Below are 102,677 nucleotides of genomic sequence, written 5' to 3'. Positions count from 1 at the left end.
GTGACGTCCATCCCGAACCTCAAAAGGGGGTCCCTATTGCACGCCGATAGGGGGTCCCTTTTAGACGCCGATTGACAATCAGATACCTCTGATGACCGTGCATAAGAGCAAGGGGCTTGAGTACGACACGATCGTCTTCATGGGGCTCGACGACCAAGCTTGGTGGGCGCACAAACCCGGCGACAAAGAGGGCCTCGCCGCGTTTTTCGTCGCTCTCTCCCGAGCGAAGCAGCGGGCCATCTTTGCGTTCTGCCAGCAACGTGGCCAACGATCAAAGGTAGCCGAGCTCTACGCGCTCCTAGGGCAGGCTGGCGTTCCGGAAATCGCCATCTAGACCCGACGCGCAGACGCCTAAACGACCGTTTTGTCAGTTGCTCATACCGTCCGAACCTCGGAGTCTGTGAGCATGCTGCGGTCTGGCGCTATTGTCAGACTGATTGCGGCCAAGTCTGTCGAAGCCGTTCGACCATGTCCGCGCGCCGGGCGGGCTCCAGGCGGTCGAGGTTTAACTGCTTCCAGCGCACGGCGGGGAGGTCGGCGGCGTCGGGCAGGCCGATGAGGTCCCAGTCGGGCGCGCCGGCCTTGAACCCGATCAGGAAGGTGCGGTGCGCCTCCGGCATATCGTCGACGATGGCAGTGATCAGGGCGGCGCGCGCCGCGATGAGGTCCTCAAGGTCCACTGGGTCTTCGGTCATCCCATCGAAGCCGCGTTCGAACTCCTGGGTCAGATCCTTGGGATTGGCGCGGAGCACCTCGGCCATGGGCCGGTGGTGGCTGGCCAAATAGATCACAAAGGCCTGTCGCAGTGCCGGCGTGATCCCCTCGTTGGCCAGAAGGTCGCGCACATCGAACAGGTCGCGGGGATGCTGGCGGTCCAGCGCCGCCATGATCTTGCCGGCATAGAGATCCGCGTGGGAAACCATCCGGGCCTCCGCATAGCCGAAGCGCTCTTCCACTGCCGCTGAAACCGGACGGATCTCGGGCTCGAACACCACGCCGCGCAGGACCGGCGTCACCTCCACCTTGATCACCGCGCCGTCCGCGCGGACGAGCAGCTTGTCGATCACGGGCTGGGCTCCACCCTTGCCGCGCACGACGACCGATCCCGGCAGGGCGTGTTCGATGGCGTCAGCGATCCGCCTCAAGGCCGCGTCGATTGCGGCGAGCGATGTGTCCCGATCCTCAACCGGCAGATAGGTCAGGTCGATATCCACCGACAGCCGCGGCAGATCACGGACGAACAGATTGATCGCCGTGCCGCCCTTAAGGGCGAAGACAGGTTCCTGGAACACGAGGGGGAGGGTTTGGACGAGGAGGCGGACCTGCCGGGCGTAGACGTCACTGACCGGCATCGAGCGACCTCGGCACGGTGATCTTGTAGGTCGGGTCCAGTCTGCCGCCCTTGGCGAGCACGCGGTTGCCGCTGCCCAGATCGATGGTGTTACGGTCCAGGGCTTTAAGCCACGCATGAGCGTGCCGATCGGCGAAATAGAAGAACAGGCGTTTGACCTTCACGCTCACGCAATCCTCGAGCAGGCGCTGCAGCCGTCGCGGGCTGAGGGTGGCCAGGGCGCCCATCAGCTGATCCACTTGGTCGAAGCTCTCATGATCGGGGAGTTCGTCCAGAAGTTCGAGGATGGCGCGCTCGGGCGTCGACTGGCGCAAGGGCCATTGCCAGTGGCCCAGGGGGGTGTCCACCACTGCGGCGCGGGCCCAGTCCGCCAGGAGGCCGGTCTCGCTGGAGTCCTCGCCGAGCCGGGCGACCTCGAAGTATCGGGCGCTGCTGAACAGCTTCTGCGACGGATGATATTTGAACGCGACATCCAGAGGCAGGTCGGCCAGCCAGGTCGGCGGGGTTTCGTCGCCGTAGAGATGAACCTCCTTGCGGGTGGCAGGAAGGTAGTGGGCGTAGCCCTGGAGCTCGAGCGCGGTGCGTCCTCCCACGACGACGGAATAGTCGAGCAGGGCCTGGAGCGACAGCACGGCGACCGGCCAGTCGAGGGTTCCGCGCGGACGTCGATAAACGCGGCGCGCCGTGCGTTCCAGGCGCCCCGAAGCGACGTATTTGGCCCTCAGCGAGTTGGGATAGCCGTTCTCATTCATCCAGCCGGAATCGACCAGGAGGCCTTCCGGGAGGATACGTTCGAGCTTGTTTAGCTTTCCCAGCATTTGAACACTCATAGTGTCCTAATATGAAGATTGTCAAACATATTGGTTTGCCATTCTTGAAATTGGAACGCCGTGAGTGTCTTACTGCGCTCAAAGTCAAACCATGCATGGTGCGGGATTGATACCAGCAAGTCGCCCCGAGTTCAGGCCTTGGCACTGCATCGCTCGCCAATCAACTCTGTAAGCGCCCGAACCGGATCGTCACTCAGATGCCAGCGTAGTCGGCCGACAAATAGTCCAACAGGCGCCAAGCGACGTGGGCCTTCGGTTGAAGCCGGAGCTTAAAATAAGAGCGACACGGGAGCTGCTAGGGATTGGTCCTCACGCCACTTCTTCGGGTCTAGCTCGCGTAACCAGACCGGCCGTATCGCTTCGGCACGGAGATAGGGTCTGTGGACCCTGCAGATCTAAGGAGCAGATCTAAGGACATGGCTCAGCACGCTGAACCTCCTCGCCCATCGACCCTGTTTTGACGCACGATATGGCAGCGGGTGTGATCCTACGACGAGAGGCCTTGGTGCTCATCTGCTCGTCTTACCGGGGGAAAGGAAACTCAAGCCGCACCGGCGAGCCTCCTTTTCGGTGTGGACACCAGATCCCAGATCGACACAGCGATCATCAACGTCAGACTTGGGTAAAGGAGCCAAGCCGTGGGCCAGCCAAAGCTCGCCATCAGCAAGGCGGCGGCCAATACCAGCAGAGGTCCGACCATGCCCAGGGTCATTCTTGACCATCGCCGATGGCGCATCCCGCTGGCCACGTTGGCGGCCAACGCGATAACCGCGAACAGAGGGAGCAGGTAGCGGATGAAGACCCCTTCATACTGACTCAAGAAGCCTAGACCCAAAGCTGCGGCCAAGCTGCCGAGTGCGGGAAAACACGCCGCGCAGCCCATAGCCGCAACAATCGCGCCGACTACGCCCGCTTTATCAGCCGCGCGGGTGATGGGTTCTTGGTCCGGCACGCTTTTCCCTCGGGAAGCTGGAGTATGGCGATCTGAGCCCAGCAAGTGTTGAGCGCGCTGGTGTCGATCGTCTCGGACAACCGAGTAGGGTCTGTAGTCCCTACAGATACAAGAGCATTCTTGTCTTTCCAAAATCCGTCGGGTCGATTGCGTGACGAGGCGAGGCTCGCCGTGATGGACTAGCGCCAAAAAATCAACCGCCAGCCCCGGATGAGGCGGGATATAAACGTCCGAACCTGAAAGCTGCGGGCGGGCAGGGGCCGTTCAGGGCACCGGCCGGGTTCCAGCCTCGGAATCAAACAGGGCTTCCAGGATCGGGCAATCCGGCGTGGCGCCGTCGGCGCAGCGCGAGACCATCTCGACGAGCACCTCTTCCATCTTCCTCAGAGCAGCTAGCTTGGAACGGACGTCGCCCAGATGGGCGGCAGCGACCACGCGCGCCTCCGCGCACGGAAGATCGCGCTGTTCGGCCAGTTCGAGCAAATCCCTTATTTCATTCAGCGTGAACCCGAGCTCCCGGGCCCGGCGCACGAAATTGAGCCGGAGCAGATGACCGCGGCCATAGAGGCGGTGTCCACCCTCGCTGCGAGCAGGCGCGGGCATCAGGCCGATCTTCTCGTAATAGCGCACGGTTTCGATGTTGACCCCGGTCCGCCGGGACAACTCGCCGATAGGAAGCTGTGGGGCCGTATCCCGCAGGGCCGATTTGTCCATGAAGCGTTTTACCTCTTGTATCTGTAGTGACTACAGACCCTACCTTGTGTGTCTCGACCAGTGAAGGCGTGAGGAGTGTTAATGGCAGACGGCAAGCAAGAGTTCGGCGGACACTCGGCGCGCACCGACAAACCCATCGCTCGCGGGTGGCTTGCCGTCGGAGGACTTGCCGCCGCGATCGGCGCCACTTCCTGCTGCGTACTGCCGCTGGCCTTGTTCGCGCTCGGGATCAGCGGGGCATGGATAGGCAACGTCACGGCGCTGGCCCCCTACCATCTTTATTTCGTGGCCGCCGCCGTGGTGCTGCTGAGCCTCGGCTTCTTCCGGGTCTACCGCCAGCCCCGGGCCGCCTGCGCCGACGACGTGACCTGCGCCCGGCCGGCCTCGACGCGCCTCATCAAGATCGCGCTCTGGACGGCGACCCTGCTCGTCGCCCTCGCCCTCGCATTTCCCTATGTCGCGCCGCTGCTGATCGGCGCCTGAATTTTTCCTGGAGACTTCGATCATGACCCTTTCGGTCCGCAACGCTCTCGTCTTCGCGGCGGCTGTCTTCACCGCTGATGCCGCCCAAGCCGCCGAACGCACGGTGAGGCTCGACGTTAGCAATGTGACCTGCGTGACCTGCGTGACCTGCGCGCCCATCGTCCGCCGCACGATCTCGCGCATCTCCGGTGTTGAAGCCGTGACCGTCGCCTTGACCCCGGGCGGGAGAGGACAGGCCGTGGCGACGGTGACCTACGATGACGCCCGAGTGACGCCGGCCGCCCTGGCGCTCGCGTCGACCAGGGCCGGCTATCCCGCGCGTGTTCAGGCGCGCCGATAAACGCTGCCGGCGTCCGGTCGTGACGCCTCGAGGCCGACATTCAAACTCTGTCGCGCGGCCAGTCTCCGCGTCAGCAGACGCTCGTGATGACATCCAGCTCTCGCCGCTATCCGACGTAAGCCGGGCAACGTCGGGGTTGACGCCGCTTTGTTAGCGGCAAAGTCTATTCAGAAGGATCCGGACAATATGAGTGATTGTTGCACGCCCTCAGGGGATATCGCCAAGACTTACGATCTCGTCGTGGTCGGGGCGGGGTCGGCCGGGTTCTCGGCCGCCATCACGGCGGCGGAACAGGGCGCACGGGTCGCGCTCGTCGGAGACGGAACGATAGGCGGCACATGCGTCAACGTCGGTTGCGTGCCGTCCAAGGCGCTGATCCGGGCCGTCGAACCCCTGCACCAGGCCCGGGCCGCTTGCCGCTTCGACGGCGTCCGGGCCTCGGCCGCCATCGCTGACTGGTCCGCAGCGGTTCGCCAGAAAGACAGACTGGTCGATGACCTTCGCCAGGCAAAGTACGAGGACGTGCTGCAGGGTTATGACGCCATCACCTACCACGAAGGCCCGGCGAGACTCGTCCAAGGCGGCGTGGAGGTCGGCGGCGTCCGACTGATTGCGGACAAGGTGATCATCGCGACCGGTTCACGTCCGGGGGTTCCAGCGATCCCCGGCATCGAATCCGTGCCTTATCTGACCAGCACGACCGCGCTCGAACTGGAGGCCCTGCCCCGATCGATGCTGGTGATCGGCGGCGGCTATATCGGGGTGGAACTGGCCCAGATGTTCAGCCGGGCGGGCGTCCACGTCACCATCGCCTGCCGCTCCCGGCTACTGCCTGAGGGGGAACCCGAAATCAGTGAGGCGCTGCAGCGCTATCTCGTGGACGAAGGCGTCACGGTCGTAGCGGGGGCAGTCTACGGGTCTATCGACGCGTCCGACGAGGGGGGCTCACTCAGGCTGACGCAAGCCGGTGGCAAAGAAACGATAACCGCGGAGCGCGTTCTGATCACAACGGGCCGGGTTCCCAACTCCGACGAGCTGGGGCTTTCCGAGATGGGGATCCAGATGTCGCCAACGGGAGGCGTCGTCATCGACGACCGGATGCGCACGACGCGCGCGGGCGTCTATGCCGCAGGCGATGTCACCGGCACGGATCAGTTCGTCTATATGGCCGCCTACGGCGCGCGACTGGCCGCTAGGAACGCGCTGAACGGCGACACCCAGGTCTACGACAATCGCGCCATGCCGGCGGTCGTTTTCACGGATCCGCAGGTTGCGACGGTGGGACTGACGGAAGCCGCAGCCCGCGCGGCCGGTCACGATGTGCAGACCTCGATGATCACCCTTCATCACGTTCCTCGCGCGCTCGCGGCCAGGGACACGCGTGGGCTCATCAAGCTGGTGGCGGATCGCGGCACGCGGCGACTCCTCGGCGCGCACATTCTGGCGCCTGAAGGGGCGGACAGCATCCAGACGGCGGCGGTGGCCATCAAGTGCGGAATGACAGTGGAGCAGTTGGGCGACACGATCTTCCCCTACCTCACGACAGTCGAGGGCCTGAAGCTGGCCGCGCTGACGTTCAACAAGGACGTCAGCAAACTGTCTTGCTGCGCAGGTTGAGAGGTACGACCGGATGCTTTCCACTTCGCCACCTGTCGGGTTGGCGAAGCCAGTCGTCCAATGTTTCCTTCAGGTCTTGGGACTGAATCGCTCACCAATCCGCTCTGCAAGCGCCCGAACCGGATCGTCGCTCAGATGGGCATACCGTTCCGTGGCGCGACTGTTGGCGTGTCCCAGCGCCTTGCCGATCATCGGGAGACTGGCCCCGTCCGCCAGGGCGAAGCTTGCGAAACTGTGGCGCAGGTCGTGGATGCGGACGCCTTCCAGCTTGGCTTTCGGGAGCACCTTGTCGCGCCAGATCTTGGACTCGGAGGTCGCATATCCGTTGTCGCCCTTGGTGGCCGGAAAGACAAACTGGCTTCGACCGCGGGTCTTGTAGAGACGCTGCAGGATTCCGAAGGCCATGTCGTTGAGCGAGATCCGACGATCCCCCGTGCGACCGCCCGCCTTGGTGCGGCTCGGCGGTAGCACGAGCCGGCGCCGGTCAAAGTCGACCTCCGTCCACCGCAGGCCCGCGATCTCGTTGCGGCGCGCGCCTGTCAGAAGCAGAAGCCGATAGACCGCGCCCTGCCGTTCGGAGATCGTCGCATCCGCCTCCAGGGCGTCGAGTGCGGCGATCAAACCCTGAGCCTGGGACTCGGACAGGAAGCGTTCGACCGCCGGTCGGAGCTTTCGTTCGACCTTCGCGCACGGGTTCGGGCCGGCGAAATGCCCCTTGTCGATCGCCCAGTTGAAGGTCGCGCGCAGGGTGGAATAGGTCCGGTCCGCGATACCCGCCCCGCCCTTGACGATGGATCGACCACGAAGTTTGGTCTTCACATCCTTGGCGGTCTTCCCGGCCGTGATCGATCGGATCATCCCGGTGATGTGGTCGCGGGTGACCGTATCAAGCGCCATCTTGCCGAGCAGGGGAACGACGTGGCGCTCGAGGTTCGTCCGGTCCATGGCCCATGACGAGTCCCGTTTGGTCGGTTTGTCGTCCGGCCCTTTCTCCAGATACAACTCGACCAAGCCTTTGATGGTGAGACCCTCGATGCGCCTGCGTGCTTCGCCGGGATCGATGCCGCGCCGCGCATCGACCACCACCGACGCCGCCTCCTTGCGAGCCCGATCCGCCGTGAGCTTGTCCGGCCCATCCCCATGCTCGCCGAGCGTCAGCCAGCGCTGGATCCCGCGGACCCGATACTTGATGGCGAACATCCTTCGGACAGGCTTGGCGGCATGGCCCTGTCGGGTTTCGGTCCCAGGATAGATTCGAAGACAGAAGCCTGCGATCTCGCTGTCCCAGATTCGACCCTCGCCGATCTCCGGAACGGGCGCGCTCTCAACCACTCGCTTGGTTAGTTTTTGCTTCGTCATGGCGATAGAAATATACGCTCATTTCCGAGCCACCGCTACCACTCCGCTACCAACTCAAGTGAAACCGTGCGAAACGCTCCGTAACCGGATAAACAAGAAAACCTATGTAAAACAATATGAAAAGCTGATTTTTGGAACGTCCTGAAAAGCCCGGAAATGCTGATCCCCAACATTGCCAAGGTTGGGGTCGAGAGTTCGAATCTCTTCGCCCGCTCCAAGTCGAGACTGACAAAATCAGGGGCCTGTCGTTTCGCGGCAGGCCCCGATTTGTTTCCTCCATCCCTTCGGTCATCACGGTGGACGTCCGTTGTCCCGGAGCCGCGGGGGCGGCGGGTTCGTCATGAAAGGCCTAGCCGAGAGGCGCCGGAATCCGCCGTGCTGAAGCGTAAAACGGCGTGTCGATTCAGATGCTTCGGGGGCTGAGCATATCCACACGTCTTGGTAGCGAATGGGTGATATCCAAGGAAGGAATCAACCGGGCAAAGACTGGGACGCAATGTTGGGCAGGGGAAAACGATCGGCGTCGCTGGTGCTTGAAGAAGCTGTCGAAGCCTTGCGAACCAATGTGATGATCGCGGACCAGGACCTGAACATCACCTATCTGAATCCCGCGGTTCAGGACCTGCTGCAGGCCGCTGAGGCGGATCTGCGCAAGGAACTTCCGAACTTCAGCGTCGCCAAACTGGTCGGCAGCAACATCGACATCTTTCACAAGAACCCGGCCCATCAGCGCGGGATGCTGGCGGCCCTGACCAAGCCGCATTCGGCGACCATCCGCGTCGGAGACCTGGCCTTCGACCTTCACGTCAGCCCGCTGAAGCGGCGGGGCAAGCCGGCCGGCTTTGTCGTGGAGTGGGCGGACGCCCACCACCGGCTCGCCAGCGAGGATTTCGCGGCCCAGATCCAGGCGATCGGGCGATCCCAGGCGATGATCGAGTTCAAGCTGGACGGCACGATCGTCAACGCCAACGAGCGATTTCTCGATGTCATGGGCTACCAGCTCAATGAAGTCGTCGGCCGCAAACACGAGATCTTCGCCGAACAGGAATATCGTGACAGCCCCGACTATCAGCAGTTCTGGGCGGCGCTCGCGAGCGGCGCGTTCCAGTCCGGCGAGTTTCGGCGGGTCCGCAAGGACGGGGGCGTCGTCACGATCCAGGGCGCGTACAATCCCATCCTCGGCCCGGACGGCAAGGTGGCCAAGGTGGTCAAATTCGCCACAGACGTGACGCAGCGCGTGGAGGCCGTAACCGTGATCGGCGACGCGCTGACGGCGCTCGCCGAGGGCGATCTCCAGCAGCGGATAACGACCCAATTCATACCCGAACTCGACAAGCTCCGGATCGACTTCAACAGCGCCGTCGAAACCCTCCAGGCGACCATGACCAGCGTCGGCGCGACCGCGGGCGCGATTCGCGCGGGCGCCGACGAGATCGGCGTCGCTTCCGACGAATTGTCGCGCCGGACCGAACAGCAGGCCTCCAGTCTGGAAGAGACCGCCGCGGCGCTCGATCAGCTCACCTCGACCGTCAACAGCAGCGCCGCCAATGCGCAGAAGGCGGCCGCCGTCGCGCTCGGCGCCAGGGGGGACGCCCAACGCTCGGGCGACGTCATGGGCGAGGCGATCTCCGCCATGTCGGAAATCGAGCGATCAGCCGTTGAAATCACCAACATCATCGGGGTGATCGACGAGATCGCCTTCCAGACCAATCTGCTGGCCCTGAACGCCGGGGTCGAGGCGGCGCGGGCCGGGGACGCCGGCCGCGGCTTCGCCGTCGTCGCTTCCGAGGTGCGGGCGCTCGCCCAACGATCTGCGGAAGCCGCCAAGGAGATCAAGGGACTCATCGCGGGCAGCTCGCAGCAGGTCACCAAGGGCGTCAAACTGGTCGGCGAGACCGGAGAGGCTCTCGGGGTCATTGTCGAGCGCGTGGCCGAAATCGACGCCCTGATCAGCGACATCGCCACCTCGGCCCGTGAGCAGTCCTCGGGCCTGAGCGAAGTGAATGTGGCGGTCAACCAGATGGACCAGGTCACCCAGCAGAACGCCGCCATGGTCGAGGAGTCCACGGCCGCTTCACATTCGCTCCGTCAGGAGACCGAAGGGCTGATGACGATGATCGGGCGGTTTCAGCTTGGAACGGCGGGAAGCTCACCCCGACAGCAGGCCGCGCCCGAGCCTCGCCCGGTCCGCCTCGTCGCCGTCGGCGGCGGACGGGTCCAGGCTGCGCCGGCGACATCGGACTGGGAGGCGTTCTGAAGCGAGCCGCCGTCCCGATCTTCGGAACGCCCAGGCGCGGCTCAGGAGCGAATGGGGATACCGGTCACGCGCCGAGCATAGAGACCGGTCCGGGCATGCAGGCGCAGCCTCGGGGCCGCGGCGCCGGGTCTGCGTCCGTCGCAACGGAACAATCGTGCGCCCCAAGGGCGGCGTTCATCCGGGACAGGACGGCGAGGGCGGTCGAGAGGTCCTGGAGCGAGACAGAGCTTTCGGCGCTGTATTGCACGCATGAGGCGCAGGCCGACCAGAGTTTCGCCGCCTCTCGTCCGCTGTCGGTAAGGCGCAGGAGGTGGGCGCGTCGATCCCCCTTCAGGGCCTGGCGCTCCACCAGACCCGCCGCAAGAAGGCCGGTGACACGCGTCGACATGACGGCCTCCGAAAGCGCCAGCGCATCGGCCGCTTCCCTCTGGATCAAGCCGGAGGGGCGCTGGGCCAGAAGGTTCAGAACCGCCAGCTGGCCCGCGTTCAGGCCGCCTTCCGCCAGCACCTCGTCCACCCGCGTCGTCCATCGACGCGCAAGCCGGATGACGGCGGACTGCAGCATGGTCCCCACAGCGTGATGATTGGCAGGTCCGCAGGTTCGCACGTCGCCCCACTTGGGACATTGGCACGTCGTCTTCTCCCAGCGGCCGGTTTCGAAGCGCTCTGCCATCGCCGTCTCTCGTTTTCGGCGTCGAGAGTCCTTGAAAGCCCAGGTGAGCGCAATAAGGGGTATCCCTCCGTATCCAGCGCAAAATCCTGAGGGACGACATGTCCCGACGCGCTCTACAGCCAAGCGCATCGCCCTGGCGGCCCGAGGGTCGCGCTCAGCTTGGGTCGGATCAGACCTTGATGTCGAGATAGGAGCCGGGGCGCATGATCCGGGGCTCTTCGCGTTCCGGCGCCGCCGGGGCGGGTTCGACGGGGCGCGCCGGATTGGCGGTGCGCACCGTGGACATGACGGCGGCGGCGGGCGCCTGACTGGGTTGAACGCGTGAAGCCTGATCCAGGGCGGCGCGGAAGAAGGCGGCCTGCGCGTTTCGCGCCGTCGGCAGGTCGAGACCTTGCGACGGGACGGGCTGCGGCAAACCGGGGCGAATCGCGCTCATGCCCAAACGTTAACGCATCCGGAGCGATCAATCGTTAACAAGGCCTCTCGAAAGAGAGTTAATGCGATTTTTCACCGGGAGCGGGCCGGGGCGGGGCCTGCATGGAGGCGACGAGTCGTTCGATGTCGGCGTCGTTCAGCAGGGGACCGGACTGTTTGGCGGTGATCCGGCCCATGGCGTCGACGGCGAAGGTCTCGGGCACGCCGGAAATGCCCAGGTCCAGACCGGCCCGACCCTCGCGGTCCACCAGAACCATGGAATAGGGATCGCCCAACTCGTCCAGGAAGGCGCGGGTGGCGAACGGCTCGTCCTTGTAGGCGACGCCGACGACGGCGATCCCGCGCGCCTTCAGGGCCAGAAGCTTGGGATGTTCGATCCGGCACGGCGTGCACCAGGAGGCGAAGACATTGACCAGCATGGGTCGGCCCACGCCCGCCGTCTTGAGGTCCAGATTGCCGGGTCCGGCGGTGTCGCCGGTCAGCATGGGCAGCACCGTTTCGGGGATCGGCTGGCCGACCATGGCGTCGGGCTTGAAGGCGGGATCGCGTTTCAGCGACCAGCCGACGAACAGAGCGGCGAGCGCGCTGAGCACCACCAGGGGCAGGAGGGCCAGCCAGCGGTTCACTTTAAGGGCCCTATCGCGCTTTGCGCTACTTGAGGGCGGAGGGAGTCCGCGCCTTCTGTCTTTGAGCTCGTCTCCAACCGCTCCAGTTCCCGCTTCCATTTGCGGGAGATGATGACGGCGCGGGCGGTCAGGGCGATCAGCACCAGGGCGCTGACGCCCCAGGCGGGCCAGACGAAGGCGGCGTAGGGGGTCATGTCGAGGTCGAGCATCTAAGCCTCCAGCGCCTTTCGGGCGCGCAGGGTCAGGACGCGGCGACGGCGGACCTCGGTGCGGATCGCTGTCAGCCACAGGGCCGCGAACAGAACCCCATAGGCCGCCAGCATGGTCAGGAAGGGTGGCAGATAGACCGGGTCCAGGCCCGAGGATCCGGGGGTCAGGAAGCTGGCCGGCTGGTGCAGGGTGTTCCACCAGTCGACCGAGAATTTGACGATGGGCAGGTTGATCAGGCCGACCAGGCCCAGGACGGCGGCGGCGCGGGCGCCCTTCTGCTCGTCGTCGATCGAGGCCCGCAGCGCCATATAGCCGAGGTAGAAGAGAAACAGGACCAGCACGCTGGTCAGGCGCGCGTCCCACACCCACCATGTCCCCCACATCGGTTGGCCCCACAGCGAGCCCGTGAACAGGGCCAGGGCCGTGAAGGCGGCGCCGGGCAGAGCGGCGGCGCGGGCGGCGGCGTCGGCCAGGGCGTGGCGGAACACCAGGGCGAAGAAGCTGGAGACGCCCAGGGCCGAATAGGCGCCCAGACCCCAGACGGCGGCGGGCACATGGACGAACATGATCCGCACCGTATCGCCCTGCTGATAGTCGGCGGGGACGGAGAAGCTGAGCCAGGTCCCGACCGCCAGCAGAACGGTTGCGGCCGCCCAGAGCAAGGGCGTCAGGGGGCCGGTGAAGGCCATGAAACGCTGCGGGTTGGACAGGCCGAACATGGCGTCAGCGATTACGCGGGGTCGCGACGGCGGGCAAGCGGCGGATCACCTCCGTCATCCCTGGGCGTTGCGCACCGCCGCCGCTCCCGCGAAGGCGGCGATCACCCCGGCGAACAGGACATAGGCGGCGAGGAAGGCCAGGGCCGGCGCGGGCGACTGGCCGGACGCCGCGCGTTCCAGCGCCCCGGCGCCGAAGACCACGGGCGGAATGAACAGGGGCAGGACGACGACGGCGATCAACAGGCCGCCGCGTTTCGCCCCAAGGGCCAGGGCGGCGCCCAGGGTTCCGGTGCAGGCGAAGCCCGCCCCGCCGATCAGGGCCGACAAGGCGGTGAGCGGGACCAACGCCGGCGGCAGGCCCAGGGCCAGGGCGGCGACAGGCGCGGTCAGGGCCAGGGGCAGGCCGACGGCGATCCACTGGGCCAGGGCCTTGATCAGCACCACCGATTCCAGCGGCAGATGGCCCAGGGCCAGCAGGTCCAGGGCGCCGTCCTCGAGATCCCGCTCGAACAGCCGCTCCAGCGACAGCAAAGAGGCGAGGGCCAGGGCCAGCCAGGCGATCCCGCCGGCGACGGGCGAAAGCGTGCGCGGATCGCCGCCCACGGCCAGGGGCAGGACGGCGGTCAGGCAGGCGAAGAAGCCGCAGGCCAGCAGGGGGCCGCCCCCGCCGCCCCAGGCCAGGTCCAGCTCCCGCTCCAGCAGCACGCGCGTCGCGCCGCGCATACCGGGCGGGCGGGGTTCGGCGTCGACAGGACGGCTCACGTCAGACCTCCCAGGTCCAGGGTGCGGGCCGGGAGGGGCAGGGGGTCGTGGACGGCGGCGAGGATCAGGCCGTCGGCGTCGAGATGGCGGCGCATCTGGTCTGCGAAGGCCGCGCGCCAGCGGGCGTCCAGCGGGGCCATCGGCTCGTCCAGCAGCCACAGGGCGCGCGGCGATCCGACCAGCCGGCCCATGGCCAGGCGGCGGCGCTGGCCGGCGGACAGGCGGCGGACTTCAAGGTCCAGCAGGGGGGCGAGGCCGAAAGCCTGGACCGCATCGTCCATGCCGCATTGGACATGACCCAGCCAGTCGCACTGGAAGCCCAGTTCTTCGCGCGCCGTTCGGCTGGTCTTCAGTCCGTCCTGGTGACCGAGGAAATGGGTTTCGCGGCCGCGCGCCAGCCGTTCGTCCAGCGGATTGCCGTCGCCGTCATGGAAGGCGACCTCTCCCGTATCCGGCCGCAACAGGCCGGCGATGGTGCGCAGCAGACTGGTCTTGCCTGCGCCATTGGCGCCCGTCAGCACCACGGCTTCGCCGGCCTGGAGGCGCAGGTCGAGACCCTGGAACAGACGACGCTCGCCGCGTGAGACGGTCAGGTCTGAGATCGAGAGGGTGTGGATCATGACGGCGACACTCTCCCTCCCCGTTCCGGGGAGGGGCGTCGCGGAGCGACGGGGTGGGGGCGGCCCGGCGAGGGCGCACGATTTCCTGGAAACAAGGCGAGCGATGGGTCGCGCGGCCCGCCCCACCCGGCCTCGCTCCGCTCAGCCCCCCTCCCCGGAAGGGGGAGGGAGAAAATACGCATTGTTTTGAGAACCTTTCTCAATGTCCGCGTCGAGGGTGTGGACACATGGACGGTGCGCGATGAGCGGACTATAGGCACGATTGCCGCAGCAGGCTTTCGCCGCGCGCGCAGGGGCCCTGTGAGCCGCTGCGTCTGCCGCGCGAAGGCGCAACCGGATTGTCGGGCGGCGCTGACCAGAGGAAAACTCTCCATGCCGTCCACCGACAGCTTCAACACCCGCCAGGACCTTTCCGTCGGGCGCAAGAAATACGCCTATTACAGCCTTCCGGCCGCCGAGGAAGCGGGTCTGACCGGGATTTCCCGTCTGCCGCGCTCGATGAAGGTGCTGCTGGAGAACCTGCTGCGCAACGAAGACGGCGTCTCGGTGACGCAGGACGACCTGAAGGCCGTCGCCGCCTGGGTCGAGAACAAGGGCTCGGTCGAGCACGAGATCGCCTTCCGCCCAGCCCGCGTCCTGATGCAGGACTTCACCGGGGTTCCCGCCGTGGTCGATCTGGCCGCCATGCGCGACGCCATGAGCGCCCTGGGCGCCGACGCCGCCAAGATCAACCCGCTGGTCCCGGTCGATCTGGTCATCGACCACTCGGTCATGGTCGATCACTTCGGCACGGCCAAGGCTTTCGGCCAGAACGTCGAGCGCGAATATGAGCGCAACATCGAGCGCTACAACTTCCTGCGCTGGGGTTCGTCGGCCTTCAACAACTTCCGCGTCGTGCCCCCCGGCACCGGCATCTGCCACCAGGTGAACCTGGAGAACCTAGCCCAGACCGTCTGGACCCTGGACGAAGGCAAGAAGACCGTCGCCTATCCCGACACCGTCGTCGGCACTGACTCGCACACCACCATGATCAACGGCCTGGCCGTTCTGGGTTGGGGCGTCGGCGGCATCGAGGCCGAGGCCGCCATGCTGGGCCAGCCGATCCCGATGCTGATCCCCGAGGTCATCGGCTTCAAACTGACCGGCCGCCTGCCGGAAGGCACGACCGCGACCGACCTGGTGCTGACCGTCACCCAGATGCTGCGCAAGAAGGGCGTGGTCGGCAAGTTCGTGGAATTCTTCGGCGACGCCCTGCCGAACATGACCATCGAGGACCAGGCGACCATCGCCAACATGGCCCCGGAATACGGCGCCACCTGCGGCTTCTTCCCCGTCTCGGCCGCCACCATCGGCTATCTGACCGCCACCGGCCGCGACAAGGCGCGCGTCGCCCTGGTCGAAGCCTACGCCAAGGCGCAAGGCCTGTGGATCGACGAGACCTCGGAAGACCCGGTCTTCACCGACGTTCTGGAACTAGACCTGGCCACCGTCGTGCCGTCGCTGGCTGGACCGAAGCGTCCGCAGGACCGCGTCGAACTGACCACCGCCGCCCCGGCCTTCGAAACCGCCCTGGTCGACGTCTTCGCCCGTCCGACCGACGCCCCGCGCGCGGCCGTCGAGGGTGAGAAGTTCACCGTCGGCGACGGCGACGTGGTCATCGCCGCCATCACCTCCTGCACCAACACCTCCAACCCGTCGGTGCTGATCGCGGCCGGTCTGGTGGCGCGCAAGGCCCATGCGCTGGGCCTGAAGGCCAAGCCCTGGGTCAAGACCTCGCTGGCCCCCGGTTCGCAGGTCGTCACCGACTATCTGACCGACGCCGGCCTGCAGAAGGACCTGGACGCTCTGGGCTTCAACCTGGTCGGCTACGGCTGCACCACCTGTATCGGCAACTCGGGTCCGCTGGATCCGGCGATCTCGAAGGCGATCAACGATAACGCCCTGGTCGCGACCTCGGTCCTGTCGGGCAACCGCAACTTCGAAGGCCGGGTGAACCCGGACGTCCAGGCCAACTATCTGGCCTCGCCCCCGCTGGTCGTGGCCTACGCCATCGCCGGCTCGATGCGGATCGACATCACCAAGGACGCCATCGGCCAGGACAAGAAGGGCAATGACGTCTTCCTGAAGGACATCTGGCCGACCTCGCAGGAGATCGCCGACATCCAGAAGAAGTCGGTCACCCCGGCCATGTTCGCCAAACGCTACAAGGACGTGTTCAAGGGCGACAAGCACTGGCAAGCGATCAAGGTCACGGGCGGCCAGACCTATGAGTGGGACGACGCCTCCACCTATGTCGCCAACCCGCCGTACTTCGAAGGCCTGTCGATGGACCTGACCCCGGTCCAGGACATCGTCGAGGCCCGCGTTCTGGCCATCTTCGGCGACTCGATCACCACCGACCACATTTCTCCGGCCGGTTCGATCAAGAAGACCTCGCCCGCCGGCGTCTATCTGACGAACCACGGCGTCGAGGCGGCCGAGTTCAACAGCTACGGCGCCCGTCGCGGCAACCACGAAGTCATGATGCGCGGCACCTTCGCCAATATCCGCATCAAGAACCGGATCACGCCCGAGATCGAAGGCGGCGTGACCAAGCACTTCCCGTCGAACGACACCATGTCGATCTATGACGCCGCCATGCGGTACCAGTCGGAAGGCCGGCCGCTGGTCGTCTTCGCCGGCAAGGAATACGGCACCGGCTCGTCGCGCGACTGGGCGGCCAAGGGCACGCGCCTGCTGGGCGTCCGCGCGGTCATCGCCGAAAGCTTCGAGCGCATCCACCGTTCGAACCTGGTCGGCATGGGCGTGGTGCCGCTGCAGTTCAAACAGGACGGCTGGCAGAAGCTGGGCCTGACCGGCGAGGAAATCGTCACCATCCGCGGCCTGTCCGACGCCAATGTCGGCAAGCTGCGTCCGCGTCAGGACCTGTGGGTCGAGCTGTTCCGTCCGTCGGACGGCAAGATGGCCCGCTTCCCGGTCCGCTGCCGCATCGATAACCAGACCGAGATGGACTATCTGCTGGCCGGCGGCGTCATGCCCTACGTCCTGCGCAACCTGGCCCGCGGCCCGGAAACCGAGGCGCCGATCGCGGCTGAATAATCCGGCGACTGATCGCTGAAACAGAAGGGCCGGCGGAGCGATCCGTCGGCCCTTTTCATGCCAAAGGGCGTCAGCCTGAGAACGCTCGCGCATAGCGGCCCGGTGCATGACCCACATATCGGCTGAACGCGGTGCTGAAGGTGCTGGCGGAACTGTAGCCGACCTTTTCCGCGATCTCCGAAAGGCTCATGTCGCGGCGGCGCAGCAAGTCTTTCGCGAGGGCCATTCGCCAGCCTAGGAGATATTCCATCGGCGATACGCCGACGATGCGGGAGAACCGATCAAAGAAGGCCGACCGGGAAAGCGCCGCCTCCTTCGCCAAGGCGGCGATCGTCCAGGCGTGGGCGGGCTCGCCATGCATGCGCCGTATGGCCGTCGAGACCCGTGTGTCCGCCAGTCCGCGCAGAAGGCTGGGCGGCGCCTCGTCCGCGCGAAGGCTCCGCAGCGCCTCCACCAGCACCACCTCGACGAGCCGTGAGAGTATGAGGTCACGACCAGGCCGATGTTCGCGGGCCTCCTCGCCGGTCAACCGTATCAGCAAGGACAGTCGCGGCGTGTCGCGGATGTGCACGAGCGGGGGCAGTCGCGCGACCAGCAGGTCCGCGTCGGGCGAATCGAAGATGAAATAACCGCCGAGCAAACGGACGTCGGGATCGCCGTCGGGAAGCCCATGACGAACGTCTTCGATGGGCGTTGATGCGACCGTGGGATCAATGATCGCCGGAATGACCGACGCGAGGCCGGAAATCACGAAGCCAGGGGTGGCCGGCAGAAGCACGAAGTCGCCCATTTGGAGCGTGATCGATTCCCGGCCATCGACCTTCAGTCGACATCTTCCTTCCAGAACCGTGCAGAAGCTTGGGTGGCCGAATTCGGCGTATTGAACGCCCCAGGCGCCAGCGCCGCTAATTCCCTTGGTGAAGACGGCTCGAGGTCTGAGCAGCGAGACGACTTCGGAAAGGGGATCACTCATGAACCGGACGATATGAGATTAAAGGCGGACTTATCATTGTAGATCGTATCGATCACGCCCGCCTAAGGTCCGGCTTCAAACATGCAGGAGACCCCGCCATGAAGACTGTCCTGATCACCGGCTGTTCCTCGGGCTACGGCCTGGAGACGGCGCGCCGCTTCCTCACCCAGAATTGGAACGTCATCGCGACGATGAGATCGCCGCGCTCCGGTATTCTGCCGGAGTCCGACCGGCTTCGAATCCTGCCGCTTGATGTCACCCGAGCCGAGAGCATAACGGCAGCGCTGGAGGAGGCAGGCCCCATTGACGCGCTCGTGAACAACGCCGGCATCGGCGTGATCGGCGCGCTGGAGGCCACACCCATGTCCAAGACCCGCGAAGTGTTCGAGACGAACACGTTCGGCGTGATCGCGATGACGCAGGCCGTGACGCCCCAGTTCCGCGCGCGGAAAGCGGGCGTGATCGTCAACGTGACCTCCAGCGTGACGCTGGCGCCAATGCCCCTCGCGTCAGTTTACACGGCCAGCAAGATGGCGATCGAGGGATTCACCGCATCGCTCGAACATGAACTCCGCGCCTTCAACGTTCGGGTCAAGTTGGTCGAACCCGGCTATGGCCCCACGACGCGCTTCTCGCAAAACAGCGACATTCGCCTCGAGGACGTCATCCCCGAACCGTATGCGGCCTTCGCCAAACCGGTGCTCGCGGCTTTCGCTCAGCCGGAGATGGTGACGACCGAGGCGGAAGTCGCAGACGCCGTATGGCGCGCCGCGAACGATGAAACCGGCCGGCTGCGCTTCCCCGCAGGGGCCGATGCGGTGGCATTATTCGGGCGGCGCTAGCGCGGCCAGGGTCGGGGCGAAGGCGACGATCAATCCAGTTTCAGCGCCTCGGCCAGCAGCCGAGCCTCGGCGGCGCGGCTGGAGCCGGAGCGCCAGGCGACGACGATTTCGCGGTGGGGGGGGACGCCGTCGGCCTGGTTCTCGAAGGCGCGGATGACGACGGAAGGGGTGTCGGCCAGGCCGGCCTGAACCGCCATCTTGGGCAGGAAGCTGACCCCCAGGCCCGAGCCGACCATCTGGATCAGGGTGTGCAGGCTGGTGGCGGCGAAGACGTCGTCGCCGCGCGGGGCCTCGATGTCCAGCGCCGCCAGGGCGTGGTCGCGCAGGCAGTGGCCGTCTTCCAGCAGGATCAGGTCCTCGGCCCGCAGCGAGCCGGGCCGGATGGGGCCTGGCGCGGCCAGGGCGTGGTCGTGGGGGGCGGCGGCCATGATCTCGTCGTCGCCGATGCGGGCGTGTTCGACGCCCGGCGCCTCATAGGGCAGGGCGATGACGGCGGCGTCGATCTGGCCGGCCTTCAGGGCGGCGATCAGACGGGGCGTCAGATCCTCGCGGATGAACAGCTTCAGGTTCGGATAGGCGATCTTCAGCGACGGCAGCTTGGCGGGCAGCAGAAAGGGGGCCACGGTCGGGATGACGCCCAGGCGGAATCGGCCCGACAGCAGCCGGCCGGCGTTCTTGGCCGCCTCGACCAGGTCCTCGGTCCGCGCCAGCACGTCCTCGGCTCGGCGCACGGCCTCGACCCCCACCGCAGTCATGATGACGGCGCCGCGCGCGCGCTCGACCACGGGGGCGCCCAGGATCCGTTCCAGCTCCTGCACCCCGGCGCTGAGGGCAGGCTGGCTGACGTGGGCGGCCTCGGCGGCGCGGGAGAAGCTGCCGTGTTCGGCGAGAAGCTTCAGATACTGGAGTTGACGCAGGGTGGGGAGCATTTTGGACGAATAGAGCCGGCCTATACAAAAATCAAAGATAATCGATTGGCCTTATGAAGCTGGACCGCGTTGAATAGCCACGTCAGCCGAGGGGCTATCGTCAACACGCCCGCCGCATCGCGCCATCACAGGGAAGACCGCCATGACCACCGAAGCCAAATGTCCGTTCTCAGCCGCAAAGACCGAGCCGGTGGCCGGGGGCGGGGTCCAGAACCGCGACTGGTGGCCGGGGCAGCTGCGCACCGACCTGCTGAACCAGCATTCGTCGCGCTCCAACCCGCTGGGCGAGGGGTTCAACTATCGCGAGGCCTTTTCCAAACTGGACTATGAGGCGCTGAAGAACGATCTGCGCCAGCTGATGACCGACTCGCAGGACTGGTGGCCGGCGGACTTCGGCCATTACGGGCCCCAGTTCATCCGCATGGCCTGGCACAGCGCGGGCACCTATCGCGTCGGCGACGGACGGGGCGGCGGCGGGCGCGGCCAGCAGAGGTTCGCCCCGCTGAACTCGTGGCCGGACAACGTCAACATCGACAAGTCGCGCCGCCTGCTGTGGCCCATCAAGCAGAAATACGGCCAGGCCATCTCCTGGGCCGACCTGCTGATCCTGACCGGCAATGTGGCGCTGGAGACCATGGGCTTCCGCACCTTCGGCTTCGGCGGGGGGCGCGAGGACACCTGGGAGCCGGATCAGGACGTCTACTGGGGCCGCGAAACCACCTGGCTGGGCGGCGACGAGCGCTATGCGCGCGGCTCGCACGGCGTGGACAAGCCGGCTGACGAGGCCGTGCTGGTGATCGACGACAACGCGGACGGTCGTGAGCATACTCGCGATCTGGAGAACCCGCTGGCGGCGGTCCAGATGGGCCTGATCTACGTCAACCCGGAAGGCCCGGACGGCAATCCCGATCCGATCGCGGCGGCGCGCGACATCCGCGACACCTTCGCGCGGATGGCGATGAACGACGAGGAGACGGTCGCCCTGATCGCCGGCGGCCACACCTTCGGCAAGACCCACGGCGCCGGCCCGGCCGACCATGTCGGACCCGAGCCCGAGGCCGAAGGCCTGGAGGCGCAGGGCCTGGGCTGGGCCTCCAGCTTTGGTAGCGGAAAGGCCGGGGACGCCATCACCAGCGGCCTGGAAGTGACCTGGACCCAGACCCCGGCCCAGTGGAGCAACTTCTTCTTCGAGAACCTGTTCGCCTTCGAATGGGAGCTGGAGAAGTCGCCGGCCGGGGCCCACCAGTGGGTGGCCAAGGATGCGGGCTTCATCATCCCCGACGCCCATGATCCGACCAAGATGCGTCGGCCGACCATGCTGACCACCGATCTGTCGCTGCGGTTCGACCCGGAATACGAGAAGATCTCGCGTCGCTTCCTGAACAATCCCCAGGCCTTCGCCGAGGCCTTCGCCCGCGCCTGGTTCAAGCTGACCCACCGCGACCTGGGGCCGCGCTCGCGCTACGTGGGCCCGGAAGTCCCCAGGGAGGAACTGGTCTGGCAGGATCCCGTGCCGGCCGTCGATCATCCGCTGATCGACGCCGGCGATGTGGCCACGTTGAAAGCCCAGGTGCTGGCCACGGGTCTGAGCGTTTCGGAACTGGTCGGCGTGGCCTGGGCCTCGGCCTCGACCTTCCGGGGCGGGGACAAGCGCGGCGGCGCCAACGGCGCGCGCATTCGCCTGGCGCCGCAGAAGGACTGGGCCGTCAATCAGCCCGAGCAGTTGGAGCGGGTGCTGAAGATGCTGGAAGGCGTGCAGTTCGCCTTCAACCAGGGCCAGGTCGGCGGCAAGAAGGTCTCGCTGGCCGACCTGATCGTGCTGGCCGGCGCCGCCGGCGTCGAACAGGCGGCGAAGGCGGCGGGACATGAGGTCGTCGTACCCTTCACGCCGGGACGGACGGACGCCAGCCAGGCCCAGACCGACGTCGAATCCTTCGGCTATCTGGAGCCGGTCGCCGACGGCTTCCGCAACTATCAGAAGGCCCGCTACGCCGTTCCCGCCGAATCCCTGCTGATCGACCAGGCCCAGCGTCTGACCCTGACCGCGCCCGAGATGACGGCGTTGATCGGGGGGCTGCGCGCCATCAACATCAACGTCGGTGGGGCGACCCACGGGGTGCTGACGGACCGGCCCGGCGCCCTGACCAACGACGTCTTCGTCAACCTGCTGGACATGGACGTGAAGTGGCAGGCGACCTCGGACGCCAAGGCGGTGTTCGAAGGCCGAGACCGCAAGACGGGCGAGGCGAAATGGACCGGCACGCGCGTCGATCTGGTGTTCGGCTCGAACGCCGTGCTGCGCGCCCTGGCCGAGGTCTACGCCGGGTCGGACGGCCAGAAGAAACTGGTCGAGGACTTCGTGGCGGCCTGGGCCCGGGTCATGGAGCTGGACCGGTTCGACCTGCACGGCTGATTTAAGCCGGAGTACAGGCGGCGAGGGGGCGGACGCATGCAGGCGTTCGCCCCCTCGCTGTGTCTGGGATCAGCGCAGCCTGATCTCGAACAGTTGCGGCCACCGTTTGCCGGTGACGAACAGGCGTTTGCCGCCTGCGTCCCAGGCGATGCCGTTCAGGACGTCGTCGTTCGGGTCCAGGCCCGCATCCTGGGGGACCAGGGCCGTCAGGTCGATGAAGGCCTTCACGACGCCGGTCTCCGGGTCGATGCGGGCGATGCGGTTGTCCTGCCACAGGTTGGCGAAGACCTCGCCGTCGATCCATTCCAGCTCGTTGATCTGGTCCAGCGGCTCGCCGTCGGCGGTGACGGAGATCCGGCCGGTCTCGGCCAGGGTGTCGGGATCGAGGAAGCGCAGCTGGTCCGTGCCGTCGCTCATGATCAGCCGCCGCCCGTCGGTGGTCAGGGCCCAGCCCTCGCCCGGATAGGAGAAGCCGCCCAGGGGCGAGAAGTCGTCCAGCTTCCAGATGAAGCCGATGTGGTTGCGCCAGGTCAGGCTGTAGAGCTTGCCGTTCAGCGTGGTCATGCCTTCGCCGAAATAGACGGTCGGCAGGTCACGCTGGCGCACCACCTCGCCCGTCTCGAGCTGAACCTGGCGGATGAAGGACGGGTAGAGGCCCGTGCTCTCGTACAGGGCGCCGTCGTGGAAGAAGAGGCCCTCGGTGAAGGCCGTCTTGTCGTGCGGATAGGCGCGGACGACTTCATAGGCCTGGACCGGAACCTCGGCCCGGGCCGGAAGGCCGCCGCCTGTCGCCAGCAGCAGGCCGGAGACGAGGCCGGCGAGGCGGAGCGACAGGCGACAGGTCATCGGCTCAGGCCTTCTCGGCGGCGGCTTCCGCCTCGGCCTTCCTGGCGCGGGCCTCGGCCTGGTTGGCCTGGGCGCGGGCGGCCGTGGCCTTTTCCTTCTTGGTGGCGGAGCGACGGCCCAGCATGTTCAGGGCCTCGACCCCGGCCGAGAAGGCCATGGCGGCGTAGATATAGCCCTTGGGCACATGATAGCCGAAGCCGTCGGCGATCAGCACCATGCCGATCATCAGCAGGAAGCCGAGGGCCAGCATGACGACGCTGGGGTTCTCGTTGATGAAATTGGCCAGCGGGTCGGCGGCCAGCAGCATCACGGTCACGGCGACCAGAACCGCCACCACCATGATCGGCAGGTGTTCGGTCATGCCGACGGCCGTCAGAATGGAGTCGATCGAGAAGACCAGGTCCAGTAGGATGATCTGGAAGATCGCTGCGCCGGCGTTGGTGATCATCACGTCCTTCTTGTCCATCACGTCGTGGGTGGGCGTGGGATCGACGGTGTGGTGGATCTCCTTGGTGGCCTTCCAGACCAGGAACAGGCCGCCCGCGATCAGGATCAGGTCCTTCCACGAGAATTCGTTGCCCATGAGGGTGAAGACCGGCTGAACCAGACCCACCAGCCAGGCGATGATCGACAACAGGGCCAGGCGCATGACCAGGGCCAGGCCGATGCCGATGCGCCGCACCTTCTGGCGCTGATGCTCGGGCAGTTTGTTCGACAGGATCGAGATGAAGATCAGGTTGTCGATGCCGAGCACGACCTCCATCACGATGAGCGTCACCAGCGCGGCCCAGGCGGCCGGGTCGGAGAGCAGGGGCGTAATGCTGTCGAGCATTTAGGTGTCCTAGGTGGAAAAGCGTCAGCGTTAAGCGCTAGGGCCGCCGCAGGTTCCGATCAAGCGGTCGGGGGCGGCGCAATGGTCGCACCCCGGCCCTCAGTTGTGCGATCATCTTTCGTCCGGCGCGACATCGACGACCAGGGGGAAATGGTCCGAGATCACCTGGCCGCTGAAGGAATCGGTGGGCACGCCGTAGCGTTCGACCGACAGGCCGGGAGCGACGAAGACATGGTCGATGGCGACGCCGTCATTATCCCTGGCGATGTCGAAGTCGTTGTAGGTGCCGGCGGGACCGAACACGACGGGGCTGACGGCGCGGGCGTCGCGCAGCCCGGCGGCGAGGACGCGGCGATAGGGGGCCGTGTCCGGCCCGGCGTTGAAATCCCCCATCAGCACCACCGCCGCCGTCACCCCCTCGACCGTCGCCGGGGCCAGATCGGCGGCCAGGGCGGCGCACTGTTCACGGGCGACCGCGCCGACATGGTCCATGTGGGCGTTGCGCACGTCCAGAAGCCGGCCGCTGGCCCGGTCGCGCAGCACGACGCGGGTCACGGTGCGCGGCAGGGCGGCGTCCCACCCCTTGGACGGACGGTCCGGCGTGGGCGAGCACCACAGGGTCTGGGTGCTGACCGCCTCGAATCGGGCGCGGCGCCAGAACAGGGTCGTCGTCTCGCCCGCCTGGGCGCCGTCGTCGCGGCCGACGCCGTAATGGTCATAGGCCGGCGCCTGATCGGCCAGATAGGCGACCATCGGAATCAGCGCCTCCTGAACCCCCAGGACGTCGGGATCGAAGAAGGCGATCTGGCGCGCCATGTGCGGCCGGCGCTGCAGCCAGTTCGGCGTGTCGTCGGGCGCGTCATAGCGGATGTTGTAGCTCATCAGCCGCACGGAGCGGGGAGCGTCCGCAGGGGCGGTCAGGCCGCCGGCCCGGGCGTGGGACGGGGCGGCGACGCAGGGCGCCAGGAGGGCGCAGGCGGCGGTGATCAGCAGCGGGTGCGGTTTCATCTCGGCTCTCGTCGGCAGGTCGGCCCGTGATTTCACATGGAGGGATGACCGGGGTGCGACACCCGATGCGACAGGGTGCGGCTTCATCACCCCTTCACACAATGTTGCGAGCAGCAAAACCCCGTGCTATCAGGCGCCCGGCTTGAAGGGGGCGTATTCACGAATACGGCCTCTGTCGTGCTTTCCGCAAGCATTTCAAGCTTTTGACCGTTGCGAGCCTCGCATTCGGTCGCGACCCTGACACAACGACCTCGGACCCTAATCAGTGGCTGATGATTTCAGAACGACGGAAGTCGGCGATCGCTACGCACAGGCGCTGTTTGATCTGGCGCTGGAAACCGGCCGCCTGGACGCTGTCCGTGCTGACCTGACGTCGTTGAAGGCCGCCTGGATCGAGAGCGCCGACCTGCGCCGCCTGGCGACCTCGCCGGTCATTTCGGCCGAGGATCAGGGCAAGGGCCTCGTCGCCATCGCCGCCAAGGCCAAGTTCGAACAGACCACCGCCAACTTCCTGGGCCTGCTGGCCCAGAACCACCGCGCGCGGGACCTGCCCCATGTGATCGCCGGGTTCGAAGCCCGCTACGCCAAGCACGCCGGCATCGTCGCCGCAGAGGTCGTTTCGGCCCAGGCGCTGGACGCCAAGCAGCTGGCCGCGATCAAGACCGCGCTGAACGCCAGCCTGGGCAAGGCGCCGGAACTGACCACGCGGGTCGATCCGGCCATCCTGGGCGGCCTGAAGATCAAGGTCGGCTCGAAACTGTTCGACGCCTCGCTGAAGACCAAGCTCGACCAGATGAAGTTCGCCCTCAAGCGAGCGTAAGCCCGCTCCCCGCCCCAAGAATGAAGCGCGCCTGATCGGCGCACCCGCAGAAGACTGAAGAACAGAGAGCCCGTCATGGACATCCGCGCCGCTGAAATCTCGGCCATCCTCAAGTCGCAGATCGCCAACTTCGGCGTCGAAGCCGATGTCTCCGACGTGGGCAGCGTGCTGTCGGTCGGCGACGGCATCGCCCGCATCCACGGTCTGGACAATGTCCAGGCCGGCGAAATGGTCGAGTTCACCAAGGCCGGCGTCAAGGGCATGGCCCTGAACCTGGAACGCGACAATGTGGGCGCCGTGATCTTCGGCGCCGACGCCGCCATCGCCGAGGGCGACGACGTGCGCCGCCTGGGCGAGATCGTGGACGTGCCGGTCGGCAAGGGTCTGCTGGGCCGCGTCGTCAACCCGCTGGGCGAGCCGATCGACGGCAAGGGCCCGATCCAGTTCACCGAGCGCCGCCGCGTCGACGTCAAGGCGCCGGGCATCATCCCGCGCAAGTCGGTCCACGAGCCGATGCAGACCGGCCTGAAGGCCATCGACACCCTGATCCCCGTCGGCCGCGGCCAACGCGAGCTGATCATCGGCGACCGTCAGGTGGGCAAGACCGCCGTCGCCATCGACACCATCCTGAACCAGAAGAACGTCAACAAGACCGACGACGAGAGCGCCAAGCTCTACTGCATCTACGTCGCCATCGGCCAGAAGCGTTCGACCGTCGCCCAGATCGTCAAGACCCTCGAAGAGGCCGGGGCGATGGAATACACCATCGTCGTCGCCGCCACGGCGTCGGAGCCGGCCCCGCTGCAGTTCCTGGCGCCCTTCTCGGGTACGGCCATGGGCGAATATTTCCGCGACAACGGCATGCACGGCCTGATCGTCTATGACGACCTGTCCAAGCAGGCTGTGGCCTATCGCCAGATGTCCCTGCTGCTGCGCCGCCCGCCGGGCCGCGAAGCCTATCCGGGCGACGTCTTCTACCTGCACAGCCGCCTGCTGGAACGTTCGGCCAAGCTGAACGAGGACTACGGTTCGGGCTCGCTGACCGCCCTGCCGCTGATCGAGACCCAGGCCAACGACGTCTCGGCCTATATCCCGACCAACGTCATCTCCATCACCGACGGCCAGATCTTCCTGGAATCCGACCTGTTCTACCAAGGCATCCGCCCGGCCGTGAACGTCGGCATCTCGGTGTCGCGCGTCGGCTCCTCGGCCCAGACCAAGGCGATGAAGAAGGTCGCCGGCACCATCAAGGGCGAGCTGGCCCAGTACCGGGAAATGGCCGCCTTCGCCAAGTTCGGCTCGGACCTGGACGCCTCGACCCAGAAGCTGCTGGCCCGCGGCGCCCGCCTGACCGAGCTGCTGAAGCAGCCGCAATACTCGCCGCTGGCGATGGAAGAACAGGTCGTCTCGGTCTACGCCGGCACGCGCGGCTATATCGACGGCATCGCCGTGAGCGACGTCGGCCGGTTCGAGAAGGAACTGCTGGCCCGCATCCATGCGAACCACGCCAGCCTGCTGGAAGGCATCCGCACCAAGAAGGACCTGACCTCGGATATCGAAGCCGAGCTCAAGGACATCCTGGCCGCCTTCGTCAAGACCTTCGCCTGAACCCCGCCGGTAGTTAGAGGAAGAGCAACGCCGGATGGCCAGCCTCAAGGAAATGCGCAATCGGATCGGAAGCGTGAAAGCCACGCAGAAGATCACGAAGGCCATGCAGATGGTCGCCGCGGCCAAGCTGAAACGCGCCCAGGACCAGGCCGAGAGCGCCCGGCCCTATGCGCGCAAGATGGCCTCGGTCATCGCCAACCTGGCCGCCGGCGTCTCGGGCGCCGACGCGCCCAAGCTGCTGGCCGGCACGGGTCAGGACCAGCGTCACCTGATCGTGGTGGCGACGGCGGACAAGGGTCTGGCGGGCGGTTTCTCGACCAACGTCATCCGCGCCGCACGCGAGCGGATCGGCAGCCTGATCGCCAACGGCAAGGACGTGAAGATCATCGCCGTCGGCCGCAAGTCGCGCGATCAGCTGACCCGTCTGTACGGCGACAAGGTGGTCCACACCTTCGAGCTGAGCGCCCAGAAGACCATCGGCCTGCCCCTGGCCCAGCCGGTCGCCGAAATGATCGCCACGGCGTTCGAGGACGGTCAGGCCGATGTGGTCACCCTGTTCTACAGCCAGTTCAAATCGGTGATCTCGCAGGTTCCGACCGGCAAGCAGCTGATCCCCGCCGTGGTCGAGGGCGACGCCGCCCCGATCGACCTGAACGGCGCGGTCTATGACTACGAGCCGTCGGAAGAGGAAATCCTCGAGACCCTGCTGCCGCGCAACCTGACGACCCAGATCCTGGCCGCCCTGTACGAGAACCAGGCGGGCTTCTTCGGGTCGCAGATGGCGGCGATGGACAACGCCACGCGCAACGCCGGCGACCTCATCAACGCCCTGACGCTGCAATACAACCGCAAGCGCCAAGCCCAGATCACCACCGAGCTGATCGAGATCATCGCCGGCGCCGAAGCCCTCTGATCCCGACCGAACAGACATTCCGATACGGACCCCAGCCATGACCGACACCGTCGCCCCCAAGAAGCCCGCCGCCCGCAAGCCGGCCGCCAAGAAGGCCGCTCCCGCAGCGGCTCCCGTCTCCGCCGTCGCCACGGGCAAGATCGCCCAGGTCATCGGCGCCGTCGTGGACGTCGAGTTCACCGGCCACCTGCCGGCGATCCTGAACGCCCTCCACACCCAGAACATCGACCAGAAGACGGGCGAGCCCTTCACCCTGGTGCTGGAAGTCGCCCAGCACCTCGGCGAGAACATGGTCCGCACCATCGCCATGGACACGACCGAGGGCCTGACGCGCGGCCAGGCCGTGTCGGACACCGGCACCTCGATCCAGACCCCGGTCGGACCGGGCGTGCTGGGCCGGATCATGAACGTCGTCGGCCAGCCGATCGATGAAGCCGGTCCGATCCAGACCACCCAGTACCGCCCGATCCACCGCGAGGCCCCGACCTTCGAGGAGCAGACCAACTCGTCGGAAATCCTGGTCACGGGCATCAAGGTCATCGACCTGATCTGCCCCTACACCAAGGGCGGCAAGACCGGCCTGTTCGGCGGCGCCGGCGTGGGCAAGACCGTGACCATGCAGGAACTGATCAACAACATCGCCAAGGCGTACGGCGGTTATTCGGTCCTGGCCGGCGTGGGTGAGCGCACCCGCGAAGGCAACGACCTGTATCACGAGATGATCGAGTCGAACGTGAACGTCGACCCGGCCAAGAACGGCGGCTCGACCGAGGGTTCCAAATGCGCCCTGGTCTACGGCCAGATGAACGAGCCTCCCGGCGCCCGCGCCCGCGTCGCCCTGACCGGCCTGGCTCAGGCTGAGTATTTCCGCGACGAAGAAGGCAAGGACGTGCTGCTGTTCGTCGACAACATCTTCCGCTTCACCCAGGCCGGTTCGGAAGTGTCGGCTCTGCTGGGCCGTATCCCGTCGGCCGTGGGCTATCAGCCGACGCTGGCCACCGAGATGGGCAACCTGCAAGAGCGGATCACCTCGACCAAGAAGGGCTCGATCACCTCGGTCCAGGCCATCTACGTCCCGGCCGATGACCCCACCGACCCGGCGCCCGCCGCCTCGTTCGCCCACTTGGACGCGACCACCATGCTGTCGCGTGACATCGCCGCCCAGGCCATCTTCCCCGCCGTCGATCCGCTGGACTCGACCTCGCGGATCATGGACCCGCTGGTCATCGGCGAAGAACACTACAACGTCGCCCGTTCGGTCCAGGAAGTCCTGCAGCAGTACAAGGGCCTGAAGGACATCATCGCCATCCTGGGCATGGACGAGCTGTCGGAAGAGGACAAGCTGGTCGTCTCGCGCGCCCGCAAGATCCAGCGCTTCCTGTCGCAGCCCTTCTTCGTGGCCGAGCAGTTCACCAACGCCCCCGGCAAGTTCGTCGAACTGGCCGACACCATCCGCTCGTTCAAGGGCATCGTCGCCGGCGAATACGACCACCTGCCGGAATCGGCCTTCTACATGGTCGGCGCCATCGAAGAGGCCGTCGCCAAGGCCGAGAAGATGGCGGCGGAAGCCTGATCATGAAGGCCGTCGTCAAAGCTTTAAGCCTCTGTGCGACGACGGCCGCAATCCTAGCCGCAACGTCTGTCTTGGCTCAGGACCGATTGCCGGCACGCTCAGCTGCCTCAGAAGCGGAGGCTTTGAAGCGGAGCAGACAGGCGGTCACTGAGATTTGCTATCCTGCGGTGTTGGAAGACAAGTCGTTCGAGGATTTGATTATGACGGCGGGGGCCGTTCGTGATCGCAATCCGCTTCGGCGGCTGTCGGGTGACAACAGTTACCCAGCTGAGGCGTGGCATTGGTCCGATAGCCCCCGCGTTCTGGTTTTCTGGGACGCGGCGCGAAAGGAATGCACGGTCGCGGCGTTGGAGGGCGATAGAGCTGTTACGACTAGTCTCTTCAGCGAAATCGTTGAACAGCGAGGTGGGCAGCTTGTTTCGTTCACCACTGGGGCGGCTTCCTCGCAGGGTGTTCGGGACTTGCCGATGGTTTTGTATGCCGTGCAGGACGCGCGCTTGGCGAGCAGCAGCCGCATGACCGCGTTCACTCAGCGCAACACCGGACCGGCTGTCATATTCAGTATTTCAAAGGCTGAGCCCAATGGCTTCTAAACTGAACTTCTCCCTCGTCTCGCCGGAACGCGAGGTCTTCTCGGGCCTGGTGGACCAGGTGGATGCGCCGGGCGTCGAGGGCGACTTCGGCGTCCTGCCGGATCACGCCCCCTTCATGACCGCCCTGCGCGAGGGTCTGGTGACCGTCTATGTCGGCGCCGCCCGGACCCAGTATGACGTCAAGGGCGGCTTCGCCGACGTCAACGGCGAAGGCCTGACCATCCTGGCCGAACAGGCGACCGAGGTCGTCGCGGCCTGATTCACACGCCGGATCGAACGATTTGAGGCCTCTCGTTTCGGCGGGGGGCCTTTTCGTTGGCGAACGCCTTGACCATCAGGTGTGGACCACGCACTCTCAGCTTGTTTGGCGGGGCTGAGCATGAACACTCTCTCGATCCGGCTGGCGGGCGTCGCCGCCATGGTCTTCGCCCTGGCCGGGTGCGCGACCAATCCGACCGCCCGACCGACCCAGCCCGCGCCCTGGGCCGCCCTGACCTCGCCCATGGCGGCGATGGAGATCGTCGTCTCCGACATCTGCCTGACCGCCGTTCGAGAAAATCGTCCGGTCGAGGCTTTGGCGCTGGATCACTGGCTGCGTCCCGTGCCGCCCCGCACGACCGGTTCGCCCCTTGCCGTCGCCGCCTGGCGGCTGGCCTCCTATTCCGACGTCTATGTCATGGCCCTGCCGGACGGGGGCTGTTCGGCCTCGGTCGAGGCGGGCGACCCCAAGGCCCTCAATGACGCCGCCGTGGGCCTGTTGGCGAAGCACGGCGATTTCCGCCGGGGCGAGACTCTGGTCGCCGAGGACCATAGCCGCACCGCCTGGTGCACCGGGGAGGCGGACCGGCCGCTGGTCGTCGCGCTGGCCCAGGCGAACAAGGCCCGTATGGCGGGCGGGCGGCGTCCGGCGCTGGTCACGAACGTCTTTCGCGCCGCGGGCGCCAGACCCGGCTTCTGCCCGCCGACGGCGTGACGGCCCGGCCGGCGCCGGACGGGTTCCGGGAAAGGGGCCGCACTGAGACTTTCCCCGCCGGCGGGGGACGGTCTATGAACGGAGTCATGACTGACATCGATATTCAAGGCCATTGCGAACCGCGCTTCGACGCCGTGCGCGAGGCGTTCGCCGCCAACTTCACCGTCGCGCCCGAGGGGCTGAACGAGCAGGCGGCGCGGTTCAGCGTGCTGATCGGGGGGGAGACGGTCGTCGATCTGTGGGCGGGGCATGCCGACACGGCGCGGACCACGGCCTTCACCGAGACGACCCTGACGCCGGTGTTCTCGACCGGCAAGGCGGTGATGGCCCTTCTGATCGCCACCGCGGTCGAGGCGGGCCGGCTGGATTACGAGCAGACGGTCGCCGGCCTGTGGCCCGCGTTCGGGGCGGCGGGCAAGGCCGGAATCACCGTGGGCCAGTTGATGAGCCACCAGGCGGGCCTGCCGGGCTTTTCCGAAGCGGTCGATCCGTCGGTCTGGTTCGAGGCGGCGTCCGTGCTGGCGCGGCTGGCGGCCCAGGCGCCGATGTGGGAGCCCGGCACGGCGTCCGGCTATCACCCCGTCACGGTCGGCTACATGGCCAACGAGGTCTTCCGCCTGGCGACGGGGCGGACCATGGGCCAGGCCTTGCGGGCGGACTTCCCCGACCTGGATCTGTGGATCGGCCTGCCCGAGAGCGAGCATGGCCGGGTGGCCCAGATGCGCAAGCCCACGGCGGCGCCCAGCCTAGGGACCGTCGATCCGATCAAACAGGCGGCCTTCCTGGACCGGGGCTCGGCCCCCGGCGGGCGGGGGTCGGCCGAATGGCGCAAGATGGAGATCCCTTCGGCCAATCTGCATGGCACGGCCCTGGGCCTGGCGCGGATGATGGGTGTGGTCGCCAATGCGGGGGTTCTGGAGGGCCGGTCGGTGCTGTCGGCGGAGACGCTGGACCAGTTGACGCGCGAACGGATCCACGGCCCGGACAAGGTGCTGCCCTATGTAATCAGCTGGGCGGCGGGCCTGATGCGCAATGACGGGCTGAACGTCTTTGGGCCGGGCGAGTCCTTCGGCCACTACGGCTGGGGCGGGTCCATGGCCATGGCCGACCCGTCGCGTCGGCTGTCGGCCGCCTATGTGATGACGCGCCAGTCGCCGCACCTGATCGGCGACCCTCGCCCCCGGCGGCTGCTGGCGGCCCTATACGGCGCGCTCTAGACCGTTTCGGACAGGACGACGGCGCGCCGTGCGGCGCGCGACCGCCGCGCGGCGCCGATCGCGAACACCCCCGCTCCGGCCCAGATGAAGGCGAACGAGACAATGCGCAGCGGCGTCAGGGCCTCGCCCGCCCAGACGCCGCAGGCGAACTGGAGCGTCGGCGCCAGGAACTGGATGAAGCCGAGGGTGGACAGGGGCAGACGTCGCGCCGACCAGGCGAACATCACCAGCGGAATGACCGTCGCCGGGCCGTTGACCAGGGCCCAGGCCAGGCCGGCGGGGGAGGCGAAACCTGTCGCCTGGCCGTGCGTGGCCAGCCAGGCCAGGAACAGGGCGCCGATGGGCAGCAGCACCAGACATTCGACGAACAACCCGGTCTGGGCCGAGGCCGGCACGCGCTTTCGGATCACCGCATAGGCGCAGAAGGTGACGGCCAGGGTCAGGCCGATGATCGGCACATGGCCCAGGGCGATGGTCTGGATCACCACCCCGACGGCGGCCAGGCCGATGGCGAGGCCGCTCCAGCGGTCGATCCGTTCACGGAATAACACCGCCCCCGCCGCCATGTTGAGCAGCGGGTTGATGTAATAGCCGAGGCTGGCCTCCAGCGTCGCATGATGGGTGGTGGCGAAGACGTACAGGCTCCAGTTCGTCGCGATCATCGCCGCCGACAGGGCCAGCCAGGCCAGGGTGCGCGGCGTGGCCAGCACCTGTTTCGCCTCGCCCCACTGGCCCGCCAGCAGCAGGAACAGGCCCGCCACGAACACCGACCAGACCGCCCGGTGGGCCAGGATCTCGGGCGCGCCGAAGCCATGGGCGGCCATGGCCATGAACAGCAGGGGCAAGAGGCCCCACAGGCTGTAGCAGGCGATGGCGGTGGCGACCGCGCGGGGATCGTTGGGGGTGGCGGCGGCGGTCATGGGCGGCTCAACTTCACTTTCGTCATTCTCCGGCAAGCCGCGCCTTCGCGGCGCAGACCGGGGAACCCAGCGGCGCCGAAGGCGAAATCTCCCAGCAGCATGGCGTCCGAAATCGTGTCCGCGACAGGTTCGCGCTCTCGCGCGCCGCTGGGTCCCCCGGTCGCGCTACGCGCGCCGGAGGATGACGAAAGAAGGTTACACCGTGATCGAACGATACCCCGACGACGAGGTGATGACGCCGGTCTCGTCCAGCAGCTGGGCGATCTGGACGGCGTTCAGGGCGGCGCCCTTGCGCAGGTTGTCGGACACGATCCACAGGTTCAGGCCGTTCTCGACGGTCGGATCCTTGCGGATGCGCGACACATAGACGCCGTGTTCGCCGGCGGCGTCGACGGGGGTGATATAGCCGTCGTGCTCCTGCTTATCGATCACCAGCACGCCCGGCGCCTCGCGCAGGATGGCGCGGGCCTCGTCCGGGGCGATGGGGCGGTCGAACTCGATGTTCACGGCCTCGGAGTGGCCGACGAAGACCGGCACCCGCACGCAGGTGACGGTGACCTTGATGTCGGGGTCCAGCATCTTGTGCGTCTCGTCCGACATCTTCTGCTCCTCGTCGGTCGAGCCGTCCTCGAGGAAGGAGCCGATGTAGGGGATGACGTTGAAGGCGATCTGTTTGGGGAATTTCTTGGGACGCGCGTCGCCCAGGCCGTAGATGGCCTTGGTCTGGTTCCACAGCTCGTCCATGCCTTCCTTGCCGGCGCCGGACACCGACTGATAGGTCGAGACCACCACCCGCTTGATCCTGGCCGCGTCGTGCAGGGGCTTCAGCGCCGTGACCAGCTGGATGGTCGAGCAGTTGGGGTTGGCGATGATGTTCTTCTTCTTGGCGTCCTTGACCGCGTCGGGGTTCACCTCGGGCACGATCAGGGGCACGTCGGCGTCCTTGCGGAAGGCCGAGGAGTTGTCGATCACGATGGGGCCGGCCTTGCCGATCTTTTCGGACCAGGCGCGCGAGACCTCGCCGCCGGCCGACATCAGGACCAGATCGACCTTGGAGAAGTCGAACTGTTCGATGTCCTGGCATTTGATGGTCTTGTCGCCGAACGAGACCTCGACCCCCTTGGACTTGCGCGAGGCGATGGCGTGGATTTCGTCGACGGGGAATTCCAGCTCCTCGAGGATGTTCAGCATTTCGCGGCCCACATTGCCCGTGGCCCCGACGATCGCGACGCGATAACCCATGATGATTGGTCCTTCGGACGCGCTATCGCTCGGCCCACGGGGCCTCGCTGCTTGAGCGCGATGTGTTGTGTGGTGTGCATTTAGGCGTTCGCAGCCGCGAAGCAATCGCTTTTCGGCGACGGGGACTTTAAGCAGGGGCTCATGACCTCCCGCATCCGAAACGCCTACGACATCCGCGTGGAAGAGGGCGTGCTGACGCCCGATCCGGCCCAGGCCGAAGTGCTCGTCGCCCTGGAGCGGCTGGAGACCGATCTGGCCCGGCGCGGCCTGTTCGGGCGGCCGCCCGAGGTGAAGGGGATCTATCTGTGGGGACCGCCCGGACGGGGCAAGTCCATGCTGATGGACCTGTTTTATTCCGCGACGCCCGAGCCCCGGAAAAGACGCGCCCATTTCCACGCCTTCATGGCCCGGGTCCACGACCTGGTGCGCCAGTGGCGAGAGGGCGACTCCAAAAGCCGCAAGGCCGTGTTCGGGACGCATAAGGGCGACGATCCCATTCCGCCCATCGCCAAGCTGATCGCCTCCGAAGCCCGGCTGCTGTGTTTCGACGAGCTTCAGGTGACGGACATCGCCGACGCCATGATCCTGGGCCGGCTGTTCGAGGCCCTGTTCGAGGACAAGGTGGTGCTGGCCATCACCTCGAACCGGGCGCCGGAGGACCTGTACAAGAACGGCATCAACCGCCAGCTCTTCACCCCCTTCATCGACATCATCCGGGACCGTTGCGCCGTGGTGAAGACGGCGGGTGCGCGCGACTGGCGGCTGGACCGGCTGAGTTCGGCCCAGGTCTGGCACACGCCGGACGACCGGGCCGGCTTCGAAGAGCTTTGGCGCGAACTGAAGGGCGGCGAGCCGGAAGAGCCGGCGCACCTGGCCGTCCTGGGCCGGGACGTGGTGGTGGAGCGGACCGTGGGCTCGATGGCGCGGGCGCGGTTTGCGGACCTGTGCGGCCGGCCGCTGGGGCCGCAGGACTATCTGGCCGTCGCCGCGCGGTTTCACACCCTGTTCCTGGAGGACGTGCCGATCCTGGGGCCGTCGAACCAGCAGGAGGCGCGCCGCCTGGTGACGCTGGTGGACGCCCTGTACGAGGCCAGGACCAAGCTGATCGTCCTGGCCGCCGCCCGGCCTGAGGCCCTCTATACCGAGGGTGTGGGGGCGTTCGAGTTCGAACGCACCGTGTCGCGCTTCAACGAGATGCAGAGCAAGGACTGGCTGGCCCACGTTCGGGAGTGACACGAAAGACCCTCTCCCGCTTGCGGGGGAGGTGGCCCGGCGTTCGCGAAGCGAACCAGGGTCGGAGGGGGGAGTCTTGTTTGGCTGGAAGAGAACTTCCCCCATCGTCAGCCGTCTCGCTGCGCTCGACGAGCTGACACTTCCCCCGCAAGCGGGGGAAGATCTGGAAAGCGCAAAGAAAAAGGGCCTGCGGATTGCTCCGCAGGCCCTTCGTCATTCGATCTGTGCGATCGCTCAAGCCAGCGAGGCGTCGATATCCTTGCAGGCCTGCAGCAGGCCTTGGACCGAGGCGACGGACTTTTCGAACATCGCCTTTTCGTCGTCGTTGGTGGTGAACTCGATCACCTTTTCGACGCCGGCGGCGCCGATCATGGCCGGGACGCCGACATAGAGGTCCGACAGGCCGTATTCGCCCGACAGCCAGACGGCGCAGGGCAGGACGCGCTTCTGGTCCAGCAGATAGGACTTGGCCATCGCAATCGCGCTTTCGGCCGGGGCGTAGAAGGCCGAGCCGGTCTTCAGCAGGGCCACGATCTCGCCGCCGCCCTTGCGGGTGCGGTCGACGATGGCGTCCAGCTCGTCCTGCGACAGGAAGCCGGCCTTGACCGCGTCCGGCAGGGGCAGGCCGCCGACGGTCGAGTGGCGCACCATCGGCACCATGTCGTCGCCGTGTCCGCCCAGGGTCCAGGCGTGGATGTCCTGAACCGACACGCCGGTCTTTTCAGCCAGGAAGTAGGCGAAGCGCGCCGAGTCGAGCACGCCGGCCATGCCGACGACCTTCTCCTTGGGCAGGCCCGAGAATTTCTGCAGCGCCCAGACCATGGCGTCGAGCGGGTTGGTGATGCAGATGACGAAGGCGTTGGGGGCGTGGGCCTTGATGCCCTCGCCGACGGCCTTCATGACCTTCAGGTTGATGCCGATCAGGTCGTCGCGGCTCATGCCCGGCTTGCGCGGCACGCCGGCGGTGACGATGCAGACGTCGGCGCCCGCGATGTCGGCATAGTCGTTGGCGCCCTTCAGGGCCACGTCCGAGCCGAAGACGGCGGTGGCCTCGGCGATGTCCAGCGCCTTGCCCTGGGGGGTGCCTTCAGCGATGTCGAACAGGATCACGTCGCCCAGCGCTTCGCGCGCGGCCACATGGGCCAGGGTGCCGCCGATCATGCCGGCGCCGATGAGGGCGATCTTCGCGCGAGCCATGGATGTCTCCGTTTATTGCGTGTGCGAAAGGGGATTAATCGTGCGGGCGGTCTAGACCCGCATCGGCCGCGCTGCAAGGCTGGGAAAACCCTGTTGCGGAGACGCCATGACCGACTTTCGTCCAGACCCCGCCTTCGAAGCCGGATCGGTCGCCGCCGCCGAATGGCCGCTGTGCCATGTGCGGCTTCAGGACGACGCCCGCTTCCCCTGGCTGATCCTGATCCCGCGCGTCGAGGGGGCGGTGGAGCTGGAAGACCTGAGCGTCGAACAGCGGGCCGCGCTGATGGAAGAGACCGTGCGGGCCGGGGCCTTGGTGCGGCGGTTGGGAACGGTCGAGAAGCTGAACGTGGGGGCTATCGGCAATGTGACGGCCCAGCTGCACGTCCATGTCGTCGGCCGCCGTCGTGACGACGGCCTGTGGCCCGATCCGGTCTGGGGGCGAGGGCCGGCGGCGCCCTATGCCGGGGTGGCGCGGGCGCGGCTGTTGGAGTTGATCGGGAGCGGGTAGTCGATCCGACGATCGATGTGTCGTCGCGCCCCATTTGCGTCAGCCGCTCTCGCACCGCATATGAGCCCTATGGAAGACGCGCTGCGCATCCGGCTGGACGAACGCCAGGTGAACCTGATCGCCAAGGCCCTGGCGGAGCCGCGTCGCCGTCAGATCCTCAAGGAGATCGGCGCGGCCAGCGAACCCACCCCTTGCGGCGCGGTCGCCCAGCTTGTCTCGGTCAGCGCCCCCACCTTCTCGCACCATATGAAGGAACTGGAGACCGCCGGCCTGATCCAGATCTGCCGGCAGGGCAAGTTCGCCTTCCTGGTGCTGCAGCGCGACGTCCTGAACGCCTATTTGGCCCAGCTCGCGGAAATCTGAGGCCGGTTTCAGAAAATCAACAGCCCCGCTTATTGAATCAGTTCGATGGTTATCTAAATATCAAACCGTTCGCCGCTGAAGGCGACCGGAGAGAGATCATGAGCAAGCTTTCAGGCAAGACCGCCGTCGTCACCGGCGCATCGAAAGGCATCGGAGCGGCCATCGCCAAGGCCCTGGCCGCCGAGGGCGCCGCAGTGGCGGTCAACTACGCCTCCAGCCGCGAAGGGGCGGACAAGGTCGTGGCCGAGATCACCGCCGCCGGCGGCAAGGCCATCGCCGTCCAGGCGTCGGTGGCCAGCGGCGACGATGTCACGCGGCTGTTCGACGAGACCCAGAAGGCGTTCGGCGGCGTGGACATCCTCGTCAACAACGCTGGCGTCTATGCCTTCGCGCCGATCGAGGACTTTACCGAGGCCGAATACCGACGCCAGTTCGACATCAATGTTCTGGGCCTGCTGCTGGCCACCAGCGAGGCGGCCAAGCGCTTCGGTCCCGACGGCGGAAGCGTGATCAACATCAGCTCGGGCGCCACCACCGTCGATATCCCGACCGCCTCGGTCTACACGGCCACCAAGGCCGCCGTGGACTCGATCACCCGCGTGCTCGCCAAGGAACTTGGCCCGCGCCAGATCCGGGTCAACGCCATTGCGCCCGGCGCCGTCGAGACCGAGGGCACCCACGCCACGGGCATCATCGGCTCGGATATGGAGGTCCAGATGGTCGCCCAGACCCCGCTCGGCCGCATGGGGCAGCCGTCTGACATCGCGCCTGTGGCCGTCTTCCTGGCCTCGGCCGACAGCGCCTGGATCACCGGTGAAATCATCGCGGTGGCCGGCGGAAACCGCTAAATCAAGCCGTGGCGAGGGACGCGGCCGGGGTCCGGCCGCGTCCGCATCCCTCAGATGATGTCCAGCGGCGTCTCGCGCGTGGGCGGGGGGAAGGCGGCGTCGAGGCGTTCGATGTCCTCGAGGTCGAACTGGATCTCCAGGGCGTCGGCGTTGGCCTCGACGTGTTCGATCGAGCCGGCCTTGGGAATGGCGATGACGCCGTCGTGGCGCAGGATGGCGGCGAGCGCCACCTGAGCCGGGTCGGCGCTGTGGCGGTTGGCGATGTCGCGGATCAGGGGCTGTTCCAGCAATTCGCCGCGCCCCAGGGGCGAATAGGCCATCATCGGCATGTCGCGGGCCTGCATCCACGGCAGCAGATCGAACTCCACCCCGCGCGAGCCCAGATTATAGAGCAACTGGTTGACGGCGCAGTCCTCGGCCCCCTCGATCTCCATCAGTCGCTCCATGGCGCGCAGATCCAGATTGGACACGCCCCAGCGGGCGATCATCCCCTCGTCGACCAGTTCCTGGAAGGCCGCGACGGTCTCTTCCAGAGGAACATTGCCTTCCCAGTGCAGCAGATACAGGTCCAGCCGGTCGGTTCCCAACCGTTCCAGCGACTTCTCGCAGGCCAGCATCATCTTCATTTCCGACGCGTTGTCGGGCCGGACCTTGGAGACCAGAAAGACCTCGTCGCGGCGTCCGGCGATGACCTCGCCCACCAGCCGTTCGGAACGGCCGTCGCCGTAGAGCTCGGCCGTGTCGATCAGGGTCAGGCCCAGGTCGATGCCGCGCGCCAGGGCCTGCTGCTCCTCGTCGCGCCAGGCGGGATCGTCGCCCATCTCCCAGGTGCCTTGGCCCAGGGCGGGAACGGTCGTACCGTCTGCAAAGGTGACGAGGCGGGTCATGTCCGTCCTATTCCATTCGCGGCGGAAGAGCCGCCTGCGAGGTTGAGATGCGCACCCGGCTTATCAAGACCGACGGCCTTGTCCAACAGGTGCTGGAGGCGGGGTTCGAAGACCTCAACGCGCCATTGGTCCTGCTGATCCATGGCTTTCCGGAACTGGGCGTCAGCTGGCGGGCGCAGGTCGAGGCCCTGTCGGCGGCGGGATATCACGTCGTGGCGCCGGACATGCGCGGTTATGGCGGGACGGACAAGCCCAAGGGCGTCGACGCCTGTTCGATCCTGCATCTGGTCGGGGACATGGTCGATCTGGTCCGGGCGCTGGGCAAACCGAGCGCCGTCGTCGTGGGCCACGACTGGGGCGCGCCGGTCGCCTGGCATTGCGCCCTGTTGCGGCCCGATCTGTTCACGGCGGTGGCCGGGCTGTCCGTGCCCTTCCAGCCGCGCCGGCCCCAGGGACCGCCGACGACCGTCATGGCCATCCTGTCCGAACGGGCCGGGCTGGGCGATCTCTATATCAGCCGGTTCCAGGCGGCGGACGCCCATCTGACGCTGGAGGCCGATCCGGCGACGACGCTGAGGAAACTGTTCTGGTCCTATGACGGCGCTACCCCGGCCGCGAAACGGGCCACCGGTTTCATGGCGCGGGGCGTCGGCCTGCTGGACAGCATCGACGACGGCGCCGACCTGCCGCCGTGGATGAGCCCCGCCCATTTCGCGGAATATGTCGAGGCCTTCACAGTCGGCGGGTTCGACGCGCCTTTGAACTGGTATCGGGCCATCGATCTGAACTGGTCGCTGACCGCCTTCGCGCAGGAGCAGCGGATTCTCCAGCCGGCCCTGTTCATCGTCGGCGAGGACGATCCGGTCCGACACTATGCCGGCTCGGCCGAGACCGGGCTGAAGGACTGGGTTCCGAACCTGACCCGTTCGGTCGTCCTGCCCGGCGCCGGCCACTGGATCCAGCAGGAGCGGCCGGATGAGGTGAACGGGCTGCTGCTGGGGTTTCTGGGGGAGCTCTGACTCGCTTCCTTCTCCCCTTGCGGGAGAAGGTGGCCCGAAGGGCCGGATGAGGGTTCCGCCGGTGGGCCAACTCGCACTACCTTGCCCCTCACCCTTTCGCGCAAGACTGATCGCTACGCTCTCGGGCGCTCAAGCCCTCTCCCGATGGGAGAGGGGACGGGTTCACGCCGCCGCTTCTGCCGTCCCCATCTGCCCGCGAACTTCCGCGACGATCTCGAGGCTGCGGATACGGGCGGCGTTGTCGAAGGCCATGCCGGTGATCATCAGTTCATCGACGCCGGTCAGGGCGATAAAGTCGGTCAGCTGTTTCCGCACCGTGTCCGGCCCGCCGACGGCGGAATAGAGCAGGCGGCTGCGCGCCCCCTCGATCTGTTGCGGGGTCAGGACGGCCGTGATGTCGTCGACGGGCGGGGGCAGCTTGCCCGGCTTGCCGGTCGAGAGGCGGGCGAAACTCTGTTGCATCGAGGTGGACAGGCGCACGCCCTCCGCGTCCGTATCGGCGGCGAAGACGTTGATCGCGGCCATGGCGTAGGGCTGGGCCAGCCGGTCAGATGGGGTGAAGCTGCGGCGATAAAGCGCCAGGGCCTCCAGCAGCAGTTCAGGCGCGAAATGGCTGGCGAAGGCGTAGGGCAGGCCCAGCTGGCCGGCCAGCTGGGCGCTGAACAGGCTGGACCCCAGAAGCCAGATCGGCACGCGCAGACCCGCGCCGGGAACGGCGCGCACCGGCTGGTTGTCGGCGGCCGGCTCGAACCACTGGATCAATTCGACCACGTCGCGCGGAAACTGGTCGGCGCCGTCGAAATAGCGGCGCAGGGCGCGGGCGGTGGCGCCGTCGGTGCCGGGCGCGCGGCCCAGGCCCACGTCGATCCGGCCGGGGAACAGGGTCTCCAGGGTGCCGAACTGTTCGGCGACGACCAGGGGCGCGTGGTTGGGCAGCATGACGCCGCCGGAGCCGACGCGGATGCGCTGGGTGCCCGCCGCCACATGGCCGATGACGATGGCGGTCGCCGCGCTGGCGATGCCGGGCATGTTGTGGTGTTCGGCCAGCCAGAACCGCTGATAGCCCAGCCGGTCGGCGGCCTGGGCCAGGGCCAGGGTCTCGTCGAGGGCGCGGCGGGCGTCGCCGCCTTCGACGATGGGGGAGAGGTCGAGAACTGAGAACGGGATCATGACGCCTAGATCGGGGCTGACGGCCGAGGTTCAAGGGCAGGGAGCGGGGAACCGCAACCGGGTCGGGCGCTTTACCTTCGACGAACCCGGAGACATGAGCTATGACGGACGTTGACGCCGAAAAGACCGAAGCCGAGTGCGAGGATGCGCGCGAGGCCGCCGACATGGGCGAAAAGCCGGACCTGGGGCACAAGGCTGACGCCCTGATCGAGGCGTTGGACGGCACAGATTCCGGCTCCGACACCCGCGCCGGCTCGCTGCGCGGCGGGTCCGCCAGCGGATCGGACGATGATCCCGACTCGCTCGAGATCAACGAGGCCCTCGCCGAAGAAGGGCGGGCCTCGGCGGGGAAACGGGGCCGCGCTGAAAACGACGATTGACGCCGACGCCTTGCTGCCGCCGCATCCTTGCGCCACGGTGGCGCCTTGACCATGGGTCCAAGGGACGATTCCCCGATGATACGCCGTCTGGCGGCCTCGGCCGCCTTAGTCTTGCTTTGCCTTGCAGGTTGCGACGACCGGTCCAGGACCGAAAAGGCGCCGGCCCAGGCCTCCCTCGCCGCCCCTGACCAAATGACCGCCCCGGCTTCGCCGTCGGAGGGAGAGGCTGCGCCTGCGCCCGAGGCGATGACGGCGGATATCCCCGCTGCACCCGGCGCGCCCGCCTATGCCGCCCTGTACCCCGGCGCCGCCCTGGACCAGCCGGCGACGACCGCCGCCGGGCCGGACGGCGAGGGCGGGCTGGTCACCTTCACCACCGCCGCCACGCCCGACGAGGTGGTGGCCTTCTATCGCACCCGCGCCGAGGAGGCGGGCCTGACCTCGGTCATGGGCATGAACCAGGGCGACGCCCGGGCCTATGGCGCTGCGGGCGGCCAGGCGGGCGCGACCAATCTTCAGGTGGTGGCGGCGCCGGGCGCCGGCGGCGAGACCTCGGTGCAGCTGAGCTGGAGCGCGGGTCTGTGAGACCGGTCGCCGCTCTGATCGCGGCGACGGTGATCCTGCCTTCGCTGCCCCTGGCGGCCTGCGCCCCGGCCGGGCGGACTGCGCCCCATCCGATCTTCAGCGCGACCGACGAAGGCTATCTGTCGCCCGGCGTCGTCGCGCGGTTGGCTGAGGCTGTGACTCCCGCGCCCGCCGAGGGATCGCCGCAGGATGCGGCCGACCGGGCGGCCTCGGCGCGGTTCACGGCTCTGGAGGATACGGATCGCTGGCTGATGGCGACCGCTCATGCCGAACTGCGCCCGCCGCTGGCGCTTCAGCATTTCGACTGCGCCCTGGGGGTGCGGCTGGGGTCGGCCGAGACGCCGACGCTGGACCGGATGATGGCCAAGGTCTTTCATGACGCCCAGGCGGCGGTCGTGCTGGCCCAGGCCCAGGCGAAAGGCGCGCCCGTCCGTCCGGTCGGCGTAGATCCTGCGCGCCGGGCCTGCCAGACCCTGACGCCGGCGATGCGGCGCAGCCCGTCCGCGCCGTCGGCCGGCGCGGCGGTGGGAACCGCCTATGCCGAGGCCCTGGCCCTGATCGCGCCGGACCGGGCGGCGGCGGTGCGGCGCATCGGCCATGAGATCGGCGTGAGCCGCCAGATCTGCGCCATGGACTATCCCAGCGATGGGCTGGCGGGCGAGGCGCTGGCGCGGGCCGTCGTCGCCGAAATCGTCGCGACGCCGGACTTCCAGGCTGAGATCGCGGCGGCGCGCGACGAACTGGCGGCGGCGCGGGCGACGGGACGGACCAATCCCGGCTGCGCGGCCGAGCGCGCGGCCCTGGCTGTTCCCCTGCCCTGAGATGTGGAGCGGCCTGATCCTGCTGGCGGCGGTTCAGGCGGGCGATCCCGCAGGCGCGCGGGCCTGCACCCTGGCCGAGGTGCGCGACCTGACCGCCCCGTCCGATCAAGCCTATCGCCTGACGTGCCGCGCCGACCTGGCGGGCGTCGCCGTGCGGCGGCCTGTTCTGATGGAGGGGGCCGAGGCCTCGGGCGCGGGGATCGACTGCGGCGGCGGGGTGATCCGACCGGCGCGCGAGGCGACGTCACAGACGCCGACGGTGGCGATCTGGTCGCGGCGTCAGGGCGACGGCTGGAGCCGTCCGGTCCAGACCTATGTGCGAAACTGCACCGTCGTCGGCAATGTGCGGATCTGGGGCATGGGGGCGGGCGGATCGATGCGCGACCTGCTGGCCTCGTCACGGACGCCCGATCACACGACGGCGGCCCAGAGCGCGGCGCCCCTGGGCGCGGTGCTGGAGCGGGTGCGGTTCGAGGGCGTGGGGACGATCCCCCTGTATGTCGGGCCGGGGGTGACGCAGACCGTGGTGGCGCGCTCGCGCTTTTCGGGCCGGTCGGTCTCGACCGCCGTCTATCTGGACGCCGAGAGCGCCGGAACGGTGATCCAGGACAATGACTTCACTATTCGCACCGGGCGTGAACAGATCGCGGTGGACGGATCGGGCGCCAATCGCATCATCGGCAACCGCTTCGCCCTGGGCGGTCGCGGCGGGGTCTTCCTGTACCGCAACTGCGGCGAAGACGGGGTGATCCGCCACCAGACGCCGTCCTATAATCAGATCACGGATAATGTGTTTTCCGGCGTCGGCTGGCTGCGCCCCCGGACGGTGGTGGTGGGCGCGCGCGAGGGGAACCGGTCCTATTGCGGCGATGACGCCGGCTATCCGTTCGGGTCCAGCGCCGACGACGGCGACGGGGCGACCGGCAACCGGGTCGAACGGAACCGGACGCGTCCCTGACCCCGCACTTGCGAAATGACGCCAGCTCGGCCCTATTGGCGCGATGACGCCTCGGGGGATGCATCTAATGCGGCTGGTCTTGTTGTTGGCGGCCCTGGCGGCGGCGCTGGGGTTGGCCGTGATCACGACACAGACGCCTCGGCCCGCGCCGACAAGCGCCGCCGCGACCGGATTTTCGGCGGAGCGGGCCATGGCGGACGTGCGGGTCATGGCCCGCTCCCCCCGTCCGATAGGTTCGACCGATCACGCCCTGGTCCAGGCCTATCTGCAGGGCCGAATGGCGCAGCTGGGCCTGGCGCCCACGCTCCAGGCCGGCGCCCTGTCGCCCGCCGCCGTGCGCCGGATCGAGGACCGGGGCGAGTCGGTCGAAGGCTTGTCGGTGGTCAATCTGGTCGGCGTCCTGCCGGGCCGGAACCCCAGCCTGCCCCTCGTGGTGCTGATGGCTCATTATGACAGCGTGCCCGGCTCGCCGGGCGCCGCCGACGACGCCAGCGGCGTGGCGGCGGTGCTGGAGGCGGTGCGGGCGATCAGGGCGCGCGGACCGGCCGACCGGGGGCTGGTCGTGCTGCTCACCGACGGGGAGGAGCTGAACCTGGACGGGGCGCGGGCCTTCTTCAGCGAACATCCGTTGCGGGGTCGGGTCGGGGCGGTGGTGAACCTGGAGGCGCGCGGCGGCGGCGGTCGGGCCATGATGTTCGAGACCGGCCCCGGCAACGCCCATACCATCGACCTTTACGCTCGGGCGACGCGCCGGGCCGACGGGGGCGCGGCCAGCAACGCCCTGGCCATCTTCGTCTATCGGCTGATGCCCAACGGCACCGACTTCACCCTGGCCGCCGACCGGGGCCTGGCCGGGATCAACCTGGCCTTCATCGGCCGGCCGGCGCAGTACCATTCGCCCAGTTCGACGCCGGACGCCCTGGACCAGGGCAGTCTGCAACATATCGGATCCCAGGCGCTGGAAATGACCGACGCCCTGGTGCGGGCGCCCGTCCTGCCGAAGGCCACGCAGAACGCCGTCTACGCCGATGTCTTCGGCCTGGGGGTGTTGCGGCACGGGCCGGGGACGGGGTGGGGGCTGCTGGGTCTGGCCTTTCTGTTGACCGGTTTCGCCGCCTGGGGCGCGCGTCACGCCACGGGCCTGACCTTGCGTCAGTTCGGCAAGGGGCTGAGCGGGGGCGTCTGGCTGCTGGCCGCCGGGATCGTCGTGGCCCAGGCGGTGCGGGTTCTGGCCGGGCCGGTCGGCGGCCGGATCGAATCGGCCGAGACCTATTATGTCCTGCTGCGCCGCCTGCCCTGGATGGAGGCGGGCGTAGGCTTGGCCGTGCTGGGGGTGATGTTCGCCCTGCTGGCGGGGCGGGCCCTGATCGGGCGGCGTCTGCTGGCGGGGGTGATCGCCGCGGCGGCGGTTCTGGCCACGGGCCTGGGCGGGTTCGATCCGGTGGTGCTGGGTGCGGCCCTGGTCGCCGTGGGTCTGAGCCTGTGGCCTGGCGGCGAGGACGAGACGGTCTGGGGCGGCTGGCTGGGGGCCGTCGTCCTGGTGCTGATCCTGGGCGTCCTGGTTCAGGCCGTGGCGCCCGAAGCGGCCTTGCTGTTCGTCTGGACCGGGTTGGCGGCGGCCGGCGCAGCGGCCCTGGCGGCGGCGATCGGGGCGCGGCTGGAGCGATGGGCCGCCCTGGCGCCCGCGGCGGTCGCCACCGGGGTCGTCGGCGGCTGGCTGGCGGGGCTGGGCCATTTCGTCTTCCTGGGCGTGGGGATGGACCAGCCGGGCGCGCTGGGCCTGATCGCCGTGCTGATCGTCGCCCTGGCCCGGCCCTTGGCCCCGGGTGCAGGAAGCGCGCGCCACACCCTGGCCGGGCTGGCGGCGGCCATGCTGATCCTGGGCTGCGGCCTCTCCCTGGCGGCCCGCCATGCCGAGCCGGCCGCTGAGGCGCCGGTCGCCGTTCCCTGATGCGTCAAAATCGGACGTAGGATTCGGATGTTCTCATCGGTTCCGGATGAGAACATCTTGTGAACTGGAACAAACCGTGCACATAGTCGGCCTCACAAAAACGGGGGCGGGTCCATGGCGGGTCTCTCCCAAGCTTCTGACGGGAATCATGGCAAGGGAGACGAAGGCAATGGCACAGGCGGCTTTGAAACTGGTGGGCAAGGAAGACGGCGACAAGCAACGGGCCCTGGAGGCGGCGATCGCCCAGATCGATCGCGCCTTCGGCAAGGGTTCGGTGATGAAACTGGGCAAGGGTGGGGTCGCCGACGTGATCCCCTCGGTGTCCACCGGATCCCTGGGCCTGGATATGGCCCTGGGCATCGGCGGACTGCCGCGCGGGCGGGTGATCGAGGTCTTCGGCCCTGAATCCTCGGGCAAGACCACCCTGGCCCTGCATACGGTGGCCGAGGTTCAGAAGGCCGGCGGCACCGCCGCCTTCGTCGACGCCGAACACGCGCTGGACCCGGGCTACGCCCAGAAGCTGGGCGTCAATCTGGACGACCTGCTGGTGTCCCAGCCGGACACCGGCGAACAGGCGCTCGAGATCGTCGACACCCTGGTGCGCTCCGGCGCCGTGGACATCGTGGTCGTCGACTCCGTCGCCGCCCTGACCCCGCGCGCCGAGATCGAGGGCGAGATGGGCGACAGCCTGCCCGGCCTTCAGGCGCGTCTGATGAGCCAGGCGCTGCGCAAGCTGACCGCCTCCATCTCCAAGTCGAACTGCATCGTCCTGTTCATCAACCAGATCCGCCACAAGATCGGCGTCATGTACGGCTCGCCCGAGACGACGACAGGCGGCAATGCGCTGAAGTTCTACGCCTCGGTGCGTCTGGACATCCGCCGCACCGGCGCGATCAAGAACCGCGACGAGGTGGTCGGCAACACCACCCGGGTCAAGGTGGTCAAGAACAAGGTCGCCCCGCCGTTCCGCGAGGTCATCTTCGACATCATGTACGGCGAGGGCATCTCCAAACTGGGCGAGATCATCGACCTGGGCGTCAAGGCCGGGGTGATCGAGAAGTCGGGCAGCTGGTTCAGCTATGACTCGACCCGGATCGGTCAGGGCCGCGAGAATGTGCGCGAATTCCTGAAACAGAACCCCGACATCGCCGCCTCGATCGAGAAGGCGGTGCGGGCCTCGACCAGCAAGATCGCCGACGAACTGCTGGGCACGCCCGAGCCGGACGAAGGCCAGGATCTCGAAGGCTGACGACCGTCTCGCCTTCCTAGACACTCCGTCGCCCCAAGCGACCCGCCACCGACCCCGCGAGGGGCGGCGGAGCGACCCGTCCGACCTCGTGTCGGGCGGGTCTTTTTTGGGCGGGGTCGCGAGGGCCGGCGGTCTTCAGCAGTCGATGACGGTCAAATAGTCAGGATCGACGCGGGCGATCTTCTGCATGACGGCGTCGCGCGAGACGAGGGGGATCCGCATGACGCGCGCCGTCGCCATCAGGAAACAGTCCCCTGGATCCTTGTGCCCCGTCCGCGTCACCACTTCGGCGGACTCCAGGGCGATCCTTTGTCTGATGGGGGTGATCCGGGCCCCGGTGGCCTGGATGGCCTCTCGAAACCAGGTCTTGGGCGACAAAGCGCCGAGATCAGGCCGGTTCGCCTGGACCGACTTCTGTGCTGCGACGCCGAGTTCCCACGCCGTTATCGGTGACACATAAAGGCGATCCTCAGCCTGGGCGTCGGCAATGGCGACGAGGGCGGCGTCTGAGAGCGGCGTCGTGCCTGAAACCAGCCAGTAGAGAACGTGCGTGTCGAGGAGCGCGCTAATGGAAAAGCTCAGTCGTGCGACGCGCGGTTAGGCTTGGGGCGAGCTTTTGAGACCTGTTCGAAAATGGGCTTGGTCAGGTCCACGTCCGGCCGTAGAGGAAGCTTGCCCCGCAGTGCGCCGAGGCCGTGCACCTGAACCAGACGTCCGGAGCGGGTATCGCGCACCGTCTTCGACGGCGATGAAGCTGGAAACACGTGGGCCATGACGCGAATATAGCGCGTTCGAACGCCGATCTCCAGTTTTAGACTTTTCAATCGTCTCAAACCAAAACGGGCGACCCGAAGGCCGCCCGTTCCGTCGTCTGACGATGTCGTCGCCGATCAGGCGGCGGCCTTCTCCGGGGCGAACTTGCCGTAGAAGGTCTCGTTCTTGGCGGCCATGTCGCGCAGCAGCTGCGGGACCTTGAACCGGTCGCCGTAGGTCGCCGCCAGACGGTCCGCCGTTTCCACGAACTGGGCCAGGCCGATGCCGTCGATCATGCTGATCGGGCCGCCGGTCCAGGGCGCGAAGCCCCAGCCCAGGATGGCGCCCAGATCGGCTTCACGCGGGTCGTCGATGACGCCCTCTTCCCAGCAGCGGGCGACCTCGACCGCCTGGCGATACAGCAGGCGGGTCTTCAGCTCGTCGATCTGGGCGAAGGCGGTCGCCTCCTCGGGCTTGTCGATGCCCTTGGTGGTCGGCGCCAGGTCGCTCAGCCCCTTCCAGATGGTCTTGGGCTTCTGATCATAGTCATAGAAGCCCTTGCCGTTCTTGCGGCCATAGCGTCCGTCCTCGACCATCTTGGCGACGATGTCGGCGCCTTCCGACGGGACATATTTGTCGCCCAGGTCCAGCGCCGTCTGTTTGGCGATCTTGTAGGACAGGTCCAGGGCCACGTCGTCGTGCATCTCCAGCGGGCCGCGCGGCATGCCGGTCATCCGGCCGACATTGTCGATCAGGGCCGGGCCGTAACCCTCTTCCAGCATCGCCATGCCTTCCATCAGGAAGGTGGAGAAGCAGCGCGAGGTGTAGAAGCCGCGGCTGTCGTTGACCACGATCGGCGTCTTCTTGATCTTCAGCACATAGTCCAGCGCCTTGGCGATGGCGGCCTGACCCGTCTTCTCGCCCAGGATGATCTCGACCAGCATCATCTTGTCGACGGGCGAGAAGAAGTGGATGCCGATGAAGTCCTCGGGACGAACCGAGGCCTCGGCCAGGCCGGTGATCGGCAGGGTCGAGGTGTTGGAGCCGAAGACGGCGCCCTCGACCAGTTGGGCCTCGGCGCGCTTGGTGACGTCGGCCTTGATCTCGCGGCTTTCGAACACGGCCTCGACCACCAGGTCCGACCCCTTGATGTGGTCATAGTCGGTCGTCGCCGTGACCAGGGCCAGGGTGGCGTCATATTTGTCTTGGGTCATCTGACCGCGCGACAGACGCTTCTTCAGCAGTTCCTCGACATGGGCCTTGCCCTTGTCGGCGGCTTCCTGGGTCTGGTCGATCAGGACGGTCTCGATCCCGGCCATGACCTGCACATAGGCGATGCCCGCGCCCATCATGCCGGCGCCCAGGACCGAGACCTTTTTCGGGTCCGACTTGGGCACGCCGGCTGGACGCACGGCGCCCTTGTCCAGTTCCTGCTTGGACAGGAACAGGCTGCGGATCATAGCCTGGGCCTGCGGCGTCATCAGCGTCTTGATGAAATAGCGGGTCTCGATGCGCAGGGCCGCGTCCATCGGAACCTGGGTTCCTTCATAGACGGCCTTCATCAGGTTCAGCACGGCGGGATAGTTGCCGTAGGACTGTTTGCGCAGCATGGCGTTGCCGACCATGAAGTTCTGGATGCCGGCCGGGTGATAGGGGCCGCCGCCGGGCAGTTTGAACGACTTGTCGTCCCACGGCTGGACGGCCTTGCCGCCGTTCTTGATCCAGGTCTTGGCGGCCTCGACCGACTGACCCTTTTCGACGACTTCATGGACGATGCCGGCGCCCTTGGCGTCGTTGGGGCGGAAGGACTTGCCCTCGCTCATCGCCATCATGGCGTTCTGAACGCCGACCAGGCGGGTCAGGCGCTGGGTGCCGCCGCCGCCGGGGAACAGGCCGACCTTGATCTCGGGCAGGCCCAGCTGGATCTTGTTGTCGTTCTCGACCACGCGATAGTGGCAGGCCAGGGTGAACTCCAGCCCGCCGCCCAAGGCCAGGCCGTTGATGGCGGCCGCCACCGGCTTGCCGCAGGTCTCCAGCGCGCGGAAGGCGCCGTTCAGCTTCCAGCCGGCGTCGAACGCCTTTTGCAGGTCGCCGCCGCCCGACAGCACGCCGCCGGCCATGTCGCCCAGGTCCGCGCCGGCGCAGAAGCCGGACGCCTTGCCCGAGGTGATGACGGCGCCCTTGATGGTCTCGTCGGTCTTGATGCGTTCGACCAGTTCCGGGATCTCGGCCATGACCGCGCTGGTCAGGGTGTTCATCGAACGGCCGGGGACGTCGAAGGCGATGACGGCGATGCCGTCCGCGTCGATGTCGATCTTGAAGTTTTCCATAGTCATTCGCTCCGGATCAGACGCGTTCGATGACGGTGGCGGTGCCCATGCCGCCGCCGATGCACAGGGTGATCAGGGCCGTCGACTTGTTCGAGCGTTCCAGCTCGTCCAGGGCGGCGCCGGTGATCATGGCGCCGGTGGCGCCCAAGGGGTGCCCCATGGCGATGGCGCCCCCGTTCACATTCATTTTCGCGTGGTCAATGTTCAGGGCCTGCATGTAGCGAAGCACGACGGCGGCGAAGGCCTCGTTCAGCTCCCACACGTCGATGTCGTCGGGCGTCATGCCCAGCTTGCCCAGCAGTTTGCGGGTCACATATTCCGGGCCGGTCAACATGATCGACGGCTCGGAACCGATCGAGGCGCCGCCCAGGATCTTGGCGCGCGGCTTCAGGCCCAGGGCCTGGCCGGCTTCCAGCGAACCGATCAGCACGCCGGCCGAACCGTCGACGATGCCGGATGAGTTGCCGGGGGTGTGGACGTGGTTGACGCGCTCGACCTCGGGGTAGCGCTGGTTGATCACGCTGTCGAACGCCATTTCCCCCATCATGGTGAAGGAGGGATTCAGGCCGCCCAGGGTCTGCATGTCCGTGTTCGGACGAATGGTCTCGTCACGATCCAGGATGGTCAGACCCAGCTGGTCCTTGACCGCGAGAACCGACTTCTTGAACCGGCCCTCGGCCCAGGCCTGGGCGGCGCGCTTGTGGCTCTCGACCGAATAGGCGTCCACGTCGTCGCGGCTGAAGCCGTATTTGGTCGCGATCATGTCGGCCGACACGCCCTGCGGCACGAAATAGGTGGGGAAGGCCGACGACGGATCGGTCGGCCAGGCGCCCATGTCCGAACCCATGGGCACGCGGCTCATGGCCTCGACGCCGCCGCCGACGGCGAAGTCGGCCTCGCCGGACTTCACCTTGGCGGTGGCCATGTTCACGGCTTCCAGGCCCGAGGCGCAGAAGCGGTTGACCTGAACCCCGGCGGTATATTGCGACCAGCCGGCCGAAAGAACCGCCGTGCGGGCGATATCGGCGCCCAGTTCGCCCACGGGGGTGACGCAGCCCAGGATGACGTCATCGACCTTGGAGGTGTCCAGGTCGTTGCGGTCGCGCAGGGCCTCCAGAACCTGGGTCGCCAGGCTGAGGCCGGTGATCTCGTGCAGCGAGCCGTCCTTCTTGCCCTTGCCGCGCGGGGTGCGGACGGCGTCGTAGATATAGGCGTCAGCCATGGGGCGTGTGTCTCCATTTTGATCCCGGCGCTCAAGGTCCGCCGAATGGGCGAACGTCTCGCGACCTTGGGGGAAGGACGGGTCTAAGCTCGGACGTCAAAAACCCTACGTTTACGTCAACGTCAAGTAATAAGCCGCGTGAACGGCCGCGGCGACAGGGCCGCACAAATCCAGATGGTGACCGGTCGGAGGTCGCGCCAGCCATAAAAGCGCGCAAGGCGCCGGCCACGGCCGTTACGGTCGGGCCGGCTCCGGCTGTGTCAGCGCGGCGGAATGCGGGTGGCGCCGCCCGTGATGCGGCAGGCGTATTCGGTCTCGGGTCGGCCGCTTTGCAGGCCGGTCGGGGTCAGAATGCCCTGACGCTCGGTGCAACTGGCTTCGAGCCGCTTGAGGTCTTCCTGATAGGTGTTCGCCTGGCCGGTCGAGGCGCAGGCTGTCATCAGCGGTGCAGTCATCAGGATGGCGAAGAAGAGGGTGCGCATGGTGTCTCCTGTCTTCCGAAACGCGTCGGCGTTTCGGTCCTGCCCCCCGGCGCCGCCAGACTACTGCGCGACCGCCAGCCTGACCAGCTTGCCGTCGGCTTCATCGGTGATGGCCCAGACCGCGCCGTCCGGCCCCACAGCCACGTCGCGGACGCGTTCGCCCAGGTCGGTCAGCAGCCGCTCCTCGCCGACGACGCGGTCATTTTCGATCACCAGCCGGGCGATATGTTTCTCCTTCAGACCGGCCACCAGCAGATCGCCGTCCCAGCCGGGGAACATGGCGCCCTGATAGAAGGCCGCCCCGCCCGGCGCGATGACCGGGTCCCAGTAATAGACCGGCTGCTCCGTGCCCGGCGCCTGCGTATTGCCGCGCGTGATCTGTCCGCCCGCGTATTCCACGCCATAGGCCGCGTCAGGCCAGCCGTAGTTCAGGCCCGGCTTGTCCAGGTTGACCTCGTCGCCGCCGCGCGTGCCGTGCTCAATGGTCCAGACTGCGCCCGTGCCGGGCTGGACGGCGATCCCCTGGACGTTGCGATGGCCCAGGCTCCAGATCTCGGGCAGGGCGCCCTCACGGCCGACGAAGGGATTGTCCTGGGGCACGGAGCCGTCGGCGTTGATGCGGATGGTCTTGCCCATGTGCGAGCCCAGATCCTGGGCCTGCGCCCGCATCGGCCTGTCGGAGCGTTCGCCCAGGGTGATGAAGAGCTTGCCGTCCGATGCGAACGCCAGGGACGAGCCGAAATGCTTGTCGCCGTCATAGACGGGCAGGGCGCGGAAGATGACCTGGACGTCCTCCACCCGCGCCCCGTCGTCGGACAGGCGACCCCGGGCGACCGAGGTGGCGTTGCCGCCCTCACGAGGCTCCGCATAGCTCCAGTAGATCAGCCGGTCCTGGCCGAATCCGGGGCTTGTGATGACGTCCAACAGGCCGCCCTGGCCGCGTGCATCGACGCGGGGCAGGCCCTGAACCGGTTCGCCGACCTGGCCCTGGGCCGTGATGATGCGCAGCCGGCCGGGCTTTTCCGTCACCAGCCAGCGCCCGTCAGGCATCAGGGCCAGGCCCCACGGATGCGTCAGGCCCGAGGCGACGACGCTGTGGCTCAGGGCGACGTCGGTCTTCACCCCCGGCGCCCGGGTCTGACCGGGGAAGGCGGGCTGCTGGTCGGGGTTGTTGGCCGGCCGGGTCTCCAGCGCCGCGCCCGCCTGGCTTGAGGCCGGAGCGCTCTCGCCGTTGGCGCCGCAGGCGGCGGCGAGGACGAGCAGGGAGGTCGAGGCGGCGAGGACGATCAGGCGCATGGCGGGGGAAGCTCCGGCTAGGTCTTGAGGGGATCTGGGACGGACTGGGGGCTGACATCGGCAACGACCCCTTCAGCGTTACCGTTCCCGCCGAGGCCTGTCCTGCGCCGCATCGCCGCACGATCTGCGTCGAGACGACTTGAACCGCGCGCCCGACGGCGATATAGGCACGCCTCTTTCGCGCTGGCCCCAGGTCGCGCGGACGCCCGGAGACGGGATGCGACTGGGTAGCTCAGATGGTTAGAGCGGTGGATTCATAACCCACAGGTCGGCGGTTCGATCCCGCCTCCAGTCACCACTTTCCTTTTCATATTCAGACGGTTGAACCCGAGAAGGCGCAACGGCTGGCGCTGGCGGCGGGGACCAGAAGGGAACGAAAGTCCCGGTCCGGGAGAGAAAGTCCCGGAATAGTCCCGGAGGATGTTCGCAGGCTGTTCTCACAGGAGCGAGGCCTGAGGCGCTGCCGAGGCCAAGTTTACGCCCCTCGCGATCAGCAGCTCGGCTGCGCCTGGCGCATTGCCGCCCTGGACCGAGTAGGTCGTCTTCACGGCCTCGATGTCGGCCCAGGAGAACATCTCGCGGATCTCCGGCCGGTCGTTGATCGACAGCAAGAACCGCCCCTCGATCCCCAGCAGCTTGTCGGCCATCCGCTGGAAGTCATCGCGCGAGAACATGCCGGCGCCGTAGTCGGCTTCGCCGCCCCAATATGGTGGGTCCAGGTAGAAGAGGCTGCCGGCGCGATCGTAGCGGGTGATGAAGGCCAGCCAGTCCAGGTTCTCGATCACGACGCCAGCCATCCGGTCGTGCAGCTGGCGCAGGCGGGGCTCGATCTTCGTCAGGTCGAAGTTGTGGGGGCTGGTGGGGCTGACGCCATACGACCGACCGGCGACCTTGCCGCCGAAGCCCAGCGTCTGAAGATACAGAAACCGGGCGGCCCTCTCGATGTCCAGCAGATCCCCCGCCGGCGTCTCGCGGATCCGCTCGAACTCGGCCCGCGCCGCCGGCCGCCAGGCCAGCTCACGGATCAGGGCGTCGGGGAATCGCTGCGCCACCCGGAACAGGGTGACCACGTCGCCGCTGAGGTCGTTGATGACCTCGACGGCCGGTCGGACACGCCGGCGCAGGAAGACGCCGCCCATGCCGATGAACGGCTCGCAGTAAGCGTCATGGGGCGTGGCGGCCAGCACGCCGCAGATGCGTCGCGCCAGATGACGCTTGCCGCCCAGCCAGGCCGTGGGTGGCTCACACGGCGCGACGGGTCGCTGATCGACAATGAGAACATTACGAGAACAATTCATTTGCGGAGTCGCCTTTTGCACGAGTAGGAGTCCCCGGCTCGCGTGAGCGGGGGCGGCGATCAGCCGAGCGGCCGATCGGTCCTGGTCGTGCGGGGGAACGCCCGCAGATCGACGCGCTGCAACGCGCCGATCCCGCCCCGGACGGGGACGGAATGAAGAGGAGAGAGGGTATGCCGATCGACAAACCGGGTTCGTCACGACCCATGCCGCCGTCGGAACTGATGGAGCTGGAGGCTGAACTGGCCGCCCGCGTCGTGCGCAATCCGTCGCCGCATCCCAGCCTGCCGGCGACGCTGGGGCCGGGATCAAACGTCGCCTATGTGTCCAAGGAAGAGAACGCCAGTCTGGTCGCCGCCGCCCTTGCGCTGGGTATGGGCCAGTTTGCTAAGATGACGGCCGACCAGACGCACAGGTTCGCGGCCCGCCTTTCACGGCGATGACCCACTACGGCGACGACACCACGCCTGACGACATCCGGCGCGGCGATCAGTGCGCACTGGCGTGTCCGTGCGGCAGCCGCGTCATCCCCGCCTGGACGAACCTGCCCGAGGCCCAGCGCTTCATACCGTTACGCGAGATCCGGGCGAAGATGGTCTGCAAACGATGCGGACGGCGCCGGCCACAGATCGTCATCTCAGGCCACTACGGCACGGGCGGCCAGCTGAAGGAGTTCTGGCGATGGCCGCCGGCGAGCCGGACCTGACACTCGAAGAGATTGACGCCCTGATCGACGAGGCACAGGCGCCCAAGATCTGATCGTCGCCCACTGGACGTGGTTCGAGGTCCAAGCGGCCGGGCGCGACTTGAAGACGCGCAATAACGGCGGCCTGAACTATCGCGGCCTCGATGTCTGGATCAGTGACCGGACGCGTATCGGGTCCAGGGTTGAGGCAGAATGGTTGGCGGAGTGCTGAAGGCCCGATAGGTCTTAGCGGCTCGACAGCGGAGACGCGAAGTGTAGGTTGCTTGAAGGGGGACCGAATAATGATGCCGGATTAGATGCCTGTTTGGGGCCAGCAGCAAAAGGAGTCCGGCAGCCGATCGGACGTTTTGAAGCCGTTGATTTGGCCGTTGGGACTTACGCTAGCTGCAATCCCGGCCTTGCTAGCGGCGAAAGCCCCCACCTGGATGGCGGCCGGATTGGGCATAGCCTTTGCAATCATCTTGCTCATCTATGTGGTGGCATTTGTCGCCCTTCTCCTATTCAAACCTGACTCACTCAGGTCAGAGCATTTCGTATTGACGCAAACCGCCATGCAACATGGGCTGTTGGGCGATAGCTTAAGTGGTCGGATCTCCACGCCGCTGCTAGCTAATAAAGTCCAAAAGACCGCCGAGCCTTCGAATGCGGGATCAGCTGATGAGACTGAGCTATGAGGCGCCATTTCGTACTTGCCGCGCCTACGCTCACATCTGATCAGGAAGAGGCCTTCTTCCAGCGCATACAAGGTAGGCTGAACTGGTGGCATCAGATGCCCGGTTTATGGCTCATATCAGATGACAACGACCTCGCGACCGCAGGGTACTTACGTGCGCTGGTCCAGGAGATTGACTCCACCGCCCACGCCTTAGCCGTGGAGGTCCAGCCTAAAGACTACGCACTACGCCTGTCGAATGACCGGCTTGAAGATGCGTCACATTGGATCGAAAATTACTGGATGAAATAGTGAACGGGTTCGCTTCATCGAAACGGCCATATTGGAGCATGCGAAAGGCCCGCCCTCCGAAGAGAGCGGGCCTCGATAGCGGAGCCTGAAGGCTCGACGCTGTTTTGCACTTTCTGCAAATCGGGATTTGTTTGCATGATCTGCAAAGAAATCGCCTAGCCCGGTCGAGGCGGCACGGCGGGCGGCGGACATCGGAACGGCAGGTCCGCTCCGCTCGTCACGGCCCACCGGCAGATGCGCCCCACAGCCGCCCAGCCCCGATCGCCCCAGGCTTCGACCGCGTCATCATGCGCCGTCAGCGCCGCATCGCTGTCCAGATCGACCGGCGACAGCCGGGGCTTGGCCTCAACCCGCAGATCGGCACTGGACGGGAAGATCGGCTTCACGTGTTCCCTGCTGGCGCAGGATGACGCAGCCACGGCGAACGCGGCGATCAGAAGGGCGGGTGTCAGGCAGCGTAGCGGTCGCATTGGCGCGTTCCTCTTTGCGGTCATTGATGGATGTGGTGTCGGTCAGCCGCTCGTCGGCCGCCGTTTCCTTGGCGGTCCCGTCGATGACCAGGACGCGGGTGTTCGCCTCGACGCGCCTGACCTCGGAGCGCGGCGCGCAGGTGTTCAGCAGCACGACGACGGCGACGATCAGGACGCCGATCACGAAGGCGGCGGCAAACAGCGGCGAGACGCCCCAGGACGCCAAGCGGCGGATAAGGCCGGTCATCGCGCCCACTCCCCCGTCTTGCCGTTCAGCCAGGACAGGAACTGCCCAACGGTCTTGTTCCTGAGGATCGACGGGTTCGCGTCCGTCGCGCCCTCGCCCGCGATCAGATCCGCGCGCGCATTCACGTCAGCGCCGATCACCTGAGCGGCGACGATGGGGCCGAAGAAGTGGGCCGCATAGAGCGACGCCTTGTTGATCGGGATGCCATGGCGTTTCAGGTGCGCAGCATTCTTGGCGGTGAAGGTCTTCACCCGCGCCAGCTGCTCTTCGGCTGAGGGCCTAAGTCCGCCGAAGGCAGGGCGCAGCGTCGGACCCCATTTGCCACCCTCGCCGATCCAGGTGGAGCGGATGAACTGATAGAGGCCCGAGGCGCTGGACGACGCAGCCTGGATATACGGCCGGTCGGCGCTTTCGATCTTCGACAGCATAGGCCAGTAGGCGTCGGGAATCGTGTCCGCCGGCACGGCCTCGACCACGACGCCAGCCATAGCCGCGACCTCGCGCAGCTTGGCCACCGTGTCGTTCCCAGCGAACCCGTCGGCGGTCAGGCCGAAGGTCGTCTGAAACAGGCGAACGAAAGCATCATCGCTGATAACAGCCATGGTCAGTCTCCAGATTGTAAGGATTGGATTTCGAAGCTAAGCCGCAGCCGTCGCGGTTCGTGCTGGAACTGCGTCAGGTGGTCTGGTCGGTGGCGACATCGGCCGGACCGCATCACCGCAACGGGGAATTGCGATGGATGACGGGACGCTGGAGCGGCGCGCCATGGGGGCGGAGCAGCTGGTCGCCGCCAAGATCACGGAGTTCGGGGCGCACCTGACGGCCGGCGATCGGGCCGCAGCGGAGCGAGCGCGAACGGAAGCCCTCGCCGCTCTGGAAGTCCACCTAGACCTGACCGATCAGTTGATCAGCCAAACCTTCGCGTAAGGACAGAATGCGAACGGCGTTCGCGAACCGGGTTCGCCAGTCGTGCCGGCTGCGCGGTTGGTTGTGAAGACTTTCTTCAGAGGTTGCGAGCAACCTTCGAACAGCGGCGATCTAAGCGCCGTGCCCCACGACTTGACCCGTTCCGAACCGCGCAGGCTCCGGGACGGTTCGATCTTTGTCAGGGCCTGTCTTCAGGCAGCCGCGCCAGCGCTGTTCGTCAGAATAAACCCCGCGATCCCAGCGATGACGGCGATGGCGCCGGTCAGGACCAGCAGGCGCGCCCCCCGCTTGCCGTCGTCATCGGGGGGCGCGCCGTCGCCGACAGCAGCGGGCGGCAGCATGAAAGCGGCGCGACGGGACAGGCCGTCCATGCCCAGCAGAACCAGAAGCTGAATGAACTGATGGCTCCACGGCGGCGGCTCGCGCTCGCCCATGACGTGATCGAGATAGGCCAGGGCGGACACGATGATCACGGTCCCGACCAGCGGCAAGCCGATGCTCATGTGCTGGACCTGCAGCGCCTTGCCGGGGAACAGGACCATGCAGCCGTAACCGAACAGGATCACGGCCGCGACGAAGTGCAGGCCGCGCCAGAGCATCGAGGCCGAGGCCTTCGTCTCATAGGTCTTTCCGAGCAGGCGGCAGATTTCCAGCAGGCATGCGCCGGCCGAGACGAAGGTGATGCCCGTGTAGAGCACCATCAGCACGTGAGCGTTCATCGCTGAGGCTCCTGGTTGAAGACGGCCCGCACCACGCGGGTCAGGGTGTCAAAGAGGGCGCGCGGATCGTTGGCCACCATCCACCCCAGCGACAGGGCCACGCCGCGCATGTCGAGGACGGGCACGACAGCGAGGATCACGCCTTGGGTGAGGGCTTCAGCGACAATGGGGCCGGCGACGATGCCGAGGCCGAGGTGCAGCCAGGCACGCCGTTGGGCGACCGGATTGCCCGCCTTGGCGGAATAGGCCGTCACCAGTCCCACGGCGCCCGACAGCAGGCCGCCGCACAGGCCCCAGAACGCGGGGATTTCGCGTGGGTCGATCATCCGCCCCTCCGATAGTCAGGCCGTGGTGGAACAGCCGTTGGGCGGCTTGCAGGTCGTGGTCAGTCTTGCGCCGGTGCCGGAGCCGGCACGCTCGGCTGCAGCGTTGAGAGCCGGGCGACCACGCCGGCCGAGGCGCCTTCGATCTGGGTTACCAGGCGCTCCAGCATCTGTTTCGTGCCTTCGCCGCCGCGTTGTCCGAGGGGCGTGGTCAGGTTATCGACGTTCGCCGTCGCGGCCGTCTTCAGGGCATCCAGAAAGGCGAGGCCTTCAGCGCCGGTCAGCAGGTCCGCCGCCGCCTGGGCGGACGGGCGACGCGCTTCCTTCTCCAGCTCGGCGCCGGCAAGGGTCAGGGCGACGGCTTCCGCCAACTTTTCGGCGTCCGTCTTGGGGGTCGTTTGGGGCATGATAGTCTCCGTGGTTGAGGTTCAGTGGTTGTCTCCGGGGCTGAGGCGGTCAGCCGCTCTTGACCCACTCGGCATAGACTTGGGTCGTCATGCCCGCGCCGCCGATGTCCTTGTTTACCGTCGTGCTGCGGATCTGGAGCGTCAGTGTGACAGCGCCGGTCGCGCCGGCGTTGATGGGCGTATCCGGCACGACGATGGAAGCGTCGGCATCACCTCCAGCGACGCTGGCCGTGAGCAGGCCCGTCGCCAGCACGGTCGCCCCACGCACCACCCGGACCTCGCCGTTCACTGTGCTGCCCGGCGCTGAACCTTCCACCGTCATCCCGCCCTGCGCATTGCCGCTGGCGAAAATCCTGATGCTCCCCCCGGCGGGCAGGTTCGTGAACGAGGCAGTCCCTGCACTCACCCACGTCGCGCCTTGCGTCGAGGCTCCCGCGCTTCCGCCGATGGTGGACCGCAGGGCGCTGTCGCCGCCGCCACCGCTCGGCACATCAGAGCCACCGAAACGAGGCCCGCCCACGGTGTTGCGGCTGATATAGACATAGGCGTTGGCCTTTGTTTCGGCCCCTTCGGCGACCGAGGCTGGGCCTGTCCACCACTCCAGCTTCTGGTCGCCGCCGAATGCCCGCCCATAGACGGTGCGGGTGCCGGCCGCTGCGTCCGGGTTGGTCCAGCGTCCGTCCGCGAAAGACGTCCCGGCCGTGCCGTCAGGATCGGCCAGGACGAGCTTGCTGGAGATGATCGTATAGCTGTCGCTCTCGCCGTCGTTCTCGCTGACCGTGCCCGTGATGCGACCATTAACGTCCGTCAGATTGCCGACGATGGCCTTGGACCGACCGTCCGCCGACACCGCGACCGAGCGCACCTCCTGGATCGACGCCCGCAGTTCCCGCTCCGACAGGCTATCGGTCCACGCCGCCGCCTTGTCGCCGACGTTGAGCATGAAGCGGGTCGTGGCGACGTAGCTGGTGGTCGCCGCCTTCCTGACCACATACTGGCCCCAGAACACGTTGGGTCCGGTCGTGAAAGTCACGCTCTTGCGGGTAAACCAGCCGACGCCCGTGAACGAGGTCTCCCCTGCACCATACTGCACGATGCCACCCGGCGTCGTCTCTGTCCCGCCCAGCAGGTCCAGATAGGCAGAGCAGGCGCCGGGGGCAGAACCACCGTCACCCTCAAACGACTGGGTATAGGTCGTGTTCGGTGTCAGCCGGAAAGGCTGCGACACCAGATAGTGTTCGCCCGTGGCCGAGCAGACGAAATACTCGCCGACATCGGCGATGAAGCCAGCGGCCCAAGCCGGGGCGCCGTTCCAGCGGTTCATTTCGAACTTCGCGCCCGAGTTAGGGATCACGTTCGGCACGCTGCGGAGCTGCGCCGTCAAGTCATTGACGCTGAGAACAGACGCCTTGCCCTGGTCCAGGTCGGTCAGCGCCTCAGTCAGGGCTTGCTGACGGGCTTTAAGGCCGGTTCCCGGCGTGTTGATTTCCGACTCTGTTGTGCTCAGGCGCGCGGCCAGCCCCGTCGTGGGCGTGGTGACAACACGGTTCAGGTCCGCCAGCTTCGCTGCCGTATAAGCCGCCGACGCTTCGTCCGACCAAGTCGTCGCCGGAAGGCTCCCCCGCTCGATCTTGAGCATCCTCGCGCCCATGGCGGTTGGGTTCACCACACTCTCGAAAATACAGCGAGGGGTAGCGCGCACCGCCGTGCTGGGCGACAGTTGCGCAAACGCCATATCCTGACGGCGGCCGGGGGCGTTGCTGAAGTCGCCAGGGCCGCGTGATTTCTCACCGCCGTCGCCGACGACCTGGTCCGCCGCGTCCAGGAAGATCATGTCGAAATAGACGACCCCGCCAGAGGCGAACAGGACGGCGTCGCCGGAGATCGTGTAGATCGTGTTGGGGTCGACCTTGATAGTGGGCCAGGTGATAAAGCGCGTGCCCGTCCCGGTGAAGGTCGCCAGCTTGACCGACCGACCCCAGCTGTCTTCATCCAACACCATGCCGGTGTTGGAGCTTAGACCTTCCAGGCCGTCGATCAGGCCGCCGTTGAGCGCCAGGTTCTCACGAACGCCGGTGATCGCCTCCAGCTGCTGAAGGGCGGTGACATCCGCCTTCTCCTGCTCCAGGTCGGCCGCCGTCTGGAGCACTTCGGTCAGGCGCGCAGAGATGCCGGTCGTGGGCGTGAAGATAGCCGACTGGATGTCTTGGACATCGGATGCCTCGGCCTTGCCCTCATCCAGATCGACAAGGGTTCCTTCGGCATTGGCCATCCGCGACAGCAGGCCGGTGTCCGGCGTGGTGATCTCGGACTCCAGCGCCGCCAAATCGGTGGCGCTGGCCTTATTCTCTTCCAGATCGACCAGCGTCTGTTGGGCGCTACCCAGCCGCGCGGCAATCCCCGTCGTCGGGGTGTTCAGTTCGGAATCCAGACCAAACAGGCGCTCCGCCAGCCCCGTCGTCGGGGTCAGCACGACGCGCTCCATTTCCAACTGGCGCGCCGACAGATCGCGCGCCACCAGGGTGTCGGTCCACGCCGCCGCGACCGGGCCTTCGTTCAGCATCAGCCGCGTCATGGTGACATAGTTTGACGCAGCCGCCTTCTTGACCACGGCGACGCCCCACTTGACCGAGGGGCCGGTCGTGAAAGCGCGTCCTGCCCGCGTGAACCACCAAACGCCCTGATAGGAGAGCGCGCCAGCGCCATACTGGACGATGCTGCCAGGGGTAGCGTCCGTCCCATCCATCAGGTCGAAATAGACGGCGTTCTCGGTCGGGGCCGTGCCGCCGTCGCCTTCGAACTCGAAGCTGTAGGTCGTGTTCGGTTCCAGCCGGAATGGCTTGGAGGTGAAGTAATGCTCCCCGGCCGCGTCGCAGAAGAAATAGCTGCCGACATTGGAGCCATATCCAACCTGCCAAATCGGGGCGCCGTTCCACAGATACAGGTCTTGCGCCGCCGCACTGTTGGGGATCAGGTTCGGCAACGCCCGCGACCGCACCTCCAGCGCCTCCAGGTCAGTGGCCTCGGCCTTGCCGGCCTCAAGGTCAGTGAGGGCTTCACGCGCGCTGGCGACCTGCGCCGACAGCCCCGTCGTCGGGGTGTTGAGCTGGCTGTCCAAAAGTTCGGTGCGGCGGACCAAGCCCGAGGTCGGGTTCTGGACCACCTCGTCCAAATCGATCAGACGAGCCGCGCCCTGCCATTCGGTTGTCTCGTCCGACCAGGCCGTGGGCTTGTCGCCGAAGTCGACCTTGACCCGCCGTGCGGCCATGGCGGTCGGATTGACGACGTTTTCGAACACACAACGCGCCCGGGCCGTAACGGCGCCCGAGCCAAGCGGGCAGACCGAGGTGCCCGCCATCGACTTACGTCGCTCGAAACTATCGCTAAAATCGCCAGGGCCACGCGGGCTTTCACCGCCATCAAACACCGCCTGACCGGAGGTGTTGAGATACACGATGTCGAAATAGACGACCCCGCCCGAGGCGAACAAAACCGCGTCGCCCGACACGGTGTAAGCCACGCCTTCTTCTACCCCAAACTCGGGCCAGTCGATGCTGTAGGTGCCGCTTCCGCTCGGCGAGATGGCGACATTCGGCCCCCAAGTGTCCGACATGGCCCAAACAAGCGGCCAACTGCTGCTGAGGCCAGCCAGGCCGTCGGCCAGTCCGCCATTGGGGCAATGGTTCGGCCCGGCCGCCGAAAAGGCTTCCAACGCCTGGAACCGCTCGACGGAGGCTTCGTCGCCATCCTCGACCGTCTGCGCCAAGTCCGTGACCCGCGCCTCGATGCCGGTGCCCGGAGCATCCAGACGATCGAACAGGGCGTCCGTGCGGACCTTCAGCCCGTCCGCCGCATCGTTGATGTCGTCCCACAGCTGCCCGGTGCGAACCTGCAACCCGGTTTGGGCGTCATAGACCGTCTGGTTCAGATCCTCGACCGCGCCGCCGATCTGCTCCAGACCCTCGCCGGCCGCCGCTATTGCCTCCTTGATCGGGGACAGGCCAGGGGCGTCGGGGGAGACATCGCCGGCGACAAGGCTGGGCGCCGTGTATGGGCCGAGGATCCTCCGCACGCTGGGCGCAGCGGCCTGCGCCGTCCAATAGGTGATTGCGATCCAGCATTGAGCGCCGGGCGACATGCCTAGGATCGGCGCCCGCACGACGCCTTGTACCGGCGCGCCATCGAAGGCGGCGTCCCAGGGGCCGTTGACGGAGGCGCCGTACTCCACCGTCACGCGACGCGGATTGATCGAGCCGACCAGGCCGATGACCAGGAACCCCGACTGGCGCGACCCATCCGGCGCTTCCGTCAGTTCCGTCACGCCCCAGTCCCCGGCAGGCGGCTGCTGGATCGCGGCCTCCTGCACCGTGACCTGAAGCGGCGGCGTCGAAGCCCTCCCGTCTGCCGTCACGGCGACGATCTGAACCTGGGCGCTGGTGACGTTCGTGCCTTCTGCCGGCAGCTCGCGCAGCGGCGGCGTGACAGCCGTCATGGCGGTGGCGGGCAGGTCCGGCAAAGGCACCCACGCCGAAGATTGACCCGGCTCCGGCGTCTGGCGCCATCGGACGGTGAAGCCGGTGATCGGCGACCCGCGCCAGGGCGGCATGGAGAAGCCGATCCGCACGCCTTCCTCATTCGCCTGCCACCCCAGCAGGGTCGGCATCGGCGGATCCATGGCGCGGTCGCGGGTCAGGCGGCTTTGCAGCGGCGGAATCGGCCCGGTCTCGCCGGCCATCAGCAGCGGCGCGACGTAGCGGATGCCGACCATGTTCGCCGTCAGGTCCGTGCCCGGCGTGATCCCGATGATCTCGACGTCCTCGCTGATCCGCTCCGGCTCCCCGAAGGCGACCAGATCGCCACCGCGCGGGGAGACGTTAGCATTCCGCAGATCAGCGAACAGGATCGAGCGGGTCACGACATCGGCCGTCGTCGCCGGGTTGACGATCGGCACGCCGGTGATGACCCGGTCAGGCAGGCGAAGGTCGAGGGCGTAGGTTTTGCCCGGCTCCATTCTCACCGGCTGGCTCAGCCGCAGGCCGGACACCAGGCCGCCCGACCACAAGCGGTTGCGGACCATGGCGTTGGCGGTCCCGACGCGGTCCCAGGCCAGGCGCACCCGGTCGCCGTAGCGGCAGACGATGTGCTCGATGTCCGTGGACCAGCTGTCCACCCGACGCTGGTGCATTCGGGCGCCGAGGTTCCAGCGGCCGTCGCGATAGGCGCGCTCGATCGTCTGCTGGCCTTCCAGCCGCAGCGCCTCGACCAGCGTCGCCGGCAGGATGTTGTTGGCGGGATCGGCCGTCTCGCCATAGCCGTCGGCATAGACATAGATCTCGTCGGCCTCGCCGCCCTGGTCGATGTTCTGGAATTCGACGCGCAGAGCGTGGACCGTGTCGGGATAGACGATTTCCCAGCGGTGATCCTTCAGGTTCGATCCCGCGAACAACTGACGGGGCGCGGGCTTCTCGACCCAAGGCGCGGACACAAGCTGCGTCCCATCCCAGAACAGGCTGGCGCGCCCGTTCATGCCCAGCAGCTGCATGACCGCATCCTGTTTGCGGTCCTCGGTCAGGTAGATGTGGGACTTCCAATTATACTGGTCGCACAGCGCCGCCCAGGTGCGCAGGCCGACATCCGCCTGAGCCTTCGTCAGCGGAAGGGCCGGCGCGGGGCCGGTCATCAGCCAGCGGGTGATCGCAGCCGGATTCGACGTCGGCGCAGGCGCACCCCAGGCCGAGCCGGTCCACGTCTCGCAGATGGGTGTGATCCGGCAGGTGAAGGGGGCGAGGTTGCCCTGGTTCAGCGCCGACGCGCGAACGGCGAACTCGATCAGCGACAGGGTCTCGTCCAGCACCGGCTTGCGGAAGGCGATGGCGCGGATGGCGGTCCAGCCGATGTCGGTCTTGCGCTTGGCGTTGTCGTCTTCCAGCTTGGACCGCTTGACCTCGAACTCATACCGCCCAAGCGGCAGAGCCAGTTCGCGCATGATCCGCCAGGGATCGCTGGACGCAGACGACAGGGGAATCGTCAGGCCGTCCGTCCAGGCCCCCGACCCGATCGGCACGCCGTTCTGGTCGATGGGCCGATAGCGGATGGTGACGGTCAGGGCGGCGGCGATCTTGCGGCCGTCGTCCTTCGCGAAATACAGGCCTTGCGGCATGAAGAAGTCGAACTGGAACCGCTCCCCCTCGGCCGAGGCGGCGCGCACGACAGCTGTCGATCCGCTGACGGTCGCCGCCAGCTCTTCCTGAAGGTCCAGTTGGTCGGTGTCGTTGGCGACGATCGAGAAGGTTCGCGGTCCGGGCGTCAGGTGATAGGCCACGCGCACGTCGCCGGCGCCCATGGAACTGACCAGGGTGTCGCCGATCTTCAGGTCTTCGGCCGTGCAAGGGCCGTAGTGCAGACCCAGGATGCCGTAGATCCATTGGTCCTCGCCCTGAGCCTGAGTGAAGGTCTTCACGGCCAGGTCCGGCGCGACCACCACCTCGCCCAGGGCCAGGGGCATGGAACTCCACGGACGATATTGGTTCGAGGCCGAGGACAGGGCGTACCGGTCGTTGGCCTTCGCCACATTGGTCTCGGGCTTGAAGATCGCCGCGATCGCCATCTGGCCCGCCGTCAGGACAGCGGCGGCGGCGACCTGGCGCGCCAGCATGGGCCAGGCCTTCAGCGGTCCGGTCGGGCCGCCGACCCACATGCTGACCGCGATAACCGCGATGGTCAGCAGGATCTGGCCGATGTCCTTCTTGCCGCCCCCGCCGCCGCCCAGCGGCTCGACCACGACGTTGACGATCTGACCCTCAGACAAGGTCAGCGACAGCGCCTCTTCGCGATCGAGACGCTCGCCGTCGATATAGACGTTGGTGCGCGGCAGATCGTCGAGCTTCAGATGACCATGGGTGATCGCCGAGGCCAGCATGGTGCGCACCGTGCAGCCGGCCGGCGCCTCGACATAGGTCGTGGTGCGCGCGAACGGCTCGGGCGACAGCACAATGGGAACGCTGCCGTCAGCCATGGAACCTCGCGAAAATCAGGCCGCGCCGTCAGGCGTGGCGAATGTCTGTGACGAAGGCCGGGACGAAGGCGCCCTTCAGCCTGTAGGCGGCAGCCGGATCATCGAGATCCAGCACCGCCGTTCCGACGCGGATGTCCGCGTGGAGGATCTTGGTCTGCGACAACATGAAGCCGACATGACCGGCCTGGCCCAGCCAGGACAGAAGAGCGATGGCGCCAGCCTGCGGCTCGACCGACCGCCACATCGAGGCCAGCCCCTCGGCCAGGAGCCGCGCCCGTTCGCGACGACCGCCCGGCGAGACGATCCCTGCGGCATAGAGATCCAGATAGTCGGGGACATCGACCCCGCACCACTCCCGAAGACACCAGCGGCCGAGGCCCCGGCAATCCCAACCGTCGCGGCTGTCGCCTTTCGGCTTGAAAGGCGACCCGATCAGATCAGAAGCTCGCGCCTCAAGGTCCGCCGGCACCACCATATCCACGGTCAGAACATGCCCGGCACGGTCGAGGGGACATACTTCACGGCGCAGGCCGGCTCTTCGCTGAAGTCGCGCGGGCGGATCACGGCGCTGACTCTCATGGCGTCGCCCTCGACACTCGGGACCTTGGCCCCCAGGACGGCCTTCTCGACCACATCCGGGGCCTCGACACGGACGAGCGACAGATCGACCTCAGGCGGCGTCAGGGCGGCGTCGCAGGCCTCTTCGATCCGCTTGTCCACATTGCCGATCGTCAGCTTGCCCTTGCCGAAGGGCTCGTCCTTGCTGGCGCCATGCCAGACCAGCTCGAACGGATAGTGAGGATACTCCACGCCATTGGACGTGACGCCCTCGGGCCAGTCCGTGACCGTGATCGGTTCCGGGTCCGCGTCGGACCGGATGACGATCAGTTGGGCGACAGGATCCTCTTCACGACGCCAGGCCGCCTCGACCATGTCCTCGCTGACAGGTGTCGGCATCAGGCCGTCTCCATCCAGAGACCGACCTGCATGACGCAGGTCAGGCCCCGGTCTTCCACCATCATAGGCGCGCCGTCGGCGGTCCAGCTGGCGACGCACAGACGATCAGTGTCCGGCTCGACGATCCAGAAGTCGCCGGGGCCTTCGCGCCAGAACTGTTCCAGGACGGCGCGCTCGACGCCATCGCAGCGTATCTGGCCCGTAAACTTGCGGACCGGATCCAGCGCCGTCCGCCGCGACTTGGGCCGTCCGGCGCCGGCCTGGTACTCGACCCGGCCGGGCTGGACCTCGCCGCCCGCACCGCCGCGAAACGGGCGCAGGATCTCCGGCCAGGACGCCAGAGCAAGGTCGGCGTCGTCGTGCGGACCGGGCGACCACAGCAGAGGCAGGCTGCGGCCGCTCGGCACGCGCGCCACAGACGGCTTGAGCAGCAGGACCGCGACCGTTTGGTTCGGCGCGGTCGACAGGGCTTCGACCCTCATCGTCGCCTTCGCCGCGCCTGCCGGCGCGGTCTCGCGCTGATGGATCGCATAGAAGCTGGCGCGAACGCCGGCCAGGCCCAGACCATGGACTGCGACCTCCGGCGCCCGGACGATCAAAGACCGGGTTTCCAGAACAACGCCACCCGCATCATAGAAGGCGGCGACGGCGCGCGGCGCGACGGGCGTTTCCGCCAGACCCAGAAGGCCCAGCGCTCCGGCCGAAAACTCCACGACCTCCCCGGCCGAGACCGCTACACGGTCAGCGGCGGCCGGCTCCACCGGCGCGGTCAAGCCCACGGTCGCGGCCAGGCGAGACGCCCGCAGGACCGCCCGGCCGGGTGCGCCACGCTGGGCTTCATCGACGGCCAAGGCGCCGCCCCCGACCGTAACCCAATGGTCGGCACCCTGAAGGAAGCCGGCGTTCCAGAGACCATTCGCCATTAGACCTCAGACTCCGACAGGCCGCCGAGGATCAGCGTCAGGTCCGGCCCGGACCGACCTTCGATCAATTCCGCCCAGTGTTTGAACGGCAGTCGACTTCCCTGCGAGCCCTTGGCCGCCGTGTTGCGCAGGGCGGCGATCAAGCTTTCGCGAGACACACCGGCGTCGAGGGCTAGGACGCTGATCAGATGGACGACCTCGACCTGGAACGCGACGAGACCCCCAAGGATCGCGTCGCGCTGCTCGTCGGTCAGTGGCTTGTCGAAGGTCAGCGGGTCGCTCATCGCGTCTTCCCTCGAGGCGTCTGGCCCAACGCCTTGTTGAGACTGCCGTCCGAACCCTTCTGCGAAATCCGTGCATCGACGCGGGCATCGACGATGCTGCTGAGCACGACATCGATGCCGTCGGACCTCTGCTGCATCTTGGCCTTCACCGGTTCACCCGTTTGGTTGATGACCCGGATATTGTTGGACACCGTGACGCCGCCCGAACCGCCGCCTCTCCCACCCTGCGCAGCGTCGCGGATGATGCGTTCGCTGCGTTCGGTGTCATAGATCCGCGCGCCCGCCGGCATGTCCATCAGCTCGATGCCGTATTCGCCGACCGGCACCAGGCCGCGAGCACCTTGAAGACCGCCCCTGGCCTGGCCCTTCATCAAGGCGCCCGGCAAGAGGCCGCCTGAGTCGCCCGCCACGGCCGGACCGCTCTTCCCGCCAAACCCCACCGACCCCATGATGTTGCTCATCAGATTGCCCAGGAACCCGCCACTGCCGCCGCTCTTCTCGCCGCCGAACAGGGCGTTGGTCAGCGGCTGGATGAACATCTGCTGGATCGCGACTTCCAGCAGGGCGTCGGCGATCCGCTGCAGGGCGTTGACGCCGACGGCGCCCATCCGGTTCAGGGCGTCGCCGGCGCTCTCGGCGTTCTTATAGGTATCGATCAGTCCCTTGTTTACGCCGTCCAGGGCGTCCAGCGCCTCGCCCTGAAGCCACTCCTGGGTCTGCGGCCCGGTCATCTGCGCATTGCGCCAGGCCGCGTAGGGACCGGCGTTTTCGCGTTCGACTCGATCACGCTGAGCGGTCTGAAGGTTCGGCAGATTATCCAGCGCGGCGACAAGGCGGGCGCGGGCGGCCGGTTCCTTTTCGGCCTCTATCGCGGCTTCCAGTTCGGCCTTCTGGCGGCGCTGTGCGATTTCGAGAATGCTCAGTTCGATCGCGCGGCGCTCGTCTGCCGTGCGGGCGCTGGCGGACGCCAGGGACAGGATCTCGGCCTGGATGTCGCTGTAGGCGCGCTCCGCCTCAGCCAACGTATCCCGCTCGTCGCGCTTGCGCCGCTCCGAGATGTCCGTCTCGCGCGCCGACCGGATGTCCTGTTCCTGCGCCGCGATCAGTTTCAGCTTCGCAGCCACCTCTTCGTCGGCGAGCCCGCCCGCCTTCAGCGTCGCTTCCAGCTCTTTCAGTTTCGCCGCGCGCTGCTCTTCGTCGATCTGCAACAGAGCCAGCGCCACGTCGGCGCGCGCCTCCGCCGTGCCGGCCTGTCCCAGGACTTCGCGCACGTAATCCTTCGCCGAGGTGGCCTCTTCGCGCGAGAGCTGGTCTAAGGCCCGCGCGGCTTCCCGCCGGCGGCGCGCCGATTCTTGCGCCGCGCGATCCACTCCGCCGCCACCGCCGGCCGTGCTGAGATCGATTGAGGGAGGTCGGCCAGACTGAACCGGAACAGCCGCCGCGTCGCGCTCTTTGAGAAGGTCGAAAATCTCGCTCAGCCGGGCCTGATTATTATCAAACGTCTCGCGCGCACCCGGCTGCATGCTGCGAACCATCATGGCCCCGCCGACGCCGGCTGCGCCGCCGCTGGAGCCCCACACCGTCTCCCGATCCGCCTCCCGACCGTTCATGGCGTCGCGCGATCCGTAGCGCTGGACCAGGGCGTTATTCTCTGCCGAGATCCGCGACGCCTCCCGCTGAAGCCCTCGACTGGTCTTCTGATCCAGTTGCCGCCAGCCATCCATGACGTCGGCGAGCGCAGTCGCCAGATCCGCGATCAAGCCGATGGCGGTCACGATGGCAGGCGCCAGATCGACAAAGGCCGACTTCAGCTGAATGTCGATCACCCGCGACAGCTGATCGAACTTTTCGTCCGCCTGGTCGGCGCGCCGAATAAGCTCCGCATCCATGACGATGCCGAGTTCCTGGGCCTGAATGCGCAGCCGTTCGATTTCATCGCCGCCCCGCCGCACGGCGTTCTGAAGCGGGCCAAGGCCCAACTTCTCCGTCAAGGCCGCCTTCTGGGCCTCGTCCGACAGGTTGGAGATTCGCTTGACCACCTCGTCCATGGCGGCCTCGACGCTGCCGAACTGGCGCAAGTCTTCAGGCGAGAGACCCAGCGCGGCGAACGGCTTCGCAGCCTTCTTGGAAAGACCGATCGTGGCCTCGCCCAACCGTTTCGTGAATCCGGCGATCGCCTCGTCCGCCGCCGACGCATCCGCCCCGGTCTCGATCGCGACATGCCGCCATTCCTGAAGTGCATCGGTGGAGACCTGAAGCCGTTCCGAAGCATCCATCAGCTGGCCCGCCAAGGTCATGGCCTCCCGCGCCTGGGTCAGCGCCTTCGCCCCAGCGATGCCGACCGCCGCCAGCGCAGCCGCAGCGCCGAGACCAACGGCCCCCAGACCGCCCATGGCGGACCCCAGCGGACCGATACGACCCGCCAGGCCATCGACCTGGCCTCGGGCGGATCCGACGACGTTATCCAGCGCCTTCATCCCGCTCGACGGCTGTCGCAGAGCTCGGTCGAGGTCGCGGGCCATCGCGCTTCCGGCCGGGCCGATGCTGGCCAGCTCGCCCCGCACCTGCTCCGCCCCCTTTAGGGACATCCGGATATTGATGCCGCCGCCATCCGCCATAGTGATCAGTCCTTGACGTCGGCGGCGGCCTTGGCCTGTTCGGCCTCCGCCTCGAGGCGACCGGCCTCAATCGCCCGGAAGGCGGAGAAGGCGGCGGCGAAGTCCAGCTGCTCGCGCCCGCCGGCGCACTGGGTTTCGAACACCAGCAAGGCTTCACGGTAGTGGAGACCCGTGACCATGCCGGACATCCCCGCCCGGTCCCACAGTCCGGACGCGCTGCTGGCGATCTCCCAGGCAGCGATCCCTTCGGGCGTCAGTGGACTGTTCTTCAGGCGCGGGCACATCTCGCCCTCAACCGAGCCGCCCTTGGCGCAGGGGTCCGATTCGTCCGCACAGGCCCGACAGCGTTCGGCCCCGCCGCTCCAATGATCCTTGGCCAGGGCGCGCAGCCGGATCGTCTCGGCGCCCATCGGGCGGCGGGGCTGGTCGATCCAGGCCAGGAAGGGGGTCAGTAACGGCGTTCCACCGCCGGGCGCGCCGAAGACCAGGGCGTCGTGGACGGCGTCCGAATCGGCAGGGTCCAGCTTCTCCCCCGTGGCGGGATGATCGATTCCTTCCCAGTCGATCAGGCACAGCCGGGCATAGCGGGTCGCGGTCAGCAGGGAACTATAGCCGACGATCTGATCAAGGCTGAGGACGTGATCGCCGCCGGCCATCTCGTTCTCGAGACCCAGCGCCTCCAGCGCGGCCCGGCCCTGGTAGATCCGGCCCATGACCTGCGACACGTCCGAGGCGACCACCATCTTGTCGGCCCCGTCCGGCCGGCGCAGCCGCCATTTGACGCCGGGCGCCAGCGGCACCCACTCAGGCTCGGCCGGCGCCCAGGCGTCATGTTTCGGCTGCATCAGGCGTAGCTCGGCGTGGTGTTGGTCAGGACGGCCGTGACCATGGAAGAGTCGGCGCCGATCTCGGCCCGGCCACGCAGCGGCACGTCAATGCGGCCAGGTCCGCCGGTGCCGATGGCGACGCGGGCGAAGCGCACGTTGCGGATGGTCAGGACCAGTTTCAGGTTCGCCGACAGCGCCCATTCCAGATCGAAGTCCGACGGATCGGGCAGGAACTTGCCGACGTCGATCTTGCCTAGATCACGCGCCGCCGCACCCTTGAACCGCGCCGTAATGTTGATCGCAGCCGTCCGCCCTTCGAGGGCGACGTCATCGACGAACTTGGAGTTGGCGTAGCTATCTTCGCCAAGAACGTTGGCGATGGTGGTGTCGCCCGAGATCACCGACCCGAATGCGGTGCCGTTGCGCTTCAGGGCGCCTACTGCGCGCGGGACGCGGCTGTTGATGGTCGGAGTTTCCGGCGTGCCCGCGACCGAGACGCCGTATTGCTCCAGGGCCTCACGGGCGAAATAGTCGGCGGTGACGCGGGTGTAGCCCCGATCCGAGCCGATGGGGAACTGCAGAGAGCGGGCCACCACCCCGACCGCCCCGTCGAACTGACCCGCCGCCAGTTTGCGCTCGAAGGTCCGGCTCGGGATGACGGCCGTCGCGCTGTCGAAGGTGTGAACATAAGGGCCGGCGCCCGTGGTCGCCGGCAGGCCCAGGAGTTCGGTCAGGACGAGGCCGATCTGAACCAGGTCCAGCGGCCAGGCCACGCGCAGCGAGGCGCGGTGGATATCGGGCGCGGCCGGCCGGGCGTCGATCGAGTTGGCGAAGCCGCCACCCATCAGCTCGTCGTCCTGGGGCTCTTCCTGCGGCGACGGCGTCCAGTCGTAGAAGTGCCGACGCTGGAAGGTCTGGCCGGGCGACGCCGCCGGGGTGATCAGCGCGGTCTGCGAGGCGCTGTAGAGTTCGGCCAGACGGCCGCGCGGATCGTTCGATGTCGTCATGGCGGAAGCTCCGGTTAGGGGAAGATCAGGCGGTCCAGGGAAGGACGAAGGGCTGGGCCAGCTCGACCTCGACGTCGCTGGCGACGCGGACATGGTCTGTCGCCAGAAGGCGCTTGGCGTCGGCGTCCGACACGGCGATCACACGGCCGTGGCTCAGGCCGCGTTCCGGATCGGCCTGGACGACCACGACATGCTGCACAGCAGGAACAGGCGCGCTGCCGCCCTTCTTGCCGTCCCGGTCGTGGTCCAGCGGGTCAGGGGTTGGAGCGGAGGCGGGCGACGAACCCGGTTCGTTGCCCGGTTCCGGGCGGGTGGTTCTGGCGGGCACGGAAATCTCCATCAGGAAGCGGCGTCCGCGCCGGTGTAGAGAACACGGACAGGGATCAGGGCGGTGGCGCTGGGCAAGGCGTCGGGGAAGGCGACGTCGTCGTCACGGGCGGGTGGCCGGACCTCGGCATAGGTTTCCAGATCCAGACCCAGGGACGGGTCGGCCGCGATCGCATCGGCGATCCGGCGGACGGCCTCGTCGCGGCGGGCGCGGCGGATGCGCCGCAGATCCTCGGTCCTGTCGCCCGCGCCCGGCTTCACCTGGACGGCGAAGGCGACGACCGGCGAAAACTCCAGCTCTTCGGACGCCTCGGCCCCGCCCCGCACGAAGGCCAGGCTCTCGGGCGTATCGTCCTGGACGGCCACCGATTCCAGCACGCTCGTCTCGGCGGGACCGACATCGGCGCGGGCGGTCCAGCGGCTGGGCTCCGGCTCGTCGATCGGCGGATCGGGGATCTGCAAGGCGTTGCCGACGACCCAGGCCAGGGCGTGCAGGATCTCTTCACGGGTCGCCATCTCAACCGTCTCCGCGCTGGGCGACGGCGAGCTCGCCCATCAGGGCGTGGACGAAGTCGCTGGGGAAATTCTTCAGGATCTCATCCAGCAGCGCCTGGCCCCGGATGCGCTTGCGCAGCGTCGCCGTCTTGGCCAGGGCGAACAGGGGCGTGGCGGCCTTGGCCTGGTTCTTGGCCGCCCGGCCGGTCGGCGTCAGAGTGCGCTTGTCCGCCGGCACCAGCACGCCGGTCTGCCGGTCGGGCGCGATGATCGGGACCAGGTCGACGCCCATGGCGCGCGCCACCTGTTCAACATAGGAGTCGTCCTTCTCGAACCGCCCCCAGGCGTTGCGGCCGATCAGACCCTTTTTCTTCTGCTGCTGCAGGCGACGGACGATGGCCTTCGCCGGCCCCAGCGGGATCGCCAGAAACTGCGCATTGCCGGCGACCTTGATCACGGTCGCCTCTTCGAAGACCGAGATCAGCATGCCCGCGCGGGTGTAGATCCAGCCGGCGACGTCCAGGCTGTTCTTGTCGCGAGGATAGGCGTTGCCCCGCCAGGTGTTGGCCAGCGAGCGGGCGTTGTGGAAGCCGCCGGCGATGACGTCCGCCCGCAGCCGCCCCTTGCCGGCCTCCACCACCCGGCTCATCGCCCGCCAATAGGCGGCCTCCATAGCCTTCAGCTGGGCGTCGATCGAGGTCTGAAGCTTGCCCTGAAGCGCGAGGGCGAGATCGCTCTCGGACGCCCCCTCGACCGTGAACTTAAGCGCCGCGCCGCCCTGGCTTTGCATGGCGATGCGCGACGGCCGCGACGCCCCGCTATCCGCCGAGGCCACACCCCAGGCCGAACGGCCCGACAAACTGGCCATCAGCGGCTAACGGGACAGAGCCAGTCGCGGCCGTTCTGCTGCGTGTCCCGCCAGGGCGAGCCATGGACGACCGCCTGGACGCCGCCGATGATGAACAGGTCGCCAGATTGAGGCGGCTGTCCGGGCCGCCGCAGCTCAGCCTCGGCGACCGAGATCCGCACCACGTCGGCGAAGTCGATCACGGCCATGCCGCCGACCGAACCGCCCTGCTCGACGCGATCAAACAGGGCGGCCAGAGTCGTTTCGAAGACTTCAGGCCGAGACCAGATCGCGGCCGTGTCGTCGCTAAGATGGGCGAACACGGCCGCGTCGAGGGCGGCGAGATGTTGACCGAACATTCGCCGCCGCCGATCTTAGGCCGAGGCCGCTGCGCTCAGCTTCACCAGGGTGGCGGGACGACGCCACAGCGGCAGAGCGTTCATCTGACCCGACCACTCCAAGCCGCGACCGTGCTTCAGCGGCTCTTCGCTCAGGTGGATCAGATCATCGTCCGACCCGCCGTCGGTCGGTTCGCCGTCGAGCTCTCGAATGTCGAGCGGCGGCGCCGCGTAAGTCACGTGGCTGTCCAGCGTTCCATCAGGATAGGCGACGCCCGTGTCGCCAGGGAACGGAGTCCACAGCGACTTGTCGGCCATCGGAATCTTGGCGTTGTATTCCTTGAAGAGCAGGCCGCCGTGCGCAAACTCTCGAGGACGATACTGGCCGTCATCCGTGCGAACGATCGCGGCCAAGGCCAGGGCGTTGACCGTATTCAGATACAGCTCCCGCACCGACTTGTGGGCGATCAACTTGTTGAAGAAGCTGGGCGACACACGCGCCACCACCCCGTTCATGCTCTCGTCGTTGAGGTTCTGACCGATGATGTCGATCACCTCGCCGCACTTGGCGTTCACGTCGGTGTTGGCGTTGCCCAGATCGAAATAGACGATCTGCTGAACCACACTGAAGGCGGTGAACAGGTCATAGACTTCGACGCCGCCGCCATCGATGATCTTACCGGACAAGGCAGACACTCGCAGCAGCTCGAGCGTCAGGTCGAACTTTCGACGCAGCTTTTCGAGACGCTTGTTGACCAGATTGACCAGCGTTTCGGGACGCCGCGTGCGCTGCGCCGCAGCCAGCCAGTTGCGGATGTCGTTGGCGAGGACACTGTCTTCGTGGGTGATGTTGGGGATCTTGAAGATCAGCGACTGCCCCTTATCCCGACGCGCGATCGTGGCGGGGCGACCTTCATCCGTAATCGGAAGAGCGTAGATCGCGCCGCCTTCCGAGACGATTTCGACATAGGCCGAGGCCAGCGGCTCGATCGGGAACATGCCGTCGCGGGCCATTTGACCGAACTGCGGCGGGAGGGTGTTGATGGACTGGGTCAGCTCCACCGTGGTGAAGGGCAGGCGCAGGCCCGCGTCCTGAGTGACGACGGTCGTCGACATGGGAGTGTTTCCTTGGATTGCGGTCGCGGGCCGAAGCCGTCAGCGGACCGGTGAGTTCAGATGGGTGAACGCCGGCCCGCTGGCGGGCCGAGAAGTCAGATGCCGGTCTTGGCCAGGATGCCGAGCCCCAGAAGGGTCGCCAGCGCCGCAGCCTTGTTGGCGTCGCTCACGCCGGCGGGCCAGACGATGCTTTCCGCATGGATGATCGCAGGCCCGCGACGAAGATACTTGATCTCGCCATCGACGCCGTCCGCCGCCTGGGCGGGGAGCAGGCTGACGCCGTAAGCGGTGTTGGCGCCGCCGGAGCCCGCGAAGTCGATCTGCTGCAGCTTCTTGCTCGCGGTCACTTGCGAGATCACTGCGAACTGCGGCACGTCGCGGACGCCACCCGAACCCGCCAGCAGAACGCCGTCTTCGGTCGTGAAAGTGGGGTTGACCTCCCAGTGGATCAGATCGCCGAGCGTCGCCGGCTGGTTTGTCTTGATGACCTGCATAGCGGGTCTCCTTTATAGAAAACGCCGGCGCCGACCCGGCCAAAAGGCGTGAGGTTTCAGCGACCGCGAGCGGTGGCGGCAGCCCGTCGCCGCTGGGCATCGGCGACAAGCGCGCCGCCCAGACCCTGCGCCGAGGCGCCCGGAGTATCCGGCGTGAGCCGGCGCGAGCCGTTCATCGCCGCATCCAGACGCGAGACGCGCGGGACGGCTCCAGCTGCGGAAGCAGTCGCTTGGAACTGTTTCAGCGACATGCCGCTTTGGATCGCCGCCAGAGCCAGTTGAGGATGCGTCTTGGCTTCGGAGGAAGCCGCGATCGCCTGAGACTCGTCCTGGTCGTCGGTCGACTCGTCGCCTTCTTCGCCGACCTCGTCTTCGTCCGAGTTTTCGGTTGGTTCGGCCGCCTGATCCTCGACGTTTTCATCGTCTTCGGGCGGCGTGTCGGCGGCTTCGGCGCGGGCAAGGTTCGCCTGCGCCAGCTTCAGCGCCTTCTTAGCAGACGCGACCTGTGCGGCGCGGGTCGGCTTGCCGCCCGCTTGGGTTCGTGTGGCCATTGGCCTCTCCTGTGGGGTGGAAGCCGACGCGCGCTGCCCAGGCGCGGCGGCGGAAATGTCATCCGCTGGGTCGGTTACGTGAGCGACGAGGGCGGCGAAGGCCGCTTCTTCGGTCGCAATTTCATCAACGAGCTGAAGCGCCAGACCCGATCGGCCGGCGTCGGTGTGGTCGGCCATGAAGGCGTCCGCCCGCATGGCTAGCATGGCGTCGTGGGTCAGAGCGGGCCGGCCGGCGGTGACATCCGAAAAGAACATCTCGCCGACGTGGCTGATGTCCGCTTGCCAGGCAGCACGACCAGCCTCGCTCAAGGCCTTCCACCAAGCCCCCTCCGTTTTGACGCCGCCCTCGGGGAATTCGATCGAGGTTATGGCGATGCCGTCCTGCTCGAGCGCACCGGACCAGTCTTCGTGGACCATGACGGCGCCGAGCGATCCGACGTAACCGACGCTGGGCGCGAGGATCCGATCCGCTTGGGCCGCGATCCAGTAGCCGGCAGAACAGGCCATGTCGGCATAGACCCAGATCGGCTTGCCGCCGGCGCTCTCGCGAGCCTCCCGAATGAACTGCGCAAGGGCGGGGAGGCCGCCGCCGACGACGCCGCCCGGCGTGTCCAGCCTGAGGAAGACACCACGAACCCGAGTGTCCGCCAGAGCCTCACGCAAGGCCAAGAGCAGCGTGTCATAGCCGTGCCAGACCATGCCGCAGAACTCATCGCCTCGCTCGACCAGGGGCGTGTCGCAGCACATGAGCGCGACGCCATCCTTCAGGGACCAGCAGAAGCCCGTGTCTTCGACGTCGCCGATCCAACGCGGCGAATAGGCCAGCTGCTGCTCCATCGGTACAGGCGGAGGAGCATCGTAATCGTCGTCCTCCATGGCCTGGATGCGTCCGACCTTGCCGCCGTTCGCCAGGCCGACCCGGCGAAGGAAGGCGCCGATGCGCGATGGCCGCTCGAACACGCGGGCATCAGCCCCGCGAACCCGGTTCGCCAGATCACGCGCCGCATTTGGCGTAAGCAACAGAGGGCGACCCGCGTAGCGGGACGCCAGGAGCTGAACATCTTGCATGTTGTGTCCTCAGGCGCCCGAGCGCTGATCCAGAAGGGCGGCGTGGTCCGCAGAGCGGGCGACACCGCGAACGCGGGCCAAGGCCCCAGGGCGGGCGTCTCGCGCCTGCTCCTGCTCAGCATCGGTTTGCGCCGGAGAAACGCCACCAAGTCCGGTGACGACGTCCAGGCCGAGTTCTCTGAGGCGATCGCGCTCCCGCGCGCGCTGATCCAGCACCTCTTCCCAGTCCTTGCCCTGGTCCGCGCACTCATCTTCCAGCGTCGAAACGCCCGCCTCGATCCGGGCCGCAGCAGCGTCGATTTCCTTGGTCGGATCGACGTAGCCGCGTCCAGGCCCGATCCATTTCGCCTCCGCGTAGGCGTCGATGGCATCGTAGAAATCTGGCGCCCCAGCGGGGACCGTCAGATAGCCGCGGTCGAACGCCTCCTCCAGGAAGGCGACGTAGTACGGCCGCACGATCTGGGCCTCAAGAACCGACGAGAGCGACTGTGTCGCTGCCCAGGCATGCACCATAGCGGCGCGCGCCGACGAATAGTTTGTCTGGCTGTAATCCATCGACAGCTCTTCGTAGGTCACGTCCAACGACGCAGCGATTAGACGGATGTTGGCCCTGACAAAGGCGTCAAAACTGGCCACGTCGCGAGACGCGGTTTGCATTTCGATCTCGTCGCCGAACGGCAAGACGGGCATGCGCGCGCCGCCGGAAAGCGACACCGGATTATCCTCGTAGAAGCCCTCTCGCGAGGTCTCGAAACCCTTCAAATCATCGACGGCCAGATATTCGCTGACCGCTTCCGGCCCGGCGCTGGATTTAACGAACGCCACCATTAGGGCGTTGATCGTTGCAGCCTGAAGCGTCGCATCTGCGAACTTCGACAGCGACCGGAAACTCTTCAGCGCCGCAGCAAAGCGAGAAACGCCGCGCGTCTGCTCAGCGCGTTGCGGATCAAATGCATGCAGCACCTGCGGACGGCCCCAGGCTGTGAAGCGATCGTAGCCGGTCCAGGTGTAGCGCTGGCCGTCGACGCCCAGGTCAGCAGGATGGCGTTCCCTGAAGAAATAGCGGATCGGCACGCCGACGCCGTTGCGCTCGATGCCGCCGCGCAGGAAGCGATCGTCCATTCGCCCCATCGGATTGGACAGACGGTCGGGATCGACCAGGCGCAGACGTGTCGCGTACCGTGTGCCTTCGTCGGGCGCCCATTCGATCAGAGCAGGGCCATCGCCATCGACCATCAGATGCGCCGTCGTGACGCGCAGCAGCTGGCCGAAGTTGAGGCGGCGCTCCGCATCCATCTCAAAAGCATGGCCATAGGCGTGAGACCGGAACTCGATCTCCATCTGAGAACCCAAATCACGGGCGACGGCCGGATCGATGCCGAGCGCACGCGCATTCGGCCGGGCCGAAAGACGCCAGCCCCGACCGATTGCCGAGTTCTGACGGCGTGAGACCGCCGACGCGCCGACAGGGTCGTTCCGAACGATGTCGCGCGCGCGGGCGACGGACGGGTTGCGGTTCGGGATCCATTCGAGATCGGCCGACCGGATCTGCGCAAACCAATCGGCCATGACCGGCCCCCGCGTGCCACCGGAATCGTAGGCCGAGGTGAAGTCGAACCCGCCGGCGAGCGCCTGGACGCGACGCTGAGGCGCCGAACTGATGGGGCGCCCCGAGGCGTCGAGCAATGTCATGCAGACGCTCCTAAAAGCGGAAGCCGATGGCGCCGCCACGACGGCGGCCCGCGCGACGCTCCAGGCCAGAGATGATCTCTTCCAGCTTCGGCAAGCTGGCCTGGCTGTATTCGACCGAGCGCCCATTCGACGTGATCTTCGCGACGTTCTCGCCTGAAATCAGGCGCATCCTGACGATGCGAAGGCGGCCCAATTCGGCCTGTTCTTCAATCGATAGAGCCATCACAGCTTCCTTCGGCTCGAATGCCAGGCGTTGTTTGTCGGTCCGGGGTTCGCGGCCGGTTCAGCCGGCGTCACCATCGGGATCTCGACCGAATCGAACAGGGGCAACACCGCTTCCGGGCGCTCCGCTCGCGCCTCGAACAGCGCCCGCCATTCGTCTTCTGTCCGAGTATAGGCGCCCCGCGACCAGAACATCCCGCGCGCATAGATCGCGTTGTCGAGACGCTCGTTAGACCGACCTGGAAGCTTGTCCCAGTGACCGACCGCGCCAGCCCGCTGCGTCGTCGGCTTGCGATAGACTTCTGCAGTGTACTGCTTGAAATCCTCAAGCGTGGCGTCCGCCGGATTATATAGCCCCCCCGGCAACCGTTCTTTTTCCGCTTCTAGGCTGGTCTGAAGCATCGAGTAGATGTCCAGCTTCAGACCATGGCCGCCAATCAGGTGTGGTTCGATCGTAAGCGTGGAGCCATCCTTCAGGCGCAGAACTCGACGTTTGCCCTTCCGCAGAGGCACCTCATCGGGATTGGAGGATCCCTTGACAGCCACAACATTGGGCCGGGCGCGGACGAAGCGATACACCCGTTCGGTCGTGCCCTTCTTGCCGCCCAGATCGACGCCGACCATGTCCCAGCCCAGCGGAATGGTGACCTCACCGGGATAGCGACGGCCAACAACTTCCGCCAAACTGGCCCACGCCTCCGCCGTTAGAGGATCGTGTTCAATCACCCCCCAATCGAAGCGGGCCATCGAGAGATCCGGCCCCATCGCGTAGCCATCCCACTCGATCCGATCGCCCTGGTTATCGACAGCCAGCACCAGCTCGCACGCCCAAGCCGGCACCACGCCGCGCTGAACAAATCGGCCTCGAGCCTCGAATAACTTCTGCTCGTCAGGGGCGTCTGTCGCGGGGTCCCAGGCCCTGCCGAGTTTCTGTTGCCAGAATACCTTGAGGTCGGCGTCATCCTTGGAGGCTTCGACATATTCGCCCCAGAGAACGCTCCAGGACTTGAACGGCGAGTAGGCCTGCCAAAGGTGAAAACTTGGATCACGACCTTCGGAGCTACGAGCGCGCCACCGTGCGACCTGGTCGGCGGGGAAGTGCAGCGGCGGCGCGGGGTTTGCAGGATCCTCAGATGTGTAGGTCTTGATCCAACGGCCGCCGGCCAGCATCGCCGGCTTGTGGATCTCGTCGATGTCCGAGCCGCAAGCCAGGCACCCGTAAGCGACACGGGGATTATCGGCTGTCGGAGCCTGTAGTTGTTCGAAGACAAGCTGCTGAGCATCGCCGCAATGGGGACAATCCACGTAATAGATGCGGTGATCGCCGGCATGCAGCATCTTCGTGATGCGGCACCCAGGCAGTTCCTTGGGTGTGGACGTGTACAAGGCTTTGAAATCGTCGTGCCCGTCTCCACGCGTCTCGGCCTGCTTGATCGGGTCGCCGCGCCCACCCGTGTCGAGGGGGAACTCCGATACCTCGTCACAGGCGAGCCGTTTAACCGACCGGCCCTGAAGACCCTTCGACGACATGGCCGTCGTGACCATGAGGAAGCCGCCACGAAACGCCTTGAAGTTGGTCGTCGACCCAGCTCGTGACCGCTCGACGCGTTCAAAGACCCGACGCTTAAGCGCCGGCGTTGCATCGAGCGTCGGTTGCCACTTCGTCGAGTTCCAGTTCCGAAGCTCATCCAGGCTGGGCAGCACCAGCATCATGGGCGCGGGATCGTCGCAGATCGTCTGGCCCGCCCAGTTCAGGAACAGCTCTGATTTTATGAGCTGAGCGGCGGCGCTGACGATCACTCGTCGGGCCGGATAGTCGTTGTCTAAACACTCCATCATCTCCACGCCGTAAGGCGTGGTGGCGTTCATCCATTTGCCCGGCCGGGACGATCCTGATTCTGCAGCGACCCAGCGATCCTGGTCAGCCCACTCCGCCACGCGCCGGCTGGGCGCGGGCTTCGCAGCCGCCGCGATCGCGCCGAAGATGACGGCGGCAGCCGAGGCCAAGCCCAACCGGCTCATGCCGCGACGCCCTCAGCCTCCGGGCGAACCGGGTTTGTTTCGACATCGGGGACACCATCGTCGAACGCGAGTGTGGCCATAGCCCTTGCAAACCGACCCAGCGCTCTTTCGTCGCGAGTATTGAGTTCGCGCGCGAGAGCGGTCGCGCGCTCCGCAGGGATGCCAAACTTCGCGCAGATCTGATCGGCATCTTCTCGGCGGCCGGCGGCCATCGTCTCTCTCAGCGCCTGGACGGCCTCGTCCGCCTTTCTCTCAACGTCTGCAGTTTCCAGCAGCTCGCCTTTGCGCTGGGCCAACTCCAGCTCCGCCAACTCCGCGCGGGCTTCGTCATGCCGGGCTTTGCCCGAGAGCGCCTTTCCCGGCGCGCCCGGCGCAGCAGAGCGAGGCGTCGAAGGCGACCGGCCGCTCCACATGGTCAACGCGCGCTGGCGCTTCGTTTCGTCTAGGCGCCCCTCAAGACGGGCGAGACTTTCTTCAACGTCAACGTCAGCGCCGTCCAGCAGGACGGTGCCGTCTGAAACGTACTTGCCGACTTGCTGTTTGGAGACGCCGATCAACGCGGCGAACTGGGATCGCCTCATGCGTCAACCACCCCGTCAACCGTCAACCGTTTTTGTAAACCGGTTCACTAGAAAGATTACACGCCCAGCCCGACCGTATTGCTCAGGGGACGGGGGAAGGACCCGTGAAATGCCCTGTCATGCGAAGCCCGCCTCGGCGGGGCCGGGCGGGCTGGGGTCGCAGCTCTGGAAGTGCTGGAACGGATGCACTTAGCGTTCCCGTTCGACAACCTACATTTTCTCGTCGAGGCGAACTTTCTCGCAAAGTGTAAGCGCCTCGATCAGCAGCGACCGATTCGCCTGCCACCGTCGTCCGCCGCCGACAAGTCCCCGAATGCTCTCTCCGCGACCCGCGACGGCCTGAAGCACGCGCGCCTGCTCCGGCGTCATGGCTTCATGGATCATCGACAGCGCCTTGTTGTCGTATCCTCGTTGAACAGCCGCCGCCATCGGAGCCTCGGGATCAGCCCAAGCCCGACCGACACGCGGCTCGATGGTCGCCACCCCGACCGGAGGCCGGGCGGCTTCGACCAGCTGACGATACTCGTCCGCGATGCGCAGCTGATCGTCGTCCAGATGCCCGGCCCGATACAGGCTGGCGATGCCGTCGACCCGGCGGGCACGGCGCACCGTCTGGACGTCCAGGACGGGCTGGCCCTTGATCCGCGCCAGCCCGCCGTTGTCGTCGCGGCGGAACGCGCCGACATCGACGGTCTCGATCTCAAACGCCTCGCCGCGCAACTCGGCCCGCAGCAGGGTGTCCTCGATCGCCGCCTCGACCGCCGCCCCGTCGCGGGCCGCCTTCAACTGCCCCTCGACCAGGCGCACCAGCATCGCCGCCTTGCGCCGCTCGGCCAGTCCGCCCGCCGCCAGCCGTTCCGCCTCGAGCAAGGCGTCCCGCTGCGACGGCCGCAAGACCACGCCTGACACGACGACCTCGACCGCCTGCGCCCGCCGAGCCTCGGCCGCCGCCTCGATCCGCGCCGCCTGTTCCGGGCTCAACCGCATCGCCACCGCCCTACCCATGCGCAGCGCCCTTCGCGATCACCGACACGCCCAGCGCCTTCAGCACCGAGCCCGCCCCGTCCATCAACCGCTGAGCCCCGATCTTCGTCTCAGCCACGATCGCGCCGAGCCTATCGTCCCAGCTGGCGCGATTGAGGTAGCTGGCCACGCCCGCCTCGCCCATCGCTTCCAGCACCGCCGCCCGAATATGCGACGGCCCCGCCCAGCCCGAGACGACCGGCGCCTGGGCCAGCGCCCCGTCGTCCGGCAGCCAGGCCATGAACCGATCCTCGTCCAGCCAGCGGTCCAGGTTCATCGCCTTGCCCCGGCCGAAGTCGGGATCACGGGCGACGCAGGCCCGGACGGCGCTCAGCAGCCGTTCGTCGCTCTCACGGCTGCGCTCGACGGCGGCCAGCCACGACGGCTCGACCCGTTTCGGCGCGACCCGCTCCGGCGCCTTCGCCGCCCAAGCCTTCCCAGCGGCCTCGCTCGCGCGCACGCTCGCGGAGGGTTTCAACCCTTGAGTAATTCCCTTCCCTATTTGGGTGACACCCGTGTCACCGGGCGGGGTGACAAATGCGACATCGCCGGGTGACACCCTGTCACCGGGCAGCGGCTCTTGGGGTGACACGGTGTCACCCGGCGCACGGCCTTGGGGTGACACCCTGTCACCCCGCGCGGCGGCCTCGGCCCGCATCCGACGCGAGGTGTTGGCGTGCCCGGTGTCCAGCGCGAGGGCGTAAAAAGGGATCAGCCGCCCCATGTATTTATGCGACGCGCCCGTCTTGGCGATCAGCCCGCCGGCCTCGAGCGTGCGCAGCCCCCGCTGGACCGACCGCTCCGACACGTCCATCTCGAGCGCCAGCACGGGCACGGCCGCCCAGCCCACGCCCGTGACATCGACATACGACGCCAGGTGCACCAGCGTCTGTTTGGCGTTCCGGTCCTTGCGGCCGTTCTCGTCCACACACTCCTGGGCCTTGGCCCAGGCCACCGCTACGTCGCTCATGCCAGCCGCCCCAACACCGGCCCCGCCATGCCTGGACGGGCAAAGCTGGGCGACAGGCCGCTGACCCGCTGGACGGGCGGCAGATCGGCCGCCGCCACGCTGGGCCGCGCGATGGCCTCGGGCAGCACCGTCACCCGCCCATCGGCCGCCGCGTCTAACAGCTGGATCGCCGCGCCCAGCTGGCCGATTTCGGCCAGGGCCTGGACCATCAGGGCGTGCTGATGTCGCGGATCTTCGGCCCGCAACGCCTCGTCGCTGGCGATCTGACGCCGCACATCGGTCACCGCCCGCCGCTGCTCCCGCAGCAGGTTCAACGCCGCCTCATACGGATTCGCCGCCGTCATGCCACTCACATCCACCCCCGTTCCCGGGCCAGCCAGGTCGGCATGGTCCAGATATTCTCGTCGCGGCCTTCGCCGCGCTTCGCCTTGCTCTTCGGCGCCCACTGGGCGGCGCGCCGATCTATGGTTTCGGCCAGCAGCCAGGCCTTGTCGGTCTGGTCGTGCAGCACCAGGGCGAGGGCGATCTCGCCGTTCGCAGGCCCGGCTTCGGGCGCGTCTCCGAACAGGTCACGCATCGCCCACCCCCGATTTCCATCCCGGTCCTCGAAGGGCGATCGCCGCCGTCTTGGGCGCTCGGATCCACAGGCTGTAGGAGACGTCGCCGAACAGCGCGGATATCCGGTGCGACAGCTCCGGCCGCACGACGCCGACCGACCCAGGCAGCCACGCCCAGCCCTGACCATCCTCGCGCTCTTCGACATATCCGCCGGCCAGGATGATCCGCAGGGCGGACGCCGGATGCGTATGGAAACAGCCAGGGTCGTCGGCGCGGACCATCCGATGCACCGCCACGCGCCAACCGCGCCACTCGAACAGCGTCCTCGACCAAAAGGTCACCCGGCCGTCCTGCGTCCCGCGCCAGTCGTCGAAACGAAGGCGATCAAGAAGCCGCCGGATCATGCTCCGCACCCCTCGACCAAGTCTCGCAAGGCCTCGGCCGTCCCGACCGGCATGCGATAGCCGACACCCCAGATCATCTCGATTTCGCCAGCGACGCCGGCAGCGGTCAGCGCCCGCCGCAGCTTGTAGATACAGATTTTGCCCGAGGCGTCTGGGTCGCGCAGCGCGTCCCAATCCTTGCTTCCGGTCTCGCCGATCAGGGCGCTAGGAACTACGCGCCCCGCCCGCGCCGCCATCAGCATGGCCACCCGCGCGATCAGTCGCGGAACACCTAGCGCCAGCATCCAACGCGCCGTGTCGTCGGTCTCGACCAGGGCGGCGGATCCTTCGGCCGCCTGACGCCGCCACTCGGCCAGTTCGTCCCTCAGCTCGGCGTTCTCGGCCGCCAGCCGGTCGCAACGATCACACATTGGCGACCCTCGCGATCTCGGCGAAGGCGATGATGGCGGCGGCCGGGTCGCCCCAGGTCCGCCAGCGCAAGGCGGCGAACCCGACCGGGTCATGATCCGCTACGCGGAACGCCAGGACGTCCGCCGCGCAGTTCAGGCGATCGACCCCGAACATCTTGCCTGCGCGACTGGTGACGCCCAGCACCACCCCATCGTCATCGACGACGGCGACGGGCCAGGCTGCCCATAATCCAACCGTGGCGTTCAGACACAGCACGACGATGTCGCCCGGCTCCGCGACGCGGCGCACACGGACAGGCTCGCCGGCCGGGCGAGTGGGGAAACTGACGATGTCGGCGGTCATAGCGGCCCCGGATCGTCGTTCGGGATGACGGCGTGCCAGAGACCGCCCAGCCATCGTCCGATGTTCGGGCCGGCGACGACCGTCCGCCAACCACGTCGCTTGCTAGGTGGACCCTCGACGACATAGCCCTGCGAAAACCATCCCTCCATGGTCGCGACACTGACCACATGACCACAGCACAGCACCCACGCCTCAGCGTCACCCCCCGTCTGCGACCGAGGGCATAGGGGGATGCATGGCGGCTCGCTGTCACATCGCCAATCAGTTCCCCATGGCAGCCAGCCCGAGACGAGATATAGCGCGATCGCTAGCTCTGCGGCGGCTACCGCCCCTTCGTTGCCAAGCGCACTCATGCCGCCCTCGCCAGTCCGGGTTGCAGGTGTTCGGCCAGGGCTTCGACATCGACCTCGAACAGGTCCGCCAGATCGGCGACAGGCACGCCCCGCGCGACATAGATCCGCGACCAGCGCACCATATTGTCGCTGACCGCCTTCAGCGTCTCGACCGCCGACCGGCCCTCCGCCGCCCGCGTACGAACCGGGTTCGTCGCAATGGGCCGGGGTCGTTCGACATCGCGGGGGCGGGGCGGGACGCGAGGCGGCGGTTTTGGCGCAGGCGGCGGATCCGCCGGGCGACCCGGGCGCGTCTGAACCGGCGAGGGCTTACGCGCCGACGCATGCGCGCCCGCCGCCTCGACCTGTGGGGATGTCGCCGCCGGCGCGACGTCGCCCAGCAGGCCGCCGGTCCGCAGGGCTTCGGCGACAGTCAGCAGATCGTCCGTCTCGATGTCCGCGCTTCTCAGCATCGACGGCGCCAACCGCGTCGCATCGACCTGGAAGACGCCGGCGACGTCGCGCGGCTTCAGCTTCAGGGCGGTCATCAACCCCGCCGCCGCGATCAGCCGCACCCGCTTGTTGCCCCGTTCGGGACCGAAGACCGCCTGCGGATCATGCCCAGTCATCCGACAGGCCGCCACGACCGCCAGGGCCACATGGCCTGCCGTCAACTTCCCTATCATCCCCACACCTCCGGACGGCCACGATGGGCCTCTCGAAAATCCCGGTCCGCCAGGCCGGTCAGCTGCTGATCCAAAAACATCGAAAGGTCCGCGACCGAGGCCGCCAGCCGCCGTCGCACCTCGCCCGGCGTCTCGCGCCGCGCGAACGCCTTGGCCGCCAGGACGAAGGCCCGCGCCGCATCCGACGTCGCCGCCCCGGCCTCGCGCGCGAACACCTCGGTCGAGGCGCCGTTGACCCGGTTGCTCAGGGTCGCCAGCCGGATCTCGGCGGCCTGGCTGTCGGCCCCATCCGTGGCCGCGTCCGTCGCATCCTCGGCGCAGGCCTTGGCCAACTCGACCAGGCCGCGCCAGTCGGCCCGGCTCTTGACCCCGGCGATCCGGCTGCGCGACGCATGGGCGGGGCGGCGGTGCATTCAGGCGGCCTCCACCGGCCGGCCTTCGCCGTCGCGCAGCCCGGCGATGTATTCCAGCCGCCGCAGCCCGTCGTCGGTCAGGGCGTAGCCATTGCTGAAACTGACGCTGCGCCCCTCGGCGAACCGCCGCGCGATGCGACAGGCCTCGGTCGCCCCGGCCCCGCCCCCGACGCCGCGCGCCAGGTCCACGGCCGTACGCTTGGACCCGTTGGCCAGCCACATCCGCGCCAGGATCGCCGCGTCGTCACCGCTGAACCGCGCCCTGACCAGGCCGGCCCGCATACGCTCGAACGGCGTCGCCGGCCCAGCGCGCGCGACCAGGGCCTGGACCGCCGAATTGCCCGGCTCGAACCGCCGCCGCAGCGACAGCTCCGGACATCCGGTCATTCGGGCGATGGCCGACCAACTTGCGTTGACCGCCCGTTTGCCCGCCACGAAATGAGCGTCCACATCCTCGACCCGCGTCATGCCGCGATCTCCGAAATCCTGCTGTCCAGGGCGCTGATCAGGGCCTGATGCCGCGCCGCCGCGTCGCCAACGTCCGAGCGCCAGAACCGCAGCAGCGGCTCGCTGGCCACCTTGACCGGCGCCTCGCGCAGCCGCGCCCGCACCATCGGCGGCAGGGCGTCAAAGGCGGCCATGTCCTTGTCCGGCGTCGTCGGGCACAGGCCCAGGCCGGTATGGAAGGCGTTGTCTCTCATGCCCCCACCCCCGCAGAGTGAGCCGCCACGCCCTTGGGCCGCATGGCGGCCGCCAGGGCTTCCCGCGCCTGGTGCAGCTCTTCGAAGAAGGCGTCCAGCATCACGCCGATCTCGGCGCCCTCACGCGGATCGACTTGGCCATCCGCCATCGCCGCCCGAACCGCCTTGGACAGGTCACCGCCGCGCTCGATGACATCCGCCACCTCGTCGCGCAGACATCCGACCCCATCCCCGGCCGGCCTTGCCTCGGCCATGGCGGCGGTGACGATCGGCTGACCGCAATAGGCTTCCAGGCACAGGACGATGTCGATCGGCAGGAAGTCGGGCCTCTCCGGCCGTTGGCACCGCGACAGGTGCGGCACCGAATATTCCCGGCACGATTCCTTGCAGGCGGCCGACGCCTCTTCCAGCCCGCCGCACGCCTTGATCAGCAGCTTCGTCTTCAGCTTCAGCCAGCGGTTGGGTTCGGGGGCGCTCATGCCACCCACCTCGTCGATTGCGGCTTGGCCACGCGGCGGCTTTCGCTCGCCCACGACTCAGCCTCTGGTTTCCGTCGCCGAACACAGGAGAAAAGGTGATGGACGAGGCCCAGGACGCCGCCTTGACGCGTTTCACCCGAACGGTCGAAGGCGTGATCGAACGTCAGAACCGGGTCATCGCCAGCCTTAAGCGGCGCCTTGATCGTCAGGACGCCGGCTTGGGAACCCTTGCGCAGGATCAGCTCGATCTCAGCCGGCGTCTTCTTGCGACTGAACTGCTTTTGGACGCCGCCCTGCGCGCCATGGCGGACCGTGATCCGGATCGACTGCGGCTGATCGACGATCTTCGCCGCCTGGCCCTGGATCGCATTCCGCCGGCGGACCTTCCACCGATCCGCGAGGCGCTTGAAAAGACCCTTTCGTCGTTGGAGAACCCGAGCGCGGGCGGAGCCAAGTCCTAGCCGATCCATGGCCGCGCGCTCCCGCGCCAGCTCCTCCAGGATCGCCTCCCAATCCGGGCGGTCGTCGACGCAGGCGGCCCCCAGGGCGGACGACCCAACCTCAAGGCGGATCGTCACGGTCAGCCCCCGCGCGTCCTCAGCCGCTAGAGCCCGTGCGAACGCGCTCATGCCGCGTCCTCCGCAGGGGAGAAAACGGCCAAGCTTTTCTCGATGACGCCGCCGCCCGACTCGGTCGAGGCTTCGGAACCATGCCCCACATCGACCTTCCCACCGTCGGCGCCGTCTTCGTCGACGTCTTTTGGACCACGCCCGGCGGCGCTGGCGGCACGCGCACCGCAACCGTTCGTCTCGGCTACACGGCCCTGTCGGGCTTCGAAGGGTTCACCGTCGACCTTCCCGATGACGGCAACGGGCGGGAAGACGTCCTGCGGCATCAGGCCTATGTCGCCATCCTGCCCGCCCTGCGACGCCTTCGCCTCACGCTGGACCACGATCCGGCGAGCATAGGCGCCGTCAGGCGAATGGTAGCCAAACGGATGGCGGCCGTCGGCTTCGAGGTGGCCAGCGAAGACGGGAAACGCCGCGCCTTCTTCAATCAGGTCGTTCAGGTTCGAGACGGTGAGACGGACGAAGATCTGATCCTTAAGGTCAGCGGGCGCGCCTTCCGGTTCATCGATAGCCTGACGAAGGACCTCGAGGCCCTGGTCGGTCCAGCCGCTTGATTCCCCAAGTTCGGCCAAGGTCCAGGGCGGGCTGAGACGTGCGCCTTGAACCAGGCGCTGCGCGACATAGTCCGCGAACAGCCACCCCATCCGCAGTTCGATGACAGGCTGACCGCCCGCCTCGACGACGAAGGCGACGCCGCCGTCCAGGGCGCGAATGACCAGGGCGCTCACGCCGCATCCTCCGCTGGCGAGAAAACGGCCAAGCTTTTCTCGGCGCCATGATCCGCGCCCGGCGCCACAAGCTGGGCATCAGAAGATGAGGGGTGTGAGGAATGGCTTCGCTGGACAAGGATCTGAAGACCCGCACGGGCGGCTGCGAAGCTGCGCAGGTTCGGGGACGACGCGCCGTTGCGCCAGCGGAACCAGGTGGACGGGTTCAACCCTCCGGCCTCCACGGCGGCGGCGGGTGCTACGCCGGCGACGGCGCACTCATTCTCGAAGGCTGCGATCTCTGGAGACATGGCGCGCAAAGTGACGCATTAATGCAAGCGTCGTCAAGCGCAGTAATGCAAGTCGCCGAAACAGGTCGGAACTTGCAACAATGCAAGCCCATGACGACAGCCGCCTCCATCCGCTCCTGGCTTCAGGAAACACTGACTGACACCGGCCTGACGGTGAAGCAGTGGGCCAAACGTGCGGGCGTTGCGGAGTCCACGATCCACCGCGCACTGAAGGAAGACTATCAGTACGTCACATCCAGCCGCACACTCTCACGGCTGGCGTCCGCGATTGGCGTAGCGGCCCCCGAGACTAACAGCTCCGAACCGCAAATGGTGGGGGCCGAGTTCTTGCCGATCCGATACGAAGTAGGCGCCGGCAACTGGCAGGAGATCTCCGACAGCCAGGTGTTCTATGGCTCAGGCACCGTGGCGCCCGATCCCGCCTACGCCAGCTTTCCACAGTGGCTCGAACGCGTGTCCGGCGATTCGATGGACCGTGAATATCGCGACGGCGAGCTGATCCACGTCGTTGACGCCTTTGCGCTGGGCTATGCGCCCCAGCATGGCGATCACGTCGTCCTGGTCCGCCGCCGCAACAACGGCGCGGAGATGGAGCGGACGGTCAAGGAGGTAGTTCGGACACAGGCCGGTACCTTTGAGTTCTGGCCTCGGTCGCTGAACCCCCGCTGGCGCGAGCCAGTACGCCTTATCGACGGCGTCGAAGAGGATCCATCGATCGAAATCGAGGTCGCGGCCCTAGTCATCGGCAGCTACCGGCCACGCCGGCGCTAGTCAGAACATAGCCGCAGGGAACCCGCTGAACGCTGCGGGCCGGCATGACCCGGCGACCTTGACCCACATCGAAACTGGCCGTCGCATGCTCACGTCGGAGCGCCAGGCTCCGGTGATACGCGAGACAGTTTGCAGCGCGTAGCGTCCAGGCCCGCCCGGCGCTTGGCCGTCCCTATCCAACACCAACGTGTCAGCAGAAGCCTCGGCGATAGCTTCAGTGCGGCTACAATCCTCTGCGCACCAACGGCCGGCTTCGAGGTCGATTCTGATACGGCGCACAAGAGGCGTCCCCGCAGGATCACCATCTGAGGTCACGACGCCTTCACACAACAAATCGAACTTGTCGCTCGACTGCGAGGCCGCGATCTGTGTCGTTAGCGCAGCAGCGAAAACTAGGGTTGCGAGCATGTGTGAGCCTCCATCTCCAACCTAACGAGCGCGGGCCTGCCGGGCCACTTGCATAAATGCTCTTGACTGACGACTTGCATTAATGCGAGCGTCTGCCTCGTCCGCACCGACGAGGCGTCACCCCTAGCGCCACCGGCAATCCCGCCGGGTCGGTGCGGACACCCACCCACGGGAGCGTCCGCGCCATGACCAACGTCCTGCCCTTCCCGACGAACCCGGTTCGTCACCTGTCCGTCCGCGCCGCCGATCGGCTGGCCCGTCGGGTCGACGCCATGGCGGCGCGGCCGTCGCGCGCCGGCGTTGACCGGATCGCCGACTGCCTGCTGGCGCTCGAGGCGTCGTGCTTCACCGAGCCCTGCATCGTCACCGCCCGCAACATGGCCCGCGAGATGCGCGTCGCCGTCGTCATGCCCGGGTATGACCGGCTGCTGACCCCGGCCGAGGCCCGCGAGGTCGCCCAGGTCCTGCGCGCCGAGAACGCCTTCGCCGGCGCCTTCGGCACGGCCCTGCGCCTCGACGACGTCGCCGACCAGGCCGAGCGCCGCCGCCCCGACGGCGGGCCGCTGAACCCGCGCCCCAACGGCTCCGGCCGCCGCTTCCTCATCATCGCCCTGCTCGCCGCCGCCGCCGTCGCGGCCCTGCGCGCCTTCGCCTGACCGGACCCCGACCATGACCGAACTGAACATCCTGGCCGTCCAGAACGCCGCACTGCTGACCGCGATCGCGGAAACGCCGGACGCCACCAAGGCCCAGCTGGCGACGATGGCGGGCAAGGACCGCTCCAACCTCAACCGCTCGCTCGCCGCCCTGGTCGGCGGCGGCCTCATCCAGGAGTTCAGCGACACCCACCGCAGCCTGACCCGCGCCGGTGAAGTCCAGTTGCATGCGATCCGCCGCGCCGAAGGCCGCGCCGGCGAGAGCGCCTCGACCGCAGAGGCTCTACCCGAGGGCCTGCTGGCCCTGCGCCACGACCAGATCCTGCCCGACCCCGACAACGCCCGCCAGGACTGGACCAGCGACGAGGCCAAGGACGAACTGGACGCCCTGCGCGCCGACATCGTCAAGAACGGCCTGCTGCAGAACCTGGTCGTGCGCCCCATGGCCGCCGACGACCTGCAAGAGGCGACGATCACAGTCGTCACCCCGATCGGAGAACAGACCCTGCCGCGCTATCGCCTGGTCGCCGGCGAACGCCGCTGGCGCGCCATCGGCGAGGCGATCAGCGATGGCGATTGGGAGCCGGAACAGCCGATCCTGACCCGCCTTCTGGACCGCGACGCCAAGGAGACCCGCTTCGCCGCCATCGCCGAGAATCTGCTGCGCAGGAAGCTGAACCCGATCGAGAAGGCCATGGGGTTCGAGCAGCTGGCGGAGCTGGGCTTCGAGAACAAGGTGATCGCCGAACGCCTCGGCTACACCCCCGAACACGTCCAGCAGCACCGCCGCTTCCTGAAGCTGGACGAGGCCGACCAGCAGCGTATGACCCTGCCGCGCGACGACCCCAAACACCTTTCAGTGCGGGACGCCCGCCAGAAGCTGACGGCCAGGGACAACACCCCCGCGCCCGTCGATCTGACCCCGGCCGAATGGCTGGCGATCGTCGAGACCTTCTTCGCCACCTTCGAGATGACGCGACATGGCAACTTCTGGAATGAGGTTGTGGTGGCGCCCGAAGCCCGTGAGACGCCGGAAGGCCAGCGCCTCCAGGAACTGGGCGTCTTGCAGTTCTCCGACCTGAAAACCTACGGCGCGGACCTTGGGCGCTACACCGTCAAACGCGCCTACAGCGCCCCGCACGGCATCGACTGGTGCACGCCCAACCTCCCGGCCGGACTCCACGAAGGGACCGAGGCCCGCATCGCCATGCTGCGCGAGGCCCAGGCCAAGGTCTTCGGCGACCAAGCGCCCGTTTGGGACGACGAGACGCCAATCCTCGGGACGCCCTGGCTGGCTGAGCCAGGCGAACTGACGGAGGAGGGCGTCGCCCTGGTCGAGGCCGCCCGCGTTGCGGCGGAAAAGCACGAACAGGAAGACCGTGATCGTCTCGCCGCACTCGCCGCCCGCAACGCGGTTTGGGCCGAGGCCCGCCAGCGACATCTGCGCCTGCTGGCCGTCGCCCAGGAGCGCCCGGAAGCCGGCCAGCCGCAGGAGGTCGTCAGCATCGCCAGCGACCTCGACCGCCCCCTGCCGTGGCAGGCCCTGCCGTCGGGCGTCATCGCCGCCGCCAACGGCAAGACGGTCAAGGATCGCAACAACCACTACCAGGCGCCCAGCGAGCAGGAACTGACGATCAATCAGATGATCGTCGTCGCCGCCAACGCTGCCGGCGGTGTCCTGACCCCGACCCCGCCCAAGCCGGATGCGCCCACCAAGGAAGAGTTCGTCGACGCCATCGCGGCGATCGCCGCCGACCGTCGCCCCGACTTGACGGAAGAGCAGGCTGCCGAACTGGCGACACAGATCCTGACCGCCTTCCTCAAGGACACCGGCATCTCCTTTAGCGAGGACGGCTTCGACTGGACCCACGACGTCGCCGTCACCCTGACCGACGAACACCTCGCCGCAGCCGGCGACACGCCGACCGGCGACGATGACACGGCCAATGACGGCGACGGCCAGGACGAGGCCGCCTGATGGCCCGCCCTTGGATCGAAGGCGTCGCCTTGCTGGCCGCCCACAACCTGCCGACCCCCGCACCCCGCAACCTGCATCGCCGGAGATACCGCATGCCCCCCGTCAACGGAGAACCCATCCGCTTCGCCATCCTGACGGCGAACCCTGCGGACAAGCCCAAGGCTTTCGCCGACCTCGACGGGCTCGCCCGCCACATTCAGCGCGACCGCGGCCTTCAGGCCCTCGAACTGGTCGAGGTCGAAGACCTTGAGATCGAGGGCGACACCGCCTCCCGCCGCGCCGTGTCGGTCTTCGCCCTGGACGCCGGCAACGACCGCGACCGCCTCATCGGCCACGCCTACCTCGACGGCAAGGGCCGCGACGTCCTGCAAGCCGCCCTGCGCCGCAACCGCTTGGTCATCGCCGACGACATGAAGGACGCGGCCTGACCCCATTCGCGACGTCGTGCCGGCCGACGTCGCGCCGATCCCTGCCGGCCCCAACGCGCAACCCATAGGAGACGCGCATGTCTGAACTGCAATCCACCCTGATCGGCCAGAAGGTCGTCGTCCGCACCTATTCCGCCGGCGTCCACATCGGCACGCTGGACGCCAAGTCGGGCAAAGAGGTCCGCCTGACGGACGCCCATCGCGCCTGGTACTGGAAGGGAGCCTTCACCCTCAATGAGGTCGCCACGAAGGGCGTCGCAAAGGGCTCCAAAATCGGCGTCGCCGTGCCGACCATTGAACTGACCGAGGCCATCGAGATCATCCCGATCTCGGACGAGGCCTTCGCCACCCTGGAGGCCCACGTTGAGCGGGCCTGACGCCGCCGTCACCGGCGACGGCTCCGGCTACGGCGACGGCTCCGGCGACGGCTCCGGCGACGGCTACGGCGACGGCTACGGCGACGGCTCCGGCGACGGCTACGGCTCCGGCGACGGCGACGGCTCCGGCGACGGCTACGGCTCCGGCGACGGCTACGGCTCCGGCGACGGCTCCGGCGACGGCGACGGCTCCGGCGACGGCTACGGCTACGGCGACGGCTCCGGCGACGGCTCCGGCTCCGGCGACGGCTACGGCTACGGCGACGGCTCCGGCTACGGCGACGGCTCCGGCTACGGCGACGGCTACGGCTCCGGCTCCGGCTCCGGCTCCGGCTACGGCTACGGCGACGGCTCCGGCTCCGGCTCCGGCTCCGGCTACGGCGACGGCTCCGGCGACGGCTCCGGCTGAGAGCAGCATCGCGCGGCGGGGGCTCGTGGCCTTCGGTCTCGCACCCGCCGCGCGATGCCTTTTCCCTTCACTTCAGAGACCCATCATGTCCGATCTGTTCGGCGGCACGACCGCCATTAAGGCCATCTCTCTCTGGCAACCCTGGGCGTCGCTGGTCGCCGCCGGGGTCAAGCGGCACGAGACGCGTCACTGGGCCACCGCTTATCGCGGCCCCATCGCCATCCACGCCGCCAAGACCCTCGACCTAGCAGGCGCGCCAGACCAGCTGTGCGAGGCCGTCAACGGCCCGTTCTGGCCTAAGCAACTTCCGCGCGGCGTCGTCGTCGCGGTCGGAACCCTGGTCGCCTGCGATCCGGCGGAAAAGGCCGCTGACCACCTGACGCAGGCTGACCGCATGGCGGGCAATTTCACGCGCGGTCGGTTCGCCTGGCGCATCGAGAACATCCGCCGCGTGCTGGACCCCATCCCTCTGATCGGCCGCCAGGGCCTGTTCAACTGGACGCCACAGACGGACCTCGCTCCCGTCCTGGGCCCGATCCTCGACCACGGCGTCCAATGCCGCCGCTTCGGCTGGGCGTGACCATGGCCGACCGCACCCATATCGAATGGACCGACGCGACCTGGAACATCGTCACCGGATGCAGCGTCGTCTCGCCGGGCTGCACCAACTGCTATGCGATGAAACTCGCCGGCACGCGCCTGCGCGAACACCCCTCGCGCAAGGGCCTGACGACCGACAGTAAGGCGGGGCCGGTCTGGAATGGTCAGGTGCGGTTCAACGCCGACTGGCTGACCCAGCCCCTTCGCTGGTCCAAGCCGCGCAAGATCTTCGTCGCCGCCCATGGCGACCTGTTCCACGACAGCGTCACCGACGACCAGCTGGACCAGATCTTCGCCGTCATGGCGCTGTGCCCCCAGCACGTCTTCCAGATCCTCACCAAGCGACCGGACAGGATGCTCGCCTATTTCGTGCGCCTCGCGGAATCGCAGCAGGCGCTCGACCATATGTCGTTCATCGTGCCCCAACTGCTCGAAGACGCCGCCGCCCGCATCGACGGCGCCTCGCATGGCGTCAGCCTGGACGACACGCCTTGGCCCCTTCCGAATGTCTGGCTGGGCGTCAGCGCCGAGGATCAGACGCGCGCCGCCGAACGCGTGCCGACCTTGCTGGAAACGCCAGCCGTCGTGCGCTGGGTATCGGCCGAACCGCTTCTCGGCTCGATCAACTTCCGATCGCTTGAAGTCGAGCCGCCGCACCGCCGATACCGCAATGCCTTGACGGGGGAAGGCATGACCCGCACGGACGGCCCATTCTTCCTCGAGACCCTATCCGCGAAACTGGACTGGGTCGTTGTCGGGGGAGAAAGCGGCCAGGGCTCACGCCCCATGCACCCCGACTGGGCGCGGGATATCCGCGACGACTGCGCCGCCGCCGGCACGCCCTTCCTGTTCAAGCAGTGGGGCGACTGGACGCCGGGGGAGAACGCTCAGAACACCATCGGCCGCACGGTCGAGACCGCCGACTGGTTCAATGACCAGTGGCACTTCGAAACCCTGACCCCGGCGTCGGCCGAGGGCATGCACATCGACGACGAGCCGACCTGCTACCGCGCCGGCAAGAAGGCCGCGGGGCGCCGCCTCGATGGCGTTCAGCACGACGGCTATCCGGCGGAGGCCGCGCAATGAGCAACTTCCGCTTCCAGGATTATGTGACGTCCGGCGCTTTCACCCTTTCGCTGGCCCGCAGCCAGGTCATGGCCATGCATCGGATCGCCAGCGGCGCGGACCACTACGCTTGCGCCGCCACGGCCGCCCTTGAGCGCAAGGGACTGATCGTCCCCGTCGCCGCGCCCGAGGACTGCGCCCCCGACCGTCAGGAGTATCGGGCCACGGGGGCGGGTCTGATGGTCGCGGCCCTGCTGACCGAGGCTGGTCTGACCCAGGACCAGCGCGACGCCGCCTCCGCCGAGGTCACGCGCCTTCAGCAGGAGATCGAGGACCGCCGCGCCGAGGCCCACACCGCCCGCACCGCCGCACGCTCCGCTCTTGCCCGTCTCGACAGGGCTGAGACCGACCTCGCCAACGAACGGGCCAAGCAGCGGCGCGGAAAGCTGATCGTGCCGATCCTGCGCCGCGACCCGCTGCCGAACGCCTCGCGCGCTGACCTCGACGCCATGGTGCGCGAATGAGCGAGCGCGAACGCATCGCCGCCCGCATCCGCGCCCTGCGAGCCAAGACGGTCGAGAACGGATGCACCGAGGCCGAGGCCATGGCGGCGGCCGAGAAGCTGGCCCAGCTGCTGGCCGACTACAACATGACCCTGGACGAGGCCGATCTGCGCGCCTCGCCCTTCGGCGACCACGTCCACGACGCCGCCGGCACGGTCGGGCTGAAGCTGTGGAAGCCGGCCGGCGCGATCGCCAAGTTGACCAACACCCGATACTGGACCGGCGGCCGGGCCGCGCCGACACGGATCACTTTCGTCGGGCTCTCGCACGAGGTCGAGATCGCCGCCTATCTGCTGGCGATCTGCGAGCGGGCCATGCGCACGGAATCGGCTGCGATCATGCACGCCGTACGGCGCCTACCGCACATCAAACAGGCCGCCCGCGTCATGCCCTTCCTCGACGGCATGGCCGATCGGCTCGCCACGCGGATCCTCGCGATGATCCCGCCCCAGCCACCCGGCAAGGGCCTGATCGTTCTGCGCAACGCCCTGATCACCGAAGAGCTGGCCAGGCGCGGCGTCGAGATCGAGACCGGCGCTGCTCGCCGCCCAATGAACTGGGGCGCCTATAACGACGGCCTCCGCGCCGGCGACGCCGTCGCGCTCAATCCCGGCGTCGCCGCGACCTCAGCCGCGAGGGCGCTGCGATGACAAACCCGGTTCGCCCCCTGGTCCACACGCTGGTCGGATGGCTGTCGGCCGGCCGGTTTGATCTCGACGACGAAAAGGCCTGCCAGGCGCAGATCCGACAATGGCTGACCGACCGCCTGCCGACCGAGATCCAGCCGGACCTGAAGCCCGAGCATCGCCTGTCATCCCGCGACATCCCCGACTTCTTCATCCTTGGTGTCGTGATCGAGGTGAAGATGAACAAGTCGCGAGAGGCGGACGTCATGCGCCAGCTCGCCCGATATGCCGAACACCCCGAGGTCACCGACCTGATCCTGCTGACGAACCGCGCCGTCCGCGCGCCCGTCGCGATCAACGGCAAACCCCTCTGCGTCATCAGCTTGGGAAGGGCCTGGCTGTGAGAACCTATGGCGCCCTTTCACTGACGGACGACACCTGGCTGCTGGACCAGCTGGAGCCGCATGTGAAGATCCGGCTGAAGGCCATCTTCACCCACATCCCCAAGGGATCGGGCGGCCCCTACGCCTTCCCCGACACGCCGGATCGCTGTGCGGATCTGACGTGGTTCGAGAGCCGCTATCCGCTGGCCATGTCCGAGGCGGATCGCGAACGTCTCGCCGGCGAGACGGACCGCTATCGCGGCATCGTCGCCGAGCTGGAGACCATCCGCACCCAGCCCTATTTCCCACCGCTGTTCACCGGCCTTCGCCCTGGCCAGGAAGTGCGTGAGCATCAGGGCCGCGCCGTCGCCTTGTTGGAGCGCGTCGGCGGCTTGCTGGTCGGGGACGAGGTGGGCGAGGGCAAGACCTACACGACAGGCGCCGCCGCCCTGATCAAGGGCGCCCTGCCGGCGGTGATCGTGTGCTTGCCCCACCTTCGCGAACAGTGGGCGCAGAAGCTGCGCGACTTCACCATGCTTCAGGTCGAGGTGCTGCAGGGGACCAAGCCGCCGACCAACATCTCAGGCGGCCTGCTGACGCCCGACGTCCGCATCCTCGCCTACAGCCAGCTCGCCGGCTGGGCCGACGTGCTGGAGGCGACCGAGATCGGTTTGCTGGCCTTCGACGAGATGCAGGAGCTTCGACGCGGCGAGCAGGCCGAGAAGGGCAAGGCCGCCTTACGTCTGGCGGAAGTCGCCCGGCTGAAGCTGGGGCTGACCGCCACGCCGATCTACAATTACGGAGACGAGATCTGGGAGGTGATGCGCTTCCTGCGACCCGAGGTGCTCGGGGAGAAATCCGACTTCCTGCGCGAATGGTGTTCGGCGCTGGGCAACGGCAAATACCGCGTCAACGATCCGCGCGCGCTCGGAGCCTATCTGCGGGACTGCAACAGCTTCACCCGCAAGACCAAGGATCGCGAAGGCCGGCCGAACATTCTGGTCCGCGAGATCGAACACTCGGCCGACGCCCTGGCCAGCATCGAGGACGCGGCGCGCGCCCTGGCCATCACCGCGACGACCGGCGCCTTCACCGAGCGGGGCGACGCCGTGCGCAAGCTGGATATGCTGGCGCGTCAGGCGACCGGCGTCGCCAAGGCCCGGCAGGTCGCCGCCGCCGTCCGCGTCCTGGTCGAATCGGGCGAACCCATCCTGCTCTTCGGTTGGCACCGCGCCGTCTATGACATCTGGCTGAAAGAGCTGGCGGACCTTAAGCCTCGCCTGTTCACCGGCACTGAGACGCCCAAGGCCAAGGAAGCGACCAAGCGCGCCTTCCTGGAAGGCGAGACGGATCTGATGATCATGAGCCTGCGGTCCGGCGCCGGCATCGACGGCCTTCAGATGCGCGCCTCGACCGTCGTGTTCGGCGAACTGGATTGGTCGCCCGGCATCCACCACCAGTGCATCGGCCGCCTCGATCGGGAGGGACAGCGCTGCTACCCCGCCCCCGTCACCGCCCTCTATCTGGTCGCCCAGGACGGCTCCGACCCGCCCATCATGGAAGTGCTGGGCGTCAAGGCCAGCCAGGCGCACGCCATCATCGATCCCGCCCTTGGCGTCCAGGCCGCCCAGGCCGACGCCAGCAAACTGCAAGGCCTGGTCGACCGCTATCTGGAGGCCGCGTGATTATGGGAGCCGCCGAACGCCTACCTATGATCGGCCCCGTGACCGAGGCTCGCATCCAAGCCGCCTTCGCCGAGGCGGCAGTCATCACCGCCGCCGCCGCCTGCAAGGTGATCGGCTGCGACCCAAAAACGCTGCGCGAGATGACCGACGCCGGCATCATTCGGGCCGTCCGCGTGGGGGCCGGAAAGACGCGCGGTTACACCGAGGGTGACATCCGCGCCTATCTGACCGAGAGTGACGCGCCATGTCCGTCTATAAGCCAGCCAAGAGCCCCTACTTCCAATACGACTTCCAGATCAAAGGTCGTCGATTTCACGGCTCGACGGGCGTTGAAACGCGCCGCGCGGCCGAAGAAGTAGAGCGCCGCATACGCGTCCAGGCCGCCAAGGGCGAACTGGACGACGCGAGCCGCATGACCCTCGACGAAGCGGCGGCCCGTTGGTGGGACGAGCACGGATCGACGCTGAAGGGCGGCGATCGGCTTGAGGGCCGCATTGAGCGGGCGGTCACTGCCATCGGCCCCAAGACGCCGATCGGCGACATCACCACGGACGTCGTCGCGCGCGGGATCCAGCGTCGTCGGGGCATGACCTTCGCCAAGGCCGAGGGCAAGAGCGCCAAGCAATACCTGCCGTCCAACGGCACGGTGAACCGCGACATGATCGACAGCCTACGGCCGATCCTGATCCGCGCCCGCAAGGTGTGGGGCGCGACCCTGCCCGAGATCGACTGGCAGGCGCTGCGGATGAAGGAACCGAAGCCCAAGCCCAAGGAGTTCGCTGCTGGCCAGCTGGACCTGGTGCTGGCCGAGGTCCGTCCGCACTGGCACGACCTGGTCCGCTTCGCCTCTCGATACGGCTGCCGGCTGTCCGAACTATTCTTCAGCCTGGACGACATCGACGTCGCCGACCCGGCGCGGGCGCGGGTCAGGCTGAGAGAACGCAAGGGCGGCGACGACCACGTCATTCCGATCCTGCCGGCCGACGCCGCCATGCTGGCCGCGCGCAAGGGCAGGGCGCAGGCCGCCAAACTGGACACGGTGTGGTTCCGGGAGATGAAGCCGCCCAAGTTCGGGCAGGCCAAGCTCCGCGCCCTGACCTACAACGGCGCCTCGATCGCCCTGCGTCGCGCCATGACGACCTCCGGCCTTCGCGCCAGCAAGGGCATGAAGGGCGCCCATGACCTGCGCCACCACAGCGCCATGACCGCCCTTCGCGCGACCGGCAACATCCGCATGGCCCAGCGCCTTCTCGGCCACGCCGATATCAAATCGACCATGGTCTATGCCCACGCCGTTGAGGACGACGTGCGTGCGGCCC

Annotated in this window: 111 protein-coding genes and 1 tRNA gene (1 of these 112 running past the window's edge); 46 read left to right on the top strand and 66 right to left on the bottom strand. The window is 67.2% G+C overall.

Annotated elements, in window-relative coordinates; genetic code table 11:
• The first annotated feature begins 70 nt into the window (after positions 1-70).
• Positions 71-334, top strand: a complete 264-nt coding sequence (locus tag AC07NC_RS06175; protein WP_494568947.1) for a 3'-5' exonuclease — start codon at positions 71-73, stop codon at positions 332-334.
• A gap of 94 nt (positions 335-428) precedes the next feature.
• Here AC07NC_RS06175 and AC07NC_RS06170 read toward each other — a convergent pair whose 3' ends face one another.
• The 4 genes from AC07NC_RS06170 to AC07NC_RS06155 form a co-directional block, all read right to left on the bottom strand.
• Entirely contained in the window at positions 429-1,352 is a 924-nt protein-coding gene (locus AC07NC_RS06170) for a nucleotidyl transferase AbiEii/AbiGii toxin family protein (RefSeq protein ID WP_494568939.1), read from the bottom strand.
• Positions 1,339-2,169: a type IV toxin-antitoxin system AbiEi family antitoxin domain-containing protein gene (locus AC07NC_RS06165; RefSeq protein ID WP_312572337.1), complete on the bottom strand. Its 831-nt coding sequence runs from the start codon at positions 2,167-2,169 to the stop codon at positions 1,339-1,341. Before AC07NC_RS06165 ends, AC07NC_RS06170 begins: the two co-directional genes overlap by 14 nt.
• Positions 2,170-2,722: 553 nt before the next feature.
• Positions 2,723-3,133 (bottom strand): organomercurial transporter MerC, encoded by a 411-nt coding sequence (gene merC, locus AC07NC_RS06160; protein WP_312572339.1) that lies wholly within the window; start codon positions 3,131-3,133, stop codon positions 2,723-2,725.
• A 264-nt stretch (positions 3,134-3,397) separates the two neighbouring features.
• Complete coding sequence (locus tag AC07NC_RS06155; protein ID WP_183197766.1) at positions 3,398-3,847, bottom strand: MerR family transcriptional regulator; 450 nt, start codon at positions 3,845-3,847, stop codon at positions 3,398-3,400.
• Between the two features lie 81 nt (positions 3,848-3,928).
• Here AC07NC_RS06155 and AC07NC_RS06150 point away from each other — a divergent pair, with 81 nt between their 5' ends.
• The 3 genes from AC07NC_RS06150 (at position 3,929) to merA (ending at position 6,287) form a co-directional block, all read left to right on the top strand.
• On the top strand, positions 3,929-4,330 hold the full coding sequence (locus tag AC07NC_RS06150) for a mercuric transporter MerT family protein (protein ID WP_287928161.1): 402 nt from the start codon (positions 3,929-3,931) through the stop codon (positions 4,328-4,330).
• A gap of 22 nt (positions 4,331-4,352) precedes the next feature.
• Positions 4,353-4,670: a heavy-metal-associated domain-containing protein gene (locus AC07NC_RS06145; RefSeq protein ID WP_494568938.1), complete on the top strand. Its 318-nt coding sequence runs from the start codon at positions 4,353-4,355 to the stop codon at positions 4,668-4,670.
• Positions 4,671-4,856: 186 nt separating this feature from the next.
• On the top strand, positions 4,857-6,287 hold the full coding sequence (merA, locus tag AC07NC_RS06140) for a mercury(II) reductase (protein WP_183197772.1): 1,431 nt from the start codon (positions 4,857-4,859) through the stop codon (positions 6,285-6,287).
• A 69-nt stretch (positions 6,288-6,356) separates the two neighbouring features.
• Here the strand turns inward: merA and AC07NC_RS06135 are convergent, their stop codons facing one another.
• Entirely contained in the window at positions 6,357-7,646 is a 1,290-nt protein-coding gene (locus AC07NC_RS06135) for a tyrosine-type recombinase/integrase (protein ID WP_183197774.1), read from the bottom strand.
• 529 nt (positions 7,647-8,175) lie between these two features.
• Here AC07NC_RS06135 and AC07NC_RS06130 point away from each other — a divergent pair.
• On the top strand, positions 8,176-9,903 hold the full coding sequence (locus AC07NC_RS06130) for a methyl-accepting chemotaxis protein (RefSeq protein WP_494568937.1): 1,728 nt from the start codon (positions 8,176-8,178) through the stop codon (positions 9,901-9,903).
• Positions 9,904-9,967: 64 nt separating this feature from the next.
• Here the strand turns inward: AC07NC_RS06130 and AC07NC_RS06125 are convergent, their stop codons facing one another.
• From AC07NC_RS06125 to ccmA, 7 genes are all read right to left on the bottom strand, one after another.
• Positions 9,968-10,468, bottom strand: a complete 501-nt coding sequence (locus AC07NC_RS06125; protein WP_494568936.1) for a MarR family winged helix-turn-helix transcriptional regulator — start codon at positions 10,466-10,468, stop codon at positions 9,968-9,970.
• A gap of 277 nt (positions 10,469-10,745) precedes the next feature.
• Positions 10,746-11,012, bottom strand: coding sequence for a hypothetical protein (locus AC07NC_RS06120; protein ID WP_183196575.1), 267 nt, complete (start codon positions 11,010-11,012; stop codon positions 10,746-10,748).
• Between the two features lie 58 nt (positions 11,013-11,070).
• Positions 11,071-11,637: a DsbE family thiol:disulfide interchange protein gene (locus AC07NC_RS06115; RefSeq protein ID WP_494568935.1), complete on the bottom strand. Its 567-nt coding sequence runs from the start codon at positions 11,635-11,637 to the stop codon at positions 11,071-11,073.
• Complete coding sequence (gene ccmD, locus AC07NC_RS06110) at positions 11,634-11,846, bottom strand: heme exporter protein CcmD (RefSeq protein WP_494568934.1); 213 nt, start codon at positions 11,844-11,846, stop codon at positions 11,634-11,636. Before ccmD ends, AC07NC_RS06115 begins: the two co-directional genes overlap by 4 nt.
• Entirely contained in the window at positions 11,847-12,566 is a 720-nt protein-coding gene (ccmC, locus tag AC07NC_RS06105) for a heme ABC transporter permease CcmC (RefSeq protein ID WP_494568933.1), read from the bottom strand. It abuts the gene before it with no gap.
• 54 nt (positions 12,567-12,620) lie between these two features.
• Positions 12,621-13,289, bottom strand: a complete 669-nt coding sequence (gene ccmB, locus AC07NC_RS06100) for a heme exporter protein CcmB (RefSeq protein WP_494568946.1) — start codon at positions 13,287-13,289, stop codon at positions 12,621-12,623.
• A 35-nt stretch (positions 13,290-13,324) separates the two neighbouring features.
• A complete protein-coding gene (ccmA, locus tag AC07NC_RS06095) occupies positions 13,325-13,948 on the bottom strand; it encodes a heme ABC exporter ATP-binding protein CcmA (protein ID WP_494568932.1) in 624 nt (207 codons plus the stop codon).
• A 372-nt stretch (positions 13,949-14,320) separates the two neighbouring features.
• On the opposite strand from ccmA, the gene acnA reads away from it, so the two are divergent.
• Complete coding sequence (gene acnA, locus AC07NC_RS06090; protein WP_494568931.1) at positions 14,321-17,047, top strand: aconitate hydratase AcnA; 2,727 nt, start codon at positions 14,321-14,323, stop codon at positions 17,045-17,047.
• A gap of 70 nt (positions 17,048-17,117) precedes the next feature.
• Here the strand turns inward: acnA and AC07NC_RS06085 are convergent, their stop codons facing one another.
• The gene (locus AC07NC_RS06085; protein ID WP_494568930.1) at positions 17,118-18,020 is read right to left on the bottom strand and encodes an AraC family transcriptional regulator; all 903 of its coding nucleotides are present in this window, start codon (positions 18,018-18,020) and stop codon (positions 17,118-17,120) included.
• A 98-nt stretch (positions 18,021-18,118) separates the two neighbouring features.
• Between AC07NC_RS06085 and AC07NC_RS06080 the strand changes: the two genes are divergently transcribed.
• Positions 18,119-18,862, top strand: coding sequence for an SDR family oxidoreductase (locus tag AC07NC_RS06080; RefSeq protein WP_292150253.1), 744 nt, complete (start codon positions 18,119-18,121; stop codon positions 18,860-18,862).
• A 29-nt stretch (positions 18,863-18,891) separates the two neighbouring features.
• Here AC07NC_RS06080 and AC07NC_RS06075 read toward each other — a convergent pair whose 3' ends face one another.
• A complete protein-coding gene (locus AC07NC_RS06075; protein WP_292150252.1) occupies positions 18,892-19,791 on the bottom strand; it encodes a hydrogen peroxide-inducible genes activator in 900 nt (299 codons plus the stop codon).
• 142 nt (positions 19,792-19,933) lie between these two features.
• Here AC07NC_RS06075 and katG point away from each other — a divergent pair, with 142 nt between their 5' ends.
• Positions 19,934-22,204, top strand: a complete 2,271-nt coding sequence (gene katG, locus AC07NC_RS06070) for a catalase/peroxidase HPI (protein WP_494568929.1) — start codon at positions 19,934-19,936, stop codon at positions 22,202-22,204.
• Between the two features lie 69 nt (positions 22,205-22,273).
• On the opposite strand, the gene AC07NC_RS06065 is transcribed toward katG, so the two are convergent.
• The 3 genes from AC07NC_RS06065 to AC07NC_RS06055 form a co-directional block, all read right to left on the bottom strand.
• The gene (locus AC07NC_RS06065; RefSeq protein ID WP_494568928.1) at positions 22,274-23,050 is read right to left on the bottom strand and encodes a glutaminyl-peptide cyclotransferase; all 777 of its coding nucleotides are present in this window, start codon (positions 23,048-23,050) and stop codon (positions 22,274-22,276) included.
• Positions 23,051-23,054: 4 nt separating this feature from the next.
• Complete coding sequence (locus tag AC07NC_RS06060; protein ID WP_008260276.1) at positions 23,055-23,882, bottom strand: TerC family protein; 828 nt, start codon at positions 23,880-23,882, stop codon at positions 23,055-23,057.
• 111 nt (positions 23,883-23,993) lie between these two features.
• A complete protein-coding gene (locus AC07NC_RS06055; RefSeq protein WP_494568927.1) occupies positions 23,994-24,890 on the bottom strand; it encodes an endonuclease/exonuclease/phosphatase family protein in 897 nt (298 codons plus the stop codon).
• Positions 24,891-25,155: 265 nt separating this feature from the next.
• Between AC07NC_RS06055 and AC07NC_RS06050 the strand changes: the two genes are divergently transcribed.
• The 8 genes from AC07NC_RS06050 to AC07NC_RS06015 all read left to right on the top strand — a co-directional run bounded on the left by AC07NC_RS06050 (position 25,156) and on the right by AC07NC_RS06015 (position 32,587).
• The gene (locus AC07NC_RS06050) at positions 25,156-25,710 is read left to right on the top strand and encodes a F0F1 ATP synthase subunit delta (protein ID WP_008260465.1); all 555 of its coding nucleotides are present in this window, start codon (positions 25,156-25,158) and stop codon (positions 25,708-25,710) included.
• 75 nt (positions 25,711-25,785) lie between these two features.
• Positions 25,786-27,318: a F0F1 ATP synthase subunit alpha gene (gene atpA, locus AC07NC_RS06045; protein WP_008260776.1), complete on the top strand. Its 1,533-nt coding sequence runs from the start codon at positions 25,786-25,788 to the stop codon at positions 27,316-27,318.
• A 34-nt stretch (positions 27,319-27,352) separates the two neighbouring features.
• Entirely contained in the window at positions 27,353-28,231 is an 879-nt protein-coding gene (locus AC07NC_RS06040) for a F0F1 ATP synthase subunit gamma (RefSeq protein WP_008263082.1), read from the top strand.
• A 37-nt stretch (positions 28,232-28,268) separates the two neighbouring features.
• On the top strand, positions 28,269-29,804 hold the full coding sequence (atpD, locus tag AC07NC_RS06035) for a F0F1 ATP synthase subunit beta (RefSeq protein WP_035308966.1): 1,536 nt from the start codon (positions 28,269-28,271) through the stop codon (positions 29,802-29,804).
• A gap of 2 nt (positions 29,805-29,806) precedes the next feature.
• The gene (locus AC07NC_RS06030) at positions 29,807-30,397 is read left to right on the top strand and encodes a hypothetical protein (RefSeq protein ID WP_494568926.1); all 591 of its coding nucleotides are present in this window, start codon (positions 29,807-29,809) and stop codon (positions 30,395-30,397) included.
• The gene (locus AC07NC_RS06025) at positions 30,387-30,656 is read left to right on the top strand and encodes an ATP synthase F1 subunit epsilon (RefSeq protein WP_494568925.1); all 270 of its coding nucleotides are present in this window, start codon (positions 30,387-30,389) and stop codon (positions 30,654-30,656) included. The genes AC07NC_RS06030 and AC07NC_RS06025 overlap by 11 nt, the downstream gene beginning before the upstream one ends.
• A 120-nt stretch (positions 30,657-30,776) precedes the next feature.
• Positions 30,777-31,370 (top strand): hypothetical protein, encoded by a 594-nt coding sequence (locus AC07NC_RS06020; protein ID WP_494568924.1) that lies wholly within the window; start codon positions 30,777-30,779, stop codon positions 31,368-31,370.
• An 86-nt stretch (positions 31,371-31,456) separates the two neighbouring features.
• Complete coding sequence (locus AC07NC_RS06015) at positions 31,457-32,587, top strand: serine hydrolase domain-containing protein (protein WP_494568923.1); 1,131 nt, start codon at positions 31,457-31,459, stop codon at positions 32,585-32,587.
• On the opposite strand, the gene rarD is transcribed toward AC07NC_RS06015, so the two are convergent.
• Entirely contained in the window at positions 32,584-33,507 is a 924-nt protein-coding gene (gene rarD, locus AC07NC_RS06010; RefSeq protein WP_494568922.1) for an EamA family transporter RarD, read from the bottom strand. The genes AC07NC_RS06015 and rarD overlap by 4 nt on opposite strands.
• Positions 33,508-33,702: 195 nt before the next feature.
• Positions 33,703-34,749 (bottom strand): aspartate-semialdehyde dehydrogenase, encoded by a 1,047-nt coding sequence (locus tag AC07NC_RS06005; RefSeq protein WP_494568921.1) that lies wholly within the window; start codon positions 34,747-34,749, stop codon positions 33,703-33,705.
• Between the two features lie 141 nt (positions 34,750-34,890).
• Between AC07NC_RS06005 and zapE the strand changes: the two genes are divergently transcribed.
• Entirely contained in the window at positions 34,891-35,982 is a 1,092-nt protein-coding gene (gene zapE, locus AC07NC_RS06000) for a cell division protein ZapE (RefSeq protein ID WP_494568920.1), read from the top strand.
• Between the two features lie 234 nt (positions 35,983-36,216).
• On the opposite strand, the gene mdh is transcribed toward zapE, so the two are convergent.
• A complete protein-coding gene (gene mdh / locus AC07NC_RS05995; RefSeq protein ID WP_494568919.1) occupies positions 36,217-37,179 on the bottom strand; it encodes a malate dehydrogenase in 963 nt (320 codons plus the stop codon).
• A gap of 106 nt (positions 37,180-37,285) precedes the next feature.
• Here mdh and AC07NC_RS05990 point away from each other — a divergent pair, with 106 nt between their 5' ends.
• The 3 genes from AC07NC_RS05990 to AC07NC_RS05980 all read left to right on the top strand — a co-directional run bounded on the left by AC07NC_RS05990 (position 37,286) and on the right by AC07NC_RS05980 (position 38,898).
• Positions 37,286-37,687, top strand: a complete 402-nt coding sequence (locus AC07NC_RS05990; RefSeq protein WP_494568918.1) for an HIT domain-containing protein — start codon at positions 37,286-37,288, stop codon at positions 37,685-37,687.
• A gap of 69 nt (positions 37,688-37,756) precedes the next feature.
• Positions 37,757-38,050 carry an ArsR/SmtB family transcription factor gene (locus AC07NC_RS05985; RefSeq protein WP_008263087.1) on the top strand — a complete coding sequence of 98 codons (294 nt, stop codon included), beginning with the start codon at positions 37,757-37,759 and terminating at the stop codon, positions 38,048-38,050.
• Positions 38,051-38,148: 98 nt separating this feature from the next.
• Positions 38,149-38,898 carry a glucose 1-dehydrogenase gene (locus AC07NC_RS05980; RefSeq protein ID WP_494568917.1) on the top strand — a complete coding sequence of 250 codons (750 nt, stop codon included), beginning with the start codon at positions 38,149-38,151 and terminating at the stop codon, positions 38,896-38,898.
• A 50-nt stretch (positions 38,899-38,948) separates the two neighbouring features.
• Here AC07NC_RS05980 and AC07NC_RS05975 read toward each other — a convergent pair whose 3' ends face one another.
• Positions 38,949-39,785, bottom strand: a complete 837-nt coding sequence (locus AC07NC_RS05975; protein WP_494568916.1) for an aldo/keto reductase — start codon at positions 39,783-39,785, stop codon at positions 38,949-38,951.
• A 47-nt stretch (positions 39,786-39,832) separates the two neighbouring features.
• On the opposite strand from AC07NC_RS05975, the gene AC07NC_RS05970 reads away from it, so the two are divergent.
• On the top strand, positions 39,833-40,804 hold the full coding sequence (locus AC07NC_RS05970; RefSeq protein ID WP_494568915.1) for an alpha/beta fold hydrolase: 972 nt from the start codon (positions 39,833-39,835) through the stop codon (positions 40,802-40,804).
• Positions 40,805-40,966: 162 nt separating this feature from the next.
• On the opposite strand, the gene AC07NC_RS05965 is transcribed toward AC07NC_RS05970, so the two are convergent.
• Positions 40,967-41,974 carry an LLM class flavin-dependent oxidoreductase gene (locus AC07NC_RS05965; protein ID WP_494568914.1) on the bottom strand — a complete coding sequence of 336 codons (1,008 nt, stop codon included), beginning with the start codon at positions 41,972-41,974 and terminating at the stop codon, positions 40,967-40,969.
• 101 nt (positions 41,975-42,075) lie between these two features.
• Between AC07NC_RS05965 and AC07NC_RS05960 the strand changes: the two genes are divergently transcribed.
• The 6 genes from AC07NC_RS05960 to recA all read left to right on the top strand — a co-directional run bounded on the left by AC07NC_RS05960 (position 42,076) and on the right by recA (position 47,918).
• On the top strand, positions 42,076-42,354 hold the full coding sequence (locus AC07NC_RS05960; protein ID WP_494568913.1) for a ribonuclease: 279 nt from the start codon (positions 42,076-42,078) through the stop codon (positions 42,352-42,354).
• A gap of 75 nt (positions 42,355-42,429) precedes the next feature.
• The gene (locus AC07NC_RS05955; RefSeq protein ID WP_035310603.1) at positions 42,430-42,939 is read left to right on the top strand and encodes a hypothetical protein; all 510 of its coding nucleotides are present in this window, start codon (positions 42,430-42,432) and stop codon (positions 42,937-42,939) included.
• Positions 42,936-43,760, top strand: a complete 825-nt coding sequence (locus tag AC07NC_RS05950; protein ID WP_494568912.1) for a phosphatase PAP2 family protein — start codon at positions 42,936-42,938, stop codon at positions 43,758-43,760. The genes AC07NC_RS05955 and AC07NC_RS05950 overlap by 4 nt, the downstream gene beginning before the upstream one ends.
• A 1-nt stretch (position 43,761) precedes the next feature.
• On the top strand, positions 43,762-44,718 hold the full coding sequence (locus AC07NC_RS05945) for a right-handed parallel beta-helix repeat-containing protein (RefSeq protein WP_494568911.1): 957 nt from the start codon (positions 43,762-43,764) through the stop codon (positions 44,716-44,718).
• Between the two features lie 67 nt (positions 44,719-44,785).
• Positions 44,786-46,669 (top strand): M20/M25/M40 family metallo-hydrolase, encoded by a 1,884-nt coding sequence (locus tag AC07NC_RS05940; protein WP_494568910.1) that lies wholly within the window; start codon positions 44,786-44,788, stop codon positions 46,667-46,669.
• Positions 46,670-46,838: 169 nt separating this feature from the next.
• Complete coding sequence (recA, locus tag AC07NC_RS05935; protein ID WP_008261712.1) at positions 46,839-47,918, top strand: recombinase RecA; 1,080 nt, start codon at positions 46,839-46,841, stop codon at positions 47,916-47,918.
• Positions 47,919-48,053: 135 nt separating this feature from the next.
• Here the strand turns inward: recA and AC07NC_RS05930 are convergent, their stop codons facing one another.
• The 5 genes from AC07NC_RS05930 to AC07NC_RS05910 form a co-directional block, all read right to left on the bottom strand.
• Positions 48,054-48,488 carry a type II toxin-antitoxin system VapC family toxin gene (locus AC07NC_RS05930; protein WP_494568945.1) on the bottom strand — a complete coding sequence of 145 codons (435 nt, stop codon included), beginning with the start codon at positions 48,486-48,488 and terminating at the stop codon, positions 48,054-48,056.
• A 320-nt stretch (positions 48,489-48,808) separates the two neighbouring features.
• Positions 48,809-51,001 (bottom strand): 3-hydroxyacyl-CoA dehydrogenase NAD-binding domain-containing protein, encoded by a 2,193-nt coding sequence (locus AC07NC_RS05925; RefSeq protein ID WP_494568944.1) that lies wholly within the window; start codon positions 50,999-51,001, stop codon positions 48,809-48,811.
• A gap of 16 nt (positions 51,002-51,017) precedes the next feature.
• On the bottom strand, positions 51,018-52,223 hold the full coding sequence (locus AC07NC_RS05920) for an acetyl-CoA C-acetyltransferase (protein WP_426025562.1): 1,206 nt from the start codon (positions 52,221-52,223) through the stop codon (positions 51,018-51,020).
• Positions 52,224-52,483: 260 nt separating this feature from the next.
• A complete protein-coding gene (locus tag AC07NC_RS05915; RefSeq protein WP_494568909.1) occupies positions 52,484-52,705 on the bottom strand; it encodes a hypothetical protein in 222 nt (73 codons plus the stop codon).
• 60 nt (positions 52,706-52,765) lie between these two features.
• Complete coding sequence (locus AC07NC_RS05910) at positions 52,766-54,001, bottom strand: PQQ-dependent sugar dehydrogenase (RefSeq protein WP_494568908.1); 1,236 nt, start codon at positions 53,999-54,001, stop codon at positions 52,766-52,768.
• A 221-nt stretch (positions 54,002-54,222) separates the two neighbouring features.
• On the opposite strand from AC07NC_RS05910, the gene AC07NC_RS05905 reads away from it, so the two are divergent.
• Positions 54,223-54,299: transfer RNA gene (locus AC07NC_RS05905), tRNA-Met, on the top strand.
• A 139-nt stretch (positions 54,300-54,438) separates the two neighbouring features.
• Here the strand turns inward: AC07NC_RS05905 and AC07NC_RS05900 are convergent.
• Positions 54,439-55,299, bottom strand: a complete 861-nt coding sequence (locus AC07NC_RS05900; RefSeq protein ID WP_494568907.1) for a DNA adenine methylase — start codon at positions 55,297-55,299, stop codon at positions 54,439-54,441.
• Positions 55,300-55,469: 170 nt separating this feature from the next.
• Here AC07NC_RS05900 and AC07NC_RS05895 point away from each other — a divergent pair, with 170 nt between their 5' ends.
• Positions 55,470-55,739: a hypothetical protein gene (locus AC07NC_RS05895; protein ID WP_494568906.1), complete on the top strand. Its 270-nt coding sequence runs from the start codon at positions 55,470-55,472 to the stop codon at positions 55,737-55,739.
• The gene (locus tag AC07NC_RS05890) at positions 55,736-56,002 is read left to right on the top strand and encodes a hypothetical protein (RefSeq protein ID WP_494568905.1); all 267 of its coding nucleotides are present in this window, start codon (positions 55,736-55,738) and stop codon (positions 56,000-56,002) included. The genes AC07NC_RS05895 and AC07NC_RS05890 overlap by 4 nt, the downstream gene beginning before the upstream one ends.
• Before the next feature lie 1,309 nt (positions 56,003-57,311).
• Here AC07NC_RS05890 and AC07NC_RS05885 read toward each other — a convergent pair.
• Together AC07NC_RS05885 and AC07NC_RS05880 are read right to left on the bottom strand one after the other, a co-directional pair.
• Complete coding sequence (locus tag AC07NC_RS05885) at positions 57,312-57,683, bottom strand: hypothetical protein (protein ID WP_494568904.1); 372 nt, start codon at positions 57,681-57,683, stop codon at positions 57,312-57,314.
• Positions 57,680-58,285 carry a peptidoglycan-binding domain-containing protein gene (locus AC07NC_RS05880; protein WP_494568903.1) on the bottom strand — a complete coding sequence of 202 codons (606 nt, stop codon included), beginning with the start codon at positions 58,283-58,285 and terminating at the stop codon, positions 57,680-57,682. Before AC07NC_RS05880 ends, AC07NC_RS05885 begins: the two co-directional genes overlap by 4 nt.
• A 133-nt stretch (positions 58,286-58,418) precedes the next feature.
• Between AC07NC_RS05880 and AC07NC_RS05875 the strand changes: the two genes are divergently transcribed.
• Positions 58,419-58,610 (top strand): hypothetical protein, encoded by a 192-nt coding sequence (locus AC07NC_RS05875; protein ID WP_312599465.1) that lies wholly within the window; start codon positions 58,419-58,421, stop codon positions 58,608-58,610.
• A 191-nt stretch (positions 58,611-58,801) separates the two neighbouring features.
• Here AC07NC_RS05875 and AC07NC_RS05870 read toward each other — a convergent pair whose 3' ends face one another.
• The 36 genes from AC07NC_RS05870 to AC07NC_RS05695 all read right to left on the bottom strand — a co-directional run bounded on the left by AC07NC_RS05870 (position 58,802) and on the right by AC07NC_RS05695 (position 90,963).
• On the bottom strand, positions 58,802-59,329 hold the full coding sequence (locus AC07NC_RS05870; protein WP_494568902.1) for a hypothetical protein: 528 nt from the start codon (positions 59,327-59,329) through the stop codon (positions 58,802-58,804).
• Positions 59,326-59,655 (bottom strand): hypothetical protein, encoded by a 330-nt coding sequence (locus tag AC07NC_RS05865; RefSeq protein WP_409733565.1) that lies wholly within the window; start codon positions 59,653-59,655, stop codon positions 59,326-59,328. The genes AC07NC_RS05870 and AC07NC_RS05865 overlap by 4 nt, the downstream gene beginning before the upstream one ends.
• Positions 59,656-59,714: 59 nt before the next feature.
• Positions 59,715-60,059: a hypothetical protein gene (locus tag AC07NC_RS05860; RefSeq protein ID WP_494568901.1), complete on the bottom strand. Its 345-nt coding sequence runs from the start codon at positions 60,057-60,059 to the stop codon at positions 59,715-59,717.
• Positions 60,060-60,108: 49 nt separating this feature from the next.
• Positions 60,109-67,074, bottom strand: a complete 6,966-nt coding sequence (locus tag AC07NC_RS05855; protein WP_494568900.1) for a hypothetical protein — start codon at positions 67,072-67,074, stop codon at positions 60,109-60,111.
• A 28-nt stretch (positions 67,075-67,102) separates the two neighbouring features.
• Positions 67,103-67,543: an NlpC/P60 family protein gene (locus AC07NC_RS05850; RefSeq protein ID WP_494568899.1), complete on the bottom strand. Its 441-nt coding sequence runs from the start codon at positions 67,541-67,543 to the stop codon at positions 67,103-67,105.
• A gap of 14 nt (positions 67,544-67,557) precedes the next feature.
• Positions 67,558-68,031: a hypothetical protein gene (locus tag AC07NC_RS05845; protein WP_494568898.1), complete on the bottom strand. Its 474-nt coding sequence runs from the start codon at positions 68,029-68,031 to the stop codon at positions 67,558-67,560.
• Entirely contained in the window at positions 68,031-68,954 is a 924-nt protein-coding gene (locus AC07NC_RS05840; RefSeq protein WP_494568897.1) for a hypothetical protein, read from the bottom strand. The genes AC07NC_RS05845 and AC07NC_RS05840 overlap by 1 nt, the downstream gene beginning before the upstream one ends.
• Positions 68,954-69,238: a hypothetical protein gene (locus AC07NC_RS05835; protein WP_494568896.1), complete on the bottom strand. Its 285-nt coding sequence runs from the start codon at positions 69,236-69,238 to the stop codon at positions 68,954-68,956. The genes AC07NC_RS05840 and AC07NC_RS05835 overlap by 1 nt, the downstream gene beginning before the upstream one ends.
• Positions 69,235-71,856, bottom strand: a complete 2,622-nt coding sequence (locus tag AC07NC_RS05830; protein ID WP_494568895.1) for a hypothetical protein — start codon at positions 71,854-71,856, stop codon at positions 69,235-69,237. Before AC07NC_RS05830 ends, AC07NC_RS05835 begins: the two co-directional genes overlap by 4 nt.
• A gap of 5 nt (positions 71,857-71,861) precedes the next feature.
• Positions 71,862-72,701 carry a hypothetical protein gene (locus AC07NC_RS05825; RefSeq protein ID WP_494568894.1) on the bottom strand — a complete coding sequence of 280 codons (840 nt, stop codon included), beginning with the start codon at positions 72,699-72,701 and terminating at the stop codon, positions 71,862-71,864.
• On the bottom strand, positions 72,701-73,690 hold the full coding sequence (locus AC07NC_RS05820) for a phage tail tube protein (protein WP_494568893.1): 990 nt from the start codon (positions 73,688-73,690) through the stop codon (positions 72,701-72,703). Before AC07NC_RS05820 ends, AC07NC_RS05825 begins: the two co-directional genes overlap by 1 nt.
• 25 nt (positions 73,691-73,715) lie before the next feature.
• The gene (locus tag AC07NC_RS05815) at positions 73,716-74,018 is read right to left on the bottom strand and encodes a hypothetical protein (protein WP_494568892.1); all 303 of its coding nucleotides are present in this window, start codon (positions 74,016-74,018) and stop codon (positions 73,716-73,718) included.
• An 11-nt stretch (positions 74,019-74,029) separates the two neighbouring features.
• Entirely contained in the window at positions 74,030-74,533 is a 504-nt protein-coding gene (locus AC07NC_RS05810; protein ID WP_494568891.1) for a hypothetical protein, read from the bottom strand.
• Between the two features lies 1 nt (position 74,534).
• On the bottom strand, positions 74,535-75,380 hold the full coding sequence (locus tag AC07NC_RS05805; RefSeq protein WP_494568890.1) for a DUF6441 family protein: 846 nt from the start codon (positions 75,378-75,380) through the stop codon (positions 74,535-74,537).
• Positions 75,380-75,718, bottom strand: a complete 339-nt coding sequence (locus tag AC07NC_RS05800; RefSeq protein WP_494568889.1) for a head-tail joining protein — start codon at positions 75,716-75,718, stop codon at positions 75,380-75,382. The genes AC07NC_RS05805 and AC07NC_RS05800 overlap by 1 nt, the downstream gene beginning before the upstream one ends.
• A 15-nt stretch (positions 75,719-75,733) precedes the next feature.
• A complete protein-coding gene (locus AC07NC_RS05795; protein ID WP_494568888.1) occupies positions 75,734-76,813 on the bottom strand; it encodes a major capsid protein in 1,080 nt (359 codons plus the stop codon).
• A 95-nt stretch (positions 76,814-76,908) separates the two neighbouring features.
• A complete protein-coding gene (locus AC07NC_RS05790; RefSeq protein ID WP_494568887.1) occupies positions 76,909-77,307 on the bottom strand; it encodes a head decoration protein in 399 nt (132 codons plus the stop codon).
• A gap of 56 nt (positions 77,308-77,363) precedes the next feature.
• Entirely contained in the window at positions 77,364-78,926 is a 1,563-nt protein-coding gene (locus tag AC07NC_RS05785) for a S49 family peptidase (protein WP_494568886.1), read from the bottom strand.
• Positions 78,927-78,935: 9 nt separating this feature from the next.
• Positions 78,936-80,618, bottom strand: a complete 1,683-nt coding sequence (locus tag AC07NC_RS05780; protein ID WP_494568885.1) for a phage portal protein — start codon at positions 80,616-80,618, stop codon at positions 78,936-78,938.
• Positions 80,619-80,628: 10 nt separating this feature from the next.
• On the bottom strand, positions 80,629-80,841 hold the full coding sequence (gpW, locus tag AC07NC_RS05775) for a gpW family head-tail joining protein (RefSeq protein WP_494568884.1): 213 nt from the start codon (positions 80,839-80,841) through the stop codon (positions 80,629-80,631).
• Positions 80,841-82,862: a terminase gpA endonuclease subunit gene (locus AC07NC_RS05770; RefSeq protein WP_494568883.1), complete on the bottom strand. Its 2,022-nt coding sequence runs from the start codon at positions 82,860-82,862 to the stop codon at positions 80,841-80,843. Before AC07NC_RS05770 ends, gpW begins: the two co-directional genes overlap by 1 nt.
• Entirely contained in the window at positions 82,859-83,443 is a 585-nt protein-coding gene (locus AC07NC_RS05765; protein ID WP_494568882.1) for a hypothetical protein, read from the bottom strand. The genes AC07NC_RS05770 and AC07NC_RS05765 overlap by 4 nt, the downstream gene beginning before the upstream one ends.
• 210 nt (positions 83,444-83,653) lie before the next feature.
• Entirely contained in the window at positions 83,654-84,448 is a 795-nt protein-coding gene (locus AC07NC_RS05760) for a hypothetical protein (protein ID WP_494568881.1), read from the bottom strand.
• Positions 84,441-85,436, bottom strand: a complete 996-nt coding sequence (locus AC07NC_RS05755; protein ID WP_494568880.1) for a hypothetical protein — start codon at positions 85,434-85,436, stop codon at positions 84,441-84,443. Before AC07NC_RS05755 ends, AC07NC_RS05760 begins: the two co-directional genes overlap by 8 nt.
• Positions 85,433-85,780 (bottom strand): hypothetical protein, encoded by a 348-nt coding sequence (locus AC07NC_RS05750; protein ID WP_494568879.1) that lies wholly within the window; start codon positions 85,778-85,780, stop codon positions 85,433-85,435. Before AC07NC_RS05750 ends, AC07NC_RS05755 begins: the two co-directional genes overlap by 4 nt.
• A gap of 5 nt (positions 85,781-85,785) precedes the next feature.
• The gene (locus AC07NC_RS05745) at positions 85,786-86,013 is read right to left on the bottom strand and encodes a hypothetical protein (RefSeq protein WP_494568878.1); all 228 of its coding nucleotides are present in this window, start codon (positions 86,011-86,013) and stop codon (positions 85,786-85,788) included.
• Entirely contained in the window at positions 86,006-86,398 is a 393-nt protein-coding gene (locus tag AC07NC_RS05740) for a hypothetical protein (protein ID WP_494568877.1), read from the bottom strand. Before AC07NC_RS05740 ends, AC07NC_RS05745 begins: the two co-directional genes overlap by 8 nt.
• On the bottom strand, positions 86,395-86,808 hold the full coding sequence (locus tag AC07NC_RS05735; RefSeq protein WP_494568876.1) for a helix-turn-helix domain-containing protein: 414 nt from the start codon (positions 86,806-86,808) through the stop codon (positions 86,395-86,397). Before AC07NC_RS05735 ends, AC07NC_RS05740 begins: the two co-directional genes overlap by 4 nt.
• Positions 86,801-87,151, bottom strand: a complete 351-nt coding sequence (locus tag AC07NC_RS05730; protein WP_494568875.1) for a hypothetical protein — start codon at positions 87,149-87,151, stop codon at positions 86,801-86,803. The genes AC07NC_RS05735 and AC07NC_RS05730 overlap by 8 nt, the downstream gene beginning before the upstream one ends.
• 349 nt (positions 87,152-87,500) lie before the next feature.
• Positions 87,501-88,169: a hypothetical protein gene (locus AC07NC_RS05725; RefSeq protein ID WP_494568874.1), complete on the bottom strand. Its 669-nt coding sequence runs from the start codon at positions 88,167-88,169 to the stop codon at positions 87,501-87,503.
• Positions 88,166-88,582 (bottom strand): hypothetical protein, encoded by a 417-nt coding sequence (locus AC07NC_RS05720; protein WP_494568873.1) that lies wholly within the window; start codon positions 88,580-88,582, stop codon positions 88,166-88,168. Before AC07NC_RS05720 ends, AC07NC_RS05725 begins: the two co-directional genes overlap by 4 nt.
• Positions 88,583-89,050: a hypothetical protein gene (locus tag AC07NC_RS05715; protein WP_494568872.1), complete on the bottom strand. Its 468-nt coding sequence runs from the start codon at positions 89,048-89,050 to the stop codon at positions 88,583-88,585.
• The gene (locus AC07NC_RS05710) at positions 89,047-89,283 is read right to left on the bottom strand and encodes a DUF6525 family protein (RefSeq protein WP_494568871.1); all 237 of its coding nucleotides are present in this window, start codon (positions 89,281-89,283) and stop codon (positions 89,047-89,049) included. The genes AC07NC_RS05715 and AC07NC_RS05710 overlap by 4 nt, the downstream gene beginning before the upstream one ends.
• Positions 89,280-89,762, bottom strand: a complete 483-nt coding sequence (locus AC07NC_RS05705; RefSeq protein WP_494568870.1) for a hypothetical protein — start codon at positions 89,760-89,762, stop codon at positions 89,280-89,282. Before AC07NC_RS05705 ends, AC07NC_RS05710 begins: the two co-directional genes overlap by 4 nt.
• Entirely contained in the window at positions 89,759-90,391 is a 633-nt protein-coding gene (locus tag AC07NC_RS05700; protein ID WP_494568869.1) for a hypothetical protein, read from the bottom strand. The genes AC07NC_RS05705 and AC07NC_RS05700 overlap by 4 nt, the downstream gene beginning before the upstream one ends.
• Entirely contained in the window at positions 90,388-90,963 is a 576-nt protein-coding gene (locus tag AC07NC_RS05695; protein ID WP_494568868.1) for a hypothetical protein, read from the bottom strand. Before AC07NC_RS05695 ends, AC07NC_RS05700 begins: the two co-directional genes overlap by 4 nt.
• A gap of 27 nt (positions 90,964-90,990) precedes the next feature.
• Between AC07NC_RS05695 and AC07NC_RS05690 the strand changes: the two genes are divergently transcribed.
• The 15 genes from AC07NC_RS05690 to AC07NC_RS05620 form a co-directional block, all read left to right on the top strand.
• Positions 90,991-91,170, top strand: a complete 180-nt coding sequence (locus tag AC07NC_RS05690; RefSeq protein ID WP_494568867.1) for a hypothetical protein — start codon at positions 90,991-90,993, stop codon at positions 91,168-91,170.
• Positions 91,171-91,499: 329 nt separating this feature from the next.
• Entirely contained in the window at positions 91,500-92,180 is a 681-nt protein-coding gene (locus AC07NC_RS05685; RefSeq protein WP_494568866.1) for a LexA family protein, read from the top strand.
• A 593-nt stretch (positions 92,181-92,773) separates the two neighbouring features.
• On the top strand, positions 92,774-93,244 hold the full coding sequence (locus tag AC07NC_RS05680; protein WP_494568865.1) for a hypothetical protein: 471 nt from the start codon (positions 92,774-92,776) through the stop codon (positions 93,242-93,244).
• A gap of 13 nt (positions 93,245-93,257) precedes the next feature.
• Positions 93,258-95,222, top strand: a complete 1,965-nt coding sequence (locus tag AC07NC_RS05675) for a ParB/RepB/Spo0J family partition protein (RefSeq protein ID WP_494568864.1) — start codon at positions 93,258-93,260, stop codon at positions 95,220-95,222.
• Complete coding sequence (locus tag AC07NC_RS05670; protein WP_494568863.1) at positions 95,222-95,650, top strand: hypothetical protein; 429 nt, start codon at positions 95,222-95,224, stop codon at positions 95,648-95,650. The genes AC07NC_RS05675 and AC07NC_RS05670 overlap by 1 nt, the downstream gene beginning before the upstream one ends.
• Before the next feature lie 77 nt (positions 95,651-95,727).
• Positions 95,728-96,027 carry a DUF6948 domain-containing protein gene (locus AC07NC_RS05665; RefSeq protein ID WP_494568862.1) on the top strand — a complete coding sequence of 100 codons (300 nt, stop codon included), beginning with the start codon at positions 95,728-95,730 and terminating at the stop codon, positions 96,025-96,027.
• Complete coding sequence (locus AC07NC_RS05660) at positions 96,014-96,436, top strand: hypothetical protein (protein WP_494568861.1); 423 nt, start codon at positions 96,014-96,016, stop codon at positions 96,434-96,436. Before AC07NC_RS05665 ends, AC07NC_RS05660 begins: the two co-directional genes overlap by 14 nt.
• Before the next feature lie 85 nt (positions 96,437-96,521).
• On the top strand, positions 96,522-97,016 hold the full coding sequence (locus AC07NC_RS05655; RefSeq protein ID WP_494568860.1) for an ASCH domain-containing protein: 495 nt from the start codon (positions 96,522-96,524) through the stop codon (positions 97,014-97,016).
• Positions 96,992-98,122 carry a DUF5131 family protein gene (locus AC07NC_RS05650; RefSeq protein ID WP_494568859.1) on the top strand — a complete coding sequence of 377 codons (1,131 nt, stop codon included), beginning with the start codon at positions 96,992-96,994 and terminating at the stop codon, positions 98,120-98,122. Before AC07NC_RS05655 ends, AC07NC_RS05650 begins: the two co-directional genes overlap by 25 nt.
• Positions 98,119-98,625: a hypothetical protein gene (locus AC07NC_RS05645; RefSeq protein ID WP_494568858.1), complete on the top strand. Its 507-nt coding sequence runs from the start codon at positions 98,119-98,121 to the stop codon at positions 98,623-98,625. Before AC07NC_RS05650 ends, AC07NC_RS05645 begins: the two co-directional genes overlap by 4 nt.
• On the top strand, positions 98,622-99,314 hold the full coding sequence (locus AC07NC_RS05640) for a DUF7168 domain-containing protein (RefSeq protein ID WP_494568857.1): 693 nt from the start codon (positions 98,622-98,624) through the stop codon (positions 99,312-99,314). The genes AC07NC_RS05645 and AC07NC_RS05640 overlap by 4 nt, the downstream gene beginning before the upstream one ends.
• Complete coding sequence (locus AC07NC_RS05635; RefSeq protein ID WP_494568856.1) at positions 99,311-99,694, top strand: hypothetical protein; 384 nt, start codon at positions 99,311-99,313, stop codon at positions 99,692-99,694. Before AC07NC_RS05640 ends, AC07NC_RS05635 begins: the two co-directional genes overlap by 4 nt.
• Positions 99,691-101,358, top strand: coding sequence for an SNF2-related protein (locus tag AC07NC_RS05630; protein WP_494568855.1), 1,668 nt, complete (start codon positions 99,691-99,693; stop codon positions 101,356-101,358). Before AC07NC_RS05635 ends, AC07NC_RS05630 begins: the two co-directional genes overlap by 4 nt.
• A 38-nt stretch (positions 101,359-101,396) precedes the next feature.
• Positions 101,397-101,717, top strand: a complete 321-nt coding sequence (locus AC07NC_RS05625) for a helix-turn-helix domain-containing protein (protein WP_494568854.1) — start codon at positions 101,397-101,399, stop codon at positions 101,715-101,717.
• A gap of 53 nt (positions 101,718-101,770) precedes the next feature.
• A protein-coding gene (locus tag AC07NC_RS05620; RefSeq protein ID WP_494568853.1) for a tyrosine-type recombinase/integrase crosses the window boundary here: on the top strand, positions 101,771-102,677 show its 5' portion. 101 nt of this gene lie beyond the right edge of the window; 907 of the gene's 1,008 nt are visible here — the first part of the coding sequence; its start codon is at positions 101,771-101,773; its stop codon lies beyond the right edge, outside the window.

The sequence above is a fragment of the Brevundimonas sp. GW821-FHT10A07 genome (assembly GCF_059415785.1).
Note: the sequence above shows the minus strand (reverse complement) of the source record. Positions and strands in the feature narration are given on the sequence as shown.

What these genes read in the sequence shown, in the direction of transcription:
- AC07NC_RS05880 (WP_494568903.1), bottom strand. Translation starts at nt 58,285, where the DNA reads ATGGCTGTTATCAGCGATGATGCTTTCGTTCGCCTGTTTCAGACGACC.
- AC07NC_RS05795 (WP_494568888.1), bottom strand. Translation starts at nt 76,813, where the DNA reads ATGTCGACGACCGTCGTCACTCAGGACGCGGGCCTGCGCCTGCCCTTC.
- AC07NC_RS05890 (WP_494568905.1), top strand. Translation starts at nt 55,736, where the DNA reads ATGACCCACTACGGCGACGACACCACGCCTGACGACATCCGGCGCGGC.
- ccmB (WP_494568946.1), bottom strand. Translation starts at nt 13,289, where the DNA reads ATGCGCGGCGCGACGCGCGTGCTGCTGGAGCGGGAGCTGGACCTGGCC.
- AC07NC_RS05855 (WP_494568900.1), bottom strand. Translation starts at nt 67,074, where the DNA reads ATGGCTGACGGCAGCGTTCCCATTGTGCTGTCGCCCGAGCCGTTCGCG.
- AC07NC_RS05985 (WP_008263087.1), top strand. Translation starts at nt 37,757, where the DNA reads ATGGAAGACGCGCTGCGCATCCGGCTGGACGAACGCCAGGTGAACCTG.
- AC07NC_RS05835 (WP_494568896.1), bottom strand. Translation starts at nt 69,238, where the DNA reads ATGAGCGACCCGCTGACCTTCGACAAGCCACTGACCGACGAGCAGCGC.
- ccmD (WP_494568934.1), bottom strand. Translation starts at nt 11,846, where the DNA reads ATGCTCGACCTCGACATGACCCCCTACGCCGCCTTCGTCTGGCCCGCC.
- AC07NC_RS05875 (WP_312599465.1), top strand. Translation starts at nt 58,419, where the DNA reads ATGGATGACGGGACGCTGGAGCGGCGCGCCATGGGGGCGGAGCAGCTG.
- AC07NC_RS05945 (WP_494568911.1), top strand. Translation starts at nt 43,762, where the DNA reads ATGTGGAGCGGCCTGATCCTGCTGGCGGCGGTTCAGGCGGGCGATCCC.
- AC07NC_RS06145 (WP_494568938.1), top strand. Translation starts at nt 4,353, where the DNA reads ATGACCCTTTCGGTCCGCAACGCTCTCGTCTTCGCGGCGGCTGTCTTC.
- AC07NC_RS05865 (WP_409733565.1), bottom strand. Translation starts at nt 59,655, where the DNA reads ATGATCGACCCACGCGAAATCCCCGCGTTCTGGGGCCTGTGCGGCGGC.
- AC07NC_RS05685 (WP_494568866.1), top strand. Translation starts at nt 91,500, where the DNA reads ATGACGACAGCCGCCTCCATCCGCTCCTGGCTTCAGGAAACACTGACT.
- AC07NC_RS05710 (WP_494568871.1), bottom strand. Translation starts at nt 89,283, where the DNA reads ATGAGAGACAACGCCTTCCATACCGGCCTGGGCCTGTGCCCGACGACG.
- AC07NC_RS06165 (WP_312572337.1), bottom strand. Translation starts at nt 2,169, where the DNA reads ATGCTGGGAAAGCTAAACAAGCTCGAACGTATCCTCCCGGAAGGCCTC.
- AC07NC_RS06030 (WP_494568926.1), top strand. Translation starts at nt 29,807, where the DNA reads ATGAAGGCCGTCGTCAAAGCTTTAAGCCTCTGTGCGACGACGGCCGCA.
- AC07NC_RS06015 (WP_494568923.1), top strand. Translation starts at nt 31,457, where the DNA reads ATGACTGACATCGATATTCAAGGCCATTGCGAACCGCGCTTCGACGCC.
- AC07NC_RS06150 (WP_287928161.1), top strand. Translation starts at nt 3,929, where the DNA reads ATGGCAGACGGCAAGCAAGAGTTCGGCGGACACTCGGCGCGCACCGAC.
- AC07NC_RS05785 (WP_494568886.1), bottom strand. Translation starts at nt 78,926, where the DNA reads ATGCAAGATGTTCAGCTCCTGGCGTCCCGCTACGCGGGTCGCCCTCTG.
- AC07NC_RS05975 (WP_494568916.1), bottom strand. Translation starts at nt 39,785, where the DNA reads ATGACCCGCCTCGTCACCTTTGCAGACGGTACGACCGTTCCCGCCCTG.
- AC07NC_RS05645 (WP_494568858.1), top strand. Translation starts at nt 98,119, where the DNA reads ATGAGCAACTTCCGCTTCCAGGATTATGTGACGTCCGGCGCTTTCACC.
- AC07NC_RS05825 (WP_494568894.1), bottom strand. Translation starts at nt 72,701, where the DNA reads ATGCAGCCGAAACATGACGCCTGGGCGCCGGCCGAGCCTGAGTGGGTG.
- AC07NC_RS05705 (WP_494568870.1), bottom strand. Translation starts at nt 89,762, where the DNA reads ATGAGCGCCCCCGAACCCAACCGCTGGCTGAAGCTGAAGACGAAGCTG.
- AC07NC_RS06060 (WP_008260276.1), bottom strand. Translation starts at nt 23,882, where the DNA reads ATGCTCGACAGCATTACGCCCCTGCTCTCCGACCCGGCCGCCTGGGCC.
- AC07NC_RS05680 (WP_494568865.1), top strand. Translation starts at nt 92,774, where the DNA reads ATGACCAACGTCCTGCCCTTCCCGACGAACCCGGTTCGTCACCTGTCC.
- AC07NC_RS06125 (WP_494568936.1), bottom strand. Translation starts at nt 10,468, where the DNA reads ATGCTGCAGTCCGCCGTCATCCGGCTTGCGCGTCGATGGACGACGCGG.
- ccmA (WP_494568932.1), bottom strand. Translation starts at nt 13,948, where the DNA reads ATGATCCACACCCTCTCGATCTCAGACCTGACCGTCTCACGCGGCGAG.
- AC07NC_RS06075 (WP_292150252.1), bottom strand. Translation starts at nt 19,791, where the DNA reads ATGCTCCCCACCCTGCGTCAACTCCAGTATCTGAAGCTTCTCGCCGAA.
- AC07NC_RS06170 (WP_494568939.1), bottom strand. Translation starts at nt 1,352, where the DNA reads ATGCCGGTCAGTGACGTCTACGCCCGGCAGGTCCGCCTCCTCGTCCAA.
- AC07NC_RS06040 (WP_008263082.1), top strand. Translation starts at nt 27,353, where the DNA reads ATGGCCAGCCTCAAGGAAATGCGCAATCGGATCGGAAGCGTGAAAGCC.
- AC07NC_RS05800 (WP_494568889.1), bottom strand. Translation starts at nt 75,718, where the DNA reads ATGTTCGGTCAACATCTCGCCGCCCTCGACGCGGCCGTGTTCGCCCAT.
- AC07NC_RS05790 (WP_494568887.1), bottom strand. Translation starts at nt 77,307, where the DNA reads ATGCAGGTCATCAAGACAAACCAGCCGGCGACGCTCGGCGATCTGATC.
- AC07NC_RS05675 (WP_494568864.1), top strand. Translation starts at nt 93,258, where the DNA reads ATGACCGAACTGAACATCCTGGCCGTCCAGAACGCCGCACTGCTGACC.
- mdh (WP_494568919.1), bottom strand. Translation starts at nt 37,179, where the DNA reads ATGGCTCGCGCGAAGATCGCCCTCATCGGCGCCGGCATGATCGGCGGC.
- gpW (WP_494568884.1), bottom strand. Translation starts at nt 80,841, where the DNA reads ATGGCTCTATCGATTGAAGAACAGGCCGAATTGGGCCGCCTTCGCATC.
- AC07NC_RS05925 (WP_494568944.1), bottom strand. Translation starts at nt 51,001, where the DNA reads ATGGAAAACTTCAAGATCGACATCGACGCGGACGGCATCGCCGTCATC.
- AC07NC_RS05990 (WP_494568918.1), top strand. Translation starts at nt 37,286, where the DNA reads ATGACCGACTTTCGTCCAGACCCCGCCTTCGAAGCCGGATCGGTCGCC.
- katG (WP_494568929.1), top strand. Translation starts at nt 19,934, where the DNA reads ATGACCACCGAAGCCAAATGTCCGTTCTCAGCCGCAAAGACCGAGCCG.
- AC07NC_RS05840 (WP_494568897.1), bottom strand. Translation starts at nt 68,954, where the DNA reads ATGGCGAATGGTCTCTGGAACGCCGGCTTCCTTCAGGGTGCCGACCAT.
- zapE (WP_494568920.1), top strand. Translation starts at nt 34,891, where the DNA reads ATGACCTCCCGCATCCGAAACGCCTACGACATCCGCGTGGAAGAGGGC.
- AC07NC_RS05830 (WP_494568895.1), bottom strand. Translation starts at nt 71,856, where the DNA reads ATGGCGGATGGCGGCGGCATCAATATCCGGATGTCCCTAAAGGGGGCG.
- AC07NC_RS05910 (WP_494568908.1), bottom strand. Translation starts at nt 54,001, where the DNA reads ATGCGCCTGATCGTCCTCGCCGCCTCGACCTCCCTGCTCGTCCTCGCC.
- AC07NC_RS05650 (WP_494568859.1), top strand. Translation starts at nt 96,992, where the DNA reads ATGCCGCCGCTTCGGCTGGGCGTGACCATGGCCGACCGCACCCATATC.
- AC07NC_RS05635 (WP_494568856.1), top strand. Translation starts at nt 99,311, where the DNA reads ATGACAAACCCGGTTCGCCCCCTGGTCCACACGCTGGTCGGATGGCTG.
- AC07NC_RS05965 (WP_494568914.1), bottom strand. Translation starts at nt 41,974, where the DNA reads ATGATCCCGTTCTCAGTTCTCGACCTCTCCCCCATCGTCGAAGGCGGC.
- AC07NC_RS05810 (WP_494568891.1), bottom strand. Translation starts at nt 74,533, where the DNA reads ATGGCGACCCGTGAAGAGATCCTGCACGCCCTGGCCTGGGTCGTCGGC.
- AC07NC_RS05700 (WP_494568869.1), bottom strand. Translation starts at nt 90,391, where the DNA reads ATGAGCGCGTTCGCACGGGCTCTAGCGGCTGAGGACGCGCGGGGGCTG.
- AC07NC_RS05730 (WP_494568875.1), bottom strand. Translation starts at nt 87,151, where the DNA reads ATGACCGCCGACATCGTCAGTTTCCCCACTCGCCCGGCCGGCGAGCCT.
- AC07NC_RS05665 (WP_494568862.1), top strand. Translation starts at nt 95,728, where the DNA reads ATGTCTGAACTGCAATCCACCCTGATCGGCCAGAAGGTCGTCGTCCGC.
- AC07NC_RS05915 (WP_494568909.1), bottom strand. Translation starts at nt 52,705, where the DNA reads ATGCGCACCCTCTTCTTCGCCATCCTGATGACTGCACCGCTGATGACA.
- acnA (WP_494568931.1), top strand. Translation starts at nt 14,321, where the DNA reads ATGCCGTCCACCGACAGCTTCAACACCCGCCAGGACCTTTCCGTCGGG.
- AC07NC_RS05920 (WP_426025562.1), bottom strand. Translation starts at nt 52,223, where the DNA reads ATGGCTGACGCCTATATCTACGACGCCGTCCGCACCCCGCGCGGCAAG.
- AC07NC_RS05750 (WP_494568879.1), bottom strand. Translation starts at nt 85,780, where the DNA reads ATGACGGCGGCGAATCCGTATGAGGCGGCGTTGAACCTGCTGCGGGAG.
- AC07NC_RS05720 (WP_494568873.1), bottom strand. Translation starts at nt 88,582, where the DNA reads ATGCACCGCCGCCCCGCCCATGCGTCGCGCAGCCGGATCGCCGGGGTC.
- recA (WP_008261712.1), top strand. Translation starts at nt 46,839, where the DNA reads ATGGCACAGGCGGCTTTGAAACTGGTGGGCAAGGAAGACGGCGACAAG.
- AC07NC_RS05770 (WP_494568883.1), bottom strand. Translation starts at nt 82,862, where the DNA reads ATGAGCCGGTTGGGCTTGGCCTCGGCTGCCGCCGTCATCTTCGGCGCG.
- AC07NC_RS05765 (WP_494568882.1), bottom strand. Translation starts at nt 83,443, where the DNA reads ATGAGGCGATCCCAGTTCGCCGCGTTGATCGGCGTCTCCAAACAGCAA.
- AC07NC_RS06085 (WP_494568930.1), bottom strand. Translation starts at nt 18,020, where the DNA reads ATGAGTGATCCCCTTTCCGAAGTCGTCTCGCTGCTCAGACCTCGAGCC.
- AC07NC_RS06020 (WP_494568924.1), top strand. Translation starts at nt 30,777, where the DNA reads ATGAACACTCTCTCGATCCGGCTGGCGGGCGTCGCCGCCATGGTCTTC.
- AC07NC_RS06055 (WP_494568927.1), bottom strand. Translation starts at nt 24,890, where the DNA reads ATGAAACCGCACCCGCTGCTGATCACCGCCGCCTGCGCCCTCCTGGCG.
- AC07NC_RS05780 (WP_494568885.1), bottom strand. Translation starts at nt 80,618, where the DNA reads ATGACATTGCTCGACGCCTCGGGGCGCCCCATCAGTTCGGCGCCTCAG.
- AC07NC_RS05955 (WP_035310603.1), top strand. Translation starts at nt 42,430, where the DNA reads ATGATACGCCGTCTGGCGGCCTCGGCCGCCTTAGTCTTGCTTTGCCTT.
- AC07NC_RS05745 (WP_494568878.1), bottom strand. Translation starts at nt 86,013, where the DNA reads ATGCGTGACCTGTTCGGAGACGCGCCCGAAGCCGGGCCTGCGAACGGC.
- AC07NC_RS06005 (WP_494568921.1), bottom strand. Translation starts at nt 34,749, where the DNA reads ATGGGTTATCGCGTCGCGATCGTCGGGGCCACGGGCAATGTGGGCCGC.
- AC07NC_RS05640 (WP_494568857.1), top strand. Translation starts at nt 98,622, where the DNA reads ATGAGCGAGCGCGAACGCATCGCCGCCCGCATCCGCGCCCTGCGAGCC.
- AC07NC_RS06135 (WP_183197774.1), bottom strand. Translation starts at nt 7,646, where the DNA reads ATGACGAAGCAAAAACTAACCAAGCGAGTGGTTGAGAGCGCGCCCGTT.
- AC07NC_RS05725 (WP_494568874.1), bottom strand. Translation starts at nt 88,169, where the DNA reads ATGATAGGGAAGTTGACGGCAGGCCATGTGGCCCTGGCGGTCGTGGCG.
- AC07NC_RS06025 (WP_494568925.1), top strand. Translation starts at nt 30,387, where the DNA reads ATGGCTTCTAAACTGAACTTCTCCCTCGTCTCGCCGGAACGCGAGGTC.
- AC07NC_RS06155 (WP_183197766.1), bottom strand. Translation starts at nt 3,847, where the DNA reads ATGGACAAATCGGCCCTGCGGGATACGGCCCCACAGCTTCCTATCGGC.
- AC07NC_RS05740 (WP_494568877.1), bottom strand. Translation starts at nt 86,398, where the DNA reads ATGATCCGGCGGCTTCTTGATCGCCTTCGTTTCGACGACTGGCGCGGG.
- AC07NC_RS05970 (WP_494568915.1), top strand. Translation starts at nt 39,833, where the DNA reads ATGCGCACCCGGCTTATCAAGACCGACGGCCTTGTCCAACAGGTGCTG.
- AC07NC_RS05670 (WP_494568863.1), top strand. Translation starts at nt 95,222, where the DNA reads ATGGCCCGCCCTTGGATCGAAGGCGTCGCCTTGCTGGCCGCCCACAAC.
- AC07NC_RS05940 (WP_494568910.1), top strand. Translation starts at nt 44,786, where the DNA reads ATGCGGCTGGTCTTGTTGTTGGCGGCCCTGGCGGCGGCGCTGGGGTTG.
- AC07NC_RS06080 (WP_292150253.1), top strand. Translation starts at nt 18,119, where the DNA reads ATGAAGACTGTCCTGATCACCGGCTGTTCCTCGGGCTACGGCCTGGAG.
- AC07NC_RS05895 (WP_494568906.1), top strand. Translation starts at nt 55,470, where the DNA reads ATGCCGATCGACAAACCGGGTTCGTCACGACCCATGCCGCCGTCGGAA.
- AC07NC_RS05735 (WP_494568876.1), bottom strand. Translation starts at nt 86,808, where the DNA reads ATGTGTGATCGTTGCGACCGGCTGGCGGCCGAGAACGCCGAGCTGAGG.
- AC07NC_RS06120 (WP_183196575.1), bottom strand. Translation starts at nt 11,012, where the DNA reads ATGAGCGCGATTCGCCCCGGTTTGCCGCAGCCCGTCCCGTCGCAAGGT.
- AC07NC_RS05900 (WP_494568907.1), bottom strand. Translation starts at nt 55,299, where the DNA reads ATGAATTGTTCTCGTAATGTTCTCATTGTCGATCAGCGACCCGTCGCG.
- AC07NC_RS06065 (WP_494568928.1), bottom strand. Translation starts at nt 23,050, where the DNA reads ATGACCTGTCGCCTGTCGCTCCGCCTCGCCGGCCTCGTCTCCGGCCTG.
- AC07NC_RS05980 (WP_494568917.1), top strand. Translation starts at nt 38,149, where the DNA reads ATGAGCAAGCTTTCAGGCAAGACCGCCGTCGTCACCGGCGCATCGAAA.
- AC07NC_RS05655 (WP_494568860.1), top strand. Translation starts at nt 96,522, where the DNA reads ATGTCCGATCTGTTCGGCGGCACGACCGCCATTAAGGCCATCTCTCTC.
- rarD (WP_494568922.1), bottom strand. Translation starts at nt 33,507, where the DNA reads ATGACCGCCGCCGCCACCCCCAACGATCCCCGCGCGGTCGCCACCGCC.
- AC07NC_RS05805 (WP_494568890.1), bottom strand. Translation starts at nt 75,380, where the DNA reads ATGGCCAGTTTGTCGGGCCGTTCGGCCTGGGGTGTGGCCTCGGCGGAT.
- ccmC (WP_494568933.1), bottom strand. Translation starts at nt 12,566, where the DNA reads ATGTTCGGCCTGTCCAACCCGCAGCGTTTCATGGCCTTCACCGGCCCC.
- AC07NC_RS05870 (WP_494568902.1), bottom strand. Translation starts at nt 59,329, where the DNA reads ATGAACGCTCACGTGCTGATGGTGCTCTACACGGGCATCACCTTCGTC.
- AC07NC_RS05755 (WP_494568880.1), bottom strand. Translation starts at nt 85,436, where the DNA reads ATGAGCGACGTAGCGGTGGCCTGGGCCAAGGCCCAGGAGTGTGTGGAC.
- atpA (WP_008260776.1), top strand. Translation starts at nt 25,786, where the DNA reads ATGGACATCCGCGCCGCTGAAATCTCGGCCATCCTCAAGTCGCAGATC.
- AC07NC_RS05760 (WP_494568881.1), bottom strand. Translation starts at nt 84,448, where the DNA reads ATGGGTAGGGCGGTGGCGATGCGGTTGAGCCCGGAACAGGCGGCGCGG.
- merA (WP_183197772.1), top strand. Translation starts at nt 4,857, where the DNA reads ATGAGTGATTGTTGCACGCCCTCAGGGGATATCGCCAAGACTTACGAT.
- AC07NC_RS05860 (WP_494568901.1), bottom strand. Translation starts at nt 60,059, where the DNA reads ATGCCCCAAACGACCCCCAAGACGGACGCCGAAAAGTTGGCGGAAGCC.
- AC07NC_RS05885 (WP_494568904.1), bottom strand. Translation starts at nt 57,683, where the DNA reads ATGACCGGCCTTATCCGCCGCTTGGCGTCCTGGGGCGTCTCGCCGCTG.
- atpD (WP_035308966.1), top strand. Translation starts at nt 28,269, where the DNA reads ATGACCGACACCGTCGCCCCCAAGAAGCCCGCCGCCCGCAAGCCGGCC.
- AC07NC_RS05715 (WP_494568872.1), bottom strand. Translation starts at nt 89,050, where the DNA reads ATGACGCGGGTCGAGGATGTGGACGCTCATTTCGTGGCGGGCAAACGG.
- AC07NC_RS05845 (WP_494568898.1), bottom strand. Translation starts at nt 68,031, where the DNA reads ATGCCGACACCTGTCAGCGAGGACATGGTCGAGGCGGCCTGGCGTCGT.
- AC07NC_RS05960 (WP_494568913.1), top strand. Translation starts at nt 42,076, where the DNA reads ATGACGGACGTTGACGCCGAAAAGACCGAAGCCGAGTGCGAGGATGCG.
- AC07NC_RS05820 (WP_494568893.1), bottom strand. Translation starts at nt 73,690, where the DNA reads ATGACGACATCGAACGATCCGCGCGGCCGTCTGGCCGAACTCTACAGC.